84 protein-coding genes, 1 tRNA gene and 1 pseudogene (2 of these 86 cut by a window edge) are annotated in these 115,343 nt (G+C 69.1%); 38 read left to right on the top strand and 48 right to left on the bottom strand.

Features of this window, described 5'->3' with window-relative positions:
- The 17 genes from J2Y70_RS08160 to J2Y70_RS08080 all read left to right on the top strand — a co-directional run.
- Positions 1-1,995, top strand: partial view of a methyl-accepting chemotaxis protein gene (locus J2Y70_RS08160; RefSeq protein ID WP_309915688.1) — the 3' portion only. 249 nt of this gene lie to the left of the window's left edge; the window shows 1,995 of its 2,244 coding nt (coding positions 250-2,244); its start codon lies off the left edge, out of view; the stop codon is at positions 1,993-1,995.
- Positions 1,996-2,778: 783 nt separating this feature from the next.
- On the top strand, positions 2,779-5,016 hold the full coding sequence (locus tag J2Y70_RS08155; protein ID WP_309915685.1) for a methyl-accepting chemotaxis protein: 2,238 nt from the start codon (positions 2,779-2,781) through the stop codon (positions 5,014-5,016).
- 471 nt (positions 5,017-5,487) lie between these two features.
- Positions 5,488-8,088 carry a methyl-accepting chemotaxis protein gene (locus tag J2Y70_RS08150; protein WP_309915682.1) on the top strand — a complete coding sequence of 867 codons (2,601 nt, stop codon included), beginning with the start codon at positions 5,488-5,490 and terminating at the stop codon, positions 8,086-8,088.
- A 421-nt stretch (positions 8,089-8,509) separates the two neighbouring features.
- The gene (locus tag J2Y70_RS08145; RefSeq protein ID WP_309915681.1) at positions 8,510-9,010 is read left to right on the top strand and encodes a hypothetical protein; all 501 of its coding nucleotides are present in this window, start codon (positions 8,510-8,512) and stop codon (positions 9,008-9,010) included.
- Positions 9,007-11,214 (top strand): methyl-accepting chemotaxis protein, encoded by a 2,208-nt coding sequence (locus J2Y70_RS08140; RefSeq protein ID WP_309915679.1) that lies wholly within the window; start codon positions 9,007-9,009, stop codon positions 11,212-11,214. The genes J2Y70_RS08145 and J2Y70_RS08140 overlap by 4 nt, the downstream gene beginning before the upstream one ends.
- A gap of 61 nt (positions 11,215-11,275) precedes the next feature.
- Complete coding sequence (locus tag J2Y70_RS08135; RefSeq protein ID WP_263398220.1) at positions 11,276-12,058, top strand: flagellar brake protein; 783 nt, start codon at positions 11,276-11,278, stop codon at positions 12,056-12,058.
- Positions 12,059-12,315: 257 nt separating this feature from the next.
- On the top strand, positions 12,316-12,807 hold the full coding sequence (locus J2Y70_RS08130) for a chemotaxis protein CheW (protein WP_206258023.1): 492 nt from the start codon (positions 12,316-12,318) through the stop codon (positions 12,805-12,807).
- Between the two features lie 183 nt (positions 12,808-12,990).
- The gene (locus J2Y70_RS08125; RefSeq protein ID WP_309915673.1) at positions 12,991-13,371 is read left to right on the top strand and encodes a hypothetical protein; all 381 of its coding nucleotides are present in this window, start codon (positions 12,991-12,993) and stop codon (positions 13,369-13,371) included.
- A gap of 101 nt (positions 13,372-13,472) precedes the next feature.
- On the top strand, positions 13,473-15,860 hold the full coding sequence (locus J2Y70_RS08120) for a methyl-accepting chemotaxis protein (RefSeq protein WP_309915670.1): 2,388 nt from the start codon (positions 13,473-13,475) through the stop codon (positions 15,858-15,860).
- A gap of 187 nt (positions 15,861-16,047) precedes the next feature.
- Positions 16,048-18,315 (top strand): methyl-accepting chemotaxis protein, encoded by a 2,268-nt coding sequence (locus J2Y70_RS08115; protein WP_309915666.1) that lies wholly within the window; start codon positions 16,048-16,050, stop codon positions 18,313-18,315.
- A 170-nt stretch (positions 18,316-18,485) separates the two neighbouring features.
- The gene (locus tag J2Y70_RS08110) at positions 18,486-19,055 is read left to right on the top strand and encodes an MCP four helix bundle domain-containing protein (protein WP_309915663.1); all 570 of its coding nucleotides are present in this window, start codon (positions 18,486-18,488) and stop codon (positions 19,053-19,055) included.
- Between the two features lie 57 nt (positions 19,056-19,112).
- Positions 19,113-21,359, top strand: coding sequence for a methyl-accepting chemotaxis protein (locus J2Y70_RS08105; protein WP_309915661.1), 2,247 nt, complete (start codon positions 19,113-19,115; stop codon positions 21,357-21,359).
- Between the two features lie 90 nt (positions 21,360-21,449).
- Complete coding sequence (locus J2Y70_RS08100; protein WP_263398214.1) at positions 21,450-22,316, top strand: CheR family methyltransferase; 867 nt, start codon at positions 21,450-21,452, stop codon at positions 22,314-22,316.
- A complete protein-coding gene (gene cheD / locus J2Y70_RS08095; protein ID WP_263398213.1) occupies positions 22,313-22,915 on the top strand; it encodes a chemoreceptor glutamine deamidase CheD in 603 nt (200 codons plus the stop codon). Before J2Y70_RS08100 ends, cheD begins: the two co-directional genes overlap by 4 nt.
- Positions 22,912-23,988, top strand: a complete 1,077-nt coding sequence (locus tag J2Y70_RS08090; protein WP_309915652.1) for a chemotaxis response regulator protein-glutamate methylesterase — start codon at positions 22,912-22,914, stop codon at positions 23,986-23,988. The genes cheD and J2Y70_RS08090 overlap by 4 nt, the downstream gene beginning before the upstream one ends.
- A 184-nt stretch (positions 23,989-24,172) precedes the next feature.
- The gene (locus J2Y70_RS08085; protein ID WP_309915649.1) at positions 24,173-26,815 is read left to right on the top strand and encodes an EAL domain-containing protein; all 2,643 of its coding nucleotides are present in this window, start codon (positions 24,173-24,175) and stop codon (positions 26,813-26,815) included.
- A 56-nt stretch (positions 26,816-26,871) separates the two neighbouring features.
- Complete coding sequence (locus J2Y70_RS08080) at positions 26,872-29,793, top strand: diguanylate cyclase (RefSeq protein WP_309915646.1); 2,922 nt, start codon at positions 26,872-26,874, stop codon at positions 29,791-29,793.
- A gap of 717 nt (positions 29,794-30,510) precedes the next feature.
- On the opposite strand, the gene acnB is transcribed toward J2Y70_RS08080, so the two are convergent.
- Genes acnB through J2Y70_RS08065 form a run of 3 tightly spaced genes read right to left on the bottom strand, consistent with a single transcriptional unit; the run spans position 30,511 to position 33,816 of the window.
- The gene (gene acnB / locus J2Y70_RS08075; RefSeq protein ID WP_309915643.1) at positions 30,511-33,102 is read right to left on the bottom strand and encodes a bifunctional aconitate hydratase 2/2-methylisocitrate dehydratase; all 2,592 of its coding nucleotides are present in this window, start codon (positions 33,100-33,102) and stop codon (positions 30,511-30,513) included.
- 52 nt (positions 33,103-33,154) lie between these two features.
- Positions 33,155-33,562 carry a type II toxin-antitoxin system VapC family toxin gene (locus J2Y70_RS08070; protein WP_309915640.1) on the bottom strand — a complete coding sequence of 136 codons (408 nt, stop codon included), beginning with the start codon at positions 33,560-33,562 and terminating at the stop codon, positions 33,155-33,157.
- Positions 33,559-33,816, bottom strand: a complete 258-nt coding sequence (locus J2Y70_RS08065) for an AbrB/MazE/SpoVT family DNA-binding domain-containing protein (protein WP_309915637.1) — start codon at positions 33,814-33,816, stop codon at positions 33,559-33,561. The genes J2Y70_RS08070 and J2Y70_RS08065 overlap by 4 nt, the downstream gene beginning before the upstream one ends.
- Positions 33,817-33,963: 147 nt before the next feature.
- Here J2Y70_RS08065 and acnA point away from each other — a divergent pair, with 147 nt between their 5' ends.
- Positions 33,964-36,732, top strand: a complete 2,769-nt coding sequence (gene acnA, locus J2Y70_RS08060; RefSeq protein WP_309915635.1) for an aconitate hydratase AcnA — start codon at positions 33,964-33,966, stop codon at positions 36,730-36,732.
- Between the two features lie 182 nt (positions 36,733-36,914).
- Here acnA and J2Y70_RS08055 read toward each other — a convergent pair whose 3' ends face one another.
- Positions 36,915-37,313 (bottom strand): nuclear transport factor 2 family protein, encoded by a 399-nt coding sequence (locus J2Y70_RS08055; protein ID WP_309915632.1) that lies wholly within the window; start codon positions 37,311-37,313, stop codon positions 36,915-36,917.
- Positions 37,314-37,457: 144 nt separating this feature from the next.
- On the opposite strand from J2Y70_RS08055, the gene J2Y70_RS08050 reads away from it, so the two are divergent.
- Entirely contained in the window at positions 37,458-39,146 is a 1,689-nt protein-coding gene (locus J2Y70_RS08050; RefSeq protein WP_309915629.1) for a long-chain fatty acid--CoA ligase, read from the top strand.
- 251 nt (positions 39,147-39,397) lie between these two features.
- Complete coding sequence (locus J2Y70_RS08045; protein WP_309915626.1) at positions 39,398-40,273, top strand: crotonase/enoyl-CoA hydratase family protein; 876 nt, start codon at positions 39,398-39,400, stop codon at positions 40,271-40,273.
- Between the two features lie 48 nt (positions 40,274-40,321).
- Here the strand turns inward: J2Y70_RS08045 and J2Y70_RS08040 are convergent, their stop codons facing one another.
- The 19 genes from J2Y70_RS08040 to J2Y70_RS07950 all read right to left on the bottom strand — a co-directional run bounded on the left by J2Y70_RS08040 (position 40,322) and on the right by J2Y70_RS07950 (position 65,275).
- Positions 40,322-42,490, bottom strand: a complete 2,169-nt coding sequence (locus J2Y70_RS08040; RefSeq protein ID WP_309915623.1) for an ATP-binding protein — start codon at positions 42,488-42,490, stop codon at positions 40,322-40,324.
- Positions 42,487-43,629, bottom strand: coding sequence for a two-component system response regulator (locus J2Y70_RS08035; protein ID WP_309915620.1), 1,143 nt, complete (start codon positions 43,627-43,629; stop codon positions 42,487-42,489). Before J2Y70_RS08035 ends, J2Y70_RS08040 begins: the two co-directional genes overlap by 4 nt.
- 165 nt (positions 43,630-43,794) lie before the next feature.
- Positions 43,795-45,312, bottom strand: coding sequence for a lysine--tRNA ligase (gene lysS, locus J2Y70_RS08030; RefSeq protein WP_263398201.1), 1,518 nt, complete (start codon positions 45,310-45,312; stop codon positions 43,795-43,797).
- A gap of 96 nt (positions 45,313-45,408) precedes the next feature.
- A protein-coding gene (gene prfB, locus J2Y70_RS08025; protein ID WP_263398200.1) for a peptide chain release factor 2 occupies positions 45,409-46,534 on the bottom strand; the annotation gives its coding sequence in 2 pieces (ribosomal slippage) (positions 45,409-46,458 and positions 46,460-46,534; 1,125 coding nt in all).
- A gap of 103 nt (positions 46,535-46,637) precedes the next feature.
- Positions 46,638-47,534: a LytTR family DNA-binding domain-containing protein gene (locus tag J2Y70_RS08020; RefSeq protein WP_309915616.1), complete on the bottom strand. Its 897-nt coding sequence runs from the start codon at positions 47,532-47,534 to the stop codon at positions 46,638-46,640.
- A gap of 51 nt (positions 47,535-47,585) precedes the next feature.
- Complete coding sequence (locus J2Y70_RS08015) at positions 47,586-50,522, bottom strand: VIT domain-containing protein (RefSeq protein WP_309915613.1); 2,937 nt, start codon at positions 50,520-50,522, stop codon at positions 47,586-47,588.
- 626 nt (positions 50,523-51,148) lie between these two features.
- Positions 51,149-52,879, bottom strand: coding sequence for a single-stranded-DNA-specific exonuclease RecJ (gene recJ / locus J2Y70_RS08010; protein WP_309915610.1), 1,731 nt, complete (start codon positions 52,877-52,879; stop codon positions 51,149-51,151).
- Positions 52,876-53,796 carry a phosphoglycerate mutase gene (locus J2Y70_RS08005; protein WP_309915607.1) on the bottom strand — a complete coding sequence of 307 codons (921 nt, stop codon included), beginning with the start codon at positions 53,794-53,796 and terminating at the stop codon, positions 52,876-52,878. Before J2Y70_RS08005 ends, recJ begins: the two co-directional genes overlap by 4 nt.
- Before the next feature lie 4 nt (positions 53,797-53,800).
- Positions 53,801-54,265, bottom strand: coding sequence for a transcription elongation factor GreA (greA, locus tag J2Y70_RS08000; RefSeq protein ID WP_170867603.1), 465 nt, complete (start codon positions 54,263-54,265; stop codon positions 53,801-53,803).
- Between the two features lie 8 nt (positions 54,266-54,273).
- Positions 54,274-57,516: a carbamoyl-phosphate synthase large subunit gene (gene carB, locus J2Y70_RS07995; protein ID WP_309915604.1), complete on the bottom strand. Its 3,243-nt coding sequence runs from the start codon at positions 57,514-57,516 to the stop codon at positions 54,274-54,276.
- Position 57,517: 1 nt separating this feature from the next.
- The gene (locus J2Y70_RS07990) at positions 57,518-57,922 is read right to left on the bottom strand and encodes a four helix bundle protein (RefSeq protein ID WP_263398194.1); all 405 of its coding nucleotides are present in this window, start codon (positions 57,920-57,922) and stop codon (positions 57,518-57,520) included.
- Positions 57,919-59,073 (bottom strand): glutamine-hydrolyzing carbamoyl-phosphate synthase small subunit, encoded by a 1,155-nt coding sequence (carA, locus tag J2Y70_RS07985; protein ID WP_309915601.1) that lies wholly within the window; start codon positions 59,071-59,073, stop codon positions 57,919-57,921. Before carA ends, J2Y70_RS07990 begins: the two co-directional genes overlap by 4 nt.
- Before the next feature lie 161 nt (positions 59,074-59,234).
- On the bottom strand, positions 59,235-59,951 hold the full coding sequence (gene dapB / locus J2Y70_RS07980) for a 4-hydroxy-tetrahydrodipicolinate reductase (RefSeq protein ID WP_263398192.1): 717 nt from the start codon (positions 59,949-59,951) through the stop codon (positions 59,235-59,237).
- A 423-nt stretch (positions 59,952-60,374) separates the two neighbouring features.
- Entirely contained in the window at positions 60,375-61,085 is a 711-nt protein-coding gene (locus tag J2Y70_RS07975; RefSeq protein ID WP_263398191.1) for an MOSC domain-containing protein, read from the bottom strand.
- A gap of 22 nt (positions 61,086-61,107) precedes the next feature.
- Positions 61,108-62,316, bottom strand: a complete 1,209-nt coding sequence (locus J2Y70_RS07970) for a PLP-dependent aminotransferase family protein (protein WP_309915592.1) — start codon at positions 62,314-62,316, stop codon at positions 61,108-61,110.
- 216 nt (positions 62,317-62,532) lie between these two features.
- The gene (locus J2Y70_RS07965; protein ID WP_309915589.1) at positions 62,533-62,904 is read right to left on the bottom strand and encodes a hypothetical protein; all 372 of its coding nucleotides are present in this window, start codon (positions 62,902-62,904) and stop codon (positions 62,533-62,535) included.
- Between the two features lie 5 nt (positions 62,905-62,909).
- On the bottom strand, positions 62,910-63,170 hold the full coding sequence (locus J2Y70_RS07960) for a DUF6587 family protein (RefSeq protein ID WP_309915586.1): 261 nt from the start codon (positions 63,168-63,170) through the stop codon (positions 62,910-62,912).
- 3 nt (positions 63,171-63,173) lie between these two features.
- Complete coding sequence (locus J2Y70_RS07955; RefSeq protein ID WP_309915584.1) at positions 63,174-65,033, bottom strand: ferrous iron transporter B; 1,860 nt, start codon at positions 65,031-65,033, stop codon at positions 63,174-63,176.
- Positions 65,030-65,275 carry a FeoA family protein gene (locus J2Y70_RS07950; RefSeq protein WP_309915581.1) on the bottom strand — a complete coding sequence of 82 codons (246 nt, stop codon included), beginning with the start codon at positions 65,273-65,275 and terminating at the stop codon, positions 65,030-65,032. The genes J2Y70_RS07955 and J2Y70_RS07950 overlap by 4 nt, the downstream gene beginning before the upstream one ends.
- A gap of 124 nt (positions 65,276-65,399) precedes the next feature.
- Between J2Y70_RS07950 and J2Y70_RS07945 the strand changes: the two genes are divergently transcribed.
- The 6 genes from J2Y70_RS07945 to J2Y70_RS07920 all read left to right on the top strand — a co-directional run bounded on the left by J2Y70_RS07945 (position 65,400) and on the right by J2Y70_RS07920 (position 69,775).
- Positions 65,400-66,188 carry an enoyl-CoA hydratase-related protein gene (locus tag J2Y70_RS07945; protein ID WP_309915579.1) on the top strand — a complete coding sequence of 263 codons (789 nt, stop codon included), beginning with the start codon at positions 65,400-65,402 and terminating at the stop codon, positions 66,186-66,188.
- Positions 66,185-66,586, top strand: coding sequence for a VOC family protein (locus tag J2Y70_RS07940; protein ID WP_263398184.1), 402 nt, complete (start codon positions 66,185-66,187; stop codon positions 66,584-66,586). Before J2Y70_RS07945 ends, J2Y70_RS07940 begins: the two co-directional genes overlap by 4 nt.
- 169 nt (positions 66,587-66,755) lie before the next feature.
- Entirely contained in the window at positions 66,756-67,649 is an 894-nt protein-coding gene (locus J2Y70_RS07935; RefSeq protein WP_309915576.1) for a hydroxymethylglutaryl-CoA lyase, read from the top strand.
- 282 nt (positions 67,650-67,931) lie between these two features.
- Positions 67,932-68,702 carry an SDR family oxidoreductase gene (locus J2Y70_RS07930; RefSeq protein ID WP_309915573.1) on the top strand — a complete coding sequence of 257 codons (771 nt, stop codon included), beginning with the start codon at positions 67,932-67,934 and terminating at the stop codon, positions 68,700-68,702.
- 112 nt (positions 68,703-68,814) lie between these two features.
- Complete coding sequence (gene yeiP, locus J2Y70_RS07925) at positions 68,815-69,381, top strand: elongation factor P-like protein YeiP (RefSeq protein WP_263398181.1); 567 nt, start codon at positions 68,815-68,817, stop codon at positions 69,379-69,381.
- 4 nt (positions 69,382-69,385) lie between these two features.
- Positions 69,386-69,775 (top strand): hypothetical protein, encoded by a 390-nt coding sequence (locus J2Y70_RS07920; protein ID WP_309915570.1) that lies wholly within the window; start codon positions 69,386-69,388, stop codon positions 69,773-69,775.
- Positions 69,776-70,334: 559 nt separating this feature from the next.
- On the opposite strand, the gene J2Y70_RS07915 is transcribed toward J2Y70_RS07920, so the two are convergent.
- The 3 genes from J2Y70_RS07915 to J2Y70_RS07905 form a co-directional block, all read right to left on the bottom strand.
- Positions 70,335-72,338 (bottom strand): DUF4105 domain-containing protein, encoded by a 2,004-nt coding sequence (locus J2Y70_RS07915; RefSeq protein ID WP_309915567.1) that lies wholly within the window; start codon positions 72,336-72,338, stop codon positions 70,335-70,337.
- The gene (locus J2Y70_RS07910) at positions 72,335-72,652 is read right to left on the bottom strand and encodes a DUF2388 domain-containing protein (RefSeq protein WP_263398178.1); all 318 of its coding nucleotides are present in this window, start codon (positions 72,650-72,652) and stop codon (positions 72,335-72,337) included. Before J2Y70_RS07910 ends, J2Y70_RS07915 begins: the two co-directional genes overlap by 4 nt.
- A 121-nt stretch (positions 72,653-72,773) precedes the next feature.
- Positions 72,774-74,162: an FAD-binding oxidoreductase gene (locus tag J2Y70_RS07905; RefSeq protein ID WP_309915564.1), complete on the bottom strand. Its 1,389-nt coding sequence runs from the start codon at positions 74,160-74,162 to the stop codon at positions 72,774-72,776.
- Positions 74,163-74,486: 324 nt separating this feature from the next.
- Here J2Y70_RS07905 and serA point away from each other — a divergent pair, with 324 nt between their 5' ends.
- On the top strand, positions 74,487-75,728 hold the full coding sequence (serA, locus tag J2Y70_RS07900) for a phosphoglycerate dehydrogenase (RefSeq protein ID WP_309915561.1): 1,242 nt from the start codon (positions 74,487-74,489) through the stop codon (positions 75,726-75,728).
- A gap of 201 nt (positions 75,729-75,929) precedes the next feature.
- On the opposite strand, the gene J2Y70_RS07895 is transcribed toward serA, so the two are convergent.
- Positions 75,930-76,211, bottom strand: coding sequence for a hypothetical protein (locus J2Y70_RS07895; protein ID WP_263398175.1), 282 nt, complete (start codon positions 76,209-76,211; stop codon positions 75,930-75,932).
- 96 nt (positions 76,212-76,307) lie between these two features.
- Positions 76,308-76,859, bottom strand: coding sequence for an NUDIX hydrolase (locus J2Y70_RS07890; RefSeq protein WP_309915555.1), 552 nt, complete (start codon positions 76,857-76,859; stop codon positions 76,308-76,310).
- A gap of 170 nt (positions 76,860-77,029) precedes the next feature.
- On the opposite strand from J2Y70_RS07890, the gene J2Y70_RS07885 reads away from it, so the two are divergent.
- The 5 genes from J2Y70_RS07885 (at position 77,030) to mtnC (ending at position 82,061) form a co-directional block, all read left to right on the top strand.
- Complete coding sequence (locus J2Y70_RS07885; protein WP_263398173.1) at positions 77,030-78,502, top strand: amino acid permease; 1,473 nt, start codon at positions 77,030-77,032, stop codon at positions 78,500-78,502.
- Positions 78,503-78,595: 93 nt separating this feature from the next.
- Positions 78,596-80,032, top strand: a complete 1,437-nt coding sequence (locus J2Y70_RS07880; RefSeq protein ID WP_309915551.1) for an amino acid permease — start codon at positions 78,596-78,598, stop codon at positions 80,030-80,032.
- Positions 80,033-80,041: 9 nt separating this feature from the next.
- Positions 80,042-80,683 (top strand): methylthioribulose 1-phosphate dehydratase, encoded by a 642-nt coding sequence (locus J2Y70_RS07875; RefSeq protein WP_263398171.1) that lies wholly within the window; start codon positions 80,042-80,044, stop codon positions 80,681-80,683.
- 109 nt (positions 80,684-80,792) lie between these two features.
- Positions 80,793-81,359 carry an acireductone dioxygenase gene (locus J2Y70_RS07870; RefSeq protein ID WP_309915547.1) on the top strand — a complete coding sequence of 189 codons (567 nt, stop codon included), beginning with the start codon at positions 80,793-80,795 and terminating at the stop codon, positions 81,357-81,359.
- Positions 81,360-81,362: 3 nt separating this feature from the next.
- Positions 81,363-82,061 (top strand): acireductone synthase, encoded by a 699-nt coding sequence (gene mtnC, locus J2Y70_RS07865; protein ID WP_309915544.1) that lies wholly within the window; start codon positions 81,363-81,365, stop codon positions 82,059-82,061.
- A gap of 121 nt (positions 82,062-82,182) precedes the next feature.
- On the opposite strand, the gene J2Y70_RS07860 is transcribed toward mtnC, so the two are convergent.
- The 3 genes and pseudogenes from J2Y70_RS07860 to J2Y70_RS07850 form a co-directional block, all read right to left on the bottom strand.
- A complete protein-coding gene (locus J2Y70_RS07860; RefSeq protein WP_309915542.1) occupies positions 82,183-83,610 on the bottom strand; it encodes a glycoside hydrolase family 47 protein in 1,428 nt (475 codons plus the stop codon).
- Positions 83,611-83,794: 184 nt separating this feature from the next.
- A complete protein-coding gene (locus tag J2Y70_RS07855) occupies positions 83,795-84,838 on the bottom strand; it encodes a LacI family DNA-binding transcriptional regulator (RefSeq protein ID WP_309916255.1) in 1,044 nt (347 codons plus the stop codon).
- Between the two features lie 105 nt (positions 84,839-84,943).
- Positions 84,944-87,283, bottom strand: a pseudogene (locus tag J2Y70_RS07850) (GH92 family glycosyl hydrolase); the annotation flags it as partial.
- A gap of 554 nt (positions 87,284-87,837) precedes the next feature.
- Between J2Y70_RS07850 and J2Y70_RS07845 the strand changes: the two are divergent.
- Positions 87,838-90,933: a TonB-dependent receptor gene (locus J2Y70_RS07845; RefSeq protein ID WP_309915539.1), complete on the top strand. Its 3,096-nt coding sequence runs from the start codon at positions 87,838-87,840 to the stop codon at positions 90,931-90,933.
- A gap of 632 nt (positions 90,934-91,565) precedes the next feature.
- Complete coding sequence (locus J2Y70_RS07840; protein ID WP_309915536.1) at positions 91,566-92,741, top strand: C13 family peptidase; 1,176 nt, start codon at positions 91,566-91,568, stop codon at positions 92,739-92,741.
- Positions 92,742-93,902: 1,161 nt separating this feature from the next.
- Here J2Y70_RS07840 and J2Y70_RS07835 read toward each other — a convergent pair.
- The 11 genes from J2Y70_RS07835 to hisS form a co-directional block, all read right to left on the bottom strand.
- Positions 93,903-95,489 carry a calcineurin-like phosphoesterase family protein gene (locus J2Y70_RS07835; RefSeq protein WP_309915533.1) on the bottom strand — a complete coding sequence of 529 codons (1,587 nt, stop codon included), beginning with the start codon at positions 95,487-95,489 and terminating at the stop codon, positions 93,903-93,905.
- An 82-nt stretch (positions 95,490-95,571) separates the two neighbouring features.
- On the bottom strand, positions 95,572-96,195 hold the full coding sequence (hisIE, locus tag J2Y70_RS07830) for a bifunctional phosphoribosyl-AMP cyclohydrolase/phosphoribosyl-ATP diphosphatase HisIE (protein ID WP_309915530.1): 624 nt from the start codon (positions 96,193-96,195) through the stop codon (positions 95,572-95,574).
- On the bottom strand, positions 96,185-96,961 hold the full coding sequence (hisF, locus tag J2Y70_RS07825; RefSeq protein ID WP_263398162.1) for an imidazole glycerol phosphate synthase subunit HisF: 777 nt from the start codon (positions 96,959-96,961) through the stop codon (positions 96,185-96,187). Before hisF ends, hisIE begins: the two co-directional genes overlap by 11 nt.
- Positions 96,955-97,689, bottom strand: a complete 735-nt coding sequence (hisA, locus tag J2Y70_RS07820; protein WP_309915526.1) for a 1-(5-phosphoribosyl)-5-[(5-phosphoribosylamino)methylideneamino]imidazole-4-carboxamide isomerase — start codon at positions 97,687-97,689, stop codon at positions 96,955-96,957. The genes hisF and hisA overlap by 7 nt, the downstream gene beginning before the upstream one ends.
- Positions 97,686-98,288, bottom strand: coding sequence for an imidazole glycerol phosphate synthase subunit HisH (hisH, locus tag J2Y70_RS07815; protein WP_263398160.1), 603 nt, complete (start codon positions 98,286-98,288; stop codon positions 97,686-97,688). The genes hisA and hisH overlap by 4 nt, the downstream gene beginning before the upstream one ends.
- A gap of 28 nt (positions 98,289-98,316) precedes the next feature.
- Complete coding sequence (gene hisB / locus J2Y70_RS07810; protein ID WP_309915522.1) at positions 98,317-99,444, bottom strand: bifunctional histidinol-phosphatase/imidazoleglycerol-phosphate dehydratase HisB; 1,128 nt, start codon at positions 99,442-99,444, stop codon at positions 98,317-98,319.
- Positions 99,441-100,550, bottom strand: a complete 1,110-nt coding sequence (gene hisC / locus J2Y70_RS07805) for a histidinol-phosphate transaminase (protein ID WP_309915520.1) — start codon at positions 100,548-100,550, stop codon at positions 99,441-99,443. The genes hisB and hisC overlap by 4 nt, the downstream gene beginning before the upstream one ends.
- Entirely contained in the window at positions 100,547-101,842 is a 1,296-nt protein-coding gene (hisD, locus tag J2Y70_RS07800) for a histidinol dehydrogenase (protein WP_309915517.1), read from the bottom strand. The genes hisC and hisD overlap by 4 nt, the downstream gene beginning before the upstream one ends.
- Positions 101,839-102,753, bottom strand: coding sequence for an ATP phosphoribosyltransferase (gene hisG / locus J2Y70_RS07795; protein ID WP_309915514.1), 915 nt, complete (start codon positions 102,751-102,753; stop codon positions 101,839-101,841). The genes hisD and hisG overlap by 4 nt, the downstream gene beginning before the upstream one ends.
- Positions 102,754-102,762: 9 nt before the next feature.
- The gene (locus J2Y70_RS07790) at positions 102,763-103,089 is read right to left on the bottom strand and encodes a YerC/YecD family TrpR-related protein (RefSeq protein ID WP_309915512.1); all 327 of its coding nucleotides are present in this window, start codon (positions 103,087-103,089) and stop codon (positions 102,763-102,765) included.
- 399 nt (positions 103,090-103,488) lie between these two features.
- Entirely contained in the window at positions 103,489-104,892 is a 1,404-nt protein-coding gene (gene hisS, locus J2Y70_RS07785) for a histidine--tRNA ligase (protein ID WP_263398154.1), read from the bottom strand.
- Positions 104,893-105,004: 112 nt separating this feature from the next.
- On the opposite strand from hisS, the gene J2Y70_RS07780 reads away from it, so the two are divergent.
- Both J2Y70_RS07780 and J2Y70_RS07775 read left to right on the top strand, forming a co-directional pair.
- Entirely contained in the window at positions 105,005-105,760 is a 756-nt protein-coding gene (locus J2Y70_RS07780; protein ID WP_309916253.1) for a helix-turn-helix domain-containing protein, read from the top strand.
- Positions 105,761-106,085: 325 nt separating this feature from the next.
- On the top strand, positions 106,086-106,397 hold the full coding sequence (locus J2Y70_RS07775) for a hypothetical protein (protein WP_309915509.1): 312 nt from the start codon (positions 106,086-106,088) through the stop codon (positions 106,395-106,397).
- A 100-nt stretch (positions 106,398-106,497) separates the two neighbouring features.
- Here the strand turns inward: J2Y70_RS07775 and thrC are convergent, their stop codons facing one another.
- The 6 genes from thrC to J2Y70_RS07745 all read right to left on the bottom strand — a co-directional run bounded on the left by thrC (position 106,498) and on the right by J2Y70_RS07745 (position 113,421).
- On the bottom strand, positions 106,498-107,799 hold the full coding sequence (gene thrC, locus J2Y70_RS07770) for a threonine synthase (protein ID WP_263398152.1): 1,302 nt from the start codon (positions 107,797-107,799) through the stop codon (positions 106,498-106,500).
- On the bottom strand, positions 107,796-108,203 hold the full coding sequence (locus tag J2Y70_RS07765; RefSeq protein ID WP_309915504.1) for a hypothetical protein: 408 nt from the start codon (positions 108,201-108,203) through the stop codon (positions 107,796-107,798). Before J2Y70_RS07765 ends, thrC begins: the two co-directional genes overlap by 4 nt.
- Before the next feature lie 314 nt (positions 108,204-108,517).
- The gene (locus J2Y70_RS07760) at positions 108,518-109,471 is read right to left on the bottom strand and encodes a homoserine kinase (protein ID WP_309916250.1); all 954 of its coding nucleotides are present in this window, start codon (positions 109,469-109,471) and stop codon (positions 108,518-108,520) included.
- 11 nt (positions 109,472-109,482) lie between these two features.
- Positions 109,483-111,981, bottom strand: coding sequence for a bifunctional aspartate kinase/homoserine dehydrogenase I (gene thrA / locus J2Y70_RS07755; RefSeq protein WP_309915501.1), 2,499 nt, complete (start codon positions 111,979-111,981; stop codon positions 109,483-109,485).
- 501 nt (positions 111,982-112,482) lie between these two features.
- Positions 112,483-112,869, bottom strand: coding sequence for a hypothetical protein (locus tag J2Y70_RS07750; RefSeq protein ID WP_309915498.1), 387 nt, complete (start codon positions 112,867-112,869; stop codon positions 112,483-112,485).
- 475 nt (positions 112,870-113,344) lie between these two features.
- A tRNA-Arg gene (locus J2Y70_RS07745) sits at positions 113,345-113,421 on the bottom strand.
- Between the two features lie 163 nt (positions 113,422-113,584).
- Here J2Y70_RS07745 and J2Y70_RS07740 point away from each other — a divergent pair.
- Together J2Y70_RS07740 and J2Y70_RS07735 are read left to right on the top strand one after the other, a co-directional pair.
- Positions 113,585-115,117 (top strand): aldehyde dehydrogenase family protein, encoded by a 1,533-nt coding sequence (locus J2Y70_RS07740; RefSeq protein ID WP_309915495.1) that lies wholly within the window; start codon positions 113,585-113,587, stop codon positions 115,115-115,117.
- Between the two features lie 3 nt (positions 115,118-115,120).
- Positions 115,121-115,343, top strand: the 5' end (the start) of a protein-coding gene (locus tag J2Y70_RS07735) for a metallophosphoesterase family protein (RefSeq protein ID WP_309915492.1). 518 nt of this gene lie beyond the right edge of the window; the window shows 223 of its 741 coding nt (coding positions 1-223); it begins with the start codon at positions 115,121-115,123; its stop codon lies beyond the right edge, outside the window.

Raw genomic sequence — 115,343 nt, 5'->3', positions numbered from 1 at the left:
CGCAAGGCGCTGGCCACCATCGCCGAGCAGCGCCAACGCTACAACGAAAGCCGCGACGCGCTGTATGCGACCGCGGCCAATGCCGAGGGCCAGAAGATTCGCGACACGATCAACGTGCGCCGCGAAAAGGCGCGCGTGCTGAACGATCGGGTCATGGCGCTTTCCGAGAGCAACCAGAATGCCCAGGCGCAGGCGCTGCTGATCAGCGAAGCCGGCCCGGCGATGGACAGCTGGCAAGACGCTATCCGCGCCAACGTCGCGATGCAGCGCAGGGTGAGCCAGGAGGCCTACGCCGCGGCCGTGACGGCGATGACGACCGGTCGCAACGCGTTGATCGCCGGCGGCATCGCGGTGGTGGTGATCAGCAGCCTGCTCGCCTGGCTGATCACCCGCAGCCTGACCCAGCCGCTGAGCCTGGCCACCCGCGTGGCCGAAAACATCGCCGCCGGCAAGCTGGACGACGAGATCCACAGCGACGCCCGCGACGAGACAGGCCGCCTGCTCGCCAGCATGAAGCGGATGCAGAGCCAGTTGCAGGCCGTGCTGACCGCGCAGCTGGAGATGGCCCGCCGCCACGACACCGGCCAGATCAGCTATCGCATGGATGCCGCGGCGTTTCCCGGCGAATACGGGCGCATGGTCCACGACAGCAACGCGCTGGCGGCCTCGCACATCGCGGTGAAGCTGCGCCTGGCGCAGATCATGGGCCGCTATGCGGTCGGCGACTTCAGCGAGGACATGGACCGCCTGCCCGGCGAAAAGGCGGTACTGACCGAGACCATGGACACGGTCAAGCAGAATCTGACCGCGATGAACCGCGAGATCGGCCAGCTGGCCGGCGCCGCCGCGGCCGGCGATTTCAGCGTGCGCGGCGATGCGCAGCGCTTCCAGTACGACTTCCGCGCCATGGTCGATAGCCTCAACCAGCTGATGGCGACCGCCGACGGCAACCTCGACGCGCTGTCCAAGCTGCTGAAATCCATCGCCGCCGGCGACCTGACCGCACGCATGCACGGCGAGTTCCAGGGCGTGTTCGCCAGGATGCGCGACGACGCCAATGCCACCGCCGAGCAGCTGGCCGATATCGTCGGCCGCATCCAGACCGCGGCGGTCAGCATCAACGGCGCGGCCAGCGAAATCGCCGCCGGCAACGACGATCTGTCGCGGCGCACCGAGCAACAGGCGGCGAGCCTGGAGGAAACCGCCGCGTCGATGGAAGAACTGACCTCCACGGTGAAACAGAACGCCGAGCATGCGCGCCAGGCCAACCAGCTGGCGGTGGGCGCGGCGGCTGTCGCCTCGCAGGGCGGCGAGGTGGTCGCCCAGGTGGTGACCACGATGAGCGGCATCGAGACCTCGTCGAAGAAGATCGCCGACATCATCTCGGTGATCGACGGCATCGCCTTCCAGACCAACATCCTGGCCTTGAACGCCGCGGTGGAAGCGGCGCGCGCCGGCGAACAGGGCCGCGGTTTCGCGGTGGTCGCCAGCGAGGTGCGCACCCTCGCCCAGCGCTCGGCCGGTGCGGCCAAGGAGATCAAGGGATTGATCGACGAGTCGGTCACCCGCGTCGCCGAAGGCTCGGTGCTGGTCGACCAGGCTGGCCGCACGATGCAGGAAATCGTCGCCTCGGTGCAACGCGTCACCGACATCATGGGCGAGATCTCGGCCGCCTCGCAGGAACAGTACGCCGGCATCGAACAGGTCAACCAGACCGTCACCCAGATGGACGAGACCACCCAGCAGAATGCCGCGCTGGTCGAGGAAGCCACCGCCGCGGCGCGCTCGATGGAAGAGCAGGCGGTGCAGCTGCGCAGCGCGGTCGCCGTGTTCAAGATCGACGCCACCGCCGCGCCGCACAAGCGCCCGGCCCCGGCTCCGGCCTCTGTCGCGGCCGTGGTCAAGGCACAGGTCGCCGCCGCGACGCGTGCGGTGCGCAACGCCCCCAAGCCGTCGGCCACGAGCAGCAACGACGCAAGCTGGCAGGAATTCTGAGCATTGCGGTCGCCACGCCGCACGGCGTGGCGACCGCGCGTTCCTGGAAACGGCAGGCCCGGCCTGTCTGAAAGCATCGGCCTTGGAACATCCCGCCAGGTAGTTCATCGGCCGCGGCTTCCGCTCCGCAGCGCCGCTGTCCGGAGCCTGGCATCGCATTGGATGCGATCGCCCACCCATAGCGTCCATAGTTGCGAGCGATCAGCCTGGTGCGGCCCATCGGTCGCAGGCTCTAACACGGTCGCACATGGCCGTGCCCCTGGGACGCCACACAACGCCGACGTGGCGTTACCTGCAACGATGGTCCGAAGAGACCGGCCCCTCACATCGCTGCGATCGCACCGCTGAATGCACAGACCCACAGGCGTTGGCGAGCAGCGCGCATTGCCGATAAACCGAGGCATGAGAATCATTCTCGCGTCACGCGTAAACCCATGGGCTACGGGCGCCTCCAGCGATTCTGGGATCGCTATCGTGAACTGAACTTTTTTCCGATCGCGCCCTAAAGTCCGACCGGTCAATGCCGCTACAAGTCTCAGTATGGGAATTTGTCTAAAAAATACTACTAAAGTTTTAGCTTCTCCCTGTTAGGCGGTCGCTGCCCGACGCATCGACACCGCCCTGCGGCTAGGTGAACAGCACCAACGACTTCCACCTGTGTGTGCTTTCACGTCTGCCGGCTCCAGCGCCGCGCGGACCGCTCTCCCTGCCTGGCCCGCTGTCCGGCCGGCACCGCACTTACGTTCACAGTTCGATCGTCGTTCACCTGACCGGTACAGCCAAATGAAATCAAAAAATCTGACTATCTCCACGCAGCTCGCGCTCGGCTTCGGCGCCGTGGTGCTGGTCATGCTCATCGTCGGCGCCGTCAGCCTGAGCAGCCAATCCAAATTGAGCAAGGCGATGGAGATCAACGAGCATACCTACAAGGTACTGGCGACCGGCGAAACGATGCAGGCGAACGCTCTGAATATCGAGACCGGCACGCGCGGCTACCTGCTGTCCGGCGACAAGAAGCATCTGCAGCCTTTCAACAATGGCCAGGCAGGATTCGAAAAGAGCTACGCCGAAGCCAAGCAACTGACGGCGGACAACGCCGGGCAACAGCAACGCCTGGCCGGACTGGAAAAGGCCTACCAACAGCTGCTGGCGGTCGAGAAGGACGCCATCGCACTGCGCGACACCGCCGCCAGCGCCGAGCAGGTCGTGCCCATGTTCCTGGAAGGCCGCGACCGCGCCGCGATGGCGGGCATCCGCTCGCTGCTCGGCGAGTTCTCCAACGAAGAACGCACGCTGCTGACCAAGCGCGCCGCGGAGCTGGAGGCGGTGCGCGCCCGCGGCAAGTGGTCGGTGCTGATCGGCAGCCTGATCGCGATCCTGGTCGCCGTGGGCATGGGCCTGATGATCCGCCGCCAACTGCTCAAGCGCCTGGGCCAGGCCATCACGGTCGCCGATGCCATCGCCTCGGGCAAACTCGACAACGCCATCGATACCCAGTCGCGCGACGAAACCGGCCGGCTGCTGATCAGCATGGACAAGATGCAGGGCCAGTTGCAGGCAGTCATGGCGGCGCAGACCGAGATGGCCAAGCGCCATGATGCCGGCCAGATCAGCTATCGCATGGACGCCAAGGCGTTCCCCGGCGAATACGGCCGCATGGTCCACGACAGCAACGAACTGGCCGCTTCGCACATCGCGGTCAAGATGCGCCTGGCGCAGATCATGGGCCGCTACGCGATCGGCGACTTCAACGACGACATGGACCGCCTGCCCGGCGAGAAAGCGGTGTTGACCGAGACCATGGACACGGTCAAGCAAAACCTGACCGCGATGAACCGCGAGATCGGCCAGCTGGCCACCGCCGCGGCCGCCGGCGACTTCAGCGTGCGCGGCGACGCGCAGCGCTTCCAGTACGACTTCCGCGCCATGGTCGACAGCCTCAACCAGTTGATGGCCACCGCCGACGGCAACCTGGAATCCTTGTCCACGCTGCTGCAGGCCATCGCTGCCGGCGACCTGACCGCGCGCATGAACGGCGAGTTCCAGGGCGTGTTCGCCAAGATGCGCGACGACGCCAACGCCACCTCGGAGCAGCTGGCGGCCATCGTCGGCCGCATCCAGACCGCCGCACTGAGCATCAACAGCGCCTCCAGCGAGATCGCCACCGGCAACGACGACCTGTCGCGCCGCACCGAGCAGCAGGCGGCTAGCCTGGAAGAAACCGCCGCGTCGATGGAGGAACTGACTTCCACCGTCAAGCAGAATGCCGAACACGCGCGTCAGGCCAACCAGCTCGCGGTCGGCGCGGCCTCCGTGGCTTCGCAGGGTGGCGAGGTGGTCGGCCAGGTGGTGACCACGATGAGCGGCATCGAGACTTCCTCGAAGAAGATCGCCGACATCATCTCGGTCATCGACGGCATCGCCTTCCAGACCAATATCCTGGCCTTGAATGCCGCGGTGGAAGCGGCGCGTGCCGGCGAACAGGGCCGCGGCTTCGCCGTGGTCGCCAGCGAGGTGCGGACGCTGGCCCAGCGCTCGGCCAATGCGGCCAAGGAAATCAAGAGCCTGATCGACGACTCGGTGAGCCAGGTGTCCAACGGCTCGGCGCTGGTGCGCCAGGCGGGCCAGACCATGACCGAGATCGTGTCCTCGGTCCAGCGCGTCACCGACATCATGGGCGAGATCTCCGCCGCCTCGCAGGAACAGTACGCCGGCATCGAGCAGGTCAACCAGACCGTGACCCAGATGGACGAGGCCACCCAGCAGAACGCCGCCCTGGTCGAGGAAGCCACCGCGGCCGCACGCTCGATGGAAGAGCAGGCACGCCAGCTCACCGAGACTGTCGCGGTGTTCAAGATCGACGATGCTCCCGTGAGCGCGAGCCGGCGCCAGGCGGCCAACGCACCGGCGGTGGTCGCCGTGGTCAAGGCGCAGGTGGCGGCGGCGACCCGCGCCGTGCGCAGCGCTCCGCCCAAGCGCGTGGCCAGCACCGGCGGCGACACCAGCTGGCACGAGTTCTAAGCCAGCCGTCGCCAAGCCGACTCGGGCATGGCGATCGTGTTGAGGCGGCCGCAGCTTGGCCGCTTCTCCTCCGCACAAACACACCGATCATGCGAATGCCGGCAGCCACGCTGCCGGTTGCCAATTGCGGGTTGCGGTTGCGGGCTAAAGCGCCTGCCGCGTCGGGTGGGCACTGCGCCAGGTGCGATAACGCAAACGCCGTAATGCCCCCATCACGCTCAGGCGACAAAGTTGATCGCCGGCTGGCGCGTACGTCGGCAACGCTTCAGCAATCCCGCAGGCGTGCCGCTAAAGCCTTACTTCCAAAACGTTACGCAGGCCGCCATCGCCATGGGACATCTTCCGACCGCGCTGGGACCGTCTGTCACGCTGCCATTGGCGGCCGTTCTGCAACGGCCGGCAGCGGATGCCCGACGCCTGCAGTCACGGACCGCCTGATCCGTCGTCCACGATGACGCTCAGAGATTTTCCATGACCCCGTCCATCCATACAGCGTCCGGCCATCCCCTTCCCTCCACCGGACCGCGCCGGCTGCTGCGTGGCTGGCACGATCTGGCCATCGCCAGGAAGCTCAGCATCATCGGCATCCTCGCCCTGCTCGGGCTGGTGATCCCGGTGTTGCTCTACCGCGACAAGCTCGACGAAAGCGTCGGCATCAGCCGCAACGAACTGCGCAGCTATGCACCACTGCACGAAATGTTGTCGCTGCTGGCTGCGCTGCAGGCGCAACGCGTCGAAACCGGCGCTGCCGCCGCAGCGTCGGCGCGGCGCGCGGACCGCGCCCTGACCGATCTGCAACGCAGCGTCGCCACGTTGCCCGGCTTCGAAAACAGTGCCAAGGCGCTGGCGCGCCTGCGTCAGGCGCTGACCGACGCGCAAGGCGACAGCGGCGCTGTCGCCGAGCAGGCTTCTGCCGCATTGGATGCGATGCGCGACGACAGCCAATTGGTCTATACCCCCTATGTGGAGAGCTACCACCTGGTCGTGGCCAGTCTGATCTACGGCCCCGATACCAGCGAGGCACTGACGCGCCTGGACGCGGCCGCCGACCCGTCCCAGGCCGCTGCGCAGACACCGGTGCTGCGCGAGCAGATCGCGCAGATCGCGCGCGACCATGCCCGGCTGCGCAACGAACTGGAAAAAGCGATCGGCCTGCTTGAGCAAGCGGATCCGGCGCTGGCCCAGGCCGTCGCCGGCGAGGCGGGCCGCGCCGACCAGGCCTTGCTGCAACTGTCCGCCGCGCTGGACAGCGGCGCGCCCGATGCCGACCGGCACTGGAACCGTGCGCTTGACGATTGGGGCCAGGCGCTGCAATCGCTGAGCACGACCTCGCTGCAGGCCCTGCAGCGCCAGTCAGCGCGGCACCTGGCGGACGCACGCAGCGCGATGTGGCGGACGATCGCCGGACTGAGCCTGCTGACACTGCTGATCATGGCCTTGTGTGTGCATACCCTGTCGGCATTGACCCGCAACGTACGCCGTGCCGCCGACGCCGCCGCGCAGATTGCGCAGGGGCGCCTGGACACGGCGATCGTGGTGTCCAGCCGCGACGAAAGCGGCCAATTGCTGGAAAACATGCGGCAGATGCAGCAGCAGCTGCAGCATGTGCTGTCGGCGCAGGTCGAGATGGCGCAGCGCCACGAGGCCGGCCAGATCAGCTACCGCATGGACGAAAGCGCTTTTCCCGGCGAGTACGGGCGCATGATCCGCGACAGCAATGCGCTGGCCGCGGCGCATATCGCGGTCACGCTGCGTCTGGCGCAAATCGTAGGTCGGTACGCGATCGGCGACCTCAGCGAGGACATGGACCGACTGCCCGGCGAAAAAGCCGTGCTGGCCGAAACCATGGACACCGTCAAGCAGAACCTGACCGCGATGAACCGCGAGATCGGTCAGCTGGCCACCGCCGCCGCGGCCGGCGACTTCAGCGTGCGCGGCGATGCGCAGCGCTTCCAGTACGACTTCCGCGCCATGGTCGACAACCTCAACCAGCTGATGGCCACCGCCGACGGCAACCTCGACGCGCTGTCCAAGCTGCTGCAGGCCATCGCCGCCGGCGACCTGACCGCACGCATGCGCGGCGAGTTCCATGGCGTGTTCGCGACCATGCGCGACGACGCCAATGCCACCACCGCGCAACTGGCTGACATCGTCGGCCGCATCCAGACCGCGGCGGTCAGCATCAATGCCGCGTCCAGCGAGATCGCCATCGGCAACGACGACCTGTCGCGCCGCACCGAGCAGCAGGCGGCGAGCCTGGAAGAAACCGCTGCCTCGATGGAGGAACTGACCTCCACGGTGAAGCAGAATGCCGAACACGCGCGCCAGGCCAACCAGTTGGCGGTCGGCGCCGCGGCGGTTGCTTCGCAAGGCGGCGACGTGGTCAGCCAGGTGGTGACCACGATGAGCGGCATCGAAACCTCGTCGAAGAAGATCGCCGACATCATCAGCGTGATCGACGGCATCGCCTTCCAGACCAACATCCTGGCGCTCAACGCCGCGGTGGAAGCGGCGCGCGCCGGCGAACAGGGCCGCGGCTTTGCGGTCGTCGCCAGCGAGGTGCGTACCCTCGCCCAGCGCTCGGCCGGCGCGGCCAAGGAGATCAAGGGCCTGATTGACGAGTCGGTCACCCGGGTCAGCGAAGGCTCGGTACTGGTCGGCAAGGCCGGCCAAACCATGCAGGAGATCGTGTCCTCGGTGCAGCGCGTCACCGACATCATGGGCGAGATCTCGGCCGCCTCGCAGGAACAGTACGCCGGCATCGAGCAGGTCAACCAGACCGTCACCCAGATGGACGAGGCTACTCAGCAGAACGCCGCGCTGGTCGAGGAAGCCACCGCGGCCGCGCGCTCGATGGAAGAACAGGCCGGGCAGCTCACCGAAACCGTCGCCCTGTTCAAGATCGATGCCGCCCCTGCTGCGCCTGACGCCCCGTCGCAGCGGCCCCGCCCCGCCCCGCTGTTCAAGGCGCCAGCGAGCGCGTCGGCAGCGGCGATCAAGCGCAAGCCGCAGCCGGCGCGCGCCGGCCACGGTGGCGGGGCCGTGGCCGAGTCGCAGTGGCACGAGTTCTGACGGCGCCATGCCAGTACGCTGACCAGCATCGGCCGCGGAGCATTTCGCGGCCGATGTCGTTTGCGCCACCGCCGGCAACCGCGGTGGGCGGACCGGACGCAATGGCATAGCGCCAACGCTGGTCACGGCCTCCGGCATGGAATCGGAGATCCCCGCGCACAACGGCACCTGCAGGCTGCCGCCCCGCCCAAGCTGCGCGCAAATCTGGGCGCTGCACCGGCATCGAATGCATACATCCAGGGCACGACCGACTGTCTTCGACCCTGTCGCTTATCGCCATGAGATTCCTGGCGTTCTTTGCTCGTATGCGCAGGCAGGGAACGCATTTGCCTCGAAAGCGTCACCGATCCTAAAGCCCCACCCCTTCCCGTCGATAACGTGAAGAGCCGGTGAATGTCGGCGCATCGCCTGCCCGAATGCCATGTACGACGACGCCACCACCGCCGGAGGAAATTCTCTCCGTTCATCGTCCCTCCCCGTCGGTGCGGTGTTGCTCGCCTTGTGGGCGGCGTGGGCGGCGGCCAGCCTGGCGTTCCTCGGCAAGCCGCCGGCCACCGCTAGCGCCGAGGATATCCGCCGGCAATTGCAGGCATTCGTGTCCTCCATGCCGCCGCGCGGCCAGGCCGTGGCGTTCCAGTTGCGCGTGGCCGGATGCGGCTGCAAGCCGCGCGCACTGGCGTCTGCGCCGCCCGGCCTGCTCAGTATCGACCTGAGCGACAGGCCAGCACCCAAGGCTTTGCCGTATGCGCTGATCGTGTTCGGCGCCGACGATCGCCTGGTCTACGCCGGACCGTCGCAAATCGAAGGCTGCGGCGACGCCATCCCCGCCGCCTCGCTGGTCCCGCGTCTGCTCGCGGCCGGCGATGCGTCGCCGCTGGTCCTCTTTACCCACTGTGCATGCCCCAAGGAATTATCCGCATGAGCGCATCGAACACCCAGGGAAGCTTCCTCGTAGGCAACGAGCGCTACGTGTATCTGCAAAAACTGGCCGCGGAGGCCGACCGGCTGTTCCTGGCGGTGGCCGCGTTCGTCGGCATCGTCAGCCTGGCCGTCGCCTGGCGCCAGGGCGTATGGACGCCGTGGCTGGCGGTGACGCTGCCGACCCTGGCGGTCATCGCCCTGCAGGTGAAGCTCTACCCCGGCACGTTGCTGAGCCGCTGCACCGTGGCGCTGGGCTTGATGGTGCTGGCGGCGGTACTGATCCAACAGGCCGGCGGCATGACCGAGGTCCATTTCGGCGTGATCGTGCTGATCGCCTTGCTGCTGTACTACCGCGACTGGCGGCCGATCGTGGTCGCCTCCGCGGCCATCGCCGTCCACCACCTGCTGTTCTTCTGGTTGCAGCATCGCGGCCTGCCGCTGCGTGCGTTCGCGGCCGGCACAGGGATCAACATCCTGGCCATGCACGCGGGCTATGTGGTGGCCGAAGCCGGCGTCCTGGTGGCGATGGCCGTGCAGATGCGCAGGCAACTGCTGGACGTCGGCCACGACCCGCGCGACCTGTCGCTGCTGGCGCGCGCCATCGCCCGCCAGCAACCGCTGCCGGCCTCGATCCGCGGCATGACCCTGCCGGAAGGCTCGATCGCCCATACCCTGGTGGTGGCCAGCGAGCAGCTGCTGAGCAGCCGCGAACAGGACGTGGAGGCCCAGCGCGAGAACCTGCGCATCCGCAGCGCGCTGGAGAACGTCACCGCCAACGTGATGATCGCCGATGCCGAGCGCAACATCGTCTACGTCAACAAGCCGCTGTCGCGCATGCTGCTGGCCGCGCAGGACGACCTGCGCCGCGATCTTCCCAGCTTCGATGCCAACGACCTGCTGACGCGCAACATCGACATCTTCCACAAACGGCCCGAGCACCAGGCCAAGCTGCTGGCGTCATTGCAGCAGACCCACACCGCACAGATCCGGGTGGGCGGGCGCACCATGCGCCTGATCGTCAACCCGGTGCTCGACGGCGACGGCAACCGCCTCGGCTTCGTCGTCGAATGGGCCGACCGCACCGCCGAAGTGGCGGTGGAAGAGGAAATCGCCGGCATCGTGCGCAGTGCGGTCGCCGGCGACCTCGACGGCCGCGTGCGCCTGGACGACAAGCACGGCTTCCTGTTGCTGCTGGCCGAACAGATCAATGCCTTGCTGGAAGCCAGTTCCTCCGGCCTGGCGCATATCCAGCACATGCTGCAGGCGCTGGCCGAGGGCAACCTGTCCACCCGCATCGACGCCGACCTGCAAGGCGTCTACGCCGGCATGAAGGAACACGCCAACACCACCGCCGAACAACTGGCGACGATCGTGCGCCAGATCCAGGGCGCCTCGGATGCGATCAATACCGCCGCCGGCGAGATCGCCGCCGGCAACGACGACCTGTCGCGGCGCACCGAACAACAGGCCGCCAGCCTGGAAGAGACCGCTGCCTCGATGGAGGAGCTGACCTCCACCGTGAAGCAGAACGCCGAGCATGCGCGCCAGGCCAACCAGCTGGCGGTCGGCGCGGCGGCTGTCGCCTCGCAGGGCGGTCAGGTGGTCGCCCAGGTGGTGACCACGATGAGCGGCATCGAAACCTCGTCGAAGAAGATCGCCGACATCATCAGCGTGATCGACGGCATCGCCTTCCAGACCAATATCCTGGCGCTCAACGCGGCGGTGGAAGCGGCGCGTGCCGGCGAACAGGGCCGCGGCTTCGCAGTCGTCGCCAGCGAGGTACGCACCCTGGCCCAGCGCTCGGCCGGCGCGGCCAAGGAGATCAAGGGCCTGATCGACGAGTCGGTCGGCCGCGTCGCCGAAGGCTCGGCGCTGGTCGACCAGGCCGGCCGCACCATGCAGGAGATCGTGTCCTCGGTACAGCGCGTCACCGACATCATGGGCGAGATTTCGGCCGCCTCGCAGGAGCAGTCCGCCGGCATCGAGCAGGTCAACCAGACCGTGACCCAGATGGACGAGGCCACCCAGCAGAACGCCGCACTGGTCGAGGAAGCCACCGCCAACGCCCGCACGATGGAAGGCCAGGCCGGCGAGCTGGCGCGGGCGGTCGCCTCGTTCACCCTGGAGCGGCATCCGCAGGGCGGCGCGGACGGCAACGTCGCCACATTACATCCAGGCTACAAAAAAGCCGGACACGGCCGATAGGATCGTGGGACGGGGCGAAAACGCATCGTTCCATCCCATTCCATCCTCCTCATTGCCCACTATGGCCGAAGGCATTCCCAGCGACTCCACCACGCCGTCTCCGCACGAGGCGACGGAACAGGACGACCGCTTCCTGCTGACCAACGCGCGGCAGATCCGGCAGTTGCTGCAATCGCTGATCAACCAGCGCTCGCAGGTCAGCGCGCATCCGGGCGGCCGCGACCACGCGTTCTCGACCGCGTTGCTGGAAGTGGACGAGCACTCCTTGCTGCTGGACCTGAGCGTCAACGAAGCCAACAACCGCCTGACCGAGCAGGCCGAGTACCTGCTGTGTTTCGCGCAGCTGGACAAGGTCCGCCTGCGCTTCCGCATCGCCGACCTGGAACTGGTCCGCAGCGACGAGGTTTCCGGCTTCCGCGCGCCGTTGCCCGACGCGCTGTACTACCTGCAGCGCCGCGAGCATTTCCGCCTGGAGACGCCGATCACCGAATCGCCGATGTGCGTCCTGCGGCTGAACGATGCCAGCCCGCCGGCCGAGTTGGTGCTGCGGATCATCGACATCAGCGCCGGTGGCGTGGCGGTGGCGCTGTTGCCCGGCCAGCCATTGCCGCAGAGCCAGCAGAGCTACCCGCACTGCGTGCTGCAACTGCCCGACGCCGATGCGATCCCGCTGACCCTGCAGGTGTGCAACATGCATCCGCACAAGCTGGCCAACGGCCAGGACACGCTGCGGGTGGGACTGCGCTTCGCCGACCTGCCGCGCGGCGCCGATGCGGCGATCCAGCGCTACATCTTCCGCATCGAACGCCAGCGCAGCGCCCGCAAGAGCGGCGTGCTGTCCTGAGGAGCGCTTCGACCTCGCCCTGACCGCACCCGGCACCCCCTGTAGGAGCGGCTTCAGCCGCGACCGGACAGTACCGGTAAGGCCCGGTCGCGGCTGCAGCCGCTCCTACAGGCCATGTCGTCCGCATCGAACACCCAGGCCGTCGGGCCGGTTGCAGCACCACTAAAGTTCCGCCCCGCCACGCCGATCTAGTGCAAGAGCCGCATTTCCCGCTTCCCGCCATCCCTCCGCAATTCCGTGCGCACCAGGAGCACACGATGAACGACAAGAACACCTCCGCCTCCGGTGCCACCGGCGGCGAATTCCTCAGCTTCACCCTCGGCGAAGAGCACTACGGCGTCGATATCCTGAAAGTGCAGGAAATCCGCGGTTACGACTCGGTCACCCGGGTGCCGGACGCTCCGGAATACATCAAGGGCGTGATCAACCTGCGCGGCACCATCGTGCCGGTGATCGACCTGCGCCTGAAGCTGCGCCTGAAGGAAGCGCGCTACGACGCCTTCACCGTGATGATCGTGCTCAATGTCGAGGACCGCGTGGTCGGCATCGTCGTGGACAGCGTCTCCGACGTGATCCCGCTGAACGAGGAGCAGATCCGGCCGACGCCCGAGTTCGGCGCCGCGGTGGACACCCGCTTCATCTCCGGCATCGGCACCCAGGACGACAAGATGCTGATCCTGCTGGACATCGAGACGCTGCTGGACAGCGCCGACCTGAGCCAGCAGGCGCACGTCGACGAAGCCGCCTGAGCCTTCGCCGCCGCACTGCACGCACTTCCCTGACCCGCCGCTCACCGGCGGGTTTTTTTTCGGAAATGCGAACTGCTTATCACTTGCAACGATCAAGTTCGTCGTTACCACGCCGATAGCTGATACGTGGCCCGACGCAGCACCGGGCCGACCCATTTGCCCACCCTAAAGGAGTTGTCCCCCATGAAGCCGAACTTCCCCCTGCTGCTGGTCCTGCTGCTTGCCGCCAGCCCGAGCGCCTTCGCCCAATCGCAGCAGATGATCCCGCCGGAGATGGCGTCGCGCTTCGTCGGCAAGGACGGCATGGTCTGCGGCAAGGTCGAAAAGGCCAAGTACGCGCAGAACTCCGAAGGCGAGCCGACCTTCCTGTACATGGGCGGCATGTTCCCGCGCCACACCTTCTCCGCGCGCATCGCCGGCGCCGACCGCGGCAAGTTCGGCTTCGCGCCGGAGAGCCTGGAAGGCAAGGACGTGTGCGTGCTGGGCAAGATCGAACGCGACAGCTCGCGCGCCGAGATCCAGGTCAGCGCGCCGTCCAGCCTGAAGCTGGCCACGATCAAGTAAGACGAAGCGTCGCCACGCCGGAGCCTATGCGCTTCGGCATGGCGGCGCTTTTGTTTTTCTGGTGATTCGCCGCCGTCGTCGAACCAAGGGGAAATGCGTTCATGCAGTGGATAAAGAATCTGAACCTGATGCCGAAGCTGATGCTGGCATTCGGCCTGGTGCTGGCATTGATGGTCATCCAGGGGCTGGCCGCGTATTCGGGCCTGAATTCGCTCGATGCCGTCACCAACACCCTCTCCAACCGGACCATACCCAGCGTCCGCGCCGGCGGGGACATCCGCGGCATCCTGGGCGAGTACCGCAGCGCGGCCTACCAGAGCCTGATTCGCAGCAGCGACACGGTCAAGAAGGAAGCGGAAACGCGCAAGGTCGTGCTGAACAAGCAGATGGACGAGATCATCGCCAAGTATCCAGCGATGATCAGCACCCCCCAGGAACGGAAGATCTACGAGCGCACCGTCGCCGACTGGAAGAAGGCGCTGGCCTCCTACAAGTCCGTCGACGAGATGGTGCAGCTGGACCTGGGTGACGATGCGATCGACACCTTCACCGGCGAGACCCGGACCCTGCACAACAAGGTCGTGGACGACGTGATCGCATTGATCGCGCAGAACAATCTCCAGGCCGAGGCCGCCGCGAAGGCTGCCACCAGCACCTACACCAAGGCATCGGCCACACTGGTGGTATGCCTGTTGATCGGCATCGCCGGCGCGATCGGCATGGCCTGGCTGTTCGGGCGCATGCTGCGTAACAACGTGGGCAGCGCGGTCAAGGTCGCCACCGAAGTCGCCAGCGGCAAACTCGATGGCCATATCGACGCCAGCGGCCAGGACGAGATCGGCGAACTGATGCAGGCGCTCAAGCGCATGCAGCAGGACCTGCGCGAGCGCACCGAGCGCGACGCGGCGGTGGCCGCCGAGAACCTGCGCATCCGCACCGCGCTGGACAACTCGTCCACCGGCATGTTCATCGCCGACCTGGACTACAACATCGTCTACGCGAACCCGTCGATGCAGGGCATCGTCGACAAGTACGCCGACGAGATCCACAACGTCGCCCCCGCCTTCGACTCGAGCATGCCGCTGGTCGGCTCCTCGCTGACGGTGCTGGAGCACGGCAATCTGATCGACACCCGCACCGTGGCCGCGATCGAGAAACAGGGCACCGCCGAACGCGAGATGGCCTACGGCCATGCGCGCATCGCGCAGATCATCTCCAGCATCCGCGACGCGCACGGCAGCCATGTCGGGTTCGTCTGCGAATCGCGCGACCGCACCGTCGAGGCCCAGGTCGAAGAGGAAGTGGCCAGGATCGTGCAGGCCGCCGCCGACGGCGACCTGTCCGGACGCGTGGCCACCGACGGCAAGCAGGGCTTCTTCCTGCAGCTGGCGCAGCAGCTCAACGGCCTGTTGCAGGCCAACGGCGACAGCATCGGCGAAGTCTCCAAGCTGCTGACCGCGCTGTCGCAAGGCGACCTGACCGCGCGCATGCACGGCGAGTTCCACGGCGTGTTCGCGACCATGCGCGACGACGCCAACGCCACCGCCGAGCAACTGGCCGGCATCGTCGGCCGCATCCAGACCGCCGCGGTCTCGATCAATGCCGCCGCCGGCGAAATCGCCGCCGGCAACGACGACCTGTCGCGGCGCACCGAGCAGCAGGCCGCCAACCTGGAAGAGACCGCCGCGTCGATGGAAGAGCTGACCTCCACGGTCAAGCAGAACGCCGAACACGCACGCCAGGCCAACCAGCTCGCGGTCGGCGCCGCCGCCGTCGCCTCGCAGGGCGGCGAGGTGGTCGGCAAGGTGGTGACCACGATGAGCGGCATCGAGACCTCCTCGAAGAAGATCGCCGACATCATCAGCGTGATCGACGGCATCGCGTTCCAGACCAACATCCTGGCCTTGAATGCCGCCGTGGAAGCGGCGCGTGCCGGCGAACAGGGCCGCGGCTTCGCGGTGGTCGCATCGGAAGTGCGCACCCTCGCCCAGCGCTCGGCCAATGCCGCCAAGGAGATCAAGGGCCTGATCGATGCGTCGGTCGGCCAGGTCGCCAACGGCTCGGCGCTGGTGCGCCAGGCGGGCCAGACCATGCAGGAGATCGTGTCCTCGGTGCAGCGCGTCACCGACATCATGAGCGAAATCGCCGCGGCCTCGCAGGAACAGTCGGCCGGCATCGAGCAGGTCAACCAGACCGTCACCCAGATGGACGAAACCACCCAGCAGAACGCCGCGCTGGTGGAAGAAGCCACCGCGGCGGCGCGCTCGATGGAAGAGCAGGCAGGACAGCTGACCGAGGCGGTCTCGATCTTCCGCCTGGAGCAGTCTGCGCTCAGCGCACCGGTGGCCAAGCAGGCGCCGGCGCAGGTGCATCCGATCCGCCCGGCGGCGAAAAAGCCGGTCGCGGTGGCATCGAGCAAGCCGGCTCCGGCCGCGCGCAGCAAGAAGTCCGAGCCGGCCCTGGCCGATTCGGACTGGCAGGAGTTCTGAGGCGCCGGCCACGGCAGGCAGCTTCCGGCACTTCCCGATCCCCGGCCTCGCGCCGGGGATTTTTTTTTTGCGCAATGCATTGCCCGGTGATGGCTAGGTCCGTGCGTTCAGGACCGCGACGGCGCATGTCTCAACTTTGTGACATCTGCGCCGCTAAGACTTTCGAGACAATCCGAAGGCCTATTCCATGTCGTACACCTCGCTCGTTGCCCGCCTGTCGGATCTGCCGCTGCGCCGCAAGTTCGTCTGGCAGACCCTGCTGCTGGGCGGCGGCATCGTCCTGCTGGCGATCATCGCCGCGCGGATGCAGTACGTGGATATCCGCAACACCCGCGAGCAGGCGCTGAAGAGCCAGATCGAACTGGCGCTGGGCGTGGTGCAGGCCTATGCGGCCAAAGCCGAGGCCGGGCAGATGCCGCTGGCCGACGCGCAGCGCACCGCGCTGGCCACGCTCGAATCGATGCGCGCCCGCGACGGCGTGGACTATTTCTACGTGCACGACATGCGCCCGACCATGCTGATGCACCCGACCCGCCACGACCTGGTCGGCAAGGACCTCGGCGGCGTGCTGAGCGCCGACGGCAAGCCGATCTTCCGCCAGTTCGTCACCGCGGCGGCGGCCGGCGGCGGCTATGTGGACTATCTGTGGCCCAAGCCCGGCAACGAGGAGCCGGTCGAGAAGGTGTCCTACAACGCGCCGTTCAAGCCCTGGAACTGGGTCATCGGCACCGGCGTATACATGGACGACGTGCAGGCGCAGGCGCTGCTGTTCACCGGCGTGATGACCGTGGCCGGCGGCGTGCTGGTGCTGATCACCTTCGGCATCAACTGGCTGATCGGCAGCTCGGTGCTGGTGCCGGTCGCGCGCACGCTGCAGGCGATCCGCGCGGTGTCCAGGGGCGACCTCAGCGTACGCATCGACAATCCCGGACGCGACGAGACCGGGCAGATGCTGCGCGCCACCGGCGAGATGATCCAGATGCTGGAGCGTTTCTCCAGCGAGACGGCGAAGATGGCGCTGCTGCATGCCGACAAGGACATGACCCATCGCATGCCGCAGGACTTCCCCGGCGTGTACGGCGAGCTGAGCCAGGGCATCAACACGATGATGTTCGAGCACCTGGATGCGATCGTCGATGCGATCGCGGTGCTCAACGAGTACGCCAACGGCGACCTGCGCCGCGACGCGCGGCGCCTGCCCGGCAGCCGCGCGGTGCTGCACGAATCGATGGACGCGGCCAAGGCCAGCCTGCTGGCGATCAATACGGAGATCAAGCGCCTGGCCGCGGCGGCCGCCGCCGGCGACTTCAGCGCCCGCGGCGATGCCGCGCACTTCCAGCACGATTTCCGGCTGATGGTGCAGGACCTCAACGCGATGATGGAGGTCAGCGACCGCAACCTGGGCCAGCTGTCCACCCTGCTGCAGGCCATCGCCGCCGGCGACCTGGGCGTGCGCATGCAGGGCGAGTTCAACGGCGTGTTCGCCAAGATGCGCGACGACGCCAACGCCACCGCCGATCAGCTCGCCGATATCGTCGGCCGCATCCAGGCCGCGGCGCTGAGCATCAATACCGCGACCACCGAGATCGCCGCCGGCAACGACGACCTGTCGCGGCGTACCGAGCAGCAGGCGGCCAGCCTGGAAGAAACCGCTGCCTCGATGGAGGAACTGACCTCCACGGTCAAGCAGAACGCCGAGCATGCGCGCCAGGCCAACCAGTTGGCGGTCGGCGCCGCGGCGGTCGCCTCGCAGGGCGGCGACGTGGTCAGCCAGGTGGTGACCACGATGAGCGGCATCGAGACCTCCTCCAAGAAAATCGCCGACATCATCTCGGTGATCGACGGCATCGCCTTCCAGACCAATATCCTGGCGCTCAACGCCGCGGTGGAAGCGGCGCGTGCCGGCGAACAGGGCCGCGGCTTTGCGGTCGTCGCCAGCGAGGTGCGTACCCTGGCCCAGCGCTCGGCCGGCGCGGCCAAGGAGATCAAGGGCCTGATCGACGAGTCGGTGACCCGGGTCAGCGAAGGCTCGGTGCTGGTCGGCAAGGCTGGCCAGACCATGCAGGAGATCGTGGCGTCGGTGCAACGTGTGACCGACATCATGGGCGAGATCTCCGCCGCCTCGCAGGAGCAGTCGGCCGGCATCGAGCAGGTCAACCAGACCGTGACCCAGATGGACGAGGCCACCCAGCAGAACGCCGCACTGGTCGAGGAAGCCAGCGCATCGGCACGGGCGCTGGAGGAAGAAGCTCGCCGGCTGGGCGACGCTGCGGCCGTATTCCGGCTCGGCGGCACCCCAGGCTTGGCCGCGCCGGCACGTGCCGCGGCGACCGCACCTGCCCATGCCGCCTCGCGGCCTGCCCCGTCGCGGCCGGCCGCGGCCAAGCCGGCCCGGCCCGCCGTGCCGGCGGCGGCCTCGCATGCGACGACCGAAACCGACTGGGCCACGTTCTGAAGCGTGGCGGTTTCCCAAGGCCGGGAACCGCATTGGCATCCCAATTGCAAGGAAGCACTGGACAGGACGGCTCAAGCGATGCGCTTGGCCGTCGATATCTGATCAACGACGCTGGAATGCAATGCACTGTTGCGCCCCTGTCGTCACCGTCGCCACTTCGGGAGCATGAGATGCCACGCTATACCGATCTGAAATCGTCCCTGCTCGCCTCGCTGCTGTGCGTCCTCGGCTGCGCCGTGATGATCGGCGTGGCGCAACTGGGCACCCGCTCACTCGACGACTCGCGCGAGCACCTGCTGCGCCTGCAGACCCGACAGGCGCCATCGGCCATGGCCCTGCGCGAACTGCGTGCGCACCTGGCGGAACTGCGGCTGTACCAGCTGTCCTTGGTCGCCGCGACCGGCAATGCCGCCGATGTGGCCGACTACGACCGACGCATCGAGCAATCGCTGCGCGGCGCGCGCCGGCAGCTGGCGCTGTACACCGCCACCGTGCCGAGCGGCGAGGAGCGCCGCCACTTCGCCCAGGTCCAGACCGAGCTGGATGCCTACCTGCAAGTGCACCGGCAGCTCAGTGCGGCAGTGCATGCCGGCGACCGCGATCGCGCCAGACAACTGTCCACGCAGCAGGCGCTGCCACTGCGTCGGGCGCTGTTCGCCGATCTGCTGGAACTGGACCGTATCAACGCCCTGCACGCCTTGGACACGGACGCCGTGGCGCGCGCCTACGCCGCGCGCTAACTGGCCGCCGCACCCAGATCGTCACCATCTTCGACAACCGTCCGCACGGAAACGTCCATGAACTTCTTCAAGCAACTGAAAATCCGCGACAAGCTGATCTTCGCCTTCGCCGTGACCACGCTGCTGACCGTGATCCTGGGCGTCTTCACCTATTCGCGGACCACCTTGGCGATGTCCGAACTGCGACGCATCGAAGTCGACTGGGTGCCGGCGACCCAGGCGCTGGCCGAAGTCCGCGCGCAGCTCGGCGAGTTCCGCACCTACGAACTGGCGCAGATCGCACGTGCCGGCGACCCGGAGGCGGTGGCCGACTATTTCAAGCGCATGCAGAAGGTACGCACCGAAGTGGCGAAGAACCAGGCCATCATCGAGAAGGTGATGCTGGAACCCGAGCAGGTGAAGATGTATGCCGGCGTCAAGGAAAAGCTGGATGGCTACCTGCACGCCAACACCTTGATGGGCGACGCCTTGCGCGCCGGCGACGTGGCGGCCGCGCAGGCCGTTTCCGACAAGCAGTCGCGGCCGCTGCGGCGCGAGCTGTTCGAGCGGATCGTGGCGTTGACCGACTACAACATCGCGCAGCTGAACCGGGAAATGGAAGTCGCCAACCGGCAGCTGTCGCACACCAAGGTGCTGATCCTGGGCCTGCTCGGCCTGGCCGTCCTGGTCGCCTCCAGCGTCGGCTGGCTGATCTCGCGCAGCATCGCGCAACAGCTGAATGCCGCGCGGCAACTGTCGCAGGCCATCGCCCGTGGCGAGCTGGACAGCGCCGTGCGCACGCGCTCCAACGACGAGATCGGCCAGCTGATGGGCGACATGCTCGACATGCGCGGCCGCATCCGCGAGGTGATCGACGCGCAGAACCAGATGGCGCAGCGCCATGAACAGGGCACGATCAGCTATCGCATGGACGAGAGCGCGTTCCCCGGCGACTACGGGCAGATGGTCAAGGCCACCAACGACCTGGTCGCCTCGCACGTGGCGGTGAAGCTGCGCCTGGTGCAGATCATCCAGCGCTATGCGATCGGCGACCTGACCGAGGACATGGATCGCCTGCCCGGCGAGAAGGCGGTGCTGACCGACGCGATGGACACGGCCAAGGCCAACCTGATGGCGATGAACGTGCAGGTCAAGCAGCTGGCCGAAGCCGCCGCCGCCGGCGACTTCAGCGCCCGCGGCGACGCCACGCATTTCCAGTACGACTTCCGCGCGATGGTGCAGAACCTCAACGCGATGATGGAAGTCAGCGACCACACGCTCGGCGAGCTGTCCCAGCTGCTGCAGGCCATCGCCGCCGGCGATCTGAGCGTGCGCATGCGCGGAGAGTTCAACGGCGTGTTCGCCAGAATGCGCGACGACGCCAATGCCACCGCCGAGCAACTGGCCGGCATCGTCGGCCGCATCCAGACCGCAGCCGCCAGCATCAACGTCGCCTCGTCGGAAATCGCCGCCGGCAACGACGACCTGTCGCGCCGCACGGAACAACAGGCGGCGAGCCTGGAAGAGACCGCTGCGTCGATGGAGGAACTGACCTCCACGGTCAAGCAGAACGCTGAGCATGCGCGCCAGGCCAACCAGTTGGCGGTCGGCGCGGCCTCTGTCGCCTCGCAGGGTGGCGACGTGGTCAGCCAGGTGGTGACCACGATGAGCGGTATCGAGACCTCGTCGAAGAAGATCGCCGACATCATCTCGGTGATCGACGGCATCGCGTTCCAGACCAACATCCTCGCGCTCAACGCCGCGGTGGAAGCGGCGCGCGCCGGCGAACAGGGTCGCGGCTTCGCGGTCGTCGCCAGCGAGGTGCGTACCCTCGCCCAGCGCTCGGCCGGCGCAGCCAAGGAGATCAAGGGCCTGATCGACGAGTCGGTGACCCGGGTCAGCGAAGGCTCGGTGCTGGTCGGCAAGGCCGGCCAGACCATGCAGGAGATCGTGACCTCGGTGCAGCGCGTGACCGACATTATGGGCGAGATCTCCGCCGCCTCGCAGGAGCAGTCCGCCGGCATCGAGCAGGTCAACCAGACCGTCACCCAGATGGACGAGGCCACCCAGCAGAACGCCGCCCTGGTCGAGGAAGCCACCGCCGCGGCGCGCACGCTGCAGACCCAGGCCAACCAGCTCAGCGCCACCGTCGCCGAGTTCAAGCTGGATCCGCACGCCAGCGCGCCGACGCCTGCCGCACCCGCCGCGCTGGCGGCGCCGCTGCGGGCCAAGCCCAGGCCGGCGGCGCCCGCGCCGCGTCCGGCGCCGCGCCAGCGCAGTGCGGCGAGCGCCACCGCCGCCGAAGGCCAGTGGCAGGAGTTCTGATCCCGCGGCGGCGCAGGCCGCGGCTCCTTCCGGCGTCAATTTCGCTCGGCGCCGGCCGATAACCCGTTAGACCGATCACCGCTGCGAGCCATGGCCACTCCAACGTCCTCCCTGCCCCATCCCGGTTCCGACAATCGCGATTTCGAATTCAGCGATCGCGACTTCAAGCGGGTCTGCGACCTGATCTACCAGAAGGCGGGCATCGCGCTGGCGCCGGCCAAGCGCGACATGGTCTATGGCCGCCTGTCGCGGCGCCTGCGCACGCTGGGCCTGCGCTCGTTCCGCGAGTACCTGGACTGGCTGGAGCGCGACGGCGGCGACGAGTGGGAAGCCTTCACCAACGCGCTGACCACCAACCTGACCTCGTTCTTCCGCGAGCCGCACCACTTCGAGCGCCTGCGCGAGGAACTGCAGAAGCACGCCGCCTCGGCGCCGGTAAAGATCTGGTCCTGCGCCGCCTCCACCGGCGAGGAACCCTACTCGCTGGCGATCACCGCCTGCGAGGCGTTCGGCACGCTGACCCCGCCGGTGCGGATCCTGGCCACCGACGTGGATACCCAGGTGCTGGCCACCGCTTCGCGCGGCGTGTACGCGGTCGACCGCATCTCCAGCCTGGATCCGGCGCTCAAGCGCAAGTACTTCCAGCGCGGCAGCGGCGCCAACGAAGGCCAGTGCCGGGTGCTGCCGGCGCTGCGCGACCTGCTCGAGTTCCGCCAGTTGAACCTGCTGGAACCGCGCTACGACGTCAGCGGCCCGTACCTGGCGCTGTTCTGCCGCAACGTGATGATCTATTTCGACAAGCCGACCCAGCGCGGCATCCTGTCGCGGCTGATCCCGCACCTGGACGACGAAGGCATGCTCTACACCGGCCATTCGGAGAACTACCTGCATGCGGCCGACCTGATCCAGCCCTGCGGCCGCACCCTGTACCGACGCGCCGCCAAGGCACGCGCATGAGTGCCGCCACGATGGTCGCGGATCAGGTGATGCGCTACCACGACACCCGCTTCCAGACGGTCGCGGCCAAGCTGCTGCCGACCCAGTACCTGGTGGTGGACGACGACACCGCGCTGACCACCATCCTCGGCTCGTGCGTGGCCGCCTGCATCCGCGATCCGCTGCTGAAGATCGGCGGCATGAACCACTTCATGCTGCCCGACGGCCAGGCCGGCGACGGCGCGCCGGCGCGCTACGGCAGCTACGCGATGGAAGTGCTGATCAACGACCTGCTCAAGCGCGGCGCCAGCCGCGGCCGCCTAGAAGCCAAGGTGTTCGGCGGCGGCAACGTGCTCAGGGGCTTCACCAACAACCCGGTCGGTACCCGCAACGCCGAGTTCGTGCTGAACTACCTCAAGGCCGAACACATCCCAGTGCTGGCCGAAGACCTGCGCGGCATCCATCCGCGCAAGATCTGGTTTTTCCCCACCACCGGCCGCGTGGTCGTGCAGCGCCTGCCGCACGCGCACGAGGAAGCCGAAGTCGCCGCCGCCGAATCGGCGGTACGTGCCCGTCTCGCCAAAGCGCCGGTCACCGGCGCCGTGGAGTTGTTCGAATGACTGCAGAAAATCCTTGCCGCGTGCTGATCGTGGACGACTCGGCGGTCGTGCGGCAGATGCTGACCGAGATCCTGTCGCGCGCGCCCGGCATCGAGGTGGTCGGCTCGGCCGCCGATCCGATCCTGGCCCGCGAGAAGATCAAGCGGCTGAATCCGGACGTGATCACCCTGGACGTGGAAATGCCGCGCATGGACGGCCTGGCGTTCCTGGAAAACCTGATGCGGCTGCGGCCCACGCCGGTGGTGATGATTTCCTCGCTGACCGAACGCGGCGCCGACACCACCCTGCAGGCGCTGGCGCTGGGCGCGGTCGACTTCATCTCCAAGCCCAAGCTGGACGTGGCGCGCGGCCTGGAGGAATACGCCGAGGAAATCGTCGGCAAGGTCAAGGCCGCGGCCAAGGCCAAGGTCCGCGCGCTCGACCGTCCGGCCGCCGCGCCGCGGCCCGGCGGCAACGTGGTGCTGCCCAGCGCCGCGTCCACGCTGAAGTTCCGCACCACCGACCGGCTGATCGCGATCGGCGCCTCCGCCGGCGGCACCGAGGCGCTGCGCGTGGTGCTGGAAGGCATGCCGGCCGACGCGCCGGCGGTGGTGATGACCCAGCATCTGCCCGCCGGCTTCAGCACCGCCTTCGCCGACCGCCTCAACCGGCATTCCGCGATGGCGGTGCGCGAAGCCAGCGAAGGCGAAGCGATCCTGCCCGGCCACGCCTACCTGCCGCCCGGCGGCAAGCACCTGCAGGTGGTCCGCGACGGTGCGCGCTGGCGCTGCAAGATCGACGACGGCCCGCCGGTCAACCGGCACAAGCCGGCGGTGGACGTGCTGTTCCAGTCGGTGGCGCGCAACGCCGGCGCCAACGCGATCGGCGCAGTACTGACCGGTATGGGCGACGACGGCGCGCGCGGCCTGCTGGAAATGTTGCAGGCCGGCGCCAGCACGCTGGTGCAGGACGAGGCCACCAGCGTAGTCTGGGGCATGCCCGGCACCGCGTTCCGGCTCGGCGCCGCACAGGAAGTGTTGCCGCTGGACCGCATCGCCGAGCGCCTGATCGCGTTGTCCAGCCAGGCGCGCTAGGCTCTGTCGACGCGACTGGGTGGGGCCACGCGTACCTGGACGTGCGGGCAGCAACAACGAGGGGAACCTATGTCGATCAGCGAGTCAGCGATGACACCGTCCCATGCGCGTCCGCGTACGCCCCCTCGGCGTGCCGTGCGCGCCGCCCAGCCCGCCACACGTCGCGCGAGCGGGCGCTGACGCCATGCCGCACCAGCGCGGCCGCACACCGATCGCATCCAGCGGCGCGGCGTCGGCGTCGGCCTCGGGCGCGCTGGCCCTGTCCGAGCAGGCGCTGCTGAACTGCCTGCAGCAGGCGCCCGACGGCGTGGTGGTGATCGACGCCGACGCGCGCATCCTCGCCTTCAACCGCACGGCCGAAGCGCTGTGGGGCCTGTCCCAGGCCCAGGTGCTGGGGCGTTCGCTCGGCGAACTGGTGAGCGACGACACGCGGGCGGGCTTCCTGGCCCGCTGCCTGCAGCAAGGCACCCGCACGCCCGGCGACAGCCACGAGCTGCAGCTGCCCGGCAACGACGGCATGCAGCGCTGGGTGGCGGTGAGCGCGACCACGGTGCCGCAGGAGCACGGTCCGCTGCACGTGGTGTTCGTGCGCGACATCAGCGCCGAACGCGGGCGCGACGCCAAGATGCGGCTGCTGTCGCTGGCGCTGGACCGCAGCGACAACGCGATCGTGGTCTGCGACCCGCAGCTGACCATCCTCTACGTCAACGCCGGCTTCGTGCAGATGTTCGGCTATGCCGCCGCCGACGTGCGCGGGCGCCTGCCGAGCAAGGTGCTGCCCGGCCCCGGCACCGACATGCAGGTGGTCCGGCAGATCCGTGAGCGCGTGGTCGGCGGCCAGGGCCACCAGGCCGATCTGCTGGTCTATCGCAAGGACGGCTCGCCGCTGTGGACCACGATCGTGGCCAATCCGATCGCCGACGAGGACGGCGGCATCCAGCATTACGTGCTGTCGTTCACCGACATCACCCACAGCAAGATGCACGAGATCCTGCACAAGAACGTGCTCGATGCGCTGGTCCGCGAACAGCCGCTGGTCGACGTGGCCGCGCTGATCTGCAACGAAGTCGAGCGCATCGCCCCGCAGGTGATCGCTTCGATCATCAGCGTCGATGGCGATGGACTGCTGCACCCGCTGGCCTCGCCGAGCCTGCCGACCTCGTTCAACGCGGCGGTCGAGGGCCTGCGCATCGGCCCCGCCGCCGGCGCCTGCGGCACCGCGATCTGGCGCGGCAAGCAGGTACTGGTGCACGACACCGGCACCGACCCGGTGTTCGCCGACCATCGTGCGCTGATGGCGCAGTTGGGCCTGCGCAGCTGCGTGGCCAGCCCGATCAAGTCCAGCGGCGGGCGCGTGCTCGGCAGCTTCGCGCTGTACTACCGCGAGGTATGCGAGCCGCCGGCCTGGCACCTGCGGCTGATCGAGCTGTGCCTGCACCTGTGCGCGCTGGCGCTGGAGCGCGAGCAGACCAAGGCGCGCGTGCACCAGCTGGCGTTCTACGATTCGTTGACCGGCCTGCCCAACCGGGTGATGTTCAGCGCCCGCGCCGAGCAGGCGCTGGCCGCCGCCGAGTACCACGAGTTTCCGGTGGCGATCCTGTTCGTCGACATCGACCGCTTCAAGCGGGTCAACGAGACCCAGGGCCACGCCTCCGGCGACGGCCTGCTGCGCGACATCGCCCGGCGCCTGGGCGAGACCCTGGGCGCGGCCGACCTGATCGGCCGCCAGGCCGGCGACGAGTTCGTGCTGATGCTGCCGCAATGCGGCGCCGAGCAGGCGGCCGGGGTGGCCGAGCGCCTGTTGCTGGCGCTGGCCGAGCCGCTGGTGGTCGGACATGTGACCCTGCACCCGGGCGCCAGCATCGGCGTGGCGATGTTCCCCGACGACGGCCGCGACATCGAGACCCTGCTGCGCCATGCCGACCTGGCCATGTACCGGGCCAAGAACGAAGGCGGCGGCAGCTTCCGCTTCTTCAGCGCCGACATGAACCGCATGGCGCAGGAACGCGTGGCGATGGAGACCGCGCTGCGCGAAGCGCTGCGCCGCGACCAGCTGCAACTGCACTACCAGCCGCAACTGCGCAGCCAGCCGCCGTACGCGCTGTACGGTGTGGAAGCGCTGTTGCGCTGGCAGCACCCGCACCTGGGCGATATCTCGCCGGGGCGCTTCGTGCCGATGGCCGAGGAATGCGGGCTGATCGACGAACTCGGCCACTGGGTGCTGCGCCAGGCCTGCCGGCAGATGGCCGACTGGCGCCTGCGCGGCGTGCCGGTGCCGCGCGTGGCGGTCAACCTGTCGGCCAGCAACTTCGCCGACGCGCAGTTGCCCGCGCGCGTGGCGCAGATGCTGAGCGCGCATGCGCTGGCGCCCAGCGACCTGGCGCTGGAGATGACCGAGAGCGTCATGCTGTCCAACGCACCGGCGGTGCTGGCCAATCTGCGTCAACTGCAAGCCAGCGGCGTGCGCCTGTCGCTGGACGATTTCGGCACCGGCTATTCCAGCCTCAGCCATCTGCATCAGTTGCCGGTCAACGAACTCAAGTTGGACATGAGCTTCGTGCGCGACCTGGAACACAGCGAGACCGCACGCGCGTTGACCACCTCGGTGCTGCGCATCGGCGAGAGCCTGCGCCTGCACACCGTCGCCGAAGGCGTCGAGACCGAGGCGCAGCGGGCCTTCCTGGCCGCGCTCGGCTGCGACGTACTGCAGGGTTTCCTGTTCGCCCCGGCGTTGCCGGGAACGACCCTGGAACGCTGGCTCGACGCGCACCTGGCCGGCGCAGGTGCGCGGACACCGCCGGCAGACTCCGGCGGCGCCACGCCATAGCGGGTTGCGGCACAGATATTGCTTGATCCGGATCACTTTTTCATCGCTCTCGCGCAATGCCGATCCGCTTCCTGCTGTCGCTGTTGTTGCTGTCCGCCAGTGCCGCGCTCGCCGCGCAGACGCTGCGCCCTGCCTATCCCGAGGTCGTGCGCCGCTTCTCCACCGACGACGGCCTGCCGCAGAATTCGGTGAACGCGATCGTGCAGGATCGCGACGGCTTCCTGTGGCTGGGCACCTTCGGCGGACTGGCGCGCTTCGACGGCAGCGACTTCAGCGTCTACCGCAGCCTGGCCGACAGCGGTCCGTCCAGCGACCGGATCCTGCAGCTGTTCGAGGACGCGCGCGGCCAGCTGTGGATCGGCAGCGAGGACGCCGGGGTCAGCGTCTATCGCGACGGCCGCTTCCTGCGCCTGGACGTGTGCGGCGGCCGCTGCCTGATCCGCCGCTTCGTCGCCGCCGCCGACCACAGCGTGTGGGTGCTGAGCAGCGCCGGCGCGTACCGGATCGACCCGCGCACGCTGCGCACCCTCGAACACCATCCGCAAGCGCTGGACATGGCCGCCGCGCTCGGTGGCGACGCGCAGCTCTATCTGGGCGGGCAAGGCCTGTGGCGGCTGCGCCGCGGGCAGCGCCAGGCGGTGCCGCTGCCGGCCGGGGAAACCCGGATCAATTCCCTTTTCAGCGAAGGCAGCGTGCTGTGGGTGGGCGCCGGCGGCGCCCTGCACCGCTACGACACGGTGCGCCGGCAATGGCTGCCGCAGCCGGCGCCGGTGCGCGGCGCGCAGGCGCTGGCCCGCGATGCGCAGCAACGCCTGTGGGCGCTGGATGTCGACGGCCGGGTGTTCCGCGACGACGACGATGGCGCCGGGCTGCGCCCGCTGGCGACCCCGGCGCTGCCGGCGGCGCACAGCCTGCTCAACGATCGAGACGGCAATCTGTGGCTGGGCAGCAACGCGCGCGGCCTGCTGCGCATCGCGCGCTCGCGCATCGGCCTGCTCAACGATCCGCAGCAGGGCATGGACCTGCCCGGCCTGCCGGTGATCGGCGACGGCAGCGGCGGGCTGTGGCTGGGCACCGTCTGCGGCGGCCTGCGGCACTGGGATGCGCCCAGCGGGCGCCTGCGCAGTTGGTCGCTGCAACGCACGCTCGGCAACGAGTGCGTGTGGTCGCTGCACCGCGACGAGGCCGGCGGACTGTGGATCGGCACCGTCGACGGCCGCGTCGGCTATCTGGCGCCGGACGCGCAGGACGACCGCGCGGCGCGCGACAGCGACGACTACCGCAGCCAGGCGCTGCGGCTGATCGCGCATTGGCCCGACCAGTTGCCGATCCGCGCCCTGTACCGCACCGCCAAGAACAAGCTGCTGGTCGCCAGCGGCCACGGCGTCTATGCCATCGCGGTCGGCGCCGGCGGCGAGACCGGCACGCCGCAGGCCATTCCCGGGCTGCCCGGCAGCGTCACCCTGATCCAGCCGGCGCAGCAGGGCGGGCTGTGGCTGGCCGGCGGCGAAGGCGTGGTGCGCTGGCGGCGGCAGCGGGTGGTGGAACGCTGGAGCACCGCCAACGGCCTGTCCAGCCGCTTCGTGCGCTCGCTGTACGAGCAGCCCGACGGTACCTTGTGGATCGGCACCTACGGCGGCGGGCTCAACCGCATCGCCGGCGGCCGCGTGCAGCGCTTCGATCGCGGCAGCGGCCTGTTCGACGACGTGGTCTCGTGCATGGTCGCCGACGCGCAGGGCGGGCTATGGCTCAGCGGCAACCGCGGCATTTCGCTGCTGCCGCCGGAGCAACTGGCCAAGGCCGCCAGCGGCAGCCAGGAGCTGAGCGCGATCGGCTTTTCCGAAAGCGACGGCCTGGAGCCGGCCGAAACCAACGGCGGCGGCCAGCCGGCATGCCTGCGCGACAGCGCCGGCAAGCTGTGGTTCCCGCTGATTTCCGGCTTCGCCGAGATCGATCCGCTGGCGCTCGGCCGCCGCCGCGCGCAGGCGCCGCCGGTGCGCATCCAGTCGCTCGCCGTCGGCGGCCGCAGCGTGCCGCTGGCGGCGGAACTGCGCCTGCCGCCGCACAGCCACGACATCGAAGTGGAGTTCACCGCGATCAACCTCGGCGCGCCGGAAAAGACCCGCTTCCGCTACCGCCTGACGCGCCCCGGGCAGGACGCGGCCTGGACCGACATCGGCGCACAGCGCAGCCTGCACTTCCCGCTGCTGCCGTGGGAGGACAGCACGCTGGAGATCATCGCGCGCAGCGACACCGGCGCCTGGTCGGCCACGCCGGCACGGCTGCGCTTCCGGCAGCCGTCGCCGTGGTACCTGTCGCCGCTGAGCTGGGGTGCGGCGGTGCTGTTGCTGCTTGCCGCGCTGCTGCTCGGTTGGCGCGTCCACGGCTACCGGCTGCGCCGTCACCGCGACCTGCTGGCGCGGCTGGTGCGCACGCGCACCCACGAACTGGAGCAGGCCAACCGCCGCCTCGCCGACCAGGCGCAGCGCGATCCGGTCACCGGCATCGCCAACCACCGCCACTTCGTCGAAAGCCAGCAGCGCCTGTGGGAGCAGATGCAGGCGCAGCAGCGGCCGTTGTCGCTGCTGATGATCGACATCGACGAGTTCAAGCGCTTCAACGACCACTACGGCCATCTGGCCGGTGACGACTGCCTGCGCACGGTCGCCCTGGCGATGGCGGCGCAGCTGCGCGAGGACGGCGTGCTGGCGCGCTACGGCGGCGAGGAATTCGTGGCGCTGCTGCCCGGCTGCGATACCGCCGCCGCGCTCGCCGTCGGCGAACGCCTGCGCCAGGCGGTGCTTGACTGTGCGGTGCTGCACGCACCGGACGCCAGCCATCGGCTGGTGACCGTCAGCGTCGGCTGCGCCAGCAAATGGCCGAGCGCCAACCTGTCGAGCACGCGCCTGACCGACCGCGCCGACCAGGCCCTGTACCGGGCCAAGGAAAACGGCCGCAACCGGGTGGAAGCCGCCTGAGCGGCCATGCACTTCCGCACGAAATGTCTGGCCTCGCCGAGCGTCTCGCGGAGCGCCTCCAGTCGTGGAGTGCGGCAGAGAAACCCCGTTGGGATCGGTGCAGTCGGGACTGAAGTCCCTCCCACAACTGCCGCCACACTGCCGTCCTGCGCTGGCGAACCCTCGCGCCGCCAAGCGCCCCTTGCCCTGTAGGAGCGACTTCAGTCGCGACAGACGCGGCGCAGAACTGGCTGGAATTGGTGCAACAGGAGTCGAAATCCCTCCCCAAATGCCGTCACGTCGTGTCCTGCGCCAGCGAATCATCGCGCCGCCAAGCGCCCTTGTAGGAGCGACTTCAGTCGCGACAGACTCGGCGGAGGACTGGAATTGGTGCAGCCGGCGTTGAGCTCTGCCCACACACACGCCGGCACGTCGCCGTCCTGCGTTGGCGAATCATCGCCTCGCCAAGCTTCCCTGTGGGAGCGACTTCAGTCGCGACGAACGAAGCGGCGCGACTTGCCGAATAAGGATGGCGCCAAGGCCGACGATCCGGGCACACAGACATTCGCAAACCATGCATGCGCTCGCGCAGACAGTTCTGCACGACCTCGGACCAACCAAACCCACCCGCGACCGCTCAGAACACACACCGCGCGCGGCACAGCGCCACCGGCGCACGCCGCAAACGAAAAAGCCCGGCATTGCCGGGCTTTTCGTTACAGCGTTCGACCGCCTGGATCAGGCGGCGACCGTATCGGCCACGTCCTGGTATTCCTGGATCTGGTCGAAGTTCATGTAGCGGTAGATCTGCTCGCCGCTGGTCTTGATCACGCCCACGTCGGCCATGTACTCGTCCTTGGTCGGGATGCGGCCCAGGCGCGAACAGATCGCCGCCAGTTCCGCCGAGCCCAAATAGACGTTGGTGTTGCGGCCCAGCCGGTTGGGGAAGTTGCGGGTGGAGGTGGAGAACACCGTGGCGCCCTCGCGCGCCTGCGCCTGGTTGCCCATGCACAGCGAGCAGCCCGGCATCTCCATGCGCGCGCCGGCCGCGCCGAAGGTGCCGTAGTGGCCTTCCTTGGTCAGCTCGGAGGCGTCCATCTTGGTCGGCGGCGCGACCCACAGGCGGGTCGGGATGTCGCGCTTGCCTTCCAGCAGCTTGGCCGCCGCGCGGAAGTGGCCGATGTTGGTCATGCACGAACCGATGAACACCTCGTCGATCGCCGCGCCGGCGACGTCCGACAGCGTCTTGACGTCGTCCGGATCGTTCGGGCAGGCCACGATCGGCTCGTGGATGTCGGCCAGGTCGATCTCGATCACCGCGGCGTACTCGGCATCGGCATCGGGCTCGAGCAGCTGCGGATCGGCCAGCCACTCTTCCATCTTCTTGATGCGGCGGCCCAGGGTGCGCGCATCGGCGTAGCCTTCGGCGATCATCCAGCGCAGCAGGGTGATGTTGCTGGTGAGGTACTCGACGATCGGCTCCTTGTTCAGGCGCACGCTGCAGCCGGCGGCGGAGCGCTCGGCCGAGGCATCGGACAGCTCGAACGCCTGCTCCACCTTCAGGTTCGGCAAGCCTTCGATCTCCAGGATGCGGCCGGAGAAGATGTTCTTCTTGCCCAGCTTGGCCACGGTCAGCAGGCCGTCCTTGATCGCGTACAGCGGGATCGCGTTGACCAGGTCGCGCAGGGTCACGCCCGGCTGCATCTCGCCCTTGAAGCGCACCAGCACGCTTTCCGGCATGTCCAGCGGCATCACGCCGGTGGCCGCGGCGAAGGCGACCAGGCCGGAGCCGGCCGGGAACGAAATGCCGATCGGGAAACGGGTGTGCGAGTCGCCGCCGGTGCCGACGGTGTCGGGCAGCAGCATGCGGTTGAGCCAGCTGTGGATCACGCCGTCGCCAGGACGCAGCGACACGCCGCCGCGGGTGGAGATGAACTCCGGCAGGGTGTGGTGGGTCTTGACGTCGACCGGCTTCGGATACGCGGCGGTGTGGCAGAACGACTGCATCACCAGGTCGGCGGAGAAGCCCAGGCATGCCAGGTCCTTCAGCTCGTCGCGGGTCATCGGCCCGGTGGTGTCCTGCGAGCCCACCGAGGTCATCTTCGGTTCGCAGTAGGTGCCCGGACGCATGCCCTTGCCTTCCGGCAGGCCGCAGGCGCGACCGACCATCTTCTGCGCCAGCGAGAAGCCCTTGCCGGTATCGGCGGGCACCATCGGCAGGCGGAACAGGTCCGAGGCCGGCAGGCCGAGGAACTCGCGCGCCTTGGCGGTCAGGCCGCGGCCGACGATCAGCGGGATGCGGCCACCGGCACGCACTTCGTCGAACAGCACGTCCGACTTCATCGCGAATTCGGCGATCACCTGGCCGTTCTTCAGCGCTTTGCCGTCGTACGGACGCAGCTCGACCACGTCGCCGTGCTCCATCTGCGACACGTCCAGTTCGATCGGCAGCGCGCCGGCGTCTTCCATGGTGTTGTAGAAGATCGGCGCGATCTTCGAACCCAGGCACACGCCGCCGAAGCGCTTGTTCGGGATGTAGGGAATGTCCTCGCCGGTCCACCACAGCACCGAGTTGGTCGCCGACTTGCGCGAGGAACCGGTGCCGACCACGTCGCCGACGTAGGCGACCAGGTGGCCCTTGGCCTTGAGGTCGGCGATGGCCTGGATCGGACCGCGCTTGCCGTCTTCTTCCGGCACGAACGCGGCGCCGTCGCGCTTGTTCTTCAGCATCGCCAGCGCGTGCATGGGGATGTCCGGGCGCGTGGTCGCGTCCGGCGCCGGCGACAGGTCGTCGGTGTTGGTCTCGCCCGGCACCTTGAACACGGTGACGGTCAGGCTCTGCGGCACTTCCGGCTTGCTGGTGAACCACTCGGCATCGGCCCAGCTCTGCAGCACCGCCTTGGCGTGCGCGTTGCCGGCCTCGGCCTTTTCCTGCACGTCGTGGAACGCGTCGAAGATCAGCAGCGTGTGCTTCAGGGCTTCGGCGGCGACCGCGCCGAGCTCGGCGTTGTCCAGCAGCTCGATCAGCGGATGGATGTTGTAGCCGCCGAGCATGGTGCCGAGCAGTTCGGTCGCGCGGGTCGGACTGATCAGCGCGCTCTTCTCGGTGCCGAAGGCGACCGCGGCCAGGTACGAGGCCTTGACCTTGGCGGCGTCGTCGACGCCGGCCGGCACGCGCTGGCTCAGCAGCTCGACCAGGAACGCCTCCTCGCCGGCCGGCGGCTGCTTCAGCAGCTCGATGACCTCGGCGGTCTGCTGCGCGCTCAGCGGCAGCGGCGGGATTCCGAGCGCGGCGCGCTCTGCGACGTGGTGGCGGTAGGCTTCCAACATGCGGGTTCTCCGGGAATTTCGGTGGGGATGAGCGGTAAGCGGATGCGCGGCGTCAGGCGGCCGGCTTGGGCACGATGATCTTCAGGCCCTTGAAGTAGTCGCGGAAAAAGCCGTCGTCGCGGGTGATCAGGCCATCGCATTGCAGCAGCGCATGGGCGCCGATCAGGAAATCGGCCACCACCCGCTCGCGCTTGCCGCCGCGGGCGCGGAAGCGGCGCTGCATCTCGCCGGCGCGCAACGCCGACTTGGCCTCCAGCGCGCTGAAGCGGATGCTCATGTCCTCCAGCACCGACAGCGCCTCGGCGCCGTCGCGCAGCGCGCTGCACACCTCGGCCAGGACGATGTCGCACACCACCACCGGGCCGGTGCTCAGGCACTGGCGCAGGCAGGCTTCGGTGGCGTCGGCCTGCGGGCCGTCGGCCAGCAGGTCCACCAGCACGGACGAGTCGATCGCGATCATGCCTTGGCGTCGGGCTCGAACGGATCGCCCGGCGCGCGGCCGCGGATCGCGCGCATCGCCTCGTCGGTGCTGGCGAAGCCGTCGAGCTTGAAGCGGCCGCGCGCGCGCGAGATCGCATCGTCCACGCTCTTGCGCAGGATGATGCGGCCGCCGTCCAGCTCCACCTTCAGGATGGTGCCCTTGCTCAGGCCCAGCGCATCGCGCACGGCCTTGGGCAAGGTGATCTGACCGCGCTCGGCGACGGTGGCTTCCATGGTGGCCTCCACAAGGTATGCACGAATTTTACATACTTGAAGCGTCATACTCAAGCCCGCATACAGCGCCGGTGACACCCTCCATACACACTGAATGGGTCAGAATGACCGCAGTCCCTACAGCCGCGACGCCATAGGAGTTCCGTGATGAGTGATTCCTTCTCCACCCGTACCTCGCTCGAGGTCAACGGCAAACGCTACGCCTACTACAGCCTGCCCAAGCTCGCCGAGCGCTTCGACATCGGCCGCCTGCCCTACTCGCTGAAGATCCTGCTGGAAAACCTGCTGCGCCACGAAGACGGCGGCGTGACCGTGGGCAAGGACCACATCGAGGCGGTGGCCAAGTGGGACCCCAAGGCCGAGCAGGACACCGAGATCGCGTTCATGCCAGCGCGGGTGGTGCTGCAGGACTTCACCGGTGTGCCGTGCGTGGTCGACCTGGCGGCGATGCGCGATGCGGTGGTCAAGCTCGGCGGACGCCCGGAGCAGATCAACCCGCTGATCCCCTCGGAACTGGTGATCGACCATTCGGTGCAGGTGGACGTGTTCGGCAAGGCCGACGCGCTCGACCTCAACGGCAAGATCGAATTCCAGCGCAACATGGAACGCTACGGCTTCCTGCGCTGGGGCCAGAAGGCGTTCGACAACTTCAAGGTGGTGCCGCCGAACACCGGCATCGTGCACCAGGTCAACCTGGAACACCTGGCGCGGGTAGTGATGACCGCCGAGCGCGACGGCGAAGCGATCGCCTATCCGGACACGGTGTTCGGCACCGACAGCCATACCACCATGATCAACGGCATCGGCGTGCTCGGCTGGGGCGTGGGCGGCATCGAGGCCGAAGCGGCGATGCTCGGCCAGCCCTCGTCGATGCTGATCCCGCAGGTGGTCGGCTTCAAGCTGACCGGCAGGCTGCCCGAAGGCGCCACCGCCACCGACCTGGTGCTGACGGTGACGCAGATGCTGCGCAAGCACGGCGTGGTCGGCAAGTTCGTCGAGTTCTTCGGCGACGGCCTGCAGCACCTGCCGCTGGCCGACCGCGCCACCATCGGCAACATGGCCCCGGAGTACGGCGCCACCTGCGGCATCTTTCCGGTCGATGCCGAATCGCTGACCTACCTGCGCCTGTCCGGGCGCAGCGAGGAGCAGATCGCGCTGGTCGAGGCCTATGCCAAGGCGCAGGGCCTGTGGCACGACGCCGACACCGCGCACGCCGCCTACAGCGCCACGCTGGAGCTGGACATGGCCGAGGTCAAGCCGTCGCTGGCCGGGCCCAAGCGCCCGCAGGACCGGGTGCTGCTGGAAGACATGCAGCGCAATTTCCGCGACAACCTGGTGCCGTTCGCAGAAGCGCGGCACAAGCGCCGCAGCGACCTGAAGCAGGAAGACCGGCTCAAGAACGAAGGCGGCGGCGGCACTGCGGTCGGCGCCAAGGCCTCGCAGGCCGAGACCGCCGAAGACAGCGGCGCCGGCTGGCAGCTGCGCGACGGCTCGGTGGTGATCGCCGCGATCACCTCCTGCACCAACACCTCCAACCCGGCGGTGATGCTCGGCGCCGGATTGCTGGCGCGCAACGCCGTGGCCAAGGGCCTGAAGGCGCAGCCGTGGGTCAAGACCTCGCTCGGGCCGGGCTCGCTGGTGGTCACCGACTACCTGAAGAAGGCCGGGGTGATGGACGACCTGGAAAAACTCGGCTTCTACGTGGTCGGCTACGGCTGCACCACCTGCATCGGCAATTCCGGCCCGCTGCCGGAGGACGTATCGGCGGCGATCGCCAGGGACGACCTGGTGGTGGCCTCGGTGCTGTCGGGCAACCGCAACTTCGAAGGCCGCGTGCACCCGGAAGTGAAGATGAACTACCTGGCCTCGCCGCCGCTGGTAGTCGCCTACGCCATCGCCGGCACCACCGACATCGACCTGAGCCGCGATCCGCTCGGCATCGGCAACGACGGCCAGCCGGTGTACCTGCGCGACATCTGGCCGAGCAACAAGGAAATCGGCGACAGCATCGCCGCCACCGTCGGCCCGGAGATGTTCAAGCAGAACTACGCCGACGTGTTCAAGGGCGACAGCCGCTGGGCCGCGATCGCCTCGCCCGACGGCGAGCTGTACGCCTGGGATGCCGCCTCCACCTACATCAAGAACCCGCCCTACTTCGACGGCATGACCATGCAGGTCGGCACCGTCGACGACGTGCACGGGGCGCGCGTGCTCGGCCTGTTCGGCGACTCGATCACCACCGACCACATCTCCCCGGCCGGCAACATCAAGAAGGATTCGCCGGCGGGCCGCTTCCTGCAGGAACGCGGCGTGCAGCCGGCCGACTTCAACAGCTACGGCAGCCGCCGCGGCAACGACGACGTGATGGTGCGCGGCACCTTCGCCAACATCCGCATCAAGAACCTGATGTTCGGCGGCGAGGAAGGCGGCAACACCCTGTACCGCGGGCCGGACGGCGCGCAGCCGGAGAAGCTGGCGATCTACGACGCGGCGATGAAGTACAAGGCCGACGGCGTGCCGCTGGTGGTCGTCGCCGGCAAGGAATACGGCACCGGTTCCTCGCGCGACTGGGCGGCCAAGGGCACCAACCTGCTCGGGGTCAAGGCGGTGATCGCCGAGAGCTTCGAGCGTATCCACCGCTCCAACCTGGTCGGCATGGGCGTGCTGCCGCTGCAGTTCCTGGACAACGAGAACGCGCAGTCGCTGGGCCTGGACGGCTCGGAGGTGTTCGACATCACCGGGCTGCAGGACGGCGCCAGCAAGCGCGCCACCGTCGATGCCAAGAAGGCCGACGGCAGCGTCAAGCAGTTCCAGGTCAAGGTGCTGCTGTTGACGCCGAAGGAAGTGGAGTACTTCAAGCACGGCGGCCTGCTGCAGTACGTGCTGCGCCAGCTGGCGGCGCGCAAGGCCGCCTGAGGCTGCAGCCGCGCGCGGCGTCCTGCACGGGCGCCGCGTGCGTTCATGCAAAAGCGCGTGGCCGTGTACGATCCGATTTCACGGCACGACGTTCGAAGTGCAGTTCGGTTACATCGCTGACGAAGGCGCCCTGTTCTTCCAACAGGGCGACAGCCGCGAGTGCACACGCACGCCGTGCGCCGTTACGGTGCCGCACTCCATTGCGCATGCCGCAACCGCCACTGGCCATCCTGCTCGCGCCAGCCCGTGACCACCGCATAGCGCTGCATCCGCTCCGGCAATAGACGTCCGTCGCCGCCGCTGACTACCGCATCGAAACGCACCGTGGCATCGCTGCCCTGCAGCTGGATCGACAGCGGCCCGGTGCTCACGCCGATCCGCGCGTTGGCCAGGAATTGCGCGCGCAACAGGTTGTGCAGCGCAGCACGATCCATCCCCGCCTCGCCGACGAAATCGTCGGCCACCGCCGCCATCGCCTCGCGCGGCCGGCGTTCCTCCACCGCCGCCTGCATGGCGGCCATGTCCTTGCGCAGCCGCTGTTCCGCCGAATCGCGCTGGCAGCCGAGCAACGCCAGCGCCATCGCGCATCCCCATCCCCACGCCATCGCCTGTCGCACCGGATTCCTCCTCGGTTTCGCCTTTTCCATGCGGAACGGTATCCTGCCACTCGCCACGCCGCAGCGTTGCGTCGGCGTGCGGCAGCATTCCACACGAGGGGGGAGTACATGAGTCAGGAACGTCCGTGGTTGCAGAGTTATCCGGCCGGCATTCCCGCCGAGATCGACGTCAATGAGTACCGATCCGTCGCAGCGGTGTTCGAAACTTCCGTCGCCAAGTTCGGCGACCGCCCGGCCTACAGCAACTTCGGCAAGACCCTGACCTACCGCGAGGCCGGCGAACTGGCCCGGCATTTCGCCGCCTACCTGCTCGGCGAGTTGCAGCTCAAGAAGGGCGACCGCGTCGCGCTGATGATGCCCAACTGCCTGCAGTACCCGATCGCCACCTTCGGCGTGCTGCTGGCCGGCATGACCGTGGTCAACGTCAATCCGCTGTACACGCCGCGCGAACTGCGCCACCAGCTGATCGATTCGGGCGCCAGCGCGATCGTGGTGATCGACAACTTCGGCAAGACCGTGCAGGAAGTGCTGGCCGACACCCCGCTCAAGCAGGTCATCACCACCGGCCTGGGCGACATGCTCGGCTTCCCGAAGGGCGCGCTGGTCAACTTCGTGTTGAAGTACGTCAAGAAGCTGGTGCCCGACTACGACATCCCCAACGCGGTACGCTTCCGCGACACGCTCACCCTGGGCCGCCTGCACACGCTGCCGCAGCTGGACATCGACCCGGACGACATCGCCTTCCTGCAGTACACCGGCGGCACCACCGGGGTGGCCAAGGGCGCGATGCTGACCCACCGCAACCTGGTCGCGAACATGCTGCAGGCCGGCGCCTGGATCGCCGCGTCCGGCAAGCTGGAGGAAGGCAAGGAAGTCATCATCACCGCGCTGCCGCTGTACCACATCTTCGCGCTGACCGCGAACGGCCTGGTGTTCATGAAGCTCGGCGGCCTCAACCACCTGATCAGCAATCCGCGCGACATGCCCGGCTTCGTCAAGGAGTTGCAGAAGACCCGCTTCACCGCCTTCACCGGGGTCAACACGCTGTTCAACGGCTTGCTCAACACCCCCGGCTTCGACAAGGTGGATTTCTCGGCGCTGAAGTTCACCCTCGGCGGCGGCATGGCGGTGCAGCGCGCCGTGGCCGAGCGCTGGAAGCAGGTGACCGGAGTGACCCTGGTCGAGGCCTACGGCCTGACCGAGACCTCGCCCGCGGCCTGCATCAACCCGCTGACGCTGCAGGAATACAACGGCGCCATCGGCCTGCCGATCCCGTCCACCGACGCCTGCGTCAAGGACGACCAGGGCCAGACCCTGGCGCCAGGCGAGGTCGGCGAGCTGTGCATCAAGGGGCCGCAGGTGATGAAGGGCTACTGGCGGCGCCCGGAGGAGACCGCCGGCGCGGTCGATGCCGACGGCTGGCTGCACACCGGCGACATGGCGCGGATGGATCCGCAGGGCTTCTTCTACATCGTCGACCGCAAGAAGGACATGATCCTGGTCTCCGGCTTCAACGTGTACCCGAACGAGGTCGAGGATGTGATCGCGATGATGCCCGGCGTGCTGGAAGTGGCCGCGGTCGGGGTGCCGGACGAGAAATCCGGCGAGGTGGTCAAGGTGGTCATCGTCAAGAAGGACCCCAACCTCACCGCCGAGGACGTCAAGGCCCACGCCCGCGCCAACCTGACCGGCTACAAGCACCCGCGCATCGTCGAGTTCCGCAAGGAGCTGCCCAAGACCAATGTCGGCAAGATCCTGCGGCGGGAGCTGCGCGACAACGTTCCAAACGCTCAATAGAGCCGATTCGCGTGGGCTACGGCCCACCCCCGGCAGGCGGAGCACGCTCCGTCTTGTCGGGAGGACGATCTCAGCGGTTGCCGCACCGCCGGAAAGCCCTCTGGCTTCAGCAGCCACGCATGCCAGGCAGACGTGAATATCCCGTCCAGACGCTCGCCAATCCCCGGTTTACGTAGGTGTAGCATCGGCTCGCGCGCCGCTCCTTTGCCTTAGCGCACGCCGTTTCGCTGCCCACAAACCGAGGAAATCCCATGAACGTCGACAAACGCTTCTTCAACCCGAGCTTCCCCACCATCCGCGTTGAGTCGAGTGCCGACGGCAACGTGCATTGGATGTTCATGCATCACGATGCCGCCAGCGGCTCCCGTCCCTGCTTTCGGGACGATCTGCTCGACGACATGTGGAGCTTCACCGACGCCATCACTCTGGGCGGAGGCGACGCACCGGGACGCAAGCAGCTCCGACATTTCGTGCTGGCCTCCGATGCGAACGTCTTCAACCTCGGCGGAGATCTGGAGCTGTTCACTCAGCTCATCCGCTTGCGGGACAGGGCTGGCTTGCTCGCCTACGCCAAGCGCTGCGTGGAAGGTGTGCACATCCTGCATACCGGACTGGGCGGCGACGTGCGTACCATCGCGCTGCTGCAAGGCGATGCGCTGGGCGGTGGGTTGGAAATGGCGCTGGCATGCCACACCATCGTGGCCGAAGAAGGTATCGGCATGGGCTTGCCCGAAGTCATGTTCGGCCTGTTCCCGGGCATGGGCGCATATTCGTTCCTATGCAAGCGCGTCCCGCCGCAACTGGCGGAGAGGATCATTCTGGAAGGAACGGTCTACAGCAGCGAACAGATGCACGCGCTCGGCGTGGTCGACATCTTGGTGCCAAAGGGCGAAGGAAAGGCCGCGGTCGAGGAGCTGATTCGCAACCAGAAACGTAGCAGTCTGTCCTATCTGGCGATGAATGCCGCGCGCCGGATCTCGCAACAGGTGCCACTGCAGGAACTGATGGCGATCACCGAACTCTGGGTGGACACGGCACTTGCGCTCGATGACAAGTCGCTACGCACGATGGATCGCGTGGTCCGCGCCCAGACCCGGCGCGCGCAGAGTCTCGCCGCGCTCGCATAGAAGCCCTACACCGGAGGGGGCCGGCCCGGCACGAACGCCGGGCTTTCCTCACCGCAATTCGTTGCCATCCTGCTTGTTGCTCTGCAACGCCCGCATGTCCAGCACCTCCTTCCCCTCGGTGAGGCTGGCGTTGAGTGCGGCAAGGCATTGCTTCCATTCGCTCCGCATCTGCCAATCGGCCATCCTCATCAGGTCGCCACCCAGGCTGGCCATCTTTACCAGCCCCAAGTTGCTGGCCACGCCTTTCACCGCGTGCGCATGTTCCCTCAATCGGTCCCAATTTTCGGACTCGCCAGCTATCTGCATCCCGCCAAGGCAGCCGTCGGCGTCGTTGAGGCATTGGGAAATGAATTCGCGCTCGAACCCTTCGCCCATACCAAGGCCCGCCAATTCGTCCAGTACGGACGAATCCAGCACGCCCTCCACGGCAAGCTTCGGGCGCGACTGCGGCTCGGAGGAGCGCAATCTGCCGTCGGTGGCGATATCCGTCAGCGTATCCAGCAGCCTCGATGCCACCACCGGCTTGGCCAGGAAGGTATGCGCTCCGGCTTGTTCGCAGCGATGGATCGATTCCGGGGTGACGTCCGCACTGAGAACCACGACCGGGGTCCGCGGCCGGCCTGCCTGCATGACCCGCAATTGTTTGAGCATGTCCAGGCCGCTCATTCCCGGCATGTGCAGATCGACGATAACGGCGTCGAAGTCGGTCTCGGCAAGCGCATCGAGCACGGCTTCCGCACCCTCTAGACAGATCGCGCGATGCCCGGCCTTCTGCAGCAACCGCTGCAGCACCATGCGATTGGCGGCATGGTCGTCGGCGACCAGGATGCGCATGCTGCGGACACGTGCGCGATGCCGCAAGAACGGGTCGGTGAACGCGATGATATTGCCGCTCTGCGAGACGCGCTCCTCGGCTGGGCTCTCCTCTGGGACATGAGTGGAAAGCGGCGAAGCGAGGGCAGCCTCGAACGGTAACTCGAACCAGAAGTGGCTACCCCGGGGCGGATTCTCCTGATAGCCGATGCTGCCTCCCATCGATTCCACCAGGCCTTTTGCAATCGTGGTGCCCAGCCCCGTGCCCTCGTAACGCCGGGACAAACCCACATCGGCCTGCTCGAAGGCCTCGAACAGGCGCGGGCGCATGGATGGCGGCACGCCGATGCCGGTGTCGATGATGTCGAAACTCAGACGGAACGGCTCCCCGGCGTCGTTGCGCTGGACCCGGACCCGGATATCCACGCGCCCGATATCGGTAAACTTGATCGCGTTGCCCGCCAGGTTCAGCAGGATCTGCCGCAGATGGCCCGCATCGCCGCGCACGTTGTCGGGAACATCGGCCGCGACCTCAAGGTGATAGCCGAGCGTCTTGGCGCGCGCCTGCGGCTGCAGGATCAATCCGATCTGCGCCAACGTCTCCCGTAGCGAGAAATCGTGCTTCTCGGTCCGGATCTTGCCCGCCTCGATGGCGGAAATATCCAGCACCTCCTCCACCAAGGAAAGTAGACTACGTGCCGACGCCTGGATGGTGCCAACGCACTCACGCTGTTCGGCATCGAGCTTGGTGGTAGCCAGCACTTCGGTCATGCCTGACAAGCCATTCAATGGCGTGCGGAATTCATGGCTCATATTGGCCAGGAAACGGCTCTTGGCCTCGCTGGCGCGCCGCGCCTCGGCAGTTGCGCGCGTCAGCTGGCGCAACAGACCCGACAGGTACATGGGAATGGCGATGAGGCCGGCCCACAGACCGACGCTGAGCGTCATGTTCTCGCGCCAGTAGCCATTGAGCAGGATCACGCAACCGAAGCTGATGCAGGCGGAGACGACGGCGCCGATCAGGTAGCGGTTTCCGTAGCGCAGGCCGTTGCCGACCGTGACCCACATGATGATGACGTACAGCCAGGCCAGCGGTTCTCCCTGGAGGATCATCGCTACCGTCATCAGCCCATAGTCGGTCACCATGCCGACGATGCGGCGCGCGTTGGATTTCTCGGGCCTGGCCAGGATCGCCGCAAACAGGGCCAAGCCGACAAGGACACCGACCCCACTCATCAACACCGAGGTCAGGTAGACGTCGGGCGCGAGATAGCCGAGCTTTTCGGCGACCATCATGCAGACGATGACGCCTACGAAGATGCCGACCCGGATCAGCGTCTGACCATGTTCGGTATCGGAGCGCTGTCGCAGGCGGCCGTGGATCCACTGCAGCCGCCGTTTCACAACGCCGACCCCGGCCGGACCGACGCCGTCGAGAATTTCTCGCAGATCATGTGCAGCTGCTCGCGCCCGCGGAACAGCGCGTCGACGCAGCGCGGGTCGAACAGGCGGCCGCGTTGCGCGTAGAGGTAGGCGAGGGTCGCGTCCATGGTCCATGCTTCCTTGTAGGGACGCGGCGAGATCAGCGCGTCGAAGACGTCGGCGACCGCGACGATCCGCGCTTCCAGCGGGATCGCTTCGCCGACCAGCCCGTCGGGGTAACCGCTGCCATCGTACCGCTCATGGTGGCGCAGCGCGATCAGCGCGCCGACCTGGATGAAGCGGTTCTGGCTGCCGCTGAGCAGTTCGTAGCCGATGCGCGGGTGCATGCGCATCACCGCCATCTCCTCCTCGTTGAGCTTGCCGGGCTTGAGCAGCACCGCATCGGGGATGGCGATCTTGCCCATGTCGTGCAGGCTCGCGGCCATCTCGATGACCCGCACCTCGTCTTCGGACAGGCCGAGCTGCTCGGCGATCAGGCCGGCCACGTGCGCCATCCGCTCCAGGTAGGCGCTGGTCCCGGCATCGCGGTACTCGATCGCCCGCGCCAGCCGCGACAGGGTTTCGCGCTCGCGTTCCTCGACTTCGCGCATGCTGGCCAGCAGGCGCTGCTCCAGCGACATCGCGCGCTGCTTGATGTTCTCGCTCTGCAGCCGCAGCTGCAGCAGGTTGTGGCAGCGCGCGCGCAGTTCGCGCGGGCGGATCGGCTTGACCAGGAAGTCGATGACCCCGGCTTCCAGCGCGGCCTGGCGGATCGGCTCGTCGCCGACCACGGTGATCAGGATGATCGGGATGTCGCGATGCTTGGGCTGGCGCCGCAACCGGCGCGCGAATTCCAGCCCGTCCATGCCGGGCATGCGGTAGTCGAGCAGCAACAGGTCGACCTTGCCGGCCTCGCACCAGGCCAGTGCGGCCTGCGAGTCGCCGAAGTCGCGCACGGTCAGTTCCGGGGCGACGTCCTCGATCACGTGGCGCAGCATCGTGCGCGCGGACGTCTGATCGTCGACGATGACGATGTTCAAGCGATTGTCCGTCCCCTCCGCCCAGTCCGGGCGGTCCCCGCTGGAGGATACTCCGGACAGGCTCATGCTGGCACCTTGCATCTGCGACCCTCCCGCCCACGCGTACCGGGCTGCTGAGACAACAACGGGAAACGCTCCGGTGCCGGCCACGCCGACCCGCTCGCCTCACTTCAGCCGGCGTGCCAACCGCCTGCCTGCCGACGCCCGATACAAGAACCGCGCCAGGGCCGCATCGCCCTGGTTAGATTAAGCCTCCGGACGCATGTACGGAAACAGCAGCACGTCACGGATCGAGTTGCTGCCAGTCAGCAACATTACCAGCCGGTCGATGCCGATGCCCAGGCCGCCGGTCGGCGGCAGGCCGACTTCCAGGGCGCGGATGTAGTCGGCATCGAAGTGCATGGCCTCGTCGTCGCCGCCCTCCTTCGCCGCCACCTGGGCCTGGAAACGGGCCGCCTGGTCTTCCGGATCGTTGAGCTCGGAGAAGCCGTTGGCGATCTCCTTGCCGTTGATGAACAGCTCGAAGCGGTCGGTGTAGCCCGGCTCGGTGTCGCTGGAACGGGCCAGCGGCGACACCTCGACCGGATGATCGGTGATGAAGGTCGGCTGGATCAGGGTGTGCTCGACCGTGGCCTCGAAGATCTCCAGCAGCAGCTTGCCCCAGCCGTAGGACGGCTTGGTGCGGATCTTCAGCCGCTCGCAGTGGCGCAGCAGGGCGTCGCGGTCGGTGCAGTCGGCGGCGCTGATCTGCGGATTGTGGTGGCGCACCGCCTCGTCCATGCGCCAGCGGCGGAATGCCGGCGCCAGGTCGATGTCGGCGCCGTCCCAATGCACCTGGGTGGTGCCGAGCACCTCCTGGGCCACGTCGCGGATCACGTTCTCGGTCAGGTCCATCACCTCGTGGTACGTGGCGTAGGCCTCGTACAGCTCCATCATGGTGAATTCTGGATTGTGCCGGGTACTGACGCCTTCGTTGCGGAAGTTGCGGTTGATCTCGTAGACGCGTTCCAGGCCGCCGACCACCAGCCGCTTCAGGTACAGCTCCGGCGCCACGCGCAGGTACAGGTCCAGGTCCAGCGCATTGTGGTGGGTGGTGAACGGCTTGGCGGTGGCGCCGCCGGGAATGTAATGCATCATCGGCGTCTCCACTTCCAGGAAGCGGCGCGCGTCCAGCCAGGCGCGCATCGCGCGGATGATCTTGGAGCGCTTGACGAACACTTCGCGCGCCTCCGGCGACACGATCAGGTCGACGTAGCGCTGGCGGTAGCGCTGCTCCACGTCGGACAGGCCGTGCCATTTGTCCGGCAGCGGGCGCAGCGCCTTGGTCAGCAGCCGCAGCGCGGTCGCCTTGACCGACAGCTCGCCGGTCTTGGTGCGGGTCAGCCCGCCCTCCACGCCGATGATGTCGCCGATGTCCCAGCCCTTGAACGCGTCGTAGGCCGCGCCCAGCGCGTTGGCCTGCAGGAACAGCTGGATGCGTCCGGACTCGTCCTGCAGTTGCACGAAGCTGGCCTTGCCCATCACTCGCTTGGCCAGCAGGCGCCCGGCCAGGCGCAGGCTGCGGCCTTCGGCCTCCAGCGCCTCGGCGCTCCAGCGCTCGGCGTCAGCGAACTCGGCCTGCAGGTCGCCGGCGAAGTCGTGGCGGCGGAAATCGTTCGGATACGCCACGCCCTGCGCGCGCAACGCCCCCAGCTTGGCGCGGCGTTCGGCGATGAGGCCGTTCTCGTCGGCGGGAAGGGACGGCGCGGGGGTCTGCTCGGTCATGGGAATGGGTACGCGGGGAAGAAGGGAGAGGATGCAGCAGATGCGGGTGCCGCGCCGCGTGGCCGGCCTCCGCCACGGCGGGCGGAGGCCGACGGTTCAGGCGTCGCTGCGTTTGGCGCCGACTTCCAGGCCGGACTTGAGGCTGGCCTCGACGAATTCGTCCAGGTCGCCGTCCAGCACCTTCTGCGTGTCGGTGCGTTCGATGCCGGTGCGCAGGTCCTTGATCCGGCTCTGGTCGAGCACGTAGTTGCGGATCTGGCTGCCCCAGCCGATGTCCGACTTGGTCGCCTCGACCGCATCGCGCTCGGCGTTGCGCTTCTGGATCTCCAGCTCGTACAGCTTGGCGGCGAGCATCTTCATCGCGTTGTCGCGGTTCTGGTGCTGGCTGCGCCCGGTCTGGCAGGCCACGACGATGTTGGTCGGGATGTGGGTGATGCGCACCGCCGACTCGGTCTTGTTGACGTGCTGGCCGCCGGCACCGGAGGAGCGGTAGACGTCGGTGCGCAGGTCGGCCGGGTTGATGTCGATGTCGATGTTGTCGTCCACTTCCGGCGACACGAACACCGAGGTGAAGCTGGTGTGGCGGCGGTTGTCCGAATCGAACGGCGACTTGCGCACCAGCCGGTGTACGCCGGTCTCGGTCTTCAGCCAGCCGTAGGCGAAATCGCCTTCCACGCGCAGCGTGGCCGACTTGATGCCGGCCACTTCGCCGCCGGACACTTCCATCAGCTCGGTCTTCCAACCGCGCGATTCGCACCAGCGCAGGTACATGCGCAGCAGGATCTCGGCCCAGTCCTGCGCCTCGGTACCGCCGGCGCCGGCCTGGATGTCGACGAAGGCGTTGCTGGCGTCCATCTGCCCGGAGAACATGCGCTGGAATTCCAGCTTCTCCACGTGCGCCTGGAAGCGCTCGACATCGGCGACCACCGCCAGCGCGGTGTCCTCGTCGTCCTCGCTCTCGGCCAGTTCAAGGAACTCCAGCGCCTCGTTCAGCCCGTCGAGCACGCTGGCGATGCCGCCGACGGTCTTCTCCAGATTGGAGCGCTCGCGGCCCAGGCCCTGGGCGCGCTCGGGGTCGTTCCAGACATCGGGATTTTCCAGTTCCCGGGTGACTTCCTCTAGGCGTTCCTTCTTGACGTCGTAGTCAAAGAAACCCCCGGAGCGACAGCACCCGATCGGACAGATCGGCGATGCGGTGGCGGATGGGATTGAGTTCGATCATGGCGGCATTCCGACAAACGGCAGACAAGAGCGCGATTCTAGCAATTCCGGCCGCCACGCCACAGCGTGCGCCGGCGGCCCGCCCAGCCCGAGCGCCGTGCCGATCACTCAGCGAGCGCGGCCTCGCCCTCCCCGGCCGCCGCGCGCAGGGCGGCGCGGTAGCGGCGGCTGCACGGGACATGGCTGCCGTCGCGCAGGTGCACGCGCGCCTCGCCCGCATCCAGCGGCTCGATCGAGACCACGCACGCCAGGTTGACCATGTAGCTGCGGTGGATGCGCACGAACCGCGCCGGGTCGAGCCTGGCCTCGATCGCGGCCATGGTGCTGCGCAGCGGGTAGTCGTGGCCGCGCACGCGCAGGTTGACGTAGTTGCCCGAGGCCTGCAGCCACTCGATGTCGGCGGCGGCGACCAGGAAATCGCGGCCGAGCTTGCGCACCAGGAAGCGCTCGGGACGCTCCAGCGACTCCACCGGCGGGCCTTCGTCTGGCGCGCCGAGCAAGGCCGCCTCGCCCTGCCAGCGGCGCAGCAGGAAGCGGTACATCTCCACGCACAGCAGCATCGAGGCCAGGCTGCGCACGTCCTTCAGGTATTCGTAGGCCAGCCCCTGCGGCCAGGGACCGAAGTCGTAGTGCAGGCCCTGCAGGCGATAGACCACGCTGCGGATCGCGACCATCCCCAGCACGTGCAGCACCGACAGCGCAACGCTGCCCAGCAGGTACGCCGGCAGCCGGCGCCGCCAGTTGTCCCAGTGCAGCGGGTAGCGCCGGGTCAGCAGCACCAGCAGCGGCACGATCAGCAGGAACACCAGGCCGCTGGACCATTCCCACAACGCCGGCTCCCACGCGGCGAAGTGCAGCCCGGCGCGACGGATGTCGATCAGCACGGTGATGCTGTTGGCGATGCCGTTGACCAGGGTCAGCGCGACCCAGAAGCCGATCTCGAAGCTGCGGCGCCACGGCAGGAAACGGGAGTAGACGCTGGGGCTTGGCGATTCGGACATGCCGCATTTTAACGCGCCGGCCATCGGGCGATGGCCGGCGCGGCGGCGCTGTCAGCGCACCTCGAACTCGCCGACCAGGATCGTGTCCTTCTGGTCCTTCAGCCGCAGCGTCACCTGCTGGTCGCGCTGCGTGGCGCCGCCCCAGCCGGTGCTCAGCTGCAGGTGCAAGGTGGTGGCGCCGGTCACCAGCGGCTGGCGGTCGCCGAAGAAGTTCGCTTCCACCTTGTACTTGCCCGGCTTGGCCCGGCGCAGCGAGAACTCTTCCGGCCCGTAGCCGCCGGTGAAGTCCTGCGACAGCTGTCCGCCCTGGTAGGTCGAACGGTGCGCGTAGTAGCAACGCTCGCCGTTGGGATCGGTCACCCACAGGTCCATATCGCTGTTGTCGCTGTCCCAGTTCAGCACCACGCGCAGGTCCAGCGGCAGGTTGCGCAGCAGGCGCGGGTCGACGAAACCGGTCTGCAGCGGGCGCGGCGCCCGCGCCACGATCGCGTTCAACTCGTTCAAGGCGATCAGCGCCACGCCGTCGAAGCGCGGATCCCAATCGCGCGCGACCACCTGGTACAGCTGCTCGATCGCGGCCTGCTCGTCGCCCGCCGCGGCCTGGGCCAGGCCCAGGTCGCGGAAGCTCTGTGGCTCCTCCTCGCCCAGCCGCAGCACCTGCTCGAACACCGGCACCGCCAGGTCCGCCCTGCCCGCCTGCAGCAATCGGTAGCCGAGCACGCGCAGCACGTGGCGGTTCTCCAGTTGCAGCTCGGCCAGGTTGGACAGCACGCGCAGCGCCAGGTCGCGCTGGCCGCGTTCGAACAGCACGTCGGCCACGTCCAGATAGAACGCCACGCTGTCGGCATGCGCCGCGCGCTCGCTCAGGTACAGCGGATAGACCGCATCCGGCGCCGCGGCGCGCAGGCGCCGGGCGTACGGCGAGTCCGGCTGCCAGGGCTGCAAGGCCAGCGAGATCGTGGTGGGCGCGGACGCGCCGACACGCGCATAGGCGTCCGTCGCGTCGCCATCCGATGCCGCGACCGCGCCGCTGACGGCAACCGCCTCCAGCGCCGCCGACTCTGCCACCTGCATCGGCGCGGCGGGTGCCGGCGGCGGCGCCATGGCCATCGCCGGCGCCGGCCGCGAAACGCCGTCCCGTCGCTGCAGGCGGGCATCGCCCTGCTCGCCTTGCGGCTTGGCCTGCGGCGGTGCGTTCTTCGGGAACGTGCGCTGCCACCAGGCGATGCGCTGCGCGAACTCCTCGGCGACGTGATCGATTCGCTGTTTGCGCTGTTCGCCCTGTTCCTGCTGGCGCTGCGCCTGCGCGCGTGCGACCGCCTCGCGCAGCGCCGGCGGCGGCGCGATCGCATAGCGCACGTAGTCGTCGACGTTCTCCAGCACCAGCAGCGAGGTGTCGGCGCTGACCAGGCCGAAGCGGCTGGCCAGTTGCTGGCGGCGCGCGGCGTCGCCGAGCGGATCGGCGGCCAGGCTGCGCAGCATGGCCCGCGCCCAGGCGCCCGGCACCAGATCGCCCGGTACTTCGCTGGCGCCGCGCAACGGCAGACGCAGTCGGCGCGTGCTGGAGGCGGTGGCGATCTCCAGTTGCAGCGTCGCAGTGTCGGCAAGCAGGCGACCGGCGATCCGCAGGTAGCCGTCGTCGGCATGGCGGGAGTCGGCGACCAGGTCGGCGACGCCCTCGCCCTGCAGCGCGACCAGTTCGCCGCCGCGCTGCAGCAGCCGCTCGCTGGCCTGCCGCACGCCTTGCATGCCGTTCAACGCGATCAAGCGGCCGCCGCGCGCTTCCGCCGACGCTGCCAGGCGCGCGGCATCGGCATGGGCGCCGGCCGACTCGACCGCGTACAGGCGCTGGCCCGGCGCCAGCGCCGGCAAGGCCTGCGCACCGTAGTTGCCCAGGCCATCGCTGAACAACAGATACTCCTGCACCTCCGCCGCCGGCCGCCAATCGCCCAACGCGCTGGCGCCGTCGGGCTGCAGGCCCTGCAGCGTCGCCCGCAACGCGCTCCAGTCGCCGTCGCGAACCTGGAAGCGGCGTGGCGCCTCGGCACGGTCGCGCAGCACGAGCAGATCCACCTGCGCGTTGCCGACCGCGGCGAAATAGCGCTGCAGCAAGGCCAGCTCCGCGGGAATGTCGCGCTGCCGCGCCGAACCGGACGCATCCCACAGCAAGCCGATGCGCTGCGGCAGCGGACGCGCGGCACGCAGATCGGCGATCGGCACCAGCGCCTGGAAATAGCGCTGGCCGTCATGGCTGCCGACCGCGACGCGCGGATCGCTGGTCGCGCGCAACGACAGCACCAGCTCCTTCGGCAGCTGCGTTGGCGTCCCGGACCACGCCGCCGCATAGCCGCCGGGCGTCGGCAGCAGGCGCAGGCCGGCCGGCAGCGCCGTGGCATCGACGGCTGCCGCCTGAGTGCTCAGCTGCAGGCGCAGCGACTGCGCGCTGGCCGCATAGCCCAGCGGCAGGCGCCACTGCCAGCCCGCCGCAGTGCGCGCCAGCGATTCGCGATAGACCAGGCGCACGCGGCGGCTGCCGTGCGCGGGGATCGGATACAGCCGCAACTGGAACTGATTGCCGGCGGTCTGCTCGACCAGGCCGGGGTCCACGCCGCGCCGTTCGATCGCCTCGAACACCTGGCGTCCGCGCGCCTTGGGCACCGGTACCGCATCGCGCATCTGTCCGTCGATGTCCAGCGCGAAACCGCTGATCTGCTGCCCGTCGCGCAGCGGGAACGCCAGTTGCCCTTCCAGCACGCGCGCGTTGGGATTGAAGAACACCAGTTCCACCGTGGTCTCGGCCAGGCCGGCCGCGGCATGCGCGCTGACCGTCGCCGAGCGCAGTTCGACCGGGCGCTCGCCTCGGTCGGTCTTCAGTAGCGGGGCGAGGAGGTGCTGCGTTGGCGCGGTTTGCGCCCAGGCCGGTGCGGCGATGGTCGACAACACCGAGAACAACAGCAAGCACAGGCCTTTGCGCGCGACGTACGGCATGGATCACTCCTTGATGGGACGGTATAGCTTGAACGTCCGGTGCGGCGCGGTGGGGTTAGCCAGAATCTTCGTGCGGTGTGCTTGGGTCGCTTAGTCTTGCATCGATGCGGCTGATCCTATCTTTACCCAGCCGTCTTTGAGGGGAGAGCGGCTAGCGGCCGTTCCCTTCTCCCATCGGGACCATGGCCCCCCTTTCGGGGGAAGGCGCCCCGAAGGGGCGGATGAGGGTACGGGCGCAGCCTCGTGCACCCAAACACAGCGAGTCGCTTCGCGCCGTACCCTCACCCCAACCCCTCTCCCGGTGGGAGAGGGGCTATGCGCGCTCGGCTATTCCCTTCTCCCAACGGGAGAAGGTGGCCCGCAGGGCCGGATGAGGGTACGGGCGCAGCCTCGTGCACCCAACTCAGCGAGTCGCTTTCGCGCCGTACCCTCACCCCAACCCCTCTCCCGTGGGGAGAGGGGCTATGCACCTAGGCTGTTCCTTCTCCCATCGGGAGAAGGTGCCCCGCAGGGGCGGATGAGGGTACGGGCGCAGCCTCGTGCGCCCCAAACACAGCGAGTCGCTTCGCGCCGTACCCTCTCCCCTCAACCCCTCTCCCGGAGGGAGAGGGGCTAAGGACGCTGGATCAGCCCGTCAGGCTCCGGCAGTGCTCCACCACCAGCTGCACCGCTTCGCCGCCGCGATAGTCGTCGGCGACCAAACGGTAGGCGATGTGCACGCGGCGGCCGGGTTCGTCGCCGCGCCAGCCGTTGAAGTGGATCGCGTTCAGCGGCTCGTTGCGGCCGGCGCAGCGCAGGCTGAACTTGAGGTGGCGCTCCTTCAGCACGCGCCACTGCACGACCTCGAACTCGCCGTCGAACAGCGGCTCGGGGAAGCCCTGCCCCCACGGCCCGGCCAGGCGCAAGGCCTCGGCATGGCGATGGTCCAGCTCGTGCGGATCCAGCGCGCCGTCGCTGAGCAGCTCGGCCTGCAGCAGCGTCGCGTCCAGGCTGGCCAGCGCATGGTCGCGGAACAGTTGTTCGAACTCGGCCAGCGCGTCCTGGCGCAGGCTCAGCCCCGCGGCCATCGCATGGCCGCCGAATTTTTCCATCAAGCCTGGCCGGCGCGCCTCCACCGCCGCCATCGCGTCGCGGATATGGAAGCCGGGAATCGAGCGCGCCGAGCCGCGCAACTGGTCGCTGCCCGGCTCGGCCGGGGCGAAGGCGATCACCGGGCGGTGCAGCCGGTCCTTCAGCTTCGACGCGACCAGGCCGATCACGCCCGGATGCCATTGCGCATCGAACAGGCACACCGCCACCGGCGGCGCGTCCGGCGCCGCCAGCAAGGCCTGCGCCACGGTGGCCTCGGCCTCGTCGGTCATCTGCTGCTGCACGGCGCGGCGCTCGCCGTTGATCTGTTCCAGCGTGGCGGCGATCTCGCGCGCCTGCCGCGGGTCGTCGCACAGCAGCAGTTCGATGCCCAGCGCCATGTCCTCGAGCCGGCCAGCGGCGTTGAGCCGTGGCGCCAGCGCGAAGCCGATGTCGCTGGCGCTGAGCCGTGCCGGATCGCGGCCGCTGGCCTCGATCAAGGCGCGCAGGCCGACGCAGCCGTCGCCGCGCTGCAGGCGGCGCAGCCCGGCCGAGACCAGCGCGCGGTTGTTGGCGTCCAACGGCACCAGATCGGCGACGGTGCCGACCGCGACCAGGTCCAGCAGCACGGTCAGGTCCGGCACCTGTGCCGCGAACGCGCCGCGCTCGCGCAGGTGCCGGCGCAAGGCCAGCAGCACGTAGAAGATCACCCCGACGCCGGCCAGCATCTTGCTCGGGAACGCGTCGCCGGCCAGGTTCGGATCGACGATCGCGTCGGCCGGCGGCAACACGCTGCCCGGCAGGTGGTGATCGGTGACCAGCACCTGCCAGCCCAGCGCCTTGGCCGCGGCGACGCCGGCATGGCAGGCGATGCCGTGGTCGACGGTGACCAGCAGGTCGGGCTGCAGCGGCGCCAGTTCGGCGACCAGCGCCGGCGACAGGCCGTAGCCGTGCACCATGCGGTTCGGCACCGCATGCAGCACCTGCGCGGCGCCGAGCAGGCGCAGCCCGCGCACCGCCACCGCGCAGGCGGTGGCGCCGTCGCAATCGAAGTCGCCGACCACCAGGATGCGCTTGCCCGCAGCGATCGCGTCGGCCAGCAGCGCCACCGCCGCGCCGATGCCGCTCAGCGCGTCCGGCGGCAGCAACTGCGCCAGTTTCGGTTGCGCCAGCGCGGCGTCGTGCGCGCCGCGCGCGGTGTAGATGCGGCGCAGCAGCGGCAGCACGGCCTCCGTCCATGGCCCGCCCTCGGCGGCCGGCCGCCGGGTGATGCGCAGCAGCGGGCTCATGCGTCCAGGCGTGCCAGCGGACGCCGCCAGAAGCGCCAACGCTGCTCGCGCTCGATCCGGAAACGCACCCCGTCCTCGAAATCCAGCAGCAGTTGCTGCAGTTCGCCCAGGCGCAGCGCTTCGAGCAGCGGCTGCATCACCTCGCCGACGAACTGCTCGGGCGCGCGCAGCTGGCGCAGGTCGACCAGCGCATCGACGCGCGGCGTTTGCTCGGCGTCGATCCCGGCGGCCTGGGCCAGCGCGCGCAGCAGCGGTTCGCGGCTGCGCACCTGCGCGTGCGCGGTGCTCACCGAGGCCGGCAACGCGCCGCCGCCCCAGAACCACAGCGAGTTGATCGCCGGCTGGCCGCGCGCAGCGCGTTCGCGGTTCCACGGATGCTGGTGCAGCACGATCTGCGCTTCGGTCAGCAACGCACGCCAGCGGCGCGCACCCTCGCCCTGCGGCAGATGGTCGAACAGATCGGCGCCGAGCACCTGCGCCGGCGCGGCGAAATCGGGCAGCGCGCTGCCCGGCTCCAGCCGCAGATACCAGCGAGTGGGGTCGGCAGCGTCCAGCGCCAGGCCGGCCTCGGCGAACGTCTCCTGCAGCGCCGGCAGCAGCGCGGCCAGGTCGATTGCATCGATCGCGAGCATGTCGCCATGCGCCATCAACCGCGCGCCCTGCATGTCCGGCACCACGTAGGCAGGATCGGCGCGCAGCCACACCGCGTCGCCGGCGTCGCCGGCATCCAGCTGCCGGGTCAGCGCGGCCACCGGCCATTGCCCGGGCGGCAGCACGAAATGGCGGCGCAACTGCGCCTCCGAACCAGCCTCCAGGCGCTCGCGCTGGGCGCGGCCGAACGCGCGTGCCACCTCGCCGGTCAGGCCCGATCCGGCCAGGCGCGCCCGCTCCGGCAACAGCAAGGTGGCGACGGCCACGGCGTCAGCCGACGTATTCGACGCTGACGATCTCGTACTCGCGGCGGCCGGCCGGGGCGTCGATGCTGACGCTGTCGCCTTCCAGCTTGCCGATCAGCGCGCGCGCCAGCGGCGAGGAGATCGCGATCAGCCCCAGCTTGATGTCCGCTTCCAGGTCGCCCACCAGCTGGTAGCGCTTCTCTTCGTCGTTCTCCACGTCGGCCAGGGTCACGGTCGCGCCGAACACCACCTTGCTGCCGACCGCCAGCTTGCTGACGTCGATGATCTCGGCGTGCGACAGCTCGCTCTCCAGCTGCTTGATGCGGCCTTCGATGAAGCTCTGCTGCTCGCGCGCGGCGTGGTACTCGGCGTTTTCCTTCAGGTCGCCGTGCGCGCGCGCCTCGGCGATCGCGGCGATGACCTGCGGCCGCTTGACCGACTTCAACTGGTCCAGTTCCTCGCGCAAACGCAGCGCGCCTTGCATGGTGATCGGGGCTCTCACGCTTCCAGCTCCTTGTGCAGTTCCTGCAGCGCCCAGACCGGGCCGGTGCCGCGGAATTCCAATGAATGCACCAGCGCGCGGGCGCCGGCGACGGTGGTCGAATAGGTGACGCGCTGCTGCAGGGCTTCGCGCCGGATCGAGAACGAATCGGAGATCGCCGCACGGCCCTCGGTGGTGTTGACGATATACACGATTTCGCCGTTCTTGATCAGGTCGACGATGTGCGGGCGGCCCTCGGCGACCTTGTTGATCTGGTCGCACTGCAGGCCGTGCTGGCGCAGCCACGCGCAGGTGCCGCTGGTCGCGACCAGGGTGTAGCCGCGCTCGACCAGCGCCTGCGCCACCGGCAGCACGCGCTGCTTGTCCGGGTCGCGCACCGACAGGAACGCCTTGCCCAGCGGCGGCGCCTTGATCCCGCCGGCTTCCTGCGCGCGCGCGAACGCGGCGCCGAAGCTGCGGCCCACGCCCATCACCTCGCCGGTGGAGCGCATCTCCGGGCCGAGGATCGGGTCCACGCCCTGGAACTTGGCGAACGGGAAGATCGCCTCCTTCACCGAATAGTAGTCGGGCACGATCTCCTTCAGCGCGCCCTGCTCGGCCAGGGTCTTGCCGGCCATGCAGCGCGCGGCGATCTTGGCCAGCGCCATGCCGGTGGCCTTGGACACGAACGGCACCGTGCGCGAGGCACGCGGGTTCACTTCCAGCAGAAACACGATGTCGTCGCCGGCCTCGTCCACCTGCACCGCGAACTGGGTGTTCATCAGCCCGACCACGTTCAGGCCCTTGGCCAGCATCACCACCTGGCGGCGCAGTTCGGCCTGGGTCTTGGCCGACAGCGAGTACGGCGGCAGCGAGCACGAGGAATCGCCCGAATGCACGCCGGCTTCCTCGATGTGTTCCATCACCCCGCCGATCAGCACGTGGCCGTCCTTGTCGGCGATGATGTCCACGTCCACTTCCACCGCGTTGTCGAGGAAGCGGTCGAGCAGCACCGGCGAATCGTTGGAGACCTTGACCGCGTCGCGCACGTAGCGCGCCAGGTCCGATTCGCCGTAGACGATCTCCATCGCGCGGCCGCCGAGCACGTAGCTCGGGCGCACCACCAGCGGATAGCCGATCTCGCGCGCCAGCACCAGCGCCTCTTCGGCGTTGCGCGCGATGCGGTTCGGCGGCTGCTTCAGGCCCAGCTTGTCGACCAGTTGCTGGAAGCGCTCGCGGTCCTCGGCCAGGTCGATCGAGTCCGGGCTGGTGCCGATCACCGGCACGCCGTTGGCCTCCAGCGCGCGCGCCAGCTTCAGCGGGGTCTGCCCGCCGTACTGCACGATCACGCCCTTTGGCTGCTCCAGCTCGACGATCTCCAGCACGTCTTCCAGGGTCAGCGGCTCGAAGTACAGGCGATCGGAGGTGTCGTAGTCGGTGGACACGGTCTCCGGGTTGCAGTTGACCATGATGGTTTCATAGCCATCCTCGCGCAGCGCCAGCGCCGCGTGCACGCAGCAGTAGTCGAACTCGATGCCCTGGCCGATGCGGTTGGGGCCGCCGCCGAGGATCATGATCTTGTCGCGATTGCTCGGCTTGGCCTCGCACTCGTCCTCGTAGGTCGAGTACAGGTAGGCGGTGTCGGTGGCGAATTCGGCCGCGCACGAGTCCACCCGCTTGTACACCGGGCGCACCTTGTGCGCGCGACGCAGCGCGCGCAGCGCGGCCTCGTTGGTACCGCACAGCTCGGCCAGGCGCGCATCGGAGAAGCCGGCGCGCTTGAGCTTGCGCAGCCGCGCGGCGTCCAGCGAGCCCAGGCCGTCGGCGGCCAGCTGCTTCTCCTGCGCGATCAGGTCCTCGATCTGGTCCAGGAACCACGGATCGATGAACGACAGCGCATGCACCTGCTCCACGCTCATGCCGGCGCGGAACGCGTCGGCGACGTAGAACAGGCGCTCCGGACCCGGCGCCTTCAGCTCGCGCTTGAGCGCGGCCATGTCGTCCTCGCTGCCCAGGTCTAGGCCGGTCGGGTCAAGCCCGATCTTGCCGGTTTCCAGGCCGCGCAGCGCCTTCTGCAGCGATTCGGAGAAGGTGCGGCCCATCGCCATCACCTCGCCCACCGACTTCATCTGCGTGGTCAGGCGCGCATCGGCCTGCGGGAACTTCTCGAACGCGAAGCGCGGGATCTTGGTCACCACGTAGTCGATCGACGGCTCGAACGAGGCCGGGGTCAGGCCGCCGGTGATCTCGTTCTTCAGTTCGTCCAGGGTGTAGCCGACCGCCAGCTTGGCCGCGACCTTGGCGATCGGGAAGCCGGTGGCCTTGGAGGCCAGCGCCGAGGACCGCGACACGCGCGGGTTCATCTCGATGACGACCACGCGGCCGGTCTGCGCGTTGATGCCGAACTGCACGTTGGAGCCGCCGGTGTCCACGCCGATCTTGCGCAGCACCGCGATCGAGGCATCGCGCAGGCGCTGGTATTCCTTGTCGGTCAGGGTCTGCGCCGGCGCCACGGTGATCGAGTCGCCGGTGTGCACGCCCATCGGGTCCAGGTTCTCGATCGAGCAGACGATGATGCAGTTGTCCGCGGTATCGCGGACCACTTCCATCTCGAATTCCTTCCAGCCCAGCACCGACTCCTCGACCAGCACTTCGCTGGTCGGCGACAGTTCCAGGCCGCGGCCGACGATCTCGATCAGCTCCTCGCGGTTGTAGGCGATGCCGCCGCCGCTGCCGCCGAGGGTGAAGCTGGGGCGGATGATGGTCGGATAGCCGACCCGGGTCTGGATCTCCAGCGCTTCCTCGAGGGTGTGCGCGACCGCCGCCTTCGGGCACTCCAGGCCGATCTCGCCCATCGCCACGCGGAACAGCTCGCGGTCCTCGGCCATCATGATCGCCTCGCGCTTGGCGCCGATCAGCTCCACGCCGTACTTTTCCAGCACGCCGTGGTCGGCCAGGTCCAGCGCGCAGTTCAGCGCGGTCTGCCCGCCCATGGTCGGCAGCAGCGCGTCGGGCTTTTCCTTGGCGATGATCTTCTCGACCGTCTGCCAGTTGATCGGCTCGATGTACACGGCGTCGGCCATGTTCGGGTCGGTCATGATCGTGGCCGGGTTGCTGTTGACCAGCACCACGCGGTAGCCCTCGTCGCGCAGCGCCTTGCACGCCTGCGCGCCGGAGTAGTCGAACTCGCAGGCCTGGCCGATGACGATCGGGCCGGCGCCGATGATGAGGATGGTTTTTAGATCGGTGCGCTTGGGCATGTCAGCTCCGGGACCGGGGACCGGGGACCAGGGACCCGGTTTCCAGCCGTTGATTAAGTGAATAGTGCAATTTGTGCAGCATTTTGCCGACCCGCTCGGCGATATCCATGACGATATCCACCGCCTGCGCATCGGCCAGCGAGAGTTCGGCGGCCAACGTCAGCTGCGTCTGTAGCTCTGCGATCGAACCGCGTGCCATCGAGACGAAGCGGGCGTAGTCACGCGTCGATGCGCGCGCATTGCCCTCGGCGATGTTGGATGGCACCGAGACGGCAGCGCGTTGCAGCTGCGAAGTGAGTCCATAACGCTCTTCTTTCGGGAAATCCGCGGTCAATATGTAGACCGCCTTGGCAAGCTCGATGGACAGTCGCCATACGTCGAGTTCTCTGAAATGCGAAGGGCTCAAGCCCTCGCCTCCCGGTCCCCGGTCCCCGGTCCCCGGTCCCGCATCAACGCAGTGAAGCGATCGAACAACGGCGCCACGTCGCGCGGGCCCGGCGAGGCTTCCGGGTGGCCCTGGAAGCTGAAGGCCGGGGCGTCGGTCAGTTCGATGCCCTGGTTGGTGCCGTCGAACAGCGAGCGGTGGGTCACCCGCACATTGGCCGGCAGCGACGCTTCGTCGACCGCGAAACCGTGGTTCTGCGAGGTGATCATCACCCGGCCGCTGTCCAGGTCCTGCACCGGATGGTTGGCGCCGTGGTGGCCGTGGCCCATCTTCAGCGTCTGCGCGCCGGCGGCCAGCGCCAGCAGCTGGTGGCCCAGGCAGATGCCGAAGGTCGGGATCTTCCTGTCCACGAACTGCTTGATCGCGGCGATCGCGTAGTCGCACGGCGCCGGATCGCCGGGGCCGTTGGACAGGAACACGCCGTCCGGGTTCATCGCCAGCACCTCGGCGGCGGGCGTCTGCGCCGGCACCACGGTGACCTCGCAGCCGCGCTCGGCGAGCATGCGCAGGATGTTGAGCTTCACCCCGTAGTCGTAGGCGACGACCTTGTACTTCGGTGCCGCCTGGGCGAACGCGTTGCTGTCCAGGTCGAGCTGGCCGTCGCGCCACGGGTAGGCCTTGTCGGTGGACACCACCTTGGCCAGGTCCATGCCCTTCAGGCCCGGGAACTTGCGCGCCGCTTCCAGCGCCGTGTCCACGTTCACTTCGCCGGCCATCACCGCGCCATTCTGCGATCCCTTCTCGCGCAGGATGCGGGTCAGTTTGCGGGTATCGATGCCGGCGATGGCGACCACGCCGCGCTGGATCAGCCAGTCCGGCAGCGACACCTGGCTGCGCCAGCTGCTGGGGCGGCGCGGCACGTCGCGCACGATCAGGCCGGCCGACCAGACCTGGGTGGCCTCGTCGTCCTGGTCGGTGCAACCGGTGTTGCCGATGTGCGGATAGGTCAGGGTGACCAGCTGGCGGGCGTAGGACGGATCGGTCACGATCTCCTGATAGCCGGTCATCGCGGTGTTGAACACCACTTCGCCGACGGACAGGCCAGTGGCGCCTACGGATTCGCCCTCGAACACGGTGCCGTCTTCAAGGACAAGGATTGCGGGTTGAGTCACGGGGTTCGCCTTGGGGAGAGAGGAACCCTGCCCCACCAACTTGCGGCTGCAAGAAACCGCGAACTCGGCGCTTCTCCGGGTCCGTGGCGATGGGTAACAGGCGAGCGAGAATTGTACCGGCGCGGACCTGTCCGCGCCAGACGTTTATGTGAAAGCGCCGTTCAGCCGAGCAGATCGCGCAGCCGGTAGGCCCCGGGCGCGCGGCCCGGCAGGCGCGCGGCGGCATGCAGCGCGCCGCGGGCGAAGATGTCGCGATTGCTGGCGCGGTGCACCAGCTCCACCCGCTCGCCGAGCCCGGCGAACTGCACCAGGTGCTCGCCGACGATGTCGCCGGCGCGCAGGCTGGCGTAGCGCGGCTGCGCGCCGCCGTGCGCGGCCGCCTCGCCCAGGGTCAGCGCGGTGCCGGACGGCGCGTCCTGCTTGTGCACGTGGTGCGATTCGACGATGTCGCAGTCCCAGCCCGGCAGCGCCGCGGCGGCGCGTTCCACCAGATCGTTCAGCACCGCCACACCGAGACTGAAGTTCGACGCCCAGATCAGCGGGATGCGCGCCGCCGCGTCGGTCAATGCCTGGCGCTGCGTGTCGTCCAGCCCGGTGGTGCCGGACACCAGCGCCGCACCGCGCGCCACGCACAGCGCCAGCACCGGGTCGAAGCCCTGCGGCAGGCTGAAATCGATCGCCACGTCGAACGCCGGCGCTGCGTTCAGTTCGGCCGCGGCGAAGTACGGCACCCCGTCGACCACCCGCTGCGCCGGCGCCCGCCGGATCACCGCCGCCGCCACCTGCAACGCAGGCTCCTGCGCAGCCAGCCGCAACAGCGCCTGGCCCATGCGGCCGGACGCACCATGAATCAACACACGCACGGGGGAAGTCGTCATCGGCACAAGGCTAGCGGTTTGTCGCGATGGGCGACAGGGGTGTTGCGCTGTGGCCTTGATCGGCGGCGGAAACCGCTTGAGCGTTGATCGCATGGAAAGCTGGGCGGCCACTGCTGCGCTCGTCGCGACTGAAGTCGCTCCCACAGGGACTGCGGCCAGCGTGCCGGTCCACTGCAGGTCGGTCCACTGTAAGAGGGCTTCAGCCCGACTCCACTCGCAACCGGCAGGTCTGCCGCTTCGTTCGTCGCGGCTGAAGCCGCTCCTACAGGGGCTTGCGGCCGGCTCGCTGGGTGCACTGTTGGAGGGACTTCAGTCCCGACGGCCATCCGAAGCCGGTAGGCCCATCGCTGCGTTCGTCGCGACTGAAGTCGCTCCCACAAGGACTCGACCAGTTGGCTACCTGCGCTGCAGGAGGGGCGCGCCCTACTCGGCCGCCGGTTGTCCCAGCAGGCGCTTGTTCCAGCATTCGACCTCGCGCTGGGCCAGGCGCCGTTCGAACAGCAGGCGCCAGTTCGGCACCAGCGGCAGGGCCAGCACCTGTTCCAGTTGCGCCGGATCCACCTCGCGCCGATACAGCAGTTGGATCAACCGGGCCAGCGACCAGGCCGGATATGGCCGCTCCAGCAGGGTCAGGCGGTCGCCGGCGGCGACCTCGCCCGGCTGCAGCACGCGGTAGTACCAGCCGGTGCGGCCGCTTTCCTGCACGCGCCGCGCCAGCGTGGGCACGCCGAAGCGGTCCGACAGCTTCCAGCACGGCTGCCGCGACTGCGAGACCTCGACCAGCGCCGTGCCCAGCCGCAGCCGGTCGCCCAGGCACAGGTCGGCTTCGGTGGCGCCGTGCGTGCTGAGGTTCTCGCCGAACGCGCCGGGCGCGTCCAGCAGGGCGTGCCCGCCCAGTTCCTGGCGCCAGGCCGTGTAGTGGTCGCGCGGATAATGGTGCAGCGCCTTGTCCGGGCCGCCGTGCACGCGGCGGTCGCCCTGTTCGTCCAGTTCCAGGCCTTCCACACCGATCTGCAGCCGTCCCGGCAACGGCTGCTTGGCGATGGCGCTGCGGCTGCCGGGCCGGGTGAAGTCCTGCGCACGGCCGACCAGCACCGCCTCCACACCCAGGTCCAGGGCCGCAGCTGCGGTCATGCGCGTGCGCCGGGATGCCGCATCAGGCCGCAGCGCCGCGATGCGCGGCGACCTCGGCCTGCAGCAGTTCGCCGAGGATGCGCACGCCGGCATCGATCCGCTCTTCCGGCACGGTCACGAACGACAGGCGCAAGGTGTTGCGTTGCGGCTCGACCGCATAGAACGGCGCGCCCGGCACGAAGGCGACGTTGCGTTCGATCGCCTTGGCCAGCAGCGCGCCGCCGTCCATGCCCGCCGGCAGTTCGACCCAGATGAACATGCCGCCGGCCGGGCGGTTCCAGCGCACCTGAGACGGGAAGTACTTCCCCAGCGCCGTCAGCATCTGCTCGCAACGGCTCGCGTACAGGCTGCGGATGCCGGGAATGTGCGCATCCAGGAAGCCGTCCTGCACCGCCTCGTAGACGATGCGCTGGCTGAACGAGGGCGTATGCAGGTCCGCCGCCTGCTTGGCCTGCACCAGCTTGGCGTGCACCGCTTCGGGCGCGATCACGAAGCCCAGGCGCAGGCCCGGCGCCAGCACCTTGGAGAACGAGCCCATGTAGATGACGCCGTCTGGATGCATCGACAGCAGGCTGGGCAGCGTGTCGCCGCTGTAGCACAGCTCGCCATACGGATCGTCCTCGACGATGGGCACGCCGGCGGCGGCGGCGCGCGCGACCAGCGCCTGGCGCCGGTGCAGCGGCAGGCGCCGCCCGGTCGGATTCTGGAAGTTCGGCAGGCAATACATGAAGCGCGCGCCGGCCAGCTGCGCGTCGTCCAGCGCATCCACCACCAGCCCGTCGTCGTCCGACGCCATCGCCGCGAAGGCCGGCTGGAACAGCGAGAAGGCCTGCAGCGCCCCCAGGTAGCTCGGCGTCTCCACCAGCACCTTGCTGCTTTCGTCGATGAACACCTTGCCGAGCAGGTCCAGGCCCTGCTGCGAGCCAGTGGTGATCAGCACCTGGCTGGGGCGGATGCTGGCGCCGTCGCGGCTCAGGCGCGCCGCCACCCATTCGCGCAGCGGCAGATAGCCTTCGGTCGGGCCGTACTGCAGCGCAGCCTGCGGCGCCTCGCGCAGGACCTTGTCGCAGGCGTACTGCATGCGCGCGATCGGAAACGTGTCCGGCGACGGCAACCCGCCGGCGAAGGAGATCACCTCCGGGCGTTCGGTGACCTTGAGGATTTCGCGGATCGCCGAACTGGTCAGCGCCTGCGCACGGCGGGAAAGCTGGAAGGAGGTCGTCATCGGCATAGGATAATCGCGGGCGTGCCGGTGCGCATGCGCCGCGACGCCGGGCGCGATCTGAAACGCACAGGTCCGACGAACACCACGCGCATCAGCGAGCCTGCCAGGCGCCCAGGCATCCTCGCACGCATGCGCGGCATCCTTCATCGGCAGGCACGGCGCGCCCGCAGCCAGCCGCATGCCGTCATCCGCATTGCGGGCACGGCGGCCGGACGCCGCCGCTCACGCCTGGCGCGCGGCCTGCTGCAGTCGCCGCAACGCGTCGTGCGCATACAGCCGCACGTCCGACACCGGCGGCAACGGTGGCGCGAACAGGGTCTCGTCCAGCTGCAGGATCGGTCCGTAGACGACCGTCGTCTGCGCCCCGAGCGTGCACAGGCCGCGCAGCACGGTCAGCCGATAGCCCTGGCCCTGGTAGTAGCAGGTGCCGCCATCGGCCGGCACCGGCGCCTCGGCGTCGATCAGCGCATGCCGCGGCGCTCCACCGGCGGCCACCGCTCGAAAGTCCGCGGCGGCCTGGTGCAGGGCATCGCGCTGCGCTGGCGCCAGCGCCTGCAGATCGATGCCCGGGAATACAGCGTCCAATGGCGTCATGTGGCTCAATGCCGCCGCGGCGGTGCCGGACCGCAACTGTCGCAGCCGCCGCACGCACCGGCGCCGCCGCTGGCCGCAGGCGCGATCTTGCGGCCCAGCGCCTGCAACCAGGACGCGCGGTTTGGCTTGAGCAGGCGCAAGGCGATGGCGCTGCGCAGTTTGCGCGCGGTGCCGGGAAACTGCTTCTTCAGCACCACCCACGCGCTGAGCAGCACCGCCAGCGCGATCACGGCGTACTGCAGCAGCAGCGACATGGACGTGGACATGGCTCAGCCGGCTCCCAGCGCCACCGCGACCTGATAGGTGACCAGCGAGGCCAGGTAGGCCAGCGCGAACAGGTAGAACGCGGCGAAGCTCATCTGCTTCCAAGAGTTGGTCTCGCGCTTGATCGTGGCCAGCGTGGAGATGCACATCGGCGCGTAGATGTACCAGACCAGCAGCGACAGCGCCGTGGCCAGCGACCAGCCATTGTGGATCAGCGGCGACAGTGCCTGCGCGGCGGCATCGTCGTCGACTTCCGACAGCGCGTACACCGTGGCCAGCGACGCCACCGCCACTTCGCGCGCGGCCAGGCCGGGGATCAGCGCGATGCAGATCTGCCAGTTGAAGCCCAGCGGCGCGAACACCGTGGTCATCGCGTGGCCGATGCGGCCGGCGAAGCTGTAGTCGATCGCCGGCAGCGTGGCGTTGGCCGGCGCCGCCGGGAACGACAGCAGGAACCACAGCAGGATGGTCAGCGCCAGGATGATGCCGCCGACGCGCTTGAGGAAGATCGCCGCGCGCTCCCACAGGCCCAGCGCCAGGTCGCGCAGGTGCGGCACGCGGTACGAGGGCAGTTCCAGCAGCAACGGGTGCTCGCCCTTGTCGCGGCGCCATTTCTTCATCGTCCACGACACCGCCAGCGCACTTGCGATCGCGGCGAAATACAGCCCGAACAGCACCAGCCCCTGCTGGTTGAACACGCCCCAGACCTGCTTCTGCGGAATGAACGCGCCGATCAGCAGCGCGTATACCGGCAGCCGCGCCGAGCAGGTCATCAGCGGCGCGACCAGGATCGTGGCCAGGCGGTCGCGCGGGTCCTGGATGCTGCGCGTGGACATGATCCCGGGCACCGCGCAGGCGAAGCTGGACAGCAGCGGGATGAACGAGCGCCCGGACAGCCCGGCCGCGGCCATCATGCGGTCGAGCAGGAACGCCGCGCGCGGCAGGTAGCCCGATTCCTCCAGCGCCAGGATGAAGGCGAACAGGATCAGGATCTGTGGCAGGAAGATCACCACCCCGCCGAGGCCGGCGATGATGCCATCGACCAGCAGGCTGTTGAGCGGCCCCGCCGGCAAGGTGCTGCCGACCCAGGCGCCGAGCGCCTTGCCGCCGCCGTCGATCAGGTCCATCAGCGGCGCGGCCCAGGCGTACACCGCCTGGAAGATCAGGAACATCACCAGCGCCAGGGTCAGCAGCCCGGCGACCGGGTGCAGCAGCCAGCGGTCCAGCGCGTCGTCGATGCGCGAGGTGCGGGTCGGCATCGACACCGCCGCGGCGAGGATGCGCCGCACCTGCTGGTGGTAGTCGCCCTGCCCTTCGGCCGGCGCCACCGCCGGCGGCAGCGCCGGGGCCAGCGCGTCGAGCCGCTCGACCAGGGCCTTGGCGCCGTTGCGGCGCACCGCCACGGTCTCGATCACCGGCACGCCGAGCGCGTCTTCCAGCGCCTGGCGGTCGATGCGGATGCCGCGGCGCTGCGCGGCATCGACCATGTTCAGCGCCACCAGCATCGGCTTGCCCAGCTCGCGCAGCTCCAGCGCGAAGCGCAGGTGCAGGCGCAGGTTGGTGGCATCGACCACGCACACCAGCACGTCCGGCGCCGGCTCGCCCGGATAGAAGCCGCGGCACAGGTCGCGGGTGATCGCCTCGTCCAGGCTGGCCGGCTGCAGGCTGTAGGCGCCGGGCAGGTCGAGCACCGCGAACTCGCGCCCGGACGGGGCGCGGAAGCGGCCTTCCTTGCGCTCGACGGTGACCCCGGCGTAGTTGGCCACCTTCTGCTTGCTGCCGGTGAGCTGGTTGAACAGCGCGGTCTTGCCGCAGTTCGGATTGCCGACCAGCGCCAGCCGCAGCGGCACCGCGTTCGCGCTCATGGCTGCGCCTCGGCCGTGACCTGCACCCGCGCCGCCTCGCTGCGGCGCAGGGCGAAGCGCGTATAGCCGACCTGCACCAGCAACGGTTCGCCGCCGACCGGACCGCTCGCCAGCACCTGCACCTGCTCGCCGGCGACGAAGCCCAGCTCGCGCAGGCGCCGCGCGATGGCGTCGTTGGGCTGGCGGTCGTGCACGGTTTCGACGAGGGCGGTGCTGCGCAACGGCATATCGGACAACGTCACTGAACGTTCCGGCGATAAGAATGGTTATCAATTGTAGCACCGCCGCATCGCGTCATGGCGCCGCCGGCGCGGCCCGCTATCATGTCCGTATGGCTGCCGTTACCCCTTCGTACGAGACTCGCCGATGAGCGATGCACTGCTGCTGGAACGCTCGGGCAAGGTCCTGACGCTGCGCCTGAACCGACCCGAGGTCCGCAACGCCTTCGACGCCGACCTGATCGCGCAGCTGACCGCGGCGCTGCAGCAGGCAGGCGTCGATCCGAGGGTCAAGGTGGTGGTGCTGGCCGGCGCCGGGGCCGCGTTCTCCGCCGGTGCCGACCTGCAATGGATGCGCTCGATGGCCAGCGCCAGCGAGGCGGAGAACCTGGCCGATGCGCTGGCGCTGGCGCAGTTGATGCGTGTCCTGGACGAGCTGCCCAAGCCGACCGTGGCGCGGGTGCACGGCGCGACCTTCGGCGGCGCGGTCGGGCTGGTGGCCTGCTGCGACATCGCCGTGGCCGCCACCGACGCCCGCTTCGCGCTCAGCGAGAGCCGCCTGGGCCTGTTGCCGGCGGTGATCTCGCCCCACGTGATCGCCGCGATCGGCGCGCGCCAGGCGCGGCGCTGGTTCGCCAGCGCCGAGGCGTTCGACGCGGCCACCGCCACCCAGATCGGCCTGGTGCACCAGACGGTGGCGCCGGCCGCGCTGGACGCGGCGGTGCAGCGCCAGGTGGAACTACTCGGCCAGGCCGGCCCGCTCGCCGCCGCCGGCGCCAAGGCGCTGGTGCGCCGGGTCGCCGCGGGCGGCGACAGCGCCACGCTGGACCGCGACAACGCCGCGCTGATCGCGCGGCTGCGGGTCTCGGCCGAAGGCCAGGAAGGACTCAGCGCGTTCCTGGACAAGCGCGACCCGAACTGGGTGGGATTCTGGTGAGCCCGCTCGACCACATCGGCCTGCGCTGCGTCGAGCTGGAGCGCAGCCTCGCCTTCTACCGCGCCGCGCTGGCCGCGCTCGGGCTGGACATCGTGATGGAGGTGAGCGCAGAGCAGACCGGCGACCGCCGCCACATCGGCTTCGGCCGCGACGGCAAACCCAGCGTCTGGCTGACCGATGGCGCCACCAGCGCCGTCGGCGCGCTGCATCTGGCCTTCGTCGCCGGCGACCGCGCCCAGGTGGATGCGTTCCATCGCGCCGGGCTGGCCGCCGGCGGTCGCGACAATGGCGCGCCCGGGCTGCGGCCGCATTACCACCCCAATTACTACGGCGCCTTCCTGCTGGATCCGGACGGGCACAACATCGAGGCCGTCTGCCACCGGCCGGCGGGCGCCTGAGGCCTCGCCCGGTGGCCACCGTACTTCGCCCAGCCTGCGCCGTTCACGCAACGGCGCCCAGCCATTCGCTCCAAGGATCGCCCGTGACCGCCGATTCGCCGCTTCCGCCCTGCCTCGCGCGCCATGCCCAGCCGGCATCGGCGTGCGCGCCGCGCCACCGTCATAGCCGATGAACGACTTCGTCCGCCTGGTGGAAGTCGGGCCGCGCGACGGCCTGCAGAACGAGAAGGCCTGGGTCGCCACCGCCGACAAGATCGAACTGATCGCGCAGCTGTCGCGTACCGGCCTGCGCAGCATCGAGGCGACCAGCTTCGTCAGCCCGAAGTGGGTGCCGCAGCTGGCCGACGCGGCCGAGGTCTATGCCGGCATCGTGCCGGCGCCGGGCGTGGACTATCCGGTGCTGGTGCCGAACCTGCAGGGCTACGAGCGCGCCGCGGCGGTCGGCGTGCGCGAGGTCGCGGTGTTCACCGCCGCCTCGGAGACCTTCAACCGCACCAACACCAATGCCGGCATCGACGAATCGCTGGCGCGCTTCGCCCCGGTGCTGGCGCGCGCCGCGGCCGACGGGGTCAAGGTGCGCGGCTACGTCTCCACCGTGCTCGGCTGTCCCTACCAGGGCGCGGTGCCGCTGGCCGACGTGGTGCGCGTGGCGCGGCAACTGCACGCGATGGGCTGCTACGAGATCTCGCTGGGCGACACCATCGGCGTCGGCACCCCGGCCAAGGCGCGGGCGATGCTGCGCGCGGTCGCCGCCGAGCTGCCGATGGCAGCGCTGGCGGTGCATTTCCACGACACCTACGGCCAGGCCCTGGCCAACATCGCCGCGTGCCTGGAAGAAGGCGTGCGCGTGGTCGATGCGGCGGTGTCCGGCGCCGGCGGCTGCCCCTACGCCAAGGGCGCCAGCGGCAACGTGGCCAGCGAGGACGTGGTCTACCTGCTGCACGGCAGCGGCGTGGACACCGGCATCGACCTGGATGCGCTGGCCGCGACCGGGCGCTGGCTGGCGCAGAAACTCGGCCGACCGACCGGCAGCAAGGTCGGCCAGGCGCTGGCAGCGGCGTAACCGCAAGCGAGCGGCGACGACGCGTCGGCAGCGTCCTTCTTCGCGCGTCCTCCCTGTGCCCCACGCCATTCGCCGTGCATGCACAGCGAGGCGATCCAGCCGGTTCGCGCGGTCGCCAACGCCGAACCGAGCAGCACGCTTGCTCCGCTCGACCGTGCCAACAGCGCTGGTAACAACGAGGCCTTCCCGAGAAACCTTCTTCGGGTCCCTGGTCCCCGGTCCCGGTCGCCCGCCTTCAGGCGCGTCAGCTAAAATGCGCCCTTTCCTGGGAGGGAACACCCAATGCAGCTTGCCGATATCCGCGCGGTGGTCACCGGCGGCGTTTCCGGACTCGGCCTGGCGGTCGCGCAGCGCATCGTCGCCGAGGGCGGCAAGGTCGCGCTGTTCGACCTCAACGACGACAAGGGCGCGGCCGCGGTCGCCGCGCTCGGCGCAGCGCAGGCGCGCTATTTCCGCACCGACGTCAGCGACGAGGCGCAGGTCGCGTCGCAGCTCGGCGCCGCGCGCGACTTCCTCGGCGGGCTCAACGCCGCGATCAACTGCGCCGGCATCCTCGGCGCCGGCCGAGTGCTCGGCAAGGAAGCGCCGATGGCGCTGGCCACGTTCCAGGGCACGGTGATGGTCAACCTGGTCGGCAGCTTCAACGTCGCCAAGGCCGCCGCCGACCTGATGCAGCACAACGCGCCGGGCGAGGACGGCGAGCGCGGCGCGATCGTCAACACCGCCAGCGTCGCCGCCTACGAAGGCCAGATCGGCCAGGCCGCCTATGCCGCGTCCAAGGGCGGCGTGGTGGCGATGACCCTGCCGATGGCACGCGAACTGGCGCGCTTCGGCATCCGCGTCAACACCGTCGCCCCTGGCATCTTCTGGACCCCGATGGTGGACGGCATGCCCGAGGTGGTGCAGCAGTCGCTGGCCGCGTCGATCCCGTTCCCGCCGCGACTCGGCCGCCCGGAGGAATTCGCCGACACGGTGATGTTCCTGCTGCGCAACCGCTATCTCAACGGCGAGGTCATTCGTCTCGACGGCGCGGTACGCTTGGCGCCCAAGTAACCGGGATTCGTGATTCGGGATTGGGGATTCGTAAAGCGCCCCGCCCCCTTCGCCCCCCGCCCTGCTCTTTACCAATCCCGAATCTCCAATCCCCAATCCCGGCTCCAAACCCATGAAAGCCAACGAAATCAAGAAAGGCAACGTCGTCGAGTACAACAACGGCGTCTATCAGATCCGCGACATCGAACGCAGCTCGCCGCAGGGCCGCGGCGGCAACGTGCGCTTCCGCTTCGTGATGTACAGCGTGCCGGGCGGCAACAAGCTCGACGCCAGCTTCGACGGCGACGACGACCTGCGCGAGGTCGAACTGACCCGCCACCAGGCCACCTTCTCGTACAAGGACGGCGACGCGTTCGTGTTCCTGGACGACGAGGACTACACCCCGTACACGCTCGATGCCGACGTGATCGGCGACGACGCAGGCTACATCACCGAGGGCCTGACCGGCATCTACGTGCAGGTCATCGACGACCAGCCGGTGGCGGTGCAGCTGCCGCAGAGCGTGACCCTGGAAGTGGTGGAGACCCCGCCGGAGCTGAAGGGCGGCACCGCGACCAAGCGGCCGAAGCCGGCCAAGCTCAATACCGGACTGGAGATCATGGTGCCGGAGTACATCGGCAACGGCGAGCGCGTGCTGGTCAACACCACCACCGGCGAATTCGCCGGGCGTGCGGACTGAGCGCATGCACACACCCCGCCAGTTCGCCCTGGCGGCGCTGCTGACGCTGCCAGGCCTGATGTCCGGCGCCGCCGCGGCCGCACCGGCTGGCGCGCCGGCGGCCAAGGCCGCCTGCGCCATTCCCGCCGACGTGGATCCCGAGCATCACGCCGGCTTCTGCGCCTTGCCGCAGGACGTGCGCGCGTTCGTCGCGCGCCAGGACGTCTGCAACCACTTCGCCGGCGAAGAGCCCTACGACGCGGCGCGCCGCCGCGAACTGGAACGGGCGATCGCGAAGTACTGCGACGGTAACGAAGCGGCCTGGACCAAACTGCGCGCGCAGTACCGCCAGGACCCGGCGCGCACCGCCTGGTTGAACCGCTACGGCGAGGACGCCGGCCTCGACCTGCCGTAGCGGCGGCGGCCGGCTTCGGAAAGGGCTGGAGTTGAAGCCCTTTCTACAGTGCAGCCAGGCGGTTCGCTGCAAGCCCTTGCAGGAGCGGCTTCAGCCGCGACGAACGAAGCTATCGAGCTTCCCAGCGTCGGCAGCAGTCGGGACTGAAGTCCCTCCCACAGTGCACCCAGCCGCCCCGCCGCGCGCCGTTGTGGGAGCGACTTCAGTTGCGACGAACGGAGCAGCACACCCGCCGGCCATGGATTCGGTCGGGGCTGAAGCCCCTCCTACAGTGCACCCAGTCGGTTCGCTGCACGCCTTGGTAGGAGCGGCTTCAGCCGCGACGAACGGAGCAGCACACCTGCCGGTCTCGGATTCGGTCGGGGCTGAAGCCCCTCCTACAGTGCACCCAGTCGGTTCGCTGCAAGCCTTGGTAGGAGCGGCTTCAGCCGCGACGAACGAAGCGGCACACCTGCCGGTCTCGGATTCGGCCGGGGCTAAAGCCATTCCTATCCGTGCACCCAGCCAGCCCGCCGCAAGCCCTTTGTGGGAGCGACTTCAGTCGCGACGAACGGAGCCGTCATTTCTCCGCCGCAGGCTGCAACACCGACGGCGACACCAGCTGCAACCCGCCGCCGTCGCGATTGAGTTCGCGCAGACGCACGCCCAGCGCGCCCAGGCTCGCGTCGATCTGCTGCAGTTCCGCGCGCAGCGGTGGCGGCAGCAAGGCGTGCAGCCGCGCCTGCAACGCGGCGCCGTCGCTGTGCAACGCGTCGATCCGCGCCTGCCCCTGGCGCTGCAGCCAGTCGCGCTCCTGCGCCTGTGGCAGCCCATAGCCGGGCTGGCCCTGCAGCAGCGTCGACGGTTGGCTCAACAGTCCTTGCTGCGCCAGCAGCGCACGGACGGCTGCTGCCGCCCCCTGGGTTTCGGCAGCGGCCGCGTCCGTGACCGTGGCGGCGGCACCCGAAGTGGGGGCAGCATTGGCGTTGGCATGGGCCTCGACGCCGGCGCCGGCGCCGGCATCGACAGCGGCATTGCCAGCATGCGGCACTGGCACCCGCGGCCCGGCCAAGTAGCGTCGTTTCAACACATCGCGCCCGCGCTGCTCCTGGCGCCGGCGCGCGGCATTCTCCAGCAGCAGCAAGGCGGCGCTGGCGCGCAGGTCGCCGCGCTGCAGCCACGGCGCGCGCTGCGCCGCCGGCAGGTCCAGCCAGGCGTGCGCGGTGCGCGCCGGCAGCGCCAGTTGCGCGCGTGCGACCGCGAACATCGCCGCGTAGTGCGCACTCGCCGGTACGAAGTAGTAGCCCTGGCGCGCCGCGGCGTCGGCATCGTCCAGCACCCGAGTGTCGGCGATGCCGGCGCGGGCCAGGCGCCGCAGCAGGCCGGTCGGGCTGATCCCGGCCAGGCGCGCGCCGGCCAGCCGCGGCATGCCGTCGTGCAGCAGCTTGTAGGTCTCCACCGCGCAGTTGTTGCTGAGGAAGTAGTAACGGCCGTCGTAGCTCCAGTGCAGCTGCGCGGCGCGTTCAAGCAATGCGGCGATCTCGTCCGGCGCCAGCCGCAGCGGAATCGACTGCAGCCCGCGCAGCTGCACCTGGGTGTATTCGTCCACCACCTGGCGCAGCGGCAGCACGAACAGCCGCGACGGATACGAGCCGACCAGGCCGCGCACGCTGGAGATCTGCACATCGTCGACGAAGGCGCGGAACGACAGCACCTTGTGATACGCCAGGTCCAGGCGGCAGTCCGGACCGGGCGGGCGCCCCGGCGCGCAGATCACCAGCCGCAGCATGCTGTGGCCCCAATGGCTCATCGGCTGCGCATTGCCTTCGGCCAGCAGGTAGTCCACGGCGTAGACCCGCGCCGGATCCAACTGCAGCAGCGCCGCCTCGTCGGCCAGCGGATCCTGCAGATAGACCAGACCGGGGGCGCAGGCCGACGCCGGCGGCGACCAGTGCAGGCGCTGGGCGAAATATCGCGCCAGCGCCGGGCGCCGGCACGCGTAGTCCGGATCGAGCAGGAAATGCTCCAGATTGACCGCGACGAATTCCGCCGGCGACGCCAGTTCGTACCGGTCCGGGCTGCGCTCGCTGAAGGCGTTGTCGCTCACGCGCAGGCCCAGCCGCATCGGGCTGACCTGCCAGCCTGCCAGATCCAGCAGGCGTGGATCCGACGACAGCCGGCCCGCCGCGGAGCGATCGTAGAAATGCGCCAGTTCGTGCAGCAGCGCGGCGATCGCCGGCCGCGTCGCCGCGCCGGCGCCGTCATCGCCACCTGCAGCAGGACGCGCCATCCATGCGCGCAGCAACGCCTTGTTCAACAGCAGTCGCCGCGCCTGCGCCCTGCCGTGCACCTGCGCCGGCAGGTCGTCGCGCCATTGCAGCGCCAGCGGCGCATCGATCGCCGCGGCCCAGGCCGGCGGCAGCTTCGGCAGCGCCGCATCGAGCAGCGCCTGGCTGGCCGCGCGCTCGGGCGCGCTCAGGCCACTCGCATCCACCTGCAACTGCAAGGCCTGCGCGGGCCCTGCGCAGGCCAGCCACAGCAGCGCCAGCCACGCCAGCCGGCGCAGCGGCCGGCGCGGTCTCACAGCGCCAGGATGGCCTGCGCCAGTTGCAGGTCGCTGGCCTGCTGCGCCTGCGGGTTGCGCTCGCGCAGCACGCGCAGCGCCGCTTCCAGCTGCGCGCCGCGGATGCGGCCGGCGCTGGCGACGAAGCCGGCCGCGTCGTCGCGCGCCTGTAGCACCAGCTTGTCGTCGCCAGAGCTGCTGTCCGAGGACGCCGAGCTGCCGGCAGAGCCGGCCGAGGCCGAACCGGCGGAACTGCCGGCGAAACTGGAAGCCTGCGCTAACGCGGGGAGGGTCAGGATCAACAACAAGGCGCAGCGCGCGGTCACTCGGTTCATCGCATCGGTTCCAACGGATCAGGGAAGAAGCGCGGCCGTGGCCGCGTCGGCATAGCCTAGCCGGCTGCCAGCGCGAGCGCGAGCATCGAAGCCGCGCGCAAGGCTGCACGGCGCGCGCGGTTCAGGGATCGAACAGCTTGCCCGGGTTGAGCAGCCCGGCCGGGTCGAACACGCGCTTGACCGCGCGCATCAGCGCGATTTCCTCGACGCTGCGGGTGCTGTCCAGATACGGCTTCTTGACCAGGCCGATGCCGTGTTCGGCGGAGATGCTGCCGCCATGCTCGGCCAGCACCTGCGCCAGCAGCTTGGTGACCTGCTCGCAGGCGGCGATGAAATCGGCGTCGGCGGTGGCGTCGGGCTTGAGCACGTTGATGTGCAGGTTGCCGTCGCCGATATGGCCGAACCAGACCACGTCGAACTGCGGGTAGGCCGCGCCGAGCAACGCCTGGGTCTGCGCCAGGAACGCCGGCATCGCCGAGATCCGCACCGACACGTCGTTCTTGTACGGCTTGTAGCGCGCCAGCGCCTCGGTGATGCCTTCGCGCAGGCGCCACAGCTGCGCCGCCTGCGCATCGCTCTGGCTGATCACCCCGTCCAGCACCCAGCCCTGCTCCATGCACGCCTCGAACGCGGCCAGCGCCGCGGCTTCCTGCGCCTCGTCGCCGCTGGCGTACTCGGTGACCACATAGTACGGATAGACCGTGTCGAACGGCGCCTGCGCGCCATGCGCCAGCACGTGCTGCAGCGCGCGGTCGGTGAAGAATTCGAACGCCTCCAGCTGCAGCCGGCCGCGGAACGCGGCGAACACCTGCATCAGCACTTCGAACGAAGGCAGCGCCAGCAGCATCACGTTGCTCGGCGGCGGCGGGTCGGTCAGCCGCAGCGTAGCCTCCACGACGATGCCGAGAGTGCCTTCCGAACCGATCAGCAACTGGCGGAAATCGTAGCCGCTGGAATTCTTGATCAGCCCGCGGTTGAGCTCGAGCAGCTCGCCGCTGCCGGTCACCACCTTGAGCCCGGCGATCCATTCGCGGGTATTGCCGTAGCGGATCACGCGGATGCCGCCGGCATTGGTGGCGATGTTGCCGCCGATCGAACACGAGCCGCGCGCGGCGAAGTCCACCGGGTACACCAGCCCATGCTCGCGCGCCGCGTTGTGCACCGCCTCCAGCGCCATGCCGGCCTGCACGGTGAGGGTGCGATCGACCGCATCGAACGCCAGCGCCTTGTTCATCCGCTCCAGGCTCAGCACCAGTTCGCCGTGCGCGGCCACCGCGCCGCCGGACAGGCCGGTGCGGCCGCCAGAGGGCACCACCGCCACCGCATGGTCGTTGGCCCAGCGCAGCACCGCCTGCACCTCCTGCACCGTCGCCGGCAGCGCGATCGCCAGCGGCGCCGGCGTCCAGCGCCGGGTCCAGTCGCGGCCGTAGTGCTCCAGGTCGGCGGGATCGGTCTTCAGGCGCAAGCCGGGAACGGCGTGCGTAAGGGCATCCAGGCGCGGGTCGGTCATCGGCTCAGAGGTCGGGGCGAAGGCAAGCGTTCAAGCGTGCCAGCGTTGGGGGGCGGCGTCTAGTTGGGCACGGGACTCGGGTCTCGGGACTGGGGACTCGGAAAGGCGGGGCCACCTGCATGAAGCCAGGCAACACTGTCAGCCCACGTACCCTACGAGTCCCGAGTCCCGAGTCCCGAGTCCAGGGTCCAGGGTCCCGAACAGATGCATCTGAAACCTTCGCCAGCGTTGCGTCTACGCCATCCCGGCATCCTATTGCGGCGCACCAAAGCGCGGACGCATCTGGCATAGTGACCGCCCTCTCGCCATCGCACCGTTGCCGCAATGTCGCCCAAGAAAACCTCGTTTCCGAAGCAGGATATCCGCGTGCTGCTGCTCGAAGGCATCAGCCAGACCGCCATCGACGTGTTCCGCGCCGCCGGCTATTCGCAGATCGAACTGCACGCCAAGTCGCTGCCGGAAGAGGAACTGAAGGCGCGCATCGCCGAGGCGCACATCGTCGGCATCCGCTCGCGCACCCAGCTCAGCGCCGAAGTGCTGGCGCAGGCCAAGCGCCTGATCGCGGTCGGCTGCTTCTGCATCGGCACCAACCAGGTGGACCTGGACGCGGCCGAACTGGCCGGCATCCCGGTGTTCAACGCGCCCTACTCCAATACCCGCAGCGTCGCCGAGCTGGTCATCGCCGAGGCGATCCTGCTGTTGCGCGGCATTCCGCAGAAGAATGCCGAATGCCACCGCGGCGGCTGGTCGAAGTCGGCCGCCGGCAGCCACGAGACCCGCGGCAAGGTGCTGGGCATCGTCGGCTACGGCCACATCGGCACCCAGGTCGGCGTGCTGGCCGAATCGCTGGGCATGCAGGTGATCTTCCACGACATCGAGGCCAAGCTGTCGCTGGGCAACGCGCGCGCGGCGACCGACCTGGACGACCTGCTGGCGCGTTCGGACGTGGTGACCCTGCACGTGCCGGAAACGGCGGCGACCAAGGACATGATCGGTGCGGCGCAGATCGCGCAGATGAAGCCGGGCGCGCACCTGATCAACGCCTCGCGCGGCATCGTGATCGACATCGCCGCACTCGACGCGGCGCTGACCTCCGGCCACATCGGCGGCGCGGCGGTGGACGTGTTCCCGGTCGAGCCCAAGGGCAACGGCGACCTGTTCGAATCGCCGCTGGCCGCGCACGACAACGTGATCCTGACCCCGCACGTGGGCGGCAGCACGCTGGAAGCGCAGGACAACATCGGCGTAGAGGTGGCCGCGAAGCTGGTGCGCTACAGCGACAACGGCAGCACCCTGTCGGCGGTGAACTTCCCCGAAGTGACCCTGCCCGAGCACGCCGAGAGCCTGCGCCTGCTGCACATCCACCGCAACGTGCCGGGCGTGCTGTCGCAGATCAACGAACTGTTCTCGCGCCACAACGTCAACATCGACGGCCAGTTCCTGCGCACCGACCCCAAGGTCGGCTACGTGGTGATCGACGTGGCCGCCAGCGAGGAACTGGCCGGCGTACTGAAGGACGAGCTGGGGCAGATTGCGGGGACGTTGCGGACGCGGGTTCTCTACTGACGGGGATTGGGAGTCGGGATTCGGGATTGGCAAAAGCCGCGGCGCTGGCGAGTCATTTCTCCGACTGCGATCTGGCTTGGAGAGTTTGCGGCCGCGGCGCAAACGCGCGCGGGTGCGAAGGCTTGAATCAAGCGCGGTAAAGTGGATCACGCGGCATACGCTCTTGCGAATCCCCAATCCCAAATCCCAAATCCCGGCCCCTCAGGGCTGCAACTCGCCGCGCAACCCTTCGCTCAACAGATAGTCGTCGGCCTTCAGGTACCAGCGCTCCGGGCCGGTGGTGACCGCCTCCATGTACAGGCCGCCGCTGTCTTCGCGCGGCGGGCGCTGCAGGCTGACGATCGCCACGCCATGCGGCGGCCCGCTCAATGCCAGCAGCGCACGCTGCACGGTGCGCGCCAGTTCGGCCGAATCCATCCGGTCGTCGACCGGGCGGAACGCCAGGCGATAGGTGAACGAAGCAGCGGTGCGGGACATGGGCATGGACAGGCAACGGGCGCCCAAGGGTACCCAATCCCGCCATGCCCGCCCAGCCGGCGGCGCGCGCGCAGCGCCCGGGCAGCGTTTGTCACCGGCGCATCAGCTGGCGCTGCGCGCCACCCACTTGCCGGCCATCCGCCGCAACGACGGATCCAGGTCCGGCTCGGCCAGCAGCTCGGCGATCGAACGCCAGGCCAGGGCCAGCGATTCGGCGCTGACCGCGAACGTCTCGTCGGCGCCGGCGCGGACCACGTAGCGCGCGTCGAAGTGCCAGTGCCCGGGCACCTCCTTGCGCTCGGGGATCCAGTGCCGGTCCAGGTCGAACAGTTCGCCGTCCTCCAAGGCCAGCCCGGGCAGCCCCGACTCCTCCTCGGCTTCCTTCAGCGCCACCAGCGCCAGGTCGCGGTCGCCGTCGGCATGCCCGCCCAGCTGCAGCCAGCGCTGCAGCTTGCGGTGGTGGGTCAGCAGGGTGCGCGCGCCGTCGGCGCTGACCAGCCAGGCCGAACCGGTGAAGTGGCCGTCCAGGCGCGCACGCACGAAGGGGTCGTGCGCGTCGTCCAGCAAGGCCAGGAATTGCGCGGCAACGGCGGCCTCCTGCGGCCAACGGGCGGCATAGGCCTGCAACTGGCGGCGCAGGGAGAGGTCCGGCATGGGGGGTTCTCGCGATCGGGGGCGGCCATTATCGCCGCCGACGGTGCAGCGCGGCTTGTGGCAGCGGTCCGGCTTTGGCATGGTACGACGCTTGCGTGGCCCACTTGGGCCTAGCGCACCATCTTTACCGGGGCACGACAGCCCCGATCGCCACCCAGGGGATCCACCGCATGCTGAAGTCTCTGTTGAGGGTCAAGCCGATCGAACCGGCCGGGCACGTCGATGCCGGCGAACCGTTCGAAGGCAGCCTGGAAGGCGAAGCCACGCTGAAACGGACCCTCACCGCCAAGCACCTGATCATGCTCGGCATCGGCGCGGTGATCGGCGCGGGCATCTTCGTGCTGACCGGCCAGGCCGCGGCCAACCACGCCGGCCCGGCGGTGATGCTGTCGTTCGTGTTCGCAGGCATCGCCTGCGCCTTCGCCGGCCTGTGCTACGCCGAGTTCGCGGCGATGATGCCGGTCTCCGGCAGCGCCTACTCCTACTCCTACACCACCCTGGGCGAAGGCGTGGCCTGGTTCATCGGTTGGTGCCTGGTGCTGGAATACCTGTTCGCCGGCTCCAGCGTCGCGGTCGGCTGGTCGGCCTACCTGATCAGTTTCCTGACCGGCACCCTGGGGCTGCCGTTCCCGGCGGAACTGGCCGGCGCGCCACTGGCCTGGAACGGCGACACCTTCGTCGCCTCTGGCAGCATCGTCAACCTGCCGGCGGTGCTGATCGTGGTCGCGGTCAGCGCGCTGTGCTACGTCGGCGTCACTCAGTCGGCGTTCGCCAACGCCATCGTGGTGGCGATCAAGGTCCTGGTGATCTGCCTGTTCGTCGGTTTCGGCGTGTCCCACGTCGATCCGGCCAACTGGCACCCGTTCATCCCCGAGAACACCGGACCGGGCGAGTTCGGCTGGAGCGGCATCTTCCGCGCCGCCTCGATCGTGTTCTTTTCCTACATCGGCTTCGATGCGGTCTCCACCTCCGCCGGCGAAACCAAGGACCCGCAGCGCAACATGCCGATCGGCATCCTGGTGTCGCTGGCGGTGTGCACGGTCATCTACATCATCGTCTGCGCGGTGCTGACCGGCCTACTGCCCTATACCCAGCTCGGCACCGCCAAGCCGGTCGCCACCGCGCTGGAACACTATCCGAGCCTGGCCTGGCTGAAGACCGCGGTGGAGATCGGCGCCATCGCCGGCCTGTCCTCGGTGGTGCTGGTGATGCTGATGGCGCAGCCGCGCATCTTCTACACCATGGCCCGCGACGGCCTGCTGCCGAAGCTGTTCGGCAAGGTCCACCGCAAGTTCCACACGCCCTACGTCGGCACCATCTTCGTCGGCGTGGTCGCCGCGCTACTGGCCGGGCTGATCCCGCTGGACGTGCTCGGCGAACTGGTGTCGATGGGCACCCTGCTCGCCTTCGCCACGGTCTGCATCGGGGTGATGGTGCTGCGCTTCACCAAGCCCGACCTGCCGCGCCCGTTCCGGGTGCCGCTGGCGATGGTGATCTGTCCGCTCGGCGCGCTGGCCTGCCTGTTCCTGTTCTTCCAGGCGTTCCAGGAGCACTGGAAGGTGTTCGTCGGCTGGACCGTGATCGGCCTGTTCATCTATTTCGGCTACGGCATCCGCCACAGCCGCCTGGCCACCAAGGCCTGATCCGTCCCCGCAGACCGGCGCCTAGCGCCGGTCTGCGCGTTCGCACCTTCTTCTCTTCGTCCATCGCGCGCAGCGCCAGGCTGGAACCGCTCCATGCTCAAACAACTCTGGGCCACCAAACACCCCCACGCCGCCCACGAGGACGCCGGCGGCCTGGGCCTGCAGCGCGCGCTCGGCCCCTGGGGCCTGACCGCGCTAGGCATCGGCGCGGTGATCGGCGGCGGCATCTTCGTCATCACCGGGCAGGCCGCGGCCAACCACGCCGGCCCGGCGATCATGCTCTCGTTCGTGCTGGCCGCGCTGTGCTGCGCGTTCTGCGCGCTGGCCTATGCCGAATTCGCGGCGATGGTGCCGGTCTCCGGCAGCGCCTACACCTACACCTACGCCACCTTCGGCGAACTGGCGGCCTGGTTCATCGGCTGGATGCTGGTGCTGGAATACGGCGTGTCGGCCTCGGCGGTGGCGGTGAGCTGGACCGGCTATTTCCTGAGCCTGCTCGACCATTTCGGCATCCATCTGCCTGCGGCGCTGGTCAACGCGCCGCTGGACGGCAAGCTGCAGCGCACCGGCGCCATCGCCAACCTGCCCGCGGCCGGCATCGTGCTGCTGCTGACCTGGCTGTGCTACGTCGGCATCCGCAAGTCCTCGGCGATGAACATGGCGATGGTGGTGCTGAAGACCGGGCTGATCCTGCTGGTGATCGCGGTGGGCTGGAAGTACGTGGACACCGCCAACTGGCACCCGTTCATCCCGGCCAACGAAGGCCCGGGCAAGTACGGCATGGAAGGCGTGCTGCGCGGCGCGGCGATGGTGTTCTTCGCCTACATCGGCTTCGAGGCGGTGTCGGTGGCGGCGCAGGAATCGCACCGGCCGCAGCGCGACCTGCCGATCGGCATGATCCTGTCGCTGGTGATCTGCACCGTGCTGTACATCGCCATGGCCGCGGTGATGACCGGGCTGGTGCCCTACACCCAGTTGGGCACCGACGAGCCGGTGGTGACCGCGGTGGGCGCGCACCCGCAGCTGGCCTGGCTGCGGGTGGTGGTGGAGATCGGCGCGCTGATCGGCCTGTCCTCGGTGGTGCTGGTGATGATCATCGGCCAGCCGCGGATCTTCATGATCATCGCCCGCGACGGGCTGCTGCCGCCGGTGTTCACCAAGATCCACCCCAAATACCGCACCCCGCACGTCAATACGGTGATCACCGGTATCGGCATCGCGCTGCTGGCGGCGCTGTTCCCGCTGGACGTGCTCGGCGAGCTGACCTCGATGGGCACGCTGATCGCCTTCGCCGCGGTCTGCGCCGGAGTGCTGATCCTGCGCCGCACCCAGCCGGACCTGCCGCGCCCGTTCCGCATCCCGTTCGTCTGGCCGATCTGCATCGCCGGCGTACTCAGCTGCATGGCGCTGCTGTCGGCGATGACCGCGCACAACTGGCTGCTGATGGGCGGCTGGACCGTGCTCGGCCTGCTCATCTATTTCGGCTACGGCTTCCGCCACAGCCGTCTGCGTGCCACACAGCCTCGCTAGAATAGGGGCATGAACGCACAGCCCTACGATACCGAACGCCTGCGCACGCTGGCCCAGCTGCTGATCGGCAACATCCGCGAACTGTCGACGGCCGGCTGGACCCCGGCCACCAGCAGCAATTTCTCGCACCGGCTCGACGCGGCGCATGCCGCGATCACCGTGTCCGGCCGCGACAAGGGCCGGCTGGTCGAAGCCGACATCATGGTGGTGGACTTCGACGGCAAGGCCGTCGGCAGCGAGCACCGGCCCTCGGCCGAGACCCTGCTGCACACCCAGCTGTACCGCCGCTTCCCGGAGGTCGGCTGCGTGCTGCACACGCACTCGCCGGTGCAGACCATCGCCTCGCGGCTGTACGCCGGCGCCGGCCATGTGCGCCTGGAAGGCTACGAGTTGCTGAAGGCGCTGCACGGCAACCAGACCCACGAGACTGCGGTGGACCTGCCGGTGTTCGCCAACACCCAGGACATGACCGTGCTGGCCGCGCAGGTGGACGCGCTGCTCGACCGCGCCCCGCTGTGGGGCTACCTGATCGACGGCCACGGCCTGTACGCCTGGGGCCGCGACATGGCCGAGGCGCGCCGCCACCTGGAAGCCATCGAGTTCCTGCTGCATTGCGAGCTGGAACTGCGCAAGCTGCGCGCAACCGGCTGAGCCGTTTCCCAAGCGCGGCGCCCGCGCGACAGCGTTCCAGCGCCGCAACGGCGGCTTACCCGCCAGCTGCTACCCTTTTCCTCCCTCCACGACGCCCTCGCCCGCCGCCATGAGCCGACTCCGTATCTTCGCCGAAACCACTCCCGACGCGCCGCTGTTCGACAGCCGCGATGGCGACGCGATCGCCGCCGAGCTGCGCACGATCGGCGTCACCTTCGAGCGCTGGCAGGCCGACCAGCCGATCGAGGCCGGCGCCACCCCGGAAGCGGTGATGGCCGCCTACAAGAGCGACATCGACCGGCTGGTGGCCGCGCACGGCTTCAAGACCGTGGACGTGGTCAGCATCGCCCCGGACCACCCGCAGCGCGAGGAGATGCGCAGGAAGTTCCTCGAGGAGCATTTCCACAAGGAGGACGAAGTGCGCTTCTTCGTCGCCGGCTCGGGCCTGTTCACCCTGCACGTGGACGGCAAGGTCTACGAGATCGAATGCGTGCAGAACGACCTGATCGCGGTGCCGGACGGCACCCACCACTGGTTCGACATGGGCCCGGAGCCGCGCTTCGTCGCGATCCGCTTCTTCACCGAGCCGGACGGCTGGGTCGGCCATTTCACCGGCACCGACATCGCCCAGCGCTTCCCGCGCTACGAAGCGGCGCTGCGCGGCGAGGCGACCTGAGCGATGAGCGAATCCCGGGTGATTCTGACCGACATCGAAGGCACCACCAGCAGCATCTCCTTCGTCAAGGACGTGCTGTTTCCCTATGCGCGCCGCGCCCTGCCCGGCTTCGTGCGCGAACACGGCCAGCAGCCGCAGGTGCGGCAGTGGCTGGACGCGGTGGCGACCGAATGCGGCGGCATCTGCAGCGACGAGGTGATCGTGGAGACCTTGCAGGGCTGGATCGACCAGGACCGCAAGCACACCGCGCTGAAGGCGCTGCAGGGCATGATCTGGGAAACCGGCTACCGCGACGGCGACTACCGCGCGCACTTCTATCCGGAAGTGGCGGCGTTGCTGCAGGCCTGGCATGCGGCCGGCATGCCGCTGTACGTGTACTCGTCCGGTTCGGTGCCGGCGCAGAAGCAGTTCTTCGGCTATAGCGAAGCCGGCGACCTGACCGGGCTGGTCTCGGGCTGGTTCGACACCGAGATCGGCGGCAAGCGCGAGGCCGACAGCTACCGCAACATCGTCGCCGCGATCGGCGTGCCCGCCGCGCAGATCGTGTTCCTGTCCGACGTGGTCGAAGAGCTGGACGCCGCGCGCGACGCCGGGCTGCAGACGCGCCTGCTCGACCGCCTGGAGGACTACCCGCAGCCGCGTACCGGGCAAGCCACGCACGGCCACGCGCGCGCGGAGAATTTCCAGCAGATCGCGCTCTGAGCCGAGCGCTGCGCGGCCGGCGGATCTAGCCAATGAGCGGCTGGCGGCTCACGCGCGGCCGCCATGCGCTCCCAAGCACGCCACACGGCGCGCAGACCAGCGGCCTGCTGCGCCGCGGCGCCTACCAGGTCCGCCGCAGCGGGTGCGCCTCGGTGTTGAACACCACGCGGTCGAACTGCAGCGCGCTGGCCGGCGCGAACAGCAGGTAGTAGTACTTGAAGGTCTCGGCGAACAGGAAGCTCTCCATCGAGTCCTTCTTCTGCTTGCTGCGCACGTCCTGCAATGCGGCGAACCCGTGCTCGGTGCGCGTGTGGCGCACGAAGTCCTCGAAGAACACCTTGCCCATGCCGCGGTAGCGCGCATCGCCGGTGTAGCGGTACAGGTAGTACGCCGATTCGACGATCTCCGGGCGCAGCGCGTAGCCGGGCGAACCGACCTTCATCGTGGCGTAGTCCAGCGATTCGGGCTCGATGCCGTGCAGCCGCCACATCTTCAGCCCCGACTCCTGCAAGCGCTTGGCCCGCTGCAGGTCGCCGCCGAGCGCGAGCATGCCCGGCATGAAGGCGTCGAGCGCGCCGTAGACGGTGCGCGTGCGCTTGCCGGTGTACATGTCGGCGTGGCCGTACCACAGCTCGCCTTCACGTACCTCGTCGGCCAGGTGCGCGTTGACCGGACCGATGCTCTGCTCCCACATGCGCTTGCAGTCCGGATCGTCGAACAGCTTCCAGCACTTGAGCAGGTACTCGTAGTACGAATCGATGCCGCCGGCGATGGAGCTGTCCGGATTGGTCCACTTGCCGGTCTCCACGTCGATGTTCAAGCCGACCAGCCCGACCTTGGAACGCCGGTTGAAGGTTTCCACCAGCGCGCGCTTGGCCTTGTCGTAGTACACCGGGTTACCGGTCAGCTTGCTCAGCGTGCCGAACTCCAGCAGCAGCGTGCCGGTCTCGGCCGGGTTGCTGACCGTACCGCTCACTTTGCCGGTACGCAGGTTGACGTGGGTGTACGGCAGGCCGGTCGGGCTGTCGAACACCGGCAACAGGCGCTTGCCCAGGTCCTCGGCCAGGGCAAGCAAGCGCGCATCGCCGGTCATCTGGTGGGCCGAGAGCAGCCCGCCGAGCAGGCGGATGGTGATCTCGAAGTTCTGCACATCCATGTCGCGGTCGAACGAGAGCTGGGTGACGATCAGCTCGCGCGCTTCGGCCGCTTCCTTGTCCAGGCCGAGCAGCAGCAGCGTATCCAGCGCATCCACCGGCGACATCAGCAGCGGCGCCTGGTACCAGTCGTGCGGCGTGCCGCTGATCGGCTTGAGATCGTCGTGGCCCTTGGCGTAGCGCATGTAGCCCTGCCACGCGTGGCGGGTCTGTTCGCGGACCTGCTCGGCCAGGCGCGCGGCTTCCTTGTCGTCCACCGCGGGCACCGGCGCGAGCGCGGCGGCGGACGTGGCCGACGCCGCCTCGCGCGCCGGCGGTGCAGCGCTGGCGCAGGCGGACGATGCCAGCAACAGGGCGCTGGCCAGGGAGGCAAAGGGAATGGCTCGCATCGTCATGGTCGGGTCCTCGGGTGGAAAACGGTGTGGGCAGCGCGACGCCGGTCGCGGCTGCGGCGCAGTGCGGGCACAGCGGTGCAGATTTCCGCGCAGCGCCGCGGCTGCGGCCTGTGGCGTCTGTCGACAGGCGCGGCGCGGGAACCGCGGCGCGACGCGCGCAGCGTTCGCGCCGGTGGGGCCGATCTCAGGCGGCGGGAGCGCCGCTGCTCTCGCGGATGCACAGCCGCACCGGCGCGACGGTGCGCTGCGGCGCGGCCTGCGGATGCTCCAGGCGCTGCAGCAGCAGCTCCGCCGCCTGCCGCCCGCGCGCGCGCGGATCCACGGTCAGCGTGGTCAGCGACGGCGAAGCCACCGCGGCCTCGGAGATGTCGTCGAACCCGGTGACCGCGAACGCGCGCCCCGGCTGCACCCCGCGCCGGGCCAGGCCCAGCATCAGGCCCAGCGCGACGCTGTCGTTGTAGCAGACCGCCGCGGTCGGCACGGCGGTTTGCGCGAACAGCTCGCCGGTCCGCGCAGCGGCATCCAGGCGGCTGGGCGCCGATTCGATCATCCACTCCGGCTGCAGCGGCATGCCGGCCTCCTGCAGCGCCTGCGCATAGCCGCGGCGGCGCTGGTCGCAGGAACTGGAGGCGGCATGGCCGCCGAAGAAGGCGATGCGCCGGTGCCCGCGTTCGAGCAGATGGCGGGTGGCCAGGTAGGCGCCCTGCTGGTTGTCCAGGGTGAGGAAATCCCACTCGGCGCCGGCCAGTTCGCGGTTGAACAGCAGCACGTTCGCCTGGCCCAGCACCTGCCGCAGTTGCGCGGTGTCGCTGCCTTCGGCCGGCGACAGGATCAGGCCGGCCGGGGTGTGCTCCATCAACGTGGCCAGCACCGCCTGCTGGCGCTGCGGCGATTCGCCGGTGCTGCCGAGCAGGGTCACATAGCCCTTGCCGCCCAGCGCCTCGTCCACGCCGGCGGCGAATTCGGCGAAGAACGGATTGGACAGGTCGTTGATCACCAGCGCCACGCTGGAGGAGGTGCGGCGGCGCAGGTTGGCCGCACCGCGGTTGTAGACGTAGCGCTGGCGCTGCAATTCCGCTTCCACCCGTGCGCGCGTGTGCACGTTCACCAGCGGGCTGCCGCGCAGGACCAGCGAGACGGTCGCACGCGATACGCCGATCGCATTGGCGATGTCGGTCACGGTGACCGCGCGAGCGCCCTTGCCGGCGGGAGGGGTGTTGTCGTTCATCGGGTCGACAGGACTCTTCGGCATGGGGCAAGCCTAAACGATCGAACCGCCGGCGTTGCGCGCCGGTGCCGCGCCGCGGTTGCCGCAGGCCGGCACGCGCGCCGCTCATTCCAGCGTCGCGCCGGGCGTGGCGCAGAACGAGGCCGGCAACGCGTCGGCGTGCGTGCCCCAGCCGGTCTGCGGCGCGCGCGCGCCGAGCGCGAAGGCGATGTCGCCGCCCTGGCGCAGATGTGCCCAGTCCAGCCACACCGGCGCATGCGCGCGGCCATCGACCCGCACCTGCTGGATGTACTGCAGTTGGCGGCCATCGGCGCCGGGCGCGGTCACGGTCAACGTCTTGCCCGCGCCGAGATCGACCTCGGCGCGCGCGAAGCGCGGCGTGTGCAGCAGGAACTGGCCGCTGCCCGGCACCGCCGGGTACAGGCCGAGCGCGCTGAACAGGTACCAGGCCGACATCGTGCCCAGGTCGTCGTTGCCGGTGACGCCGTTGGGCGCATTGGTGAACAACTGCTGCGCCGCACGCAGCACGGTCGCCGTTTTCCACGGCTGGCCGATCAGCGTGTACATCCACGGCGCGTGCAGGTCCGGCTCGTTGTTCGGGTTGTAGCGGAACTGGTTGTAGTAGCTGTACGGCCCGACCACCCACTCCTTGCGCGCGGCGGTCAGCGGCGCCTGAAGCAGCGCGTCGTAGGCGAAGAACGCATCCAGCCGGCGCCCGGCCTGTTCGCGGCCATGCATCGCCTGGACCAGGCCGGGCACGTCCTGCTGCACCAGCCACTGGTATTGCCAGCCGGTCCCCTCGTGGAAGCCGTGATGCGAGCGCGGGCTGTAGCGGCCGTCGGCCGGCGTGTACCACGTGCCGTCTTCCATGCGCGGCCGCGGGAAGCCGTCGAAGCCGCCCTGCGCATCGCGCACCTGCGGGTCCCACACCTTGCGCCAGTTGCGCCCGCGTTCGCGCAGCACGCCGGCGTCGTCGGCGTGGCCCAGCCCGTCGGCCATCTGCGCCAGCGCGCAGTCGGCCAGCGCGTATTCGAGCGTGGCCGAGCCGCCGTGGTGCGGATCCACGTCCATGCCCTTGGACGGGAACGCGCGGTCGTACTGCACGAAGCCGTTAGCCAGGTAGCTCGGATTGCCCGAGCGCCCGGCGTGGCGCGAGTTCAGCGGCGGGATGCCGAAGGCATTCCTGCGCAGCGCGGCATAGGCCGCCTCTTCGCGCCCGGCAAGCGCGTCGGCGCGCCACAGGTCGACCAGGAACGGCGTCACCGGATCGCCGGTCATCACATTGGTTTCGAAGTTGGCGTAGCCCCAGCGCGGCAACCAGCCGCCCTGCTCGTCGATCGCCAGCACGCTGCGGGCGATGTCGCGCGCGATCTGCGGCCGGGTCAGCGCCAGCCATTGGTTGTGCGCGCGGTAAGTGTCCCACAGCGAGAAGTACTCGTAATAGGTCCAGCCGTCGGCGCGATGGATGGCATCGTCGTAGCCGCGATAGCGGCCGTCGGCGTCGCTGCCGGTCAGTGGCTGCAGCAGCGCGTGGTACAGCGCGGTGTAGAACACGGTGCGGTCGTCGCCGCTGCCGCCGCGCAGGCGCACCGAGGCCAGTTCCTGCCGCCACTGCCGCTGCGCCAGCTGCCGCATCCGCTCGAAGCCCAGCAGGCTGTCGCCTTGCCTGCCGTCGGCGCGCAGGTTGGCGCGCGCGCCTTCGGCATCCACGTGCGAGATCGCGCTGACCGCGGTCACCGCGCGGCCCTCGCCCAGATCGAAGCTGAGCCAGGCCCCGCTCGGCTTGAGCTCGCCTTCCATGCCGTGGCGGGCGCCGGGCACGCCGCCGGCCTCGCCCCAGGTGCCGAATGCCTTGAACGGGCGGTCGAACTCGATGCGGAACCAGGTGGTGTATTGGTGGCCGCCGCAGAAGCTGTCGGTCACCAGCTTGCCCTCGACCACGCGGTCGCCGACCACCTCGATCGCACTACCCATCACCATGTGCCGGTCGTTGGCCTGGCCGAGGTTGACCAGCACGTGGCCGCTGCCGGCCGCGGCCGGGAAGGTGTAGCGCTCGGCCGCGGCGCGGGTGCGCGCGGTGGCCTCGACGTCGATGCCGCCGTAGTCGGTCAGCCGCACCCTGTAGTAGCCGGCCTGCCCCACTTCGCCGTCGTGGCTGTACGCCGAGGCGTAGCGCTTGTGGTCGAAGCTCTTGGCGTCGCCGGTATCGAAATCGCCGCCGGGGCCGATGCGTCCGGTCACCGGCAGCACCGACACCTGGCCGCCCTGCTCCCAGCACCCGGCACCGGACAGGAACGAGTGGCCGAAGCCGCGGATCTTGGGGTCGTCGTAGCGCCAGCCGGCGTAGTGCTCGCCGATCGGGCTGACCTGGATCAGGCCGAACGGCGCCGAGGCGCCGGGGAACGTATTGCCGTCGTCCTTGCTGCCGATGAAGGTGTTGACCTCGCGTTCCAACGCCTGCGGCGCGGCCTGCAGCGCCGGCGCGAACGCCAGCGCCAGCAGGCAGGCCAGCCCGGCCAGCCGGCGGTGCCGAGACCCGGCGGTGGCGGCGACAGGCAGTGGCGGATTGAGCGCTGCCATGGGCCGATGACGCTGCGGCAGCGAACCGCCCGCCGAGAGGCGCGCGACCTTGCATCGCGCCGCAAAACCCAAGCCGACCAACGCAGCAGCACCCATGCAGGCTCGCCTCCCCGGAGATTTAGATCGATTCAAGTAAACAAGAGAATCTCGGCGGGCGCATTCTGCGGCGCAGCATCCAATCGCCCTGCTCCACCTCGGATTCGCATATTGCGCGGCAGCATGCGTGTCCCGGCACGTCGTGTTACACATCTGGCGCCGTTTAGATCGATTCAAGCTCGATCACGGCCCGAAGCACAGCGACGCCGGCGCAGCCGAACCCATCAGATACATCGTCGCGGAGCGCGAACGCCCAGATTTGGATCGATAAAAACTAAGACCGTGCAAGCCGCCGTTCAATCCAGGAGAGAGGAGAGAGGGGAATGAAACAGACTTCACGCATGCAGGGCCGCCACGCGCTGTCCACCGCCATCGGCTTCGCCCTGGCCGCCGCGCTGGCGCCGACCGGCGCGTCCGCGCAACAGGCCACCGCGCCGGCCGCCACGCCGTCGCCCGACGCGACCACGCTCGACAGCGTCAACGTCACCGGCTACCGCTACGCCATCGAAAAGAGCCTGCAGCAGAAGCGCGACGCCAACGCCGTGGTCGAAGTGATCACCGCCGAGGACGTGGGCAAGTTCCCCGACAAGAACGTGGCCGACGCGCTGCAGCGCGTGCCGGGCGTGGTCATCACCCGCGATGGCGGCGAAGGCAAGAGCGTGAGCGTGCGCGGCCTGGCGCCGGACCTGACCCTGACCCAGTTGAACGGCAACTACGTCGCCACCTCGGAAACCAACGACGAAGCCACGCGCTCGTTCAACTACACCCTGCTGCCGTCGAACATGCTGTCCAGCGCGGAGTTGTTCAAGTCGCCGGAAGCGCGCATCGACGAAGGCGGCATCGGCGGCACGGTGATCCTGCACACCCGCCGCCCGCTCGACATGGAAGCCAACTCCGGCTACGTGAACGTCGAGGGCACCTCGTCCGACACCAGCCACGACGTCGATCCGCAGCTGTCGGCGCTGTACTCCTGGCACAGCAAGGACGAACGCTTCGGCGTGCTGGTCGGCGTGACCCAGCAAAAGCGCACAAACCGCAGCATGGAGGCGAGCACCGAAGACTACCAGTGGTACGGCGCCGGCACCGACGCGGTCGATGCCCACGGCAATCCGCTGACCCAAGACGGCATCCACTACTGGTGGGGCCAGTCCGGCTTCAACGATCAGAACGGGCGCAACTACAGCGAGTTCTTCCTGCCCACCTCGGTCAACTTCGCGGTGCGCGACGAACAGCGCGAACGCAAGGGCGGGCAGTTCACGTTCCAGTTCAAGCCGCTCGACAACCTGACCCTGACCGCCAACTACTTCCGCTTCGAGCTGCAGGGCAACTACACCCAGAACATGCTGAAGATTCCGGAGTGGAACCTGGCGCGCTTCAACGGCGACGGCAACTGGGCCGGCGGGCGCCTGCTCAACGGGCTCAGCTTCGATCCCAGCGGCAGCATCGTCACCGGCGCGCAGTACGAAAAACTGGCCGGCAAGACCTACTACTGCAGCGAGGATCAGGCGGCCGCCGCCGGCCTGGCGCCGGGCGGCTGGGGACCGGACGACTGCACCATCCCCACCCCGCAGCTCACCGGCACCTACAGCCGCGAGAAGGCGCTGTCGCAGACCGCGGACCTGTCGATCGACTGGGACATCAGCCCGCTGTGGAAGGCCTCGTTCACCGGCGGCCGCACCTGGTCCGACGGTGGCCCGTCGATGAGCTTCCGGATGGCGGCCAAGCCGCGCCGGCAGGTCGATGGCGTGTGGCAATCCGGCAACGCCTACAGCGCCTGGGACCTCACCGGCACGCCGAGCGCGACGTTCTCGCCAAACCTGCAGGACCAGCTGATGGCGGGCATCGCCGAGATCGATACCGGTTCGACCGATTCGTCGTGGATGCAGACCAGCATCAAGCAGAACTACTTCCAGGCCGACATCAGCAAGCTGTTCGAAAACGGCTGGCTGGATTCGATCCAGTTCGGCGCCAAGTACCGCGACGGCCAGGTGCACCGCAACACCGGCAACACCTACTGGGTGTGCCAGGGCACCGATCCGGCCGACTACGACAACAACCGCTACCAGTCCGGTTGCGACCCCAGCGCCGGCGTGGCCCAGCCCGGCTTCTTCCGCTCCAGCCCGATCGACAACATCCGCGGCGGTTTCAATGCCAACGTGTTTCCGGGCATCGACTACCCGGCCTACATCGACTACCTCAACGACCGCTACGGCGGCTCGCACAACCGCCGCGAGGACGACTTCGTCTACAACGTCGACGAGAAGATCTTCTCCGGCTACTTCCAGGCCAACTTCCGCACCGAGCGCCTGCGCGGCAACCTCGGCGTGCGCGTGGTGCGCACCAAGCAGTTCGCCGAATCTAGCGATTCGGTGGAACGGTTCAACGACTATTTCCAGGACAACGCGGCCGGCGCGCCGATGGACTGCAACGATCCGGCCGCCGCCGCGCTGATCGGCTCCGGCAGCGGCTATGTGTGCCAGAGCGGCTTCGTGCGCCTGCCCGATGCGCTGGCGCGCGAGAAGACCTATGCGCTGAGCTCGATGGAGAAGACGTATACCGACGTGCTGCCCAGCTTCAACGTCGCCTGGGACATCACCGACACCCTGGTGCTGCGCGGCGCGGCGTCCAAGGTGATCGCGCGGCCGAGCTACACCAGCATCGCCTACCCCGGCAGCCTGCGCTTCGTCAGCGACGAGTACAGCAACGACCGCCGTGTCGCCGGCGGTACCGACACCCCCGGCTGGCACGGCTCGGGCAGCAACAAGGGGCTGGAGCCGTTCGAGGCGACCCAGTACGACATCGGCCTGGAGTGGTACTTCACCCCGGGCGCGGTCGCCGGCGTGGCGCTGTTCCGCAAGAACGTGGACAACTTCACCGTGCCGGTGGTGCGCGACCAGCAGATGACGGTCGGCGGCCAGTCGGTCACCGTGCAGCGCTACGAAACCGAGGCCAATGGGCAGGACGGCGTCTCGCAAGGCGTGGAACTGTACGGCCAGTACACCTTCGGTTTCGGTCTGGGCGTCCAGGCCAACTACACCTACAACGACACCAACCTGGCCGCGATCGTGCTGGACGGCCAGGCGATCGGCTCCTCGCCGCTGGTCGGCAGCGCCAAGAACCAGGCCAATGTCACCGTGTTCTACGAGAACCAGAAATTCCTGGCGCGCGCCTCGTACAACCGGCGCGGCGAAGTCGTCGGCGGCCTCAACAACGGGCTGACCGAATACTCCGAACCCTACGATCAGTTGGACCTCAACGTCGCCTACAACTTCACCGAGGCCCTGACCCTGACCGCGTCGGTGCTCAATGCGACCAAGTCCGAACAGCGCATCCACCTGGGCAACGACAGCGAGGCGCGCCTGCTGTCGAATACCTACACCGGCCGCCAGCTGTATCTCGGCATGAACTGGAAGTTCTGAGCGCTCGCCCCGGCGCTTCGACTCGGGGGCAGGTCTCTCCACGGCAGCCGCGCTGGTCCAGGCGGCTGCCGTTTTTTCTTGACGCGCGGGCCGGTTGGCCGCGACCAGGCGCGATGGTCCACTTGGCCGCTCGGCCACGTGCATGCACAACGCTCGCCCGTTGCTGGGGCATCGGTGCCCCGCCGCTTCGATGGGGGTCGCTCTCTCCACGGCAGCCGCGTTGATCCAGGCGGCTGCCGTCTTTTCTTGACGCGCGTGCCGATTGGTTGCGCCCAGGCGACGATGGTCCACTTGGTCGCTCGGCCACGTGCCGCACAACGCTCGCCCGTTGCCGGGGCACCGGTGCCCCGGCGCTTCGATGGGGTCGCGCTCTCTCCACGGCAGCCGCGCTGGTCCAGGCGGCTGCCGTCTTTTCTTGACGCACGCGAGCCGGGTGGCCGCGACCAGGCGGCCATGATCCATGTAGTCGCTTGGGCAGGAACCCGATTGCGCCATGGCAGCGCGAATCAAAACCGGTGGAGCATCGGCAGGACCGATCGCTCTCCTGCACTTCATGCACCTTCCTGAGTCCAGGTTTCCGCACTCCGGCCTTGGCGATTGCCGGGCCCGCAGTTTGCCGCGATCATCTGCGCATGGCCGCCACCTCCCGCCCGCGCTCCCGTCCGTACCGGCACCTGCTGGCCGCGGGCCTGCTGCTGTGCGGCGCTGGCCCGCACGCGGCGGTGTCGCCGGCGGCGCCGGTCGCGCTGGCCGCGTCCACCACGCCCGATCCCGGACAGGATCCGTTGCTGCAGGTGCAGCTGCGTGCACTGCAGCCGCAGCGGCCGGGCGTGACCGACCTGTACGTGGTCGGCTTCGCCGGCGACGCCAGCGAGGACGTGTTCCGCAACGAGACGCTGTACCTGCGCCAGCTGTTCGCGCAGCGCTTCGGCGCGGCGGGGCGCATCGTCACCCTGATTAACCACGCCGACAATCTCGACGCCCACGCCTATGCGCCGGAGGCCTCGTACGACAACCTGGCCGAGACGCTGCAGCGGATCGGCGCGCTGATGGACCGGCGCGAGGACGCGCTGCTGCTGTTCCTGACCAGCCACGGCACCGAGCAGCACGAGCTGTACCTGCAGTTCGGCCCGGGCGAGGACGCCGACTACGACACCATCGCGCCGGCGGAACTGCGCGAACTGCTCGACGACGCCGGCATCCGCAACCGGGTGATCGTGCTGTCGGCGTGCTATTCGGGCGGCTTCGTGCCGGCGCTGAAGAGCGCGGACACGCTGATCATCACCGCCGCGCGCCGCGACCGGCCCTCGTTCGGCTGCGGCAACACCGCCAGCGCCACCTATTTCGGCCGCGCCTGGCTGATCGACGCGCTGGCGCGCACCAGCGACTTCGTCGAGAGCTATCGCCTGGCCAGCGCCGAGATCACCGCGCGCGAACGCGCCGAGGGCGAAGCGCCGTCGTACCCGCAGCTGTACGTCGGCGCGCGGATCGCGCCATTGCTGCAGCGCTGGCGCGCACAGCTGCAACCGGTCGCGGCGCCGGCGTATCCCTATCCGGAACCTGCGGCGGAGCCGGAGACCGAAACGGAGACGGAGACGGGAACCGGGACGCCGGCAAACACGGAGACGCCAACGGCAGCAGCGCCGGAACCGACTGCCGACGGCACGGCCGCTGCGAACGGCAAGGTCCATGCGCAGCCGGGACCGAGGCCGGTTCCCAATGCCGATGGCGAGGCCAAGGCAGCGGCCGCAGGTCCGGCGAACGTACCGGCGTCGGCACTGCCGTCCGCGACAACGCCCCGCCACTGAGGTCCACGCGGCGATGCTGCGCGGACGATCGCGACCACGCCACGAGCGCCAACTGTGACGTCCGCGGCGCTGGGCGCGGTCTACGCGCATGCGCGCGGCGGCGGCAGCCTGGCCGCGATGCAGACGGCACTGGCGGAGCGCAGGGGTTTCTTTGGCTCATCCCGCAACGAGATGCGAGTGATTCGCGTTTGATCGCGCATTGCCGGCACTCGCTAAACTGCGTCCCGCAGCAAGCCCGCCAGCCTCACGCCAGCCAGCTGCGCCCGATCCTTCCGCCCGCTCGCCTTCGCTCGCCAGCCAGGATCATCCGCTTTCGACAGCCTCCCGCGTGGAGGCGTTTTTGTTTTTGGGATTCGAAATCCGCTTGCTGGCTTGTGGCCAATGGCGTCGCTGGCGCTCGAGCCGCGGGGTTTGCCGCCTGCGCTCGTCGCGACTGAAGTCGCTCCCACAAGCGCTTGCGGCGAGCCAGCCGGCGTGCACTGCAGGAGGGGCTTCAGCCCCGAGAGCCCGCTTGCGGAGCCAACCAGTTTGCCGGCTCGTTTGTCGCGGCTGAAGCCGCTCCTACAAAGGCGCGTAACAGTGGGCTGATGCGTTTGTCGAACGGACCTCAGTCCTGAAGGTGGCCGAGGCCACCCATCTCGCTGGCAGATTCGCGGTTGGAGCCTCTCCTGCAGAAGCGCAGAAAGCCAGCCTGGTGCACTGTAGGAGGGGCTTCAGCCCCGAGAGTTCACTTGCGGAGCCAACCAGTTTGCCGGCTCGTTCGTCGCGGCTGAAGCCGCTCCTACAAAAGCGCGCGGCAGTGGGCTGGACGCATTGTGGGAGGGACTTCAATCCCGACAGCAGCCGAAATCACCCATCCCCCCACTGCCTTTGTCTTGGCGAAACCGCCTCTAAAGGACGCGTCGCAGGCTGGCCGAGTGCACTGTAGGAGGGGCTTCAGCCCCGAGAGTCCGCTTGCGGAGCCAAACAGTTCGCCGGCTCGTTTGTCGCGGCTGAAGCCGCTCCTACAAACGCGCGCAGCCGCGGGCCGGGTGCACTGTGGGAGGGACTTCAGTCCCGACGCGGGAAAGCGAAACGCTCGCGGCTTGCCGCTTCCGCTTGCCGCTTGCCAGGCCAGGCCAGGGAATCCACCGCATCGACGCGCCGGCCCGCAGCGCGCACTCAGGGCGTCGCGTCCTGCAGGCGATAGCCGGTGCTGGCGCGTTGCTCGCCGCGCCAGCGGTCGAAGGCGCGGACCTCGATGCGGTGCGCGCCGGCGCCCAGGTCGGTCGGCAAGGTGCCGCGCCACAGGTGCTGCGACGGGGTCGCTTCCGGCGAGCGGTCGTAGCCGCGAAGGGTCTCGGCGGCGTCGTCGCGTGCGTTCTCGGCGAGCAGGTCCGGATCCGGCTGCTGCACGCGGGCCATCGGTTTCCACGCGCCATCGTCGATGCGGTATTCCACGCGGCTGTCGTCCTCGCCCATGAACACGTTCGCGTATACCGCCCAGGCCGGATACGCCCCGCGGCGCAACACCTTCGGCGCGTGCAGGGTCATCGACGCATCGTCGGCGGCGCGCGCGGCGTGATAGGCCAGCGCATAGCGGCCGTCGCGCCGCACGGTCAGCAGCGCGTAGCCGTTCGGGGTGCCGTCGGCCATCGTCGCCGCGGGAATGCCGTCGGCATCCTTGGCACCGGACCAGAACGCGCCGCAGGCCGCGCCGACGTTGTATTCGTGCAGCGGCTGCGCGCCGCGCCAGCCGTCATCGGCGCGATGGTAGTAGTGGCGCTGGGTGTGGCTGTGGCCGCTCAACACCAGCACGTGCGCGAACGGTTGCAACAGCGCGAACAGGCGCGCGCGGTCGGCATGGCGGAAGGTCTCCTTGCCCGGCGCGGCGTCGAACAGCGGGATGTGCAGGCCCAGCACCAGCAGCCGCTGCTTCGGCAGCGTTGCCAGGTACGCCTGCAGGAACGCGAACTGGTCCTCGCGCAGACCGCCGACGTAATTCGGCCGCTGCTGCGGTTGATAGACCACGTCGTCGAGGAACACGAAGCTGGCGCCGCCCTCTTCCACCGCATAGGTGTCCGGGCCGTAGATCGCGCGCCAGCTGGACAGCGACGCGAGGTCGTCGGCCGCATCGAAATTCAGGTCGTGGTTGCCGGGTACGTGGAACCACGGCACGCCGAGCTTGGCGGTTTCGGCGTTCAACGCCGGATACAGCGACAGGTCGTCGTTGACCACGTCGCCCAGGGTGGTGCCCAGGCGCGCGCGGGTCTTGCCGAGCAGCGGCGCGACGATGTCGCGCGCGTAGTAGCCGACGTCGGTCGCCGAGGCGGTCTGGGTGTCGGCGAACACCAGCACCTCGGTGCTGGCCGCCGCCGGTTGCGCGCGCAACGCGAAGTCCCAGCCGCTGGTCGCGCCGGCGCTGGCCGCGATCCCCGGGTACTTGAGCGCAGGCGATCCGACCGGCGCGTAGTGCCGCCAGTAGTCCGGCAAGCCGTTGCCGGCGCTGGCGAAGGCGTAGCCGTCGGGCTTGATCACGAACACCGTGCGCCCCGGCGCCACCTCCAGGCGGTAGCGGCCCTGCGCATCGGTCCGCACGATCTGCACGCCGTCGGAGACCTGCACCCCGGCGACGCCGCGCTCGCCGTTGCCACGGCCGGCGTCGCCGTCGCGTTCCTGGTAGACGCTGCCGCTGATCGTCGCCGACTGCGCGAGCGCGGGCGCAGCGGCCGTCAACAGGCAGGTGAACACTATGGCGCGCAGCGACATGCGGGGGTCCAGCGATCGGAAGAAGCCGCGATTGTAGCCATCCGCCGCGGCACGGCGATGACCGCCGCCGCACGCCTGGGACTCAGCGGTGGCGCGCTTCCAGTACCGCGACCGCGTCGGCCAGCGCCAGGCCGCGTGCGCGCAGCAGCACGGTGAGGTGGTACAGCAGGTCGGCCGATTCGCCGAGCAGTTCAGCATCGCCTTCGGCCACGCCCGCCAAGGCGGTCTCCACGCCCTCCTCGCCGACCTTCTGCGCGATGCGCCGCGTGCCCTTCTCGAACAGCTGCGTGGTGTAGCTGCCGGGCGGACGTTCGCGTTCGCGCTGCGCGACCAGGCGGTCAAGCGCGCCCAGGAACTGGCCCGGCGCCTGCGGGAAGCAGCTGCTGCGCCCGAGGTGGCAGGTCGGGCCGTGCGGGTGCGCCAACACCAGCAGCGTGTCGCTGTCGCAGTCGGTCTCGATCGAGACCAGCTCCAGGGTGTTGCCGGAGCTCTCGCCCTTGGTCCATAGGCGCTGCTTGCTGCGGCTGTAGAAGGTGACCTTGCCGCTGGCGCGGGTCGCGGCCAGCGCTTCGGTGTTCATGTAGCCGAGCATCAGCACGCGCAGGGTGGCGGCGTCCTGCACCACCACCGGCAGCAGGCCGTCGCCCTTGCTCCAGTCCAGCGCCGCGTCCGCGGTCGCGGCGGCGGCTTGGTGTTCATGCGCCATCGCGCACCTCGATCTGTCGTTGGCGCAGGAAGCGCTTGAGCTCGGGAATCGGAATCGCGCCGCTGTGGAACACGCTGGCGGCCAGCGCACCGTCCACGTCGGCCTGTTCGAACACATCGGCGAAGTGCTGCATCTCGCCGGCGCCGCCGGAGGCCACCAGCGGCACCTTGCACAGCGAACGCACCTCGAACAGCTGGGCGATGTCGTAGCCGCGGCGCACGCCGTCGTTGTCCATGCAGTTGAGCACGATCTCGCCGGCGCCGAGTTGCTGCGCCTCCACCACCCAGTCCACGGTGCGCACGCGCAGCGCCTGGGTCTTGCTCGGGTCGCCGGTGAAGCGGCGCACGCGCCACTGGCCGTCGTCCTCGCGGATCGAATCGATACCGACCACCACGCATTGCACGCCGAAGGCCTCGGCCAGCTCGGCGATCAGCGCCGGCCGCTCCAGCGCCGGCGAATTGATCGAGATCTTGTCGGCGCCGGCATGCAGCACCGCACGCGCGGTGGCCACGTCGCGGATGCCGCCGGCCACGCAGAACGGGATGTCGATCAGCCGCGCCACGCGCTCGACCCAGGCGTAGTCGACCGAGCGCCCTTCCGGGCTGGCGCCGATGTCGTAGAACACCAGTTCGTCGGCGCCCTGGTCGCGGTAGCGCAGCGCCAGTTCGACGATGTCGCCCATGTCGACGTGGTCGCGGAACTTGACGCCCTTGACCACGCGGCCGTCGCGCACGTCCAGGCACGGGATGATGCGCCGGCTCAGCATGCCAGCGCCTCGTCCAGGCCCAGTCGCCCTTCCAGCAACGACTTGCCGAGCACCGCGCCGGCGCAGCCGACCTCGCGCGCGGCGCGCACGTCGGCGGCGTCGCGGATGCCGCCGGAGGCTTGCACGTCCACGCCCGGCGCGATGTCGCGCAGGTAGGCGTACAGCGCCAGGTTCGGGCCGGACAGCATGCCGTCGCGGGCGATGTCGGTGCACAGCAGGTGCTTCAGCCCGGCCGCGGCGTAGTCGACCGCCAGCGCTTCCAGGGTCAGCGAGGAGGTTTCGGTCCAGCCCAGCACCGGCAGCCGCCACACGCCCTGCGCGTCCTGGCGCGTGTCCAGCGCCACGGTGATGCGCTCGGCGCCGAACTCGGCCAGCCATTCCAGCACCGACTCGCGGTCGCGCACCGCCAGCGAGCCGATCACCACGCGCGTGGCGCCGGCGTCGAGGATGCGCTGCACGTCCGCGCGCGAGCGCACCCCGCCGCCGGTCTGCACCTGCAATCCGGTCTGCGCACTGATCCGGCTCAGCAGCGGCGCCAGGGTGTAGCCGCCGGCGCGCGCCGCGTCCAGGTCGACCAGGTGCATCCAGCTAGCGCCGGCGTCGGCGAAGGCCTGCGCGCGCGGCAGCGGATCGTCGCCGTAGTGGGTTTCGCGGGCATAGTCGCCTTGCGCCAGCCGCACCACGCGGCCGTCGCGAATGTCCAGCGCGGGATAGACGATGAAGCTCATGGGAAATCGGTCTCGAGGAAGTTGCGCAGGATGCGCGCGCCGGTGCTCGCCGAACGCTCGGGGTGGAACTGCGCGCCGCAGCGGCGGCCGCGTTGCACCACCGCGGTGAACAGGCCGCCATGGTCGCAGGCCGCCACCGTATCGGCGGTGACCGGCGCGGCGTAGCCGTGCACGAAATAGGCGTCGGCGTGTTCGGCCAGGCCGTCGAGCAGCGGCGAGGCGCGCATCGGCAGCAGCCGGTTCCAGCCCATGTGCGGGATGCGGATGCCCAGCGCCGGCGGCATGTGCCGGACCACGCCGGTCAGCAGGCCCAGGCAGTCGACGTCGCCTTCCTCGGAACGCTCGAACAGCAGCTGCATGCCCAGGCAGATGCCGATCAGCGGAACTTCGAGCGCACGCAGCGGTTCGACCAGCCCTTGTTCGCGCAGCCGCGCCATCGCGTGCGGCGCGGCGCCGACGCCGGGCAGGATCACCCGCTCGGCGCCCTGCAATCCGGCCGCGTCGCGCACCAGCCGCGCCTCCACGCCCAGGCGCTCCAGTGCGTAGCGCACCGAGCCGAGGTTGGCGCCGCCCGCGTCGATCAAGGCGACATCGGTCATCGCGGCCTCCTCGCGCGCACGGCGGCCATCACAGCACGCCCTTGGTCGAGGGCAGCGCGGCGCCGTCGCGGCGCAGCGCCTGGCGCAGGGCGCGCGCCAGCGCCTTGAAGCAGGCCTCGACCTTGTGGTGGTCGTTGTCGCCGCGCACGCTCAGGTGCAGGTTCAGGCCCGACGCATCGCACAGCGAGCGGAAGAAATGCGGCACCAGCTCGGTCGGCAGGTCGCCGACGCGCTCGCGCTTGAACTCGCCTTCGAACACGAAATACGGGCGGCCGCTGAAATCCAGCGCGGCGCTGGCCAGGGTTTCGTCCATCGGCAAGGTGAAGCCGACCCGGCCAGCGGCGGCGTCGGCCGGCCACGGGCTGTCCGGCGGATCGAAGCCGTAGCGGCCGATGCCGCGCTTGTCGCCCAGCGCCTGGCGCAGCGCCTGGCCCAGGGCCAGGCCGGTGTCCTCGATGGTGTGGTGCTCGTCGATGTGCAGGTCGCCCTCGGCGCGCACGTCCAGGGCGAAGCCGCCGTGCTTGCCGATCTGCTCGAGCATGTGGTCGAAGAACGGCAGGCCGGTGGCGCAATGCGGATCGCGCGCCAGGTCCAGGTCGACCTCGACCCGGATCCGGGTTTCCTTGGTATCGCGCTGCACGGTGGCGCGGCGCGGCGCATCGGCCAGTTCGTGGGCGATGCCGGCCCAGTCCCAGTCGCCGCCGAACTGCTCGGTCTTCAGCTGGAAGCCGCGGATGCGCAGGTTGTCGGCGAACTGGATGTCGGTAAGGCGGTCGCCGACCATCGCCGAACGCGCCCAGTCGATGCTGCGGTCCTGCAGGTACGGCAGCATCAGGCCGATGCCCGGCTTGCGCGTGGGCGCGTTGTCGGCCGGCCAGCTGCGGTCGATCAGCACCTCGCGGAACGTAATGCCCTGGCTGGCGAAGATCTGCAGCATCAGGTCGTTGGGGCCGTCGAACATGGCCTGCGGATAGGCGGCGCTGCCGAGGCCGTCCTGGTTGGTGACGATGACGAACTGGTAGCCGGCGTCGCGCAGCTTGAGCATGGCCGGGATCACGCCCTGCACGAAGCGCAGCTTCTCGTAGGCGTCGATCTGGAAATCGGCCGGCTCCTCGATCAGGGTGCCGTCGCGGTCGACAAACAGGATCGGGGTCATGCCGCCGCCCTCCCCGCCTGCAATGCGCCGAGCACACGCTGGTTCTGCTCCGGCGTGCCGAGGGTGATGCGCAGCGCATCGCCCAGGCTCGGCGCGGCACGCTGGTCGCGCACCACCACGCCGGCGCCGAGCAAGGCGCGGAACGCGGCGTCGGCATCGTCGAAGCGCAGCAGCAGGAAATTGCCCTGCGACGGGTATACGCGGCGCACGCCCGGCAGCGCGGCCAAGGCGGTCTGCATGCGCGTGCGCTCGCCGCGCACCTCGGCCACGCGCAGCGCGGTCTGCCGCAGCGGCTCGGCCTGCAGCGCGGTCAGCGCCAGCTGCGCGCACGGCGTCGGGATCGGATACGGCGCCTGGCAGCGGCGCAGCACCGCGATCAGCGCCGGATCGGCGATCACGCAGCCGATCCGCGCCGCGGCCAGCGCATGCGCCTTGGACAGCGTGCGCAGCACTGCCAGGTTGGGATACCGCGCCAGCAACGTGGTCGCCGACGGCACCTCGGAGAATTCGCCGTAGGCCTCGTCGACCACCAGCAAGGCGCGCCCGTGCAGGCGCTCGGCGGCGCGTTCGATGTCGGCCAGCGGGATCGCCGCGCCGCTGGGATTGCCCGGCGAGCACAGGAACACCAGCTTGGCCATCTGGGTCAGCGCCGCGTCCACCACCGCATCGACATCGGTGACCAGGCCGGCGGCGTCTTCGCGCAACGGCACCTCGACGATGCGCGCGTTCTGCAGCCGCGCGCAGACCGCATACATGCCGAACACCGGCGGAGTGATCACGATCGCATCGCGGCCCGGCTCGCACAGCGCGCGCAGCAGCAGGTCGATGGCCTCGTCGCTGCCACGGCCGAGCAGCAGTTGCTCCGGCGCGCAGGCGTAAAGCGAGGCCAGCGCGGCGCGCAGCACCGGCGGCTGCGGATCCGGATAGCGGCGGTTGCCGGCGTCGCGGTCGGCGGGATTGGCCCAGGCCGATTCGTTGGCGTTGAGCCAGACCTCGCCCTGCAGCGCGCTGCTACGCGCCGAGGAATAGCCGGCGAAGTCGCGCAGGTCGGGGCGCACCAGCGCCAGCATCGAGCCGGGCGTCGCCGCAGAGGTCGCCGCGCTCATGCCGCCTTCTCCATCCGCAGCGCCACCGCATTGGCGTGCGCGTCCAGGCCCTCGGCGCGGGCCATGGTCACCGCGCAGGCGCCGATCGCGGCGATGCCGGCGCGGCTGGCGCTCTGCACGCTGACGAAATTCTGGAAACTGGCGACGCTGACCCCGCTGTAGGCGCGCGCCGCACCGTTGGTCGGCAGCACGTGGTTGGTGCCGCTGCAGTAGTCGCCCAGCGCTTCCGGGGTGAAGTCGCCGAGGAACACCGAGCCGGCGGCCTCGACCCGCTCCAGCCAGCCGCGCGGCTCGCGCAGCGCCAGGATCAGGTGTTCGGGCGCGTAGCGGTTGCTGATCGCGAAGGCGTCCTCGAGCGTGCCGACCTGGATCAGCCGCGACGCGGACAGCGCCTGGCGCGCGATCGCCGCACGCGGCAAGGTCGCCAGCTGCCGTTCGATCTCGTCCTCGACCGCGTCGATCAGTTCGGCGCTGTCGGACAGCAGCAGCACCTGCGAATCCGGGCCGTGCTCGGCCTGCGACAGCAGGTCGGCGGCGACGAACGCGGCATCGGCGCCGACGTCGGCGATCACCAGCACCTCGGACGGCCCGGCCGGCATGTCGATCGCCGCCGCACCGGCCTGCGCCACCTGTTGCTTGGCTTCGGTCACGTAGCCGTTGCCCGGCCCGAACAACTTGTCGCACGAGGGCACCGACTCGGTGCCGAAGCCCATCGCCGCGATCGCCTGCGCGCCGCCGAGCTTGAACACGCGATCCACGCCGGTCAGCCTGGCCGCGACCAGCACCGCCGGATCGGCCGAGCCGTCGGCGCGCGGCGGCGTGCACAGCACCACCTCGCGGCAGCCGGCCAGCGCCGCCGGCACGCACAGCATCAGCGCGGTGGACGGCAACGGCGCGCTGCCGGCCGGCACGTACAGGCCGACCCGGCCGATCGGCCGCACCACCCGTTCGCAGACCACGCCGGGCGCGGTTTCCACCGCATACGGCTGGGTCATGCCGGCGCGGTGGAAGCTCTCGATCCGTGCCGCCGCCTGCGCCATCGCCTCCCGCAGCACGGCCGGCACCGCGGCCTCGGCGGCGGCGAACTCGTCGTCGCCGACTTCGAAGCTCTGCAACACCACGCCGTCGAAACGCGCGGTGATCTCGCGCAAGGCCGTATCGCCGCGGCCGCGCACGTCCTCGAGCAGTTGCGCCACCGCCGCGCGGGTCTGCGCGGCGACGGTCTGCGCCGGCCGGGTCAAGGCCTGCGTGCGCGCCTGCGCGTCGAGCGAATTCCACTCCAGTCGGTTCATGCCAGCGAGCGCTCCACCGTCAACACCATCAACCCCTGCGCGCCGGCGCGCTCCAGTTCTTCCATGCGCTGCCAGGTGATCGCGCCGTGGCACATGGTCTGCAGCTGCAGAGGGCCGTCGCCGTCGCCGGGCAGTTGCACCAGCGGGTCGGCGTCGGGCAGCAGCCGGGTCAGCTCGGCGACGTGGTCGCGCGAGGCGCGGAACATCAGCAGCTTGCTGTCGCGCAGCTTGAGCACGCCGTCGAGCCGGCGCAGCAGCATCGCCGCCAGCCCGGCACGGGCATCGCCCGGCTCGCGCACCGGTCCGGCCAGCACCGCCTCGCTTTCCAGCAGCGTCTCCACCGGCTTGAGCTGGTTGGCGGCCAGGGTCGCGCCGCTGGAGACCAGGTCGCAGATCAGGTCGGCGGTGCCCAGGCGCGGCGCGATCTCCACCGAGCCGGACAGCTCCACCACCTGCGCGTCGATGCCGCGCGCTTCCAGCCAGTCGGCCAGCACTGCCGGATAGCTGGTGGCGATGCGCTTGCCCTGCAGCTGTTCCACGCCGGTCCAGCCCCAGGTGTCGGGCACCGCCAGCATCAGCCGGCACTGGCCGAAGTTCAGCCCGCGCAGCGCGCGGTAGGCCTCGGGCAAGCCGTTGCGGCGGCGCTCGCCGGCCTGCTCTTCCAGCTCGTTGCGGCCGACGATGCCGAAATCGCAGACGCCGTCGGCGATCAGCCCGGGGATGTCGTCGTCGCGCACCAGCAACAGGTCCACCGGCAGCGATTCGCCGTAGCAGAACAACTTGTCGCGGCTCTCGCGCCAGCTCAGCCCGCAGGCGGCCAGCACCGCCCGCGCCGGCTCGGCCAGGCGGCCGCTCTTCTGGATCGCGATACGCAGCCGGTCACGCGCCGGCGCTGCCAGGGAAGCACTCATCAGGACATCTCAATGGGAATCGGAAGGACGCGCCGCTTGCCGGCGCAGCGCCGTGGCATAGCCGCCGGCGCCGTATTCCAGGGTCCGCGCGACGCGGCCGATGGTGGTGACGCTGACCTGGGTCAGCTCGTGGATCTCGCGGTACGGCACGCCCTTGAGCAGCAGCGGCACCACCCGCCAGCGGTCGGACATCGCCTCCAGCTCGGCCGGCGTGCACAGGTCCTGCAGGAACGCGGCGACCTCCTGCGGCTTGCTCAGGTGGGCCAGGGCGCGCGACAGCGCCTTGAACGAGGAGTCGTTGTCGCGATCGGCAGTGGGGGCGGGTCGTTGTTTCATTGCATTAATGTAATAGCGTGTTAGTACATTAGCGCGAATGGACGGACCGGGTCAAGCCGCGGTGTGCGGGCGTTGTATGGATGTGTTCGATCCGGGATGGGATCAGGTCGCCATGCGATCTGTCGCGGCTGAAGCCGCTCCTACAGGGGGTGGTGCGCGCACGTGCTTTCGTGCGTTTTTGCAGGAGCGGCTTCAGCCGCGACAGGCACTCGCACCCATCGCATAGACCTAAGGGCGCAGGCACCGCTTCGGTCGGCGGGCGCATTGCGCCGATCGCTGTTGCGTGAGCGGCCTCAGTAGCGACAGGCCCTGGTTATTCGCGTCGCGACTGAAGTCGCTCCCACACGGGACATGCGGCGCACCGTCCAGGTTGCGCCAGGCCAGCCCCGGCAAGCCCGCTCAGGGCATGACCTTGGCCTGCTCCAGCTCGACCAGCAGGGTGCTGGCCAGTTCGTCGCGGGCGACGTCGAACTGCTGCTCGCGCATCAGGTCCTTGACCGCGACCACGCCGCGCGCCAGCTCGTCGTCGCCGGCCAGCACCACGAAGCGGATGCCGGCACGCGCGGCGTACTGGAACTGCTTGCCGACCTTCTTCGGCTCCATCTGCACTTCGGTGTTGATCCCGCCGGCACGCAGCCGACGGGCGATGTCCAGCGCGTCGTCCAGCTTGGCCTCGTCCATCAGCGCGACCATCGCCTGCACGCTGCTGGAGGCGATGCCCTCGATCAGCCCGGCCTCGCGCAGCTGCCAGAACAGGCGGGTCAGGCCGATGGAGATGCCCACGCCCGGCAGCTTGGACTTGCTGTAGTGGCTGGCCAGGTCCTCGTAGCGGCCGCCCGAACAGATCGAGCCGATCTGCGGGTAGTCGGTCAGCACGGTCTCGTAGACGGTGCCGGTGTAGTAGTCCAGGCCGCGGGCGATGGAGAAGTTCAGGCAATACGCGGTTTCCGGCACGCCTAGCGCCTTGACCAGGGCCAGCACCTCGCGCAGCTCGGCCACCCCCTCGCGCAGCGTCGCGCTCGACTCGGCCGCCGCGGCCAGCGCGTCCAGACGCGCCAGCGCGTCGTCGTGGCCGCTGGAGCGCACCGCCACGAAGGCCAGAATCTGCTCGACCTGCTCGGCGGCGATGCCGAAGCCCTCACCCACCAGCGTCTCGCGCACGTAATCGGCGCCGCGCTTGTCGAGCTTGTCGACTTCGCGCAGCACCGCCAGCTGGCGCTCGCCCTCGGCCACGCCCAGGCTCTCGAAGAAGCCGCGCATCAGCTTGCGGTTGTTCAACTGCACCGCGAACTTGCCGATGCCCAGTTCGGCGAACACCGCATGGATCACCGCCAGCACCTCGGCGTCGTAGCGGATGCTCAGCGCGTCCTTGCCGATCACGTCGATGTCGCACTGGTAGAACTCGCGGAACCGGCCGCGCTGGGCGCGCTCGCCGCGGTACACGCGCTGCATCTGGTAACGGCGGAACGGGAAGCTCAGTTCGTGCTCGTGCTCGGCCACGTAGCGCGCCAGCGGCACGGTCAGGTCGAAGCGCAGCGCCAGCTCCGGCAAGCCGCCCTCGCCGCCGGCGTCGGCCGCGGCGTTGGCCAGCGCGCCGGTGGACTGCACGAAATACACCTGCCGCTCGGTCTCGCCGCCGGACTTGGTCAGCAGCACGTCCGACAGCTCGAACACCGGCGTCTCCACCGGCAGGAACCCGAACCGCTCGTAGTTGCGGCGGATGACGTCCAGCATGCGCTGGAACGCGATCTGCTCGCGCGGCAGCAATTCCATGATGCCGGGCGGCGTACGGGGCTTGATCACGTGCAAAACTCCTGCGTCTTGGGGGCAAACAGGCGCCAATTCTAGCCGTACTGGGGTGCCGGGGATCGTATCGGCGTATCATCCGGGCGTGACCACTTCGCCCGTCAAGCGCATGCACCGGACCGTTCCCGGCTTCGCCCTGCCCTATGTCGAGCCCGCCGCGGCCCGCGATCCGAACGCGCACGAGTGCATGCATTGCGCAGTGCGCCACCTGGCGGTCTGCTCGGCGCTGGCCTGCGACGAGGTCCAGGCGCTGGAACGGGTGACCACCTCGCTGTCCTACGCCGCCGGCGCCACCGTGGTCCGCACCGGCGAAGCGCGGCAGGCGGTCTATACCGTCACCTCCGGCGCCCTGCGCCTGGTCCGCACGCTGGCCGACGGCCGCCGCCAGGTGGCGGGCTTCGTGCTGCCGGGCGACTACGTGGGCCTGAGCGAATCGGAGAAATACCGCACCGACGTCGAAGCGATCGCCGACACGCGCGTATGCCGGGTTTCGGTGGCGAACATGCGGCAGTTGCGCACGCAATACCCGCAGCTGGAGCGCAAGCTGCTGCAGCGTGCCTGCCTGGAACTGGACGCGGCGCAGGACGCGGCGCTGGCTCTGGCGCGCCTGCAGCCGATGGAAAAGCTCGCCGATTTCCTGCTCAAGCTGGCCGCGCGCACCGCCAGCCGCGGCGACCCCGGCAATACGGTGACCTTGATGATGGGCCGCGGCGACATCGCCGACCATCTCGGCCTGACCATGGAAACGGTCAGCCGCACCTTCACCAAGCTGCGCCAGCAAGGCCTGATCGCCCTGCCGCAGCTGCACGTGGTCGAGATCCGCGACTTCGCCGCGCTGCACCGGCTGGCCTCCGACGAAGAGTGAGCCGACCACGGCGCGGCGTTTTTTTCGCCAGCCCGTGTCTACGCCTTGCACCACGGCGGCCGCACCGACTTATCCACAAGTTTCCAGGGCAACGCTCCACATGCGCTGTGGACAACCCGGCGCAGGGCACGGAACGCCTTCGGCGACGCCCGGCAGGCGGCCGAGCCGGCCTCCGGCAACGCGCGGGACCGACACCCCCATCGCGTCCATGAATGCTTCAGACCATCGCCATGCACCTGTCGCACGCCGGGGCATAGACTTGCGCCCGCAATACACCTGCGGCGCCGCCGCGGTGCCGGTGGGGGGAACCATTCGGAGGGCCGCCATGGCCGTCGCCATCGATATGCACGACTCGCGCGCCTGCGTAATGCTGGATCGCGAAAGAGAACTGGAGTTCTGGAAGGCGCATTTCGCGCAGGCCCCGTTCCATCGGCCCGGACATGCGTTCACCGACTACGAGCCGGCGCTGAAGCTGGCCTACGACGCCTATCTCAAGTACCACGGCCAGCGCTTCGAGGACGTGGTGCCGCAGCTGCGCGACGTGTTCCTGCGCGACCATCCGCGCTCGCGCCTGGACTGGCTGCAGGCGCGCAGCGTGGTGCAGGCCGCCTGGCAGCGGCTGCAGCCCGACGACTGAGGCTGCGCATCTGGGTTCCCGTGCCGCGCGCAGCCCGTGCGGCAGCGCGGCGGACGGACGGCGGCACTGCCGCTGCCCGGCCCCATGGCCGTCGCAGCCCTCAGCCGGCCAGCAGGCGCGCGCGCAGTGCCGCGTAGTCCGGCGCGATCGGCTCGGCGTGCGCCGGGCGCTGCAGCAACGCCGCCAACGCCGGCGGCACCGGCACCGGCTGGCCGATCAACGGCTCGACCACCGCCTCGAACTTGGCCGGATGCGCGGTCGCGGCCACCGCCCAGTCGCCGGCATCGGCCTCGGCGCCCTCGGCGCGGATCTGCTGCAGCACGTGCAAGGCGGTGGCGGTATGCGGGCAATGCACCTCGCCGTAGCGGCGGAAGCGCTCGCCGATCAGCTGGCGGATCTGCGCATCGTCCACCGAATAGGACTGGAACTGCGCGCGCAACGCGGCATCGTCGCCGCGGTACAGCCAGCGCAGGCGCTCGAAATTGCTCGGCGCGCCCACGTCCATCGCATTGGCCACGGTGGCCACGCTGGGCTGCGGGGCGTAGTCGGCGCCGGCGAAATAGTCCGGCAGCACGTGGTTGGCGTTGGTCGCCAGCACGATGCGGCCCAGCGGCACGCCCAGCCCGCGCGCCAGGATCGCCGCCAACGCATTGCCGAGGTTGCCGGTCGGCACCACCAGGTTCAGCGGCTGCGCACGCCCGGCGTAATGCACCAGCGCGCTGTGCGCGTAGTAGCTCATCTGCGGCAGCAGCCGGCCCAGGCTGATGCTGTTGGCCGAACTCAACGGCGCCTGCGCCTGCAGCTCGGCATCGTTCAAGGCCTGCTTGACCAGCGCCTGGCAGTCGTCGAAGGTGCCGGCCACGCGCAGCGCCTGGATGTTGTCGCCGAAGCAGCCCAGTTGATGCGCCTGGCGCGGCGACACGCGCCCGTCCGGATACAGCACCACCACGCGCAGCCCAGGCTGGCGATGGAACGCGGCGGCCACCGCGGCGCCGGTATCGCCGGAGGTGGCGACGAGGATGGTCAGCGGCGTGGCGGCATCGCGGCGCAACCGGGCCAGGCAGGCGGCGAGGAAGCGCGCGCCGAAATCCTTGAACGCGGCGGTCGGCCCATGGAACAGCTCCAGCGCGTGGTCGCCGGGCGTGGCCAGCGACTGCAGCGGCGCAGCGAAATCGAAGGCCTCGGCGCAGATTGCCGGCAGCTCGGCGGCGAGCGCGTCGCCATCGAAGAACGGCGCCAGCAGCGTCGCGGCGGTCTCGGCCAGGTTGTCACCAGCACGCAGTTCGCGGGCCGGTGGCATGCGCTCGGGCACATACAGCCCGCCATCGGGCGCCAGGCCGGCGGCGATGGCCTGGCTGAGCGTGGCGGCGGGCGCGGCATTGCGGGTGGAAATGAAGTTCATGGTGGTTCCATCGGCAGGGGGAATTCGATCGCACTGTCATCCGTGACTATGGCACTGCTTGGTTGTTGCTCTTGTTGTTGCTCTTGTTGTTGCTCTGCCCTTGCTTCGGCTGTTGCTTTTTTGCTTTTCGATCTCCCGTGAGGCGCGGCAAGCAGGATGGGTACAACCCCGAAGGGGGCGACGCGCAGGATGCGCGTCGTTTTCGGCAGGCACATGGATGTGCCTTCCGAAAATTCCCATCCTGCTTGCGGACCCGTAGCGCGCAGCGCGGAGGGCGCGCCGCCCGGGTGTGCTTTCTTTTGGTTACTTTTCTTTGCACAAGCAAAGAAAAGTGACCCGCGCCAGCGGAAGCTTTGCTCTTGCTCTTGCTTTGAATCTTCAGACCAAAACAGAAGCAGAAGCAAAGGCTTTCGCCTTGCGGCGAGTCACTTTTCTTTGCTCGCGCAAAGAAAAGTAACCAAAAGAAAGCGCGCCCTGCCTTGCGCCCTCCGCGCTGCGCGCTCCGGGTCCGCGTCCATGACGGGGATTCGCGGAAGGGGCATCCTGCCCCTGCCGCGAACGGCGCACATCCATGTGCGCCGCCCCTTCGGGGTTTTTCCCCGCCATGGCCGCCGCTGCGGAAGGGAACCCGGTACGGCAACAGCAAAAGCAACAACAAGAGCAACAGCAAAAATAACCTCGAAAGCAACAGCAACAACAACAGCGAGGCTACGCGCCGCTACAGCAATCGGGCGCCCGGACACTGCAGCGGCGATACCCAATGCTGGCTGTCGAAGCCGGCGTCCGCGAAGGCCGCCTGCACCGCTGGTGCGGCCGCCTCGGCTGCCGCGCGCGTTGGGAACCAGGCGAAGACGCTGGGACCGGCGCCGGAAATGCTCGCGCCCATCGCCCCCGCCGCCAAGGCCGCCGCCTTGGCCGCATCGAAACCGACGATCAACGGCGCCCGCCGTGGCTCGATCAGCACGTCGCGCAGGCCCTCGCGCACCAATGCCTCATCGCCGGCATGACAGCCCGCCAACACCAGCGCCAGATTGGAACTCTGCGCCACGAACTCACCGAGCCGGTACTCGCCGGACAGCGCCTCGCGCGCGCGGCGCGTCTCCAGCACCGCATCTGGATGCACCAACAGGCTGTGCCAGGCCGCCGGCACCGGCACCGGCACCATCCGCTGCAGCGTCGACAGCACCAGCCCGCCCAGGAACATCGGCCCCAGGTTGTCGCCGTGGCGGCTGCCGCTGGCCACCGCCTCGCCTTCCAGCGAATACAGATACAGCTGCTCGCGCGACAGCGGCGCGTCCAGCAGCGCATTGGCCGCCACCAGCGCGGCCACGCACGAGGCCGCCGAACCGCCCATCCCGGAACTGAGCGGGATGCCCTTGTCGATCTCCAGTTCGAATCCGAACGGCAATGCCAGCGCCTCGCGTAGCGCGATCAAGGCCGCGCCGGCGGTGTTGCGCGCCGCCTCCAGCGGCAGCGCCACGGTGGTGCCGCGGATCGCCACGATGCGCACCTGCGGCGCGTCGATGCGGCGCACCGTCACCGTGTCGCCGACGCCTTCCACCGCGTAGCCGAGCAGGTCGAAGCCCACCGCCACGTTGGCCACCGAGGCCGGCGCGAACGCACGCGCCTCGCGCGGCACGGCGCGTGCCCCAGGCTGCGGCGCCAGCGACATCTGCGCTGCGCTCACAAGCGCGCCCCCTCGCCCGCCGCCACCCGCAGCAGATCGGCGAACACGCCGGCGGCGGTGACCTCCGGACCGGCGCCCGGTCCCTGCACCACCAGCGGATTGTCGCAATAGCGGCGGGTGGTGAACTGCACCACGTTGTCGGTCAGGCGCAGGTTGGCGAAGGCATGCTCGGCCGGCAGTTCCACCAGGCCGACGCTGGGCGCCCGGTCCGGCGCCAGCTGCGCCACGTAGCGCAGCACGCAGCCGCGCGCCCTGGCCGCCTGCAGGCGCTGCGCGAATGCCGCATCCACTTCGTGCAGGCGCGCCATGAAGTCCTCGACACTGGCCTGGCGCAGCGCTTCCGGCACCAGGCTCTCCACCGCCACGTCCTCCAGGCTCAGCTCGCGCCCGGCCTCGCGCGCCAGGATCACCAGCTTGCGCGCCACGTCGATGCCGGACAGGTCGTCGCGCGGATCCGGCTCGGTATAGCCCATGCCGCGCGCCTCGGTGACCAGCTGCGAGAACGGCACGCTGCCGTCGTACTTGTTGAACAGCCAGGCCAGGGTGCCGGAGAAGATGCCTTCGATCGCGGTGACCGCGTCGCCGGTGTCGACCAGGTCGCGCAGCGTGGTGATCACCGGCAGGCCGGCGCCGACCGTGGCCTCGTAGCGGAAGCGCGCGCCGCTGCCCGCGGCGGCGGCGCGGATCGCATGGAAGCGCGCCAGCGGCCCGGCGCCGGCCTGCTTGTTCGGGGTGACCACGTGGATGCCGGCGGCGAGCCAGCCGGCATAGCGGTCGGCGACGTCGGCGCTGCCGCTGCAATCGATGATCACCGCGTGCGGCAGGTGTGCCGACAGCAGGTGCGCGGTGAACGCGTCCAGGTCGGTGGGCTGCGGGCCGCTGGCGAAGGCCTGCCGCCAGTCGCCGGCGATCGCGCGGGTTTCCAGGCGCATCGTGCTGCGCGAAGCGATCGCGCGCAGGCGCAGGTCGAGGTTGGCCTTGGCCAGCAGTTGCGGCTGCGCCACCCGCAACTGGTCGAGCAGCGCTGCGCCGACGTTGCCCGGGCCGATCACCCCGACCGAGAAGGTCTGCGGCGACAGCCAGAACCCGGCGTGCGCCGCGCGCAATGCCTTGGTCGCGTGCGCGCTGTCGATCGCCACCGAGATGTTGCGCTCGGAGGATCCCTGCGCGATCGCCAGGATGTTGACCTGGGCGCGGCCCAGCGATTCGAACAGGCGCGCGGCCACGCCCGGCTGCCCGGCCATGCCGTCGCCCACCGCGGCCAGCACGCTGATGCCGGTGGTCAGCTGCACCCGCTGCACCTGGCCGACCACCAGCTCGTGCGCGAATGCCGACAGCAGCGCATCGCGCGCGCGTTCGCATTCGTTCTGCCGCACCACGCAGCAGATCGAATGCTCCGAGGAGCCCTGAGAGATCATCACCACCGACACCCGCGCGTTGCGCAGCGCGGCGAACACGCGCTCGGCGGTGCCGGGCACGCCGATCAGGCCGGTGCCCTCGAGGTTCAGCACGGCCAGATCCGGGCTCAGGGTCAGGCCCTTGATCGGGCCGCTGGAGGCGCTGCTGGCGGTGATGCGGGTGCCCGGGTGCTCGGGCTGGAAGGTGTTGCGGATGATGATCGGCAGGCCGCGCTCGATCGCCGGCGACATGGTCTGCGGATGCACCACCTTGGCGCCGAAATAGGCCAGCTCGCAGGCCTCGTCGTAGCTCAACGTCTCCAGCTGCACCGCCTCGGGCACCACCCGTGGATCGGCCGACAGCACGCCGTCGACGTCGGTCCAGATATGCAGTTCGTCGGCATCGAACAAAGCGGCGAAGATCGCGCCGGAGTAGTCGCTGCCGTTGCGGCCGAGCGTGGTGATGCGCCCGGCGCGATCGCGGGCGACGAAGCCGGTGACCACGATGCGCTGCTGCGGGTGCTGCGCGCGCCAGTCCGCCAGGCGCCGCGCGCTGGCCTCCCAATCCACGTCCACGCCCAGTTCGCCGCGATCCACCACCAGCACCTCGCGCGCGTCCAGCACCGCGCAGTCCTCGCCCAGCGCGCGCAGGTGCTCACCGAGCAGTTGCGCCGAATACACCTCGCCCAGGCCCTGCACCCGGTCCAGCACCTCGCGCGGCAGTTCGCCGATCACCGCCAGCGCGCCGAGGATCTCGGCCAGATGCTCGAAGCGCGCGTCCAGCCACTCCACGGTGATGCCGGCGTGCTCGCCGAGCAGCGACACCGCCGCGGCGCGGTGCCGCGCGCGGGTCTCGTGCCAGCGTTCGCGCCAGTCGCTGTTCTCGCTGGCGGCCAGTTCGGCCAGCGCGATCAGCGCATCGGTGACCCCTTTCATCGCCGAGACCACGGTGACCTGCAGGGTCTCCGGGCGCGCCAGCAACAGCTGCGCGACATGGCGATAGCGTTCGGCGTCGGCCACCGAGGTGCCGCCGAACTTGTGGACGACGGTGCGCGCGGGTTCTGCGGCGGGAGCGGAAGCGACAGCGGGGGACGGCATGGGAGACCTCGAAGTGGAGGCCCCGCTCGCATCAGGCTGACGGGTTCCCCCGCATCCTGATCCGGGTGCGGGGCCGTGGGTTTCGACAGTTACGCGAAAACGACGGGCCGCACCGGGCTAATGGTGTGGGTGGTAATGCCAGTGGTCGTGCCCGCGCAGCACGCTGCCGCCCGCCGATGCGACGGCGGTGCGGGATCACGGGCGAGGACGGAAGCGCTGGGCATGGACGCAAGAGGACATCATGCGCCGGGGTGCTGTCAAGCACCGATTGTGCTGGCGCAGCATGGATGTCACGTCGGGCAACAGGTTGCAGAAGTTACTATCGCGCGTCGATGCGGATTGCATGCCGCGGCGTGGATTGTCGGCGTGCAGTCGCCAGCGGCACGTGCGCCGACGCAGCTGCGGCCGAAGCGGCCTGCATGCGCAAAAAAAGGCCCATGGCGAGTCGCCTCGCGCATGGGCTGGAACGTCATCAAACGGACATGGACGCTTGTCGCGCCATCAATGCTGCTGGTTGTCGGCCGGAGGCTGCTGCTGCGGATCGGTTGGCTGAGTACCCTGGGTCGCGTCCTGGCCGGTGGTCGAGCCTTGATCGGTGCCGGTACCGGTACCGGTCCCCGTGCCAGTTCCGGTGCCGGTGCCAGTCCCGGTGCCAGTGGCCGAGCCCGCGGCGCCGTCGCCCGTCGCGGTGCCGGTGGCGGCATCGCCGCTGGTGGTGCCCGCCGCCGGTGCGGCGCTTCCGCTCTGGCCGCCCGCCGGGCTGCCGTCGGCTGCGGTGGACGGGGTCGCTGCGTTCTGGTCCTGCGCCGCCTGGTCGCCATCGCGGTGGCAGGCGACCAGCGCCGCCAGGACCGAACCGACCAACATAACCTTCAACGTTCTGCTCATGAGTGACTCCTGCTTCGCATGCGTACGTGGTTGGTAAAAGAGCAGCCGCAAGCGGCGGCCGATGACACCTAGCCCGCACTCGAAAACGCACGAGGACTGCGACCATCGCCGTGTCGCCTCCACGCGGTGAATGCGTGGCGTTGCGGCAGGCGTGGGCCCGGCATGGCCAGGCGCCCGTCATGCATCTCGACCTCGACAGGGCCGCGCATCGCAGTTCGCGACGGCCGCTCCGTCATTGGCGGACGCTCGTAGGCTACGCAGCGCGATGCTTAAACAGCGTCGGCGCAAGGTGTAGGCGGCGTGAGCCGCATCCGGGCGCTGGATGCATTGGTTTTCGTCAGGAAATCGCGCTTGCAGCGACAGCCGAAACGGCGGCGGCATGACTGGCGGATGCGCTTCCGGCGAATAGCACGACGGCGCCGCGGAGCGCCCCGGCGCGCGCAGCCGGAAAGCGGGCTGCGCAAACTCCATGCGATGGTGACCCTGGCGCGATTCGAACGCACGACCTGTCCCTTAGGAGGGGACCGCTCTATCCAGCTGAGCTACAGGGCCTTGGCCGGCGCATTGTCGCACGATCGCCGTGCTTGCCAAGCCCGCGCCGGCGCGCTGCCGCTGCGGCCTGGCCCGCCCGGTCTGCTAAAATGCGCGGCTAATCGCGCCCCGCGTCCCCCGCCTGCGGTCGCCTTCCCTGTCGCAACGATTCCCAGGAGATTCCATGTCCGCTGATCTGCTCAAGGCGCTCGGCCTGACCGCGTCCAATTCCGGCACCTACCTCGGCAATGGCGAGTGGTCCACGGCCACCGGCGCCGGCGTGCTGCAGCCGCTGAATCCGTCCAGCAATGAGGTCATCGCCGAGGTGCAGGCGACCACCAAGGACGATTACGAAACCGTCGTCGCCCGTGCCCAGGCCGCGTTCAAGGTGTGGCGCACGACCCCGGCGCCGCGCCGCGGCGAGGCGGTGCGGCTGTGCGGTGAAGCGCTGCGCCGGAACAAGGACGCGCTGGGTTCGCTGGTCGCGCTGGAAATGGGCAAGAGCAAGCCCGAAGGCGACGGCGAGGTGCAGGAGATGATCGACATCGCCGATTTCGCGGTCGGCCAGAGCCGCATGCTGTACGGCTACACGCTGCACTCCGAGCGTCCCGGCCACCGCATGTACGAGCAGTACCAGCCGCTGGGCCTGGTCGGCATCATCAGCGCGTTCAACTTCCCGGTCGCGGTGTGGGCGTGGAACGCGTTCCTGGCGGCGATCTGCGGCGACATCTGCCTGTGGAAGCCGTCCAACAAGACCCCGCTGACCGCGATCGCGTCGATGAAGATCTGCAACGACGCGCTGCGCGACGCCGGCTTCCCGGACATCTTCTTCCTGATCAACGACGCCGGCACCGAACTGGCCGAAACCCTGGTCGAGGACAAGCGCATCGCCCTGATCAGCTTCACCGGCTCGACCCAGGTCGGGCGCAACGTCGCCGAGAAGTGCGCGCGGCGCCTGGGCCGCTGCCTGCTGGAACTGGGCGGCAACAACGCGATCATCCTCGACGAGAGCGCCGACCTGAAGCTGGCGATCCCGGGCATCGTGTTCGGCGCGGTCGGCACCGCCGGCCAGCGCTGCACCACCACGCGCCGGCTGATCGTGCACGAATCGATCTACGACACCGTGCTGGCGACGCTGCTCAAGGCGTACAAGCAGGTCGAAGGCAAGATCGGCGATCCGACCGACCCGGCCAACCTGATGGGGCCGCTGAACAGCCGCGGCGCGGTCGAGCAGTTCCTGGCCTCGATCGAAAAGGCCAAGGCCGCCGGCGGCACCGTCGAGACCGGCGGCACCGCGCTGGACCGGCCCGGCAACTTCGTGCTGCCGGCGATCGTCACCGGCCTGCACAACGGCGACGACGTGGTGCAGCACGAGACCTTCGCGCCGATCCTGTACGTGATGAAGTACAGCACCCTGGACGAGGCCATCGACCTGCAGAACGGCGTGCCGCAGGGCCTGTCCTCGTCGATCTTCACCCAGAACCTGAAGGCGGCGGAGAAGTTCCTGTCGGCGGCCGGCAGCGACTGCGGCATCGCCAACGTCAACATCGGCACCTCCGGCGCCGAGATCGGCGGCGCGTTCGGCGGCGAGAAGGACACCGGCGGCGGCCGCGAATCCGGCTCGGACGCCTGGAAGGTGTACATGCGCCGGCAGACCAACACCATCAACTACTCCGACTCGCTGCCGCTGGCGCAGGGCATCAAGTTCGACCTGTAAGCGATGCGCATCGCCGCCCTGTCCGATATCCACGGCAACCTGCCCGCGCTGGACGCGGTGCTTGCGGACATCGGGCGGCGCGGCGTGGAGCGGATCGTCAACCTCGGCGACATCGTGTCCGGTCCGCTGTGGCCGCGCGAGACCGCCTCGCGGCTGCTGCCGCTGGCCTTGCCCACGGTGCGCGGCAACCACGAACGCCAGCTGTGCGAACTGGCGCCCGCGGCGA

The sequence above is a fragment of the Xanthomonas sp. 1678 genome, assembly GCF_031455575.1.
In the GTDB taxonomy this organism is placed as follows: domain Bacteria; phylum Pseudomonadota; class Gammaproteobacteria; order Xanthomonadales; family Xanthomonadaceae; genus Xanthomonas_A.
The sequence above is the reverse complement of the archived record's forward strand: the minus strand, read 5'-3'. Positions and strand labels throughout refer to the sequence as shown.

What these genes read in the sequence shown, in the direction of transcription:
- J2Y70_RS08085 (WP_309915649.1), top strand. Translation starts at nt 24,173, where the DNA reads ATGCCGCACCAGCGCGGCCGCACACCGATCGCATCCAGCGGCGCGGCG.
- J2Y70_RS08110 (WP_309915663.1), top strand. Translation starts at nt 18,486, where the DNA reads ATGCCACGCTATACCGATCTGAAATCGTCCCTGCTCGCCTCGCTGCTG.
- hisH (WP_263398160.1), bottom strand. Translation starts at nt 98,288, where the DNA reads ATGACCGATGTCGCCTTGATCGACGCGGGCGGCGCCAACCTCGGCTCG.
- J2Y70_RS07920 (WP_309915570.1), top strand. Translation starts at nt 69,386, where the DNA reads ATGCACACACCCCGCCAGTTCGCCCTGGCGGCGCTGCTGACGCTGCCA.
- J2Y70_RS07930 (WP_309915573.1), top strand. Translation starts at nt 67,932, where the DNA reads ATGCAGCTTGCCGATATCCGCGCGGTGGTCACCGGCGGCGTTTCCGGA.
- J2Y70_RS07875 (WP_263398171.1), top strand. Translation starts at nt 80,042, where the DNA reads ATGAACGCACAGCCCTACGATACCGAACGCCTGCGCACGCTGGCCCAG.
- J2Y70_RS07890 (WP_309915555.1), bottom strand. Translation starts at nt 76,859, where the DNA reads ATGCCGGACCTCTCCCTGCGCCGCCAGTTGCAGGCCTATGCCGCCCGT.
- thrA (WP_309915501.1), bottom strand. Translation starts at nt 111,981, where the DNA reads ATGCCGTCCCCCGCTGTCGCTTCCGCTCCCGCCGCAGAACCCGCGCGC.
- J2Y70_RS08155 (WP_309915685.1), top strand. Translation starts at nt 2,779, where the DNA reads ATGAAATCAAAAAATCTGACTATCTCCACGCAGCTCGCGCTCGGCTTC.
- J2Y70_RS08070 (WP_309915640.1), bottom strand. Translation starts at nt 33,562, where the DNA reads ATGATCGCGATCGACTCGTCCGTGCTGGTGGACCTGCTGGCCGACGGC.
- lysS (WP_263398201.1), bottom strand. Translation starts at nt 45,312, where the DNA reads ATGACCGAGCAGACCCCCGCGCCGTCCCTTCCCGCCGACGAGAACGGC.
- hisF (WP_263398162.1), bottom strand. Translation starts at nt 96,961, where the DNA reads ATGCTGAGCCGGCGCATCATCCCGTGCCTGGACGTGCGCGACGGCCGC.
- J2Y70_RS07740 (WP_309915495.1), top strand. Translation starts at nt 113,585, where the DNA reads ATGTCCGCTGATCTGCTCAAGGCGCTCGGCCTGACCGCGTCCAATTCC.
- J2Y70_RS08020 (WP_309915616.1), bottom strand. Translation starts at nt 47,534, where the DNA reads ATGTCCGAATCGCCAAGCCCCAGCGTCTACTCCCGTTTCCTGCCGTGG.
- J2Y70_RS08100 (WP_263398214.1), top strand. Translation starts at nt 21,450, where the DNA reads ATGGCCACTCCAACGTCCTCCCTGCCCCATCCCGGTTCCGACAATCGC.
- serA (WP_309915561.1), top strand. Translation starts at nt 74,487, where the DNA reads ATGTCGCCCAAGAAAACCTCGTTTCCGAAGCAGGATATCCGCGTGCTG.
- dapB (WP_263398192.1), bottom strand. Translation starts at nt 59,951, where the DNA reads ATGACGACTTCCCCCGTGCGTGTGTTGATTCATGGTGCGTCCGGCCGC.
- J2Y70_RS08140 (WP_309915679.1), top strand. Translation starts at nt 9,007, where the DNA reads ATGAGCGCATCGAACACCCAGGGAAGCTTCCTCGTAGGCAACGAGCGC.
- J2Y70_RS08065 (WP_309915637.1), bottom strand. Translation starts at nt 33,816, where the DNA reads ATGGAAGCCACCGTCGCCGAGCGCGGTCAGATCACCTTGCCCAAGGCC.
- J2Y70_RS07750 (WP_309915498.1), bottom strand. Translation starts at nt 112,869, where the DNA reads ATGAGCAGAACGTTGAAGGTTATGTTGGTCGGTTCGGTCCTGGCGGCG.
- J2Y70_RS07860 (WP_309915542.1), bottom strand. Translation starts at nt 83,610, where the DNA reads ATGACGATGCGAGCCATTCCCTTTGCCTCCCTGGCCAGCGCCCTGTTG.
- J2Y70_RS07960 (WP_309915586.1), bottom strand. Translation starts at nt 63,170, where the DNA reads ATGTCCACGTCCATGTCGCTGCTGCTGCAGTACGCCGTGATCGCGCTG.
- J2Y70_RS08130 (WP_206258023.1), top strand. Translation starts at nt 12,316, where the DNA reads ATGAACGACAAGAACACCTCCGCCTCCGGTGCCACCGGCGGCGAATTC.
- J2Y70_RS08045 (WP_309915626.1), top strand. Translation starts at nt 39,398, where the DNA reads ATGAACGTCGACAAACGCTTCTTCAACCCGAGCTTCCCCACCATCCGC.
- cheD (WP_263398213.1), top strand. Translation starts at nt 22,313, where the DNA reads ATGAGTGCCGCCACGATGGTCGCGGATCAGGTGATGCGCTACCACGAC.
- J2Y70_RS07945 (WP_309915579.1), top strand. Translation starts at nt 65,400, where the DNA reads ATGAGCGATGCACTGCTGCTGGAACGCTCGGGCAAGGTCCTGACGCTG.
- yeiP (WP_263398181.1), top strand. Translation starts at nt 68,815, where the DNA reads ATGAAAGCCAACGAAATCAAGAAAGGCAACGTCGTCGAGTACAACAAC.
- J2Y70_RS07955 (WP_309915584.1), bottom strand. Translation starts at nt 65,033, where the DNA reads ATGAGCGCGAACGCGGTGCCGCTGCGGCTGGCGCTGGTCGGCAATCCG.
- J2Y70_RS07965 (WP_309915589.1), bottom strand. Translation starts at nt 62,904, where the DNA reads ATGACGCCATTGGACGCTGTATTCCCGGGCATCGATCTGCAGGCGCTG.
- J2Y70_RS07870 (WP_309915547.1), top strand. Translation starts at nt 80,793, where the DNA reads ATGAGCCGACTCCGTATCTTCGCCGAAACCACTCCCGACGCGCCGCTG.
- acnB (WP_309915643.1), bottom strand. Translation starts at nt 33,102, where the DNA reads ATGTTGGAAGCCTACCGCCACCACGTCGCAGAGCGCGCCGCGCTCGGA.
- J2Y70_RS07760 (WP_309916250.1), bottom strand. Translation starts at nt 109,471, where the DNA reads ATGTCGCTGGCGCCGCAGCCTGGGGCACGCGCCGTGCCGCGCGAGGCG.
- carB (WP_309915604.1), bottom strand. Translation starts at nt 57,516, where the DNA reads ATGCCCAAGCGCACCGATCTAAAAACCATCCTCATCATCGGCGCCGGC.
- hisA (WP_309915526.1), bottom strand. Translation starts at nt 97,689, where the DNA reads ATGAGCTTCATCGTCTATCCCGCGCTGGACATTCGCGACGGCCGCGTG.
- hisC (WP_309915520.1), bottom strand. Translation starts at nt 100,550, where the DNA reads ATGAGCGCGGCGACCTCTGCGGCGACGCCCGGCTCGATGCTGGCGCTG.
- J2Y70_RS07975 (WP_263398191.1), bottom strand. Translation starts at nt 61,085, where the DNA reads ATGACCGCAGCTGCGGCCCTGGACCTGGGTGTGGAGGCGGTGCTGGTC.
- J2Y70_RS07780 (WP_309916253.1), top strand. Translation starts at nt 105,005, where the DNA reads ATGCACCGGACCGTTCCCGGCTTCGCCCTGCCCTATGTCGAGCCCGCC.
- J2Y70_RS08080 (WP_309915646.1), top strand. Translation starts at nt 26,872, where the DNA reads ATGCCGATCCGCTTCCTGCTGTCGCTGTTGTTGCTGTCCGCCAGTGCC.
- J2Y70_RS07790 (WP_309915512.1), bottom strand. Translation starts at nt 103,089, where the DNA reads ATGAAACAACGACCCGCCCCCACTGCCGATCGCGACAACGACTCCTCG.
- J2Y70_RS07970 (WP_309915592.1), bottom strand. Translation starts at nt 62,316, where the DNA reads ATGCCGATGACGACCTCCTTCCAGCTTTCCCGCCGTGCGCAGGCGCTG.
- J2Y70_RS07910 (WP_263398178.1), bottom strand. Translation starts at nt 72,652, where the DNA reads ATGAACCGAGTGACCGCGCGCTGCGCCTTGTTGTTGATCCTGACCCTC.
- thrC (WP_263398152.1), bottom strand. Translation starts at nt 107,799, where the DNA reads ATGAACTTCATTTCCACCCGCAATGCCGCGCCCGCCGCCACGCTCAGC.
- J2Y70_RS08015 (WP_309915613.1), bottom strand. Translation starts at nt 50,522, where the DNA reads ATGCCGTACGTCGCGCGCAAAGGCCTGTGCTTGCTGTTGTTCTCGGTG.
- J2Y70_RS08105 (WP_309915661.1), top strand. Translation starts at nt 19,113, where the DNA reads ATGAACTTCTTCAAGCAACTGAAAATCCGCGACAAGCTGATCTTCGCC.
- recJ (WP_309915610.1), bottom strand. Translation starts at nt 52,879, where the DNA reads ATGAGCCCGCTGCTGCGCATCACCCGGCGGCCGGCCGCCGAGGGCGGG.
- hisD (WP_309915517.1), bottom strand. Translation starts at nt 101,842, where the DNA reads ATGAACCGACTGGAGTGGAATTCGCTCGACGCGCAGGCGCGCACGCAG.
- J2Y70_RS08050 (WP_309915629.1), top strand. Translation starts at nt 37,458, where the DNA reads ATGAGTCAGGAACGTCCGTGGTTGCAGAGTTATCCGGCCGGCATTCCC.
- J2Y70_RS07845 (WP_309915539.1), top strand. Translation starts at nt 87,838, where the DNA reads ATGAAACAGACTTCACGCATGCAGGGCCGCCACGCGCTGTCCACCGCC.
- J2Y70_RS07880 (WP_309915551.1), top strand. Translation starts at nt 78,596, where the DNA reads ATGCTCAAACAACTCTGGGCCACCAAACACCCCCACGCCGCCCACGAG.
- J2Y70_RS08125 (WP_309915673.1), top strand. Translation starts at nt 12,991, where the DNA reads ATGAAGCCGAACTTCCCCCTGCTGCTGGTCCTGCTGCTTGCCGCCAGC.
- acnA (WP_309915635.1), top strand. Translation starts at nt 33,964, where the DNA reads ATGAGTGATTCCTTCTCCACCCGTACCTCGCTCGAGGTCAACGGCAAA.
- J2Y70_RS08055 (WP_309915632.1), bottom strand. Translation starts at nt 37,313, where the DNA reads ATGGCGCTGGCGTTGCTCGGCTGCCAGCGCGATTCGGCGGAACAGCGG.
- J2Y70_RS08120 (WP_309915670.1), top strand. Translation starts at nt 13,473, where the DNA reads ATGCAGTGGATAAAGAATCTGAACCTGATGCCGAAGCTGATGCTGGCA.
- J2Y70_RS08150 (WP_309915682.1), top strand. Translation starts at nt 5,488, where the DNA reads ATGACCCCGTCCATCCATACAGCGTCCGGCCATCCCCTTCCCTCCACC.
- J2Y70_RS08115 (WP_309915666.1), top strand. Translation starts at nt 16,048, where the DNA reads ATGTCGTACACCTCGCTCGTTGCCCGCCTGTCGGATCTGCCGCTGCGC.
- J2Y70_RS07835 (WP_309915533.1), bottom strand. Translation starts at nt 95,489, where the DNA reads ATGTCGCTGCGCGCCATAGTGTTCACCTGCCTGTTGACGGCCGCTGCG.
- J2Y70_RS07840 (WP_309915536.1), top strand. Translation starts at nt 91,566, where the DNA reads ATGGCCGCCACCTCCCGCCCGCGCTCCCGTCCGTACCGGCACCTGCTG.
- hisG (WP_309915514.1), bottom strand. Translation starts at nt 102,753, where the DNA reads ATGAGTGCTTCCCTGGCAGCGCCGGCGCGTGACCGGCTGCGTATCGCG.
- J2Y70_RS07775 (WP_309915509.1), top strand. Translation starts at nt 106,086, where the DNA reads ATGGCCGTCGCCATCGATATGCACGACTCGCGCGCCTGCGTAATGCTG.
- J2Y70_RS08135 (WP_263398220.1), top strand. Translation starts at nt 11,276, where the DNA reads ATGGCCGAAGGCATTCCCAGCGACTCCACCACGCCGTCTCCGCACGAG.
- J2Y70_RS07855 (WP_309916255.1), bottom strand. Translation starts at nt 84,838, where the DNA reads ATGAACGACAACACCCCTCCCGCCGGCAAGGGCGCTCGCGCGGTCACC.
- J2Y70_RS07905 (WP_309915564.1), bottom strand. Translation starts at nt 74,162, where the DNA reads ATGACCGACCCGCGCCTGGATGCCCTTACGCACGCCGTTCCCGGCTTG.
- mtnC (WP_309915544.1), top strand. Translation starts at nt 81,363, where the DNA reads ATGAGCGAATCCCGGGTGATTCTGACCGACATCGAAGGCACCACCAGC.
- J2Y70_RS08090 (WP_309915652.1), top strand. Translation starts at nt 22,912, where the DNA reads ATGACTGCAGAAAATCCTTGCCGCGTGCTGATCGTGGACGACTCGGCG.
- J2Y70_RS08035 (WP_309915620.1), bottom strand. Translation starts at nt 43,629, where the DNA reads ATGCAAGGTGCCAGCATGAGCCTGTCCGGAGTATCCTCCAGCGGGGAC.
- hisIE (WP_309915530.1), bottom strand. Translation starts at nt 96,195, where the DNA reads ATGGCGCATGAACACCAAGCCGCCGCCGCGACCGCGGACGCGGCGCTG.
- J2Y70_RS08145 (WP_309915681.1), top strand. Translation starts at nt 8,510, where the DNA reads ATGTACGACGACGCCACCACCGCCGGAGGAAATTCTCTCCGTTCATCG.
- hisB (WP_309915522.1), bottom strand. Translation starts at nt 99,444, where the DNA reads ATGACCCCGATCCTGTTTGTCGACCGCGACGGCACCCTGATCGAGGAG.
- J2Y70_RS07885 (WP_263398173.1), top strand. Translation starts at nt 77,030, where the DNA reads ATGCTGAAGTCTCTGTTGAGGGTCAAGCCGATCGAACCGGCCGGGCAC.
- J2Y70_RS07895 (WP_263398175.1), bottom strand. Translation starts at nt 76,211, where the DNA reads ATGCCCATGTCCCGCACCGCTGCTTCGTTCACCTATCGCCTGGCGTTC.
- J2Y70_RS07935 (WP_309915576.1), top strand. Translation starts at nt 66,756, where the DNA reads ATGAACGACTTCGTCCGCCTGGTGGAAGTCGGGCCGCGCGACGGCCTG.